At 63.1% G+C, this 102,468-nt stretch carries 90 protein-coding genes and 1 riboswitch (1 of these 91 only partly in view); of the genes, 65 read left to right on the plus strand and 25 right to left on the minus strand.

What is annotated here, in order from left to right; genetic code table 11:
• Positions 1-1,311: the 3' portion of a glutamate--tRNA ligase gene (gltX, locus tag ACGYKA_RS16355; RefSeq protein ID WP_394413764.1), read on the plus strand. The gene continues 27 nt to the left of window position 1, outside the view; the window shows 1,311 of its 1,338 coding nt (coding positions 28-1,338); its start codon lies beyond the left edge, outside the window; it ends in the stop codon at positions 1,309-1,311.
• A gap of 105 nt (positions 1,312-1,416) precedes the next feature.
• Here gltX and ACGYKA_RS16360 read toward each other — a convergent pair whose 3' ends face one another.
• Entirely contained in the window at positions 1,417-2,007 is a 591-nt protein-coding gene (locus ACGYKA_RS16360) for a gamma-glutamylcyclotransferase family protein (RefSeq protein WP_271688960.1), read from the minus strand.
• A gap of 101 nt (positions 2,008-2,108) precedes the next feature.
• Positions 2,109-2,195, plus strand: a riboswitch (glycine riboswitch).
• Between the two features lie 149 nt (positions 2,196-2,344).
• On the opposite strand from ACGYKA_RS16360, the gene gcvT reads away from it, so the two are divergent.
• The 3 genes from gcvT to gcvP all read left to right on the plus strand — a co-directional run bounded on the left by gcvT (position 2,345) and on the right by gcvP (position 6,813).
• Positions 2,345-3,478 carry a glycine cleavage system aminomethyltransferase GcvT gene (gene gcvT / locus ACGYKA_RS16365; protein WP_394413761.1) on the plus strand — a complete coding sequence of 378 codons (1,134 nt, stop codon included), beginning with the start codon at positions 2,345-2,347 and terminating at the stop codon, positions 3,476-3,478.
• Positions 3,479-3,499: 21 nt separating this feature from the next.
• Positions 3,500-3,859: a glycine cleavage system protein GcvH gene (gene gcvH / locus ACGYKA_RS16370; protein ID WP_394413758.1), complete on the plus strand. Its 360-nt coding sequence runs from the start codon at positions 3,500-3,502 to the stop codon at positions 3,857-3,859.
• Positions 3,860-3,966: 107 nt separating this feature from the next.
• A complete protein-coding gene (gene gcvP, locus ACGYKA_RS16375) occupies positions 3,967-6,813 on the plus strand; it encodes an aminomethyl-transferring glycine dehydrogenase (RefSeq protein ID WP_394413755.1) in 2,847 nt (948 codons plus the stop codon).
• Between the two features lie 34 nt (positions 6,814-6,847).
• On the opposite strand, the gene ACGYKA_RS16380 is transcribed toward gcvP, so the two are convergent.
• Complete coding sequence (locus ACGYKA_RS16380; RefSeq protein ID WP_394413753.1) at positions 6,848-9,379, minus strand: ABC transporter permease; 2,532 nt, start codon at positions 9,377-9,379, stop codon at positions 6,848-6,850.
• A complete protein-coding gene (locus tag ACGYKA_RS16385) occupies positions 9,376-10,044 on the minus strand; it encodes an ABC transporter ATP-binding protein (protein ID WP_271688966.1) in 669 nt (222 codons plus the stop codon). Before ACGYKA_RS16385 ends, ACGYKA_RS16380 begins: the two co-directional genes overlap by 4 nt.
• A gap of 49 nt (positions 10,045-10,093) precedes the next feature.
• On the opposite strand from ACGYKA_RS16385, the gene ACGYKA_RS16390 reads away from it, so the two are divergent.
• On the plus strand, positions 10,094-10,750 hold the full coding sequence (locus tag ACGYKA_RS16390) for an arylesterase (RefSeq protein WP_394413750.1): 657 nt from the start codon (positions 10,094-10,096) through the stop codon (positions 10,748-10,750).
• Positions 10,751-10,800: 50 nt separating this feature from the next.
• Here ACGYKA_RS16390 and ACGYKA_RS16395 read toward each other — a convergent pair whose 3' ends face one another.
• A complete protein-coding gene (locus ACGYKA_RS16395; protein WP_209217039.1) occupies positions 10,801-11,007 on the minus strand; it encodes a cold-shock protein in 207 nt (68 codons plus the stop codon).
• 331 nt (positions 11,008-11,338) lie between these two features.
• Between ACGYKA_RS16395 and ACGYKA_RS16400 the strand changes: the two genes are divergently transcribed.
• Both ACGYKA_RS16400 and preA read left to right on the plus strand, forming a co-directional pair.
• Complete coding sequence (locus tag ACGYKA_RS16400; RefSeq protein WP_394413748.1) at positions 11,339-12,670, plus strand: NAD(P)-dependent oxidoreductase; 1,332 nt, start codon at positions 11,339-11,341, stop codon at positions 12,668-12,670.
• A gap of 25 nt (positions 12,671-12,695) precedes the next feature.
• Positions 12,696-14,009 carry an NAD-dependent dihydropyrimidine dehydrogenase subunit PreA gene (preA, locus tag ACGYKA_RS16405; RefSeq protein WP_394413745.1) on the plus strand — a complete coding sequence of 438 codons (1,314 nt, stop codon included), beginning with the start codon at positions 12,696-12,698 and terminating at the stop codon, positions 14,007-14,009.
• A gap of 336 nt (positions 14,010-14,345) precedes the next feature.
• Here the strand turns inward: preA and ACGYKA_RS16410 are convergent, their stop codons facing one another.
• Positions 14,346-14,984, minus strand: coding sequence for a TetR family transcriptional regulator C-terminal domain-containing protein (locus tag ACGYKA_RS16410; protein ID WP_394413742.1), 639 nt, complete (start codon positions 14,982-14,984; stop codon positions 14,346-14,348).
• Between the two features lie 156 nt (positions 14,985-15,140).
• Here ACGYKA_RS16410 and ACGYKA_RS16415 point away from each other — a divergent pair, with 156 nt between their 5' ends.
• From ACGYKA_RS16415 to ACGYKA_RS16440, 6 genes are all read left to right on the plus strand, one after another.
• A complete protein-coding gene (locus ACGYKA_RS16415) occupies positions 15,141-16,391 on the plus strand; it encodes a Zn-dependent hydrolase (RefSeq protein WP_394413740.1) in 1,251 nt (416 codons plus the stop codon).
• Positions 16,392-16,463: 72 nt separating this feature from the next.
• On the plus strand, positions 16,464-17,924 hold the full coding sequence (gene hydA, locus ACGYKA_RS16420) for a dihydropyrimidinase (protein ID WP_394413738.1): 1,461 nt from the start codon (positions 16,464-16,466) through the stop codon (positions 17,922-17,924).
• A gap of 74 nt (positions 17,925-17,998) precedes the next feature.
• Positions 17,999-18,784, plus strand: coding sequence for an ABC transporter ATP-binding protein (locus tag ACGYKA_RS16425; protein WP_067265237.1), 786 nt, complete (start codon positions 17,999-18,001; stop codon positions 18,782-18,784).
• A complete protein-coding gene (locus tag ACGYKA_RS16430) occupies positions 18,784-19,644 on the plus strand; it encodes an ABC transporter permease (protein ID WP_209217047.1) in 861 nt (286 codons plus the stop codon). Before ACGYKA_RS16425 ends, ACGYKA_RS16430 begins: the two co-directional genes overlap by 1 nt.
• Entirely contained in the window at positions 19,644-20,483 is an 840-nt protein-coding gene (locus ACGYKA_RS16435) for an ABC transporter permease (RefSeq protein WP_394413873.1), read from the plus strand. The genes ACGYKA_RS16430 and ACGYKA_RS16435 overlap by 1 nt, the downstream gene beginning before the upstream one ends.
• 27 nt (positions 20,484-20,510) lie before the next feature.
• Positions 20,511-21,491, plus strand: coding sequence for an ABC transporter substrate-binding protein (locus tag ACGYKA_RS16440; protein WP_394413735.1), 981 nt, complete (start codon positions 20,511-20,513; stop codon positions 21,489-21,491).
• 243 nt (positions 21,492-21,734) lie between these two features.
• On the opposite strand, the gene ACGYKA_RS16445 is transcribed toward ACGYKA_RS16440, so the two are convergent.
• Positions 21,735-22,286: a L,D-transpeptidase gene (locus ACGYKA_RS16445; RefSeq protein WP_394413733.1), complete on the minus strand. Its 552-nt coding sequence runs from the start codon at positions 22,284-22,286 to the stop codon at positions 21,735-21,737.
• A 142-nt stretch (positions 22,287-22,428) separates the two neighbouring features.
• Positions 22,429-22,635: a cold-shock protein gene (locus ACGYKA_RS16450; protein WP_067265226.1), complete on the minus strand. Its 207-nt coding sequence runs from the start codon at positions 22,633-22,635 to the stop codon at positions 22,429-22,431.
• 374 nt (positions 22,636-23,009) lie between these two features.
• Between ACGYKA_RS16450 and ACGYKA_RS16455 the strand changes: the two genes are divergently transcribed.
• A complete protein-coding gene (locus ACGYKA_RS16455; protein ID WP_271688979.1) occupies positions 23,010-23,987 on the plus strand; it encodes a response regulator in 978 nt (325 codons plus the stop codon).
• A 287-nt stretch (positions 23,988-24,274) separates the two neighbouring features.
• Here ACGYKA_RS16455 and ettA read toward each other — a convergent pair whose 3' ends face one another.
• Positions 24,275-25,930 (minus strand): energy-dependent translational throttle protein EttA, encoded by a 1,656-nt coding sequence (gene ettA, locus ACGYKA_RS16460; RefSeq protein ID WP_394413730.1) that lies wholly within the window; start codon positions 25,928-25,930, stop codon positions 24,275-24,277.
• 353 nt (positions 25,931-26,283) lie between these two features.
• Between ettA and ACGYKA_RS16465 the strand changes: the two genes are divergently transcribed.
• From ACGYKA_RS16465 to ACGYKA_RS16475, 3 genes are all read left to right on the plus strand, one after another.
• Positions 26,284-26,721, plus strand: coding sequence for a universal stress protein (locus ACGYKA_RS16465; protein ID WP_168612985.1), 438 nt, complete (start codon positions 26,284-26,286; stop codon positions 26,719-26,721).
• Positions 26,722-26,732: 11 nt separating this feature from the next.
• The gene (locus ACGYKA_RS16470; RefSeq protein ID WP_394413727.1) at positions 26,733-28,280 is read left to right on the plus strand and encodes an alanine/glycine:cation symporter family protein; all 1,548 of its coding nucleotides are present in this window, start codon (positions 26,733-26,735) and stop codon (positions 28,278-28,280) included.
• Between the two features lie 82 nt (positions 28,281-28,362).
• Positions 28,363-28,956 carry a nicotinate-nucleotide adenylyltransferase gene (locus ACGYKA_RS16475; RefSeq protein ID WP_394413724.1) on the plus strand — a complete coding sequence of 198 codons (594 nt, stop codon included), beginning with the start codon at positions 28,363-28,365 and terminating at the stop codon, positions 28,954-28,956.
• Here the strand turns inward: ACGYKA_RS16475 and ACGYKA_RS16480 are convergent.
• Complete coding sequence (locus ACGYKA_RS16480; protein WP_394418327.1) at positions 28,948-29,781, minus strand: DMT family transporter; 834 nt, start codon at positions 29,779-29,781, stop codon at positions 28,948-28,950. The two genes, ACGYKA_RS16475 and ACGYKA_RS16480, sit on opposite strands and share 9 nt — an antisense overlap.
• A 100-nt stretch (positions 29,782-29,881) precedes the next feature.
• Here ACGYKA_RS16480 and dacB point away from each other — a divergent pair, with 100 nt between their 5' ends.
• A complete protein-coding gene (gene dacB, locus ACGYKA_RS16485; RefSeq protein WP_394413718.1) occupies positions 29,882-31,513 on the plus strand; it encodes a D-alanyl-D-alanine carboxypeptidase/D-alanyl-D-alanine-endopeptidase in 1,632 nt (543 codons plus the stop codon).
• A 7-nt stretch (positions 31,514-31,520) separates the two neighbouring features.
• On the opposite strand, the gene ACGYKA_RS16490 is transcribed toward dacB, so the two are convergent.
• On the minus strand, positions 31,521-31,943 hold the full coding sequence (locus tag ACGYKA_RS16490; RefSeq protein ID WP_067268129.1) for a tellurite resistance TerB family protein: 423 nt from the start codon (positions 31,941-31,943) through the stop codon (positions 31,521-31,523).
• Positions 31,944-32,065: 122 nt separating this feature from the next.
• Between ACGYKA_RS16490 and ACGYKA_RS16495 the strand changes: the two genes are divergently transcribed.
• The 3 genes from ACGYKA_RS16495 to ACGYKA_RS16505 all read left to right on the plus strand — a co-directional run bounded on the left by ACGYKA_RS16495 (position 32,066) and on the right by ACGYKA_RS16505 (position 36,557).
• Positions 32,066-33,646 carry a lysine--tRNA ligase gene (locus ACGYKA_RS16495; RefSeq protein WP_394413715.1) on the plus strand — a complete coding sequence of 527 codons (1,581 nt, stop codon included), beginning with the start codon at positions 32,066-32,068 and terminating at the stop codon, positions 33,644-33,646.
• 60 nt (positions 33,647-33,706) lie between these two features.
• On the plus strand, positions 33,707-34,120 hold the full coding sequence (locus tag ACGYKA_RS16500) for a DUF4864 domain-containing protein (protein ID WP_394413712.1): 414 nt from the start codon (positions 33,707-33,709) through the stop codon (positions 34,118-34,120).
• A gap of 148 nt (positions 34,121-34,268) precedes the next feature.
• On the plus strand, positions 34,269-36,557 hold the full coding sequence (locus ACGYKA_RS16505) for a glycosyl hydrolase family 28-related protein (RefSeq protein WP_394413709.1): 2,289 nt from the start codon (positions 34,269-34,271) through the stop codon (positions 36,555-36,557).
• A gap of 59 nt (positions 36,558-36,616) precedes the next feature.
• On the opposite strand, the gene ACGYKA_RS16510 is transcribed toward ACGYKA_RS16505, so the two are convergent.
• Together ACGYKA_RS16510 and ACGYKA_RS16515 are read right to left on the minus strand one after the other, a co-directional pair.
• Positions 36,617-37,288 carry a hypothetical protein gene (locus ACGYKA_RS16510; protein ID WP_394413707.1) on the minus strand — a complete coding sequence of 224 codons (672 nt, stop codon included), beginning with the start codon at positions 37,286-37,288 and terminating at the stop codon, positions 36,617-36,619.
• Between the two features lie 129 nt (positions 37,289-37,417).
• The gene (locus ACGYKA_RS16515; RefSeq protein ID WP_067268122.1) at positions 37,418-37,603 is read right to left on the minus strand and encodes a PLDc N-terminal domain-containing protein; all 186 of its coding nucleotides are present in this window, start codon (positions 37,601-37,603) and stop codon (positions 37,418-37,420) included.
• Between the two features lie 181 nt (positions 37,604-37,784).
• On the opposite strand from ACGYKA_RS16515, the gene ACGYKA_RS16520 reads away from it, so the two are divergent.
• Positions 37,785-38,141 (plus strand): PRC-barrel domain-containing protein, encoded by a 357-nt coding sequence (locus ACGYKA_RS16520; protein ID WP_067268120.1) that lies wholly within the window; start codon positions 37,785-37,787, stop codon positions 38,139-38,141.
• A 233-nt stretch (positions 38,142-38,374) separates the two neighbouring features.
• The gene (locus ACGYKA_RS16525) at positions 38,375-38,644 is read left to right on the plus strand and encodes a GlsB/YeaQ/YmgE family stress response membrane protein (RefSeq protein ID WP_394413704.1); all 270 of its coding nucleotides are present in this window, start codon (positions 38,375-38,377) and stop codon (positions 38,642-38,644) included.
• Positions 38,645-38,704: 60 nt separating this feature from the next.
• Here ACGYKA_RS16525 and uvrB read toward each other — a convergent pair whose 3' ends face one another.
• Together uvrB and ACGYKA_RS16535 are read right to left on the minus strand one after the other, a co-directional pair.
• Positions 38,705-40,909 (minus strand): excinuclease ABC subunit UvrB, encoded by a 2,205-nt coding sequence (gene uvrB, locus ACGYKA_RS16530; protein ID WP_394413701.1) that lies wholly within the window; start codon positions 40,907-40,909, stop codon positions 38,705-38,707.
• A gap of 87 nt (positions 40,910-40,996) precedes the next feature.
• Positions 40,997-41,281, minus strand: a complete 285-nt coding sequence (locus ACGYKA_RS16535) for an antifreeze protein (protein WP_209217058.1) — start codon at positions 41,279-41,281, stop codon at positions 40,997-40,999.
• 141 nt (positions 41,282-41,422) lie between these two features.
• Here ACGYKA_RS16535 and ACGYKA_RS16540 point away from each other — a divergent pair, with 141 nt between their 5' ends.
• Both ACGYKA_RS16540 and ACGYKA_RS16545 read left to right on the plus strand, forming a co-directional pair.
• Positions 41,423-41,734, plus strand: coding sequence for an ETC complex I subunit (locus tag ACGYKA_RS16540; protein ID WP_067268114.1), 312 nt, complete (start codon positions 41,423-41,425; stop codon positions 41,732-41,734).
• A gap of 225 nt (positions 41,735-41,959) precedes the next feature.
• Entirely contained in the window at positions 41,960-43,414 is a 1,455-nt protein-coding gene (locus ACGYKA_RS16545) for a sodium:alanine symporter family protein (RefSeq protein WP_067266940.1), read from the plus strand.
• 58 nt (positions 43,415-43,472) lie between these two features.
• On the opposite strand, the gene ACGYKA_RS16550 is transcribed toward ACGYKA_RS16545, so the two are convergent.
• Positions 43,473-44,855 (minus strand): amidohydrolase family protein, encoded by a 1,383-nt coding sequence (locus tag ACGYKA_RS16550; RefSeq protein ID WP_394439237.1) that lies wholly within the window; start codon positions 44,853-44,855, stop codon positions 43,473-43,475.
• Positions 44,855-45,550, minus strand: a complete 696-nt coding sequence (locus tag ACGYKA_RS16555; protein ID WP_394413695.1) for a GntR family transcriptional regulator — start codon at positions 45,548-45,550, stop codon at positions 44,855-44,857. The genes ACGYKA_RS16550 and ACGYKA_RS16555 overlap by 1 nt, the downstream gene beginning before the upstream one ends.
• A gap of 200 nt (positions 45,551-45,750) precedes the next feature.
• Between ACGYKA_RS16555 and ACGYKA_RS16560 the strand changes: the two genes are divergently transcribed.
• From ACGYKA_RS16560 to ACGYKA_RS16600, 9 genes are all read left to right on the plus strand, one after another.
• Entirely contained in the window at positions 45,751-47,316 is a 1,566-nt protein-coding gene (locus ACGYKA_RS16560) for an ABC transporter substrate-binding protein (protein ID WP_394418323.1), read from the plus strand.
• 66 nt (positions 47,317-47,382) lie between these two features.
• The gene (locus ACGYKA_RS16565) at positions 47,383-48,369 is read left to right on the plus strand and encodes an ABC transporter permease (RefSeq protein WP_394413689.1); all 987 of its coding nucleotides are present in this window, start codon (positions 47,383-47,385) and stop codon (positions 48,367-48,369) included.
• 12 nt (positions 48,370-48,381) lie between these two features.
• On the plus strand, positions 48,382-49,305 hold the full coding sequence (locus ACGYKA_RS16570; RefSeq protein ID WP_168613040.1) for an ABC transporter permease: 924 nt from the start codon (positions 48,382-48,384) through the stop codon (positions 49,303-49,305).
• A 9-nt stretch (positions 49,306-49,314) separates the two neighbouring features.
• The gene (locus ACGYKA_RS16575; RefSeq protein WP_394413686.1) at positions 49,315-50,280 is read left to right on the plus strand and encodes an ABC transporter ATP-binding protein; all 966 of its coding nucleotides are present in this window, start codon (positions 49,315-49,317) and stop codon (positions 50,278-50,280) included.
• Positions 50,277-51,314 carry an ABC transporter ATP-binding protein gene (locus tag ACGYKA_RS16580; protein ID WP_394439240.1) on the plus strand — a complete coding sequence of 346 codons (1,038 nt, stop codon included), beginning with the start codon at positions 50,277-50,279 and terminating at the stop codon, positions 51,312-51,314. Before ACGYKA_RS16575 ends, ACGYKA_RS16580 begins: the two co-directional genes overlap by 4 nt.
• Before the next feature lie 5 nt (positions 51,315-51,319).
• The gene (locus ACGYKA_RS16585; protein ID WP_168613626.1) at positions 51,320-51,952 is read left to right on the plus strand and encodes a flavin reductase family protein; all 633 of its coding nucleotides are present in this window, start codon (positions 51,320-51,322) and stop codon (positions 51,950-51,952) included.
• Complete coding sequence (locus tag ACGYKA_RS16590) at positions 51,952-52,692, plus strand: aspartate/glutamate racemase family protein (protein ID WP_168613627.1); 741 nt, start codon at positions 51,952-51,954, stop codon at positions 52,690-52,692. The genes ACGYKA_RS16585 and ACGYKA_RS16590 overlap by 1 nt, the downstream gene beginning before the upstream one ends.
• Before the next feature lie 12 nt (positions 52,693-52,704).
• The gene (locus ACGYKA_RS16595; protein WP_394413680.1) at positions 52,705-53,910 is read left to right on the plus strand and encodes an amidohydrolase family protein; all 1,206 of its coding nucleotides are present in this window, start codon (positions 52,705-52,707) and stop codon (positions 53,908-53,910) included.
• Positions 53,895-55,373, plus strand: a complete 1,479-nt coding sequence (locus ACGYKA_RS16600; RefSeq protein WP_394413676.1) for a chlorohydrolase family protein — start codon at positions 53,895-53,897, stop codon at positions 55,371-55,373. Before ACGYKA_RS16595 ends, ACGYKA_RS16600 begins: the two co-directional genes overlap by 16 nt.
• A gap of 97 nt (positions 55,374-55,470) precedes the next feature.
• Here the strand turns inward: ACGYKA_RS16600 and ACGYKA_RS16605 are convergent, their stop codons facing one another.
• Positions 55,471-56,889 (minus strand): amidase family protein, encoded by a 1,419-nt coding sequence (locus ACGYKA_RS16605; protein ID WP_271689001.1) that lies wholly within the window; start codon positions 56,887-56,889, stop codon positions 55,471-55,473.
• A gap of 146 nt (positions 56,890-57,035) precedes the next feature.
• The gene (locus ACGYKA_RS16610; RefSeq protein WP_271689002.1) at positions 57,036-57,842 is read right to left on the minus strand and encodes an IclR family transcriptional regulator; all 807 of its coding nucleotides are present in this window, start codon (positions 57,840-57,842) and stop codon (positions 57,036-57,038) included.
• 147 nt (positions 57,843-57,989) lie between these two features.
• On the opposite strand from ACGYKA_RS16610, the gene ACGYKA_RS16615 reads away from it, so the two are divergent.
• The 7 genes from ACGYKA_RS16615 to ACGYKA_RS16645 all read left to right on the plus strand — a co-directional run bounded on the left by ACGYKA_RS16615 (position 57,990) and on the right by ACGYKA_RS16645 (position 67,200).
• A complete protein-coding gene (locus ACGYKA_RS16615; RefSeq protein ID WP_394413673.1) occupies positions 57,990-59,546 on the plus strand; it encodes a M81 family metallopeptidase in 1,557 nt (518 codons plus the stop codon).
• Between the two features lie 33 nt (positions 59,547-59,579).
• Entirely contained in the window at positions 59,580-61,190 is a 1,611-nt protein-coding gene (locus ACGYKA_RS16620; protein ID WP_394402441.1) for an ABC transporter substrate-binding protein, read from the plus strand.
• 112 nt (positions 61,191-61,302) lie between these two features.
• A complete protein-coding gene (locus ACGYKA_RS16625) occupies positions 61,303-62,244 on the plus strand; it encodes an ABC transporter permease (RefSeq protein WP_067266948.1) in 942 nt (313 codons plus the stop codon).
• A 1-nt stretch (position 62,245) separates the two neighbouring features.
• The gene (locus ACGYKA_RS16630; RefSeq protein WP_067266950.1) at positions 62,246-63,133 is read left to right on the plus strand and encodes an ABC transporter permease; all 888 of its coding nucleotides are present in this window, start codon (positions 62,246-62,248) and stop codon (positions 63,131-63,133) included.
• A 3-nt stretch (positions 63,134-63,136) separates the two neighbouring features.
• Positions 63,137-64,822, plus strand: coding sequence for an ABC transporter ATP-binding protein (locus ACGYKA_RS16635; RefSeq protein ID WP_394418319.1), 1,686 nt, complete (start codon positions 63,137-63,139; stop codon positions 64,820-64,822).
• Complete coding sequence (locus tag ACGYKA_RS16640) at positions 64,819-65,991, plus strand: M20 aminoacylase family protein (RefSeq protein ID WP_394413667.1); 1,173 nt, start codon at positions 64,819-64,821, stop codon at positions 65,989-65,991. The genes ACGYKA_RS16635 and ACGYKA_RS16640 overlap by 4 nt, the downstream gene beginning before the upstream one ends.
• A gap of 69 nt (positions 65,992-66,060) precedes the next feature.
• Entirely contained in the window at positions 66,061-67,200 is a 1,140-nt protein-coding gene (locus ACGYKA_RS16645) for a M20/M25/M40 family metallo-hydrolase (protein ID WP_394413665.1), read from the plus strand.
• 24 nt (positions 67,201-67,224) lie between these two features.
• Here ACGYKA_RS16645 and ACGYKA_RS16650 read toward each other — a convergent pair whose 3' ends face one another.
• Positions 67,225-68,118, minus strand: coding sequence for an AraC family transcriptional regulator N-terminal domain-containing protein (locus ACGYKA_RS16650; RefSeq protein ID WP_394413662.1), 894 nt, complete (start codon positions 68,116-68,118; stop codon positions 67,225-67,227).
• A gap of 154 nt (positions 68,119-68,272) precedes the next feature.
• Between ACGYKA_RS16650 and ACGYKA_RS16655 the strand changes: the two genes are divergently transcribed.
• The 7 genes from ACGYKA_RS16655 to ACGYKA_RS16685 all read left to right on the plus strand — a co-directional run bounded on the left by ACGYKA_RS16655 (position 68,273) and on the right by ACGYKA_RS16685 (position 75,139).
• Positions 68,273-69,220, plus strand: a complete 948-nt coding sequence (locus ACGYKA_RS16655) for an SDR family oxidoreductase (RefSeq protein WP_394413659.1) — start codon at positions 68,273-68,275, stop codon at positions 69,218-69,220.
• Between the two features lie 234 nt (positions 69,221-69,454).
• Positions 69,455-70,585, plus strand: a complete 1,131-nt coding sequence (locus ACGYKA_RS16660; RefSeq protein WP_394413657.1) for a TRAP transporter substrate-binding protein — start codon at positions 69,455-69,457, stop codon at positions 70,583-70,585.
• Positions 70,586-70,659: 74 nt separating this feature from the next.
• The gene (locus ACGYKA_RS16665; RefSeq protein WP_093928097.1) at positions 70,660-71,244 is read left to right on the plus strand and encodes a TRAP transporter small permease subunit; all 585 of its coding nucleotides are present in this window, start codon (positions 70,660-70,662) and stop codon (positions 71,242-71,244) included.
• Positions 71,241-72,659 carry a TRAP transporter large permease subunit gene (locus ACGYKA_RS16670; RefSeq protein ID WP_394413654.1) on the plus strand — a complete coding sequence of 473 codons (1,419 nt, stop codon included), beginning with the start codon at positions 71,241-71,243 and terminating at the stop codon, positions 72,657-72,659. Before ACGYKA_RS16665 ends, ACGYKA_RS16670 begins: the two co-directional genes overlap by 4 nt.
• On the plus strand, positions 72,649-74,004 hold the full coding sequence (locus tag ACGYKA_RS16675; protein WP_394413651.1) for an amidase: 1,356 nt from the start codon (positions 72,649-72,651) through the stop codon (positions 74,002-74,004). The genes ACGYKA_RS16670 and ACGYKA_RS16675 overlap by 11 nt, the downstream gene beginning before the upstream one ends.
• 10 nt (positions 74,005-74,014) lie before the next feature.
• Entirely contained in the window at positions 74,015-74,176 is a 162-nt protein-coding gene (locus ACGYKA_RS16680) for a hypothetical protein (RefSeq protein WP_394413648.1), read from the plus strand.
• A gap of 3 nt (positions 74,177-74,179) precedes the next feature.
• On the plus strand, positions 74,180-75,139 hold the full coding sequence (locus ACGYKA_RS16685) for a 2-hydroxyacid dehydrogenase (protein ID WP_394413646.1): 960 nt from the start codon (positions 74,180-74,182) through the stop codon (positions 75,137-75,139).
• A gap of 13 nt (positions 75,140-75,152) precedes the next feature.
• On the opposite strand, the gene ACGYKA_RS16690 is transcribed toward ACGYKA_RS16685, so the two are convergent.
• Positions 75,153-76,088: a DMT family transporter gene (locus ACGYKA_RS16690; RefSeq protein ID WP_394413643.1), complete on the minus strand. Its 936-nt coding sequence runs from the start codon at positions 76,086-76,088 to the stop codon at positions 75,153-75,155.
• A gap of 18 nt (positions 76,089-76,106) precedes the next feature.
• On the minus strand, positions 76,107-76,640 hold the full coding sequence (locus ACGYKA_RS16695) for a TetR/AcrR family transcriptional regulator (RefSeq protein ID WP_394413640.1): 534 nt from the start codon (positions 76,638-76,640) through the stop codon (positions 76,107-76,109).
• Between the two features lie 88 nt (positions 76,641-76,728).
• On the opposite strand from ACGYKA_RS16695, the gene ACGYKA_RS16700 reads away from it, so the two are divergent.
• From ACGYKA_RS16700 to ACGYKA_RS16755, 12 genes are all read left to right on the plus strand, one after another.
• Positions 76,729-77,799 carry an alcohol dehydrogenase family protein gene (locus tag ACGYKA_RS16700; protein ID WP_394413637.1) on the plus strand — a complete coding sequence of 357 codons (1,071 nt, stop codon included), beginning with the start codon at positions 76,729-76,731 and terminating at the stop codon, positions 77,797-77,799.
• 198 nt (positions 77,800-77,997) lie between these two features.
• Entirely contained in the window at positions 77,998-79,125 is a 1,128-nt protein-coding gene (locus tag ACGYKA_RS16705) for an ROK family transcriptional regulator (protein ID WP_394413870.1), read from the plus strand.
• A gap of 3 nt (positions 79,126-79,128) precedes the next feature.
• On the plus strand, positions 79,129-80,055 hold the full coding sequence (locus ACGYKA_RS16710) for a carbohydrate kinase (protein ID WP_394413635.1): 927 nt from the start codon (positions 79,129-79,131) through the stop codon (positions 80,053-80,055).
• A gap of 149 nt (positions 80,056-80,204) precedes the next feature.
• The gene (zwf, locus tag ACGYKA_RS16715; protein WP_394413632.1) at positions 80,205-81,668 is read left to right on the plus strand and encodes a glucose-6-phosphate dehydrogenase; all 1,464 of its coding nucleotides are present in this window, start codon (positions 80,205-80,207) and stop codon (positions 81,666-81,668) included.
• Positions 81,665-83,473, plus strand: coding sequence for a phosphogluconate dehydratase (gene edd / locus ACGYKA_RS16720; RefSeq protein ID WP_394413630.1), 1,809 nt, complete (start codon positions 81,665-81,667; stop codon positions 83,471-83,473). Before zwf ends, edd begins: the two co-directional genes overlap by 4 nt.
• A 3-nt stretch (positions 83,474-83,476) precedes the next feature.
• Positions 83,477-84,130: a bifunctional 4-hydroxy-2-oxoglutarate aldolase/2-dehydro-3-deoxy-phosphogluconate aldolase gene (gene eda / locus ACGYKA_RS16725; protein WP_394413627.1), complete on the plus strand. Its 654-nt coding sequence runs from the start codon at positions 83,477-83,479 to the stop codon at positions 84,128-84,130.
• 161 nt (positions 84,131-84,291) lie between these two features.
• A complete protein-coding gene (locus ACGYKA_RS16730) occupies positions 84,292-85,323 on the plus strand; it encodes a LacI family DNA-binding transcriptional regulator (RefSeq protein ID WP_394413624.1) in 1,032 nt (343 codons plus the stop codon).
• A 115-nt stretch (positions 85,324-85,438) separates the two neighbouring features.
• Positions 85,439-86,743: a sugar ABC transporter substrate-binding protein gene (locus ACGYKA_RS16735; RefSeq protein ID WP_136720473.1), complete on the plus strand. Its 1,305-nt coding sequence runs from the start codon at positions 85,439-85,441 to the stop codon at positions 86,741-86,743.
• 118 nt (positions 86,744-86,861) lie between these two features.
• The gene (locus ACGYKA_RS16740; protein ID WP_394413622.1) at positions 86,862-87,728 is read left to right on the plus strand and encodes a carbohydrate ABC transporter permease; all 867 of its coding nucleotides are present in this window, start codon (positions 86,862-86,864) and stop codon (positions 87,726-87,728) included.
• A gap of 12 nt (positions 87,729-87,740) precedes the next feature.
• Positions 87,741-88,571 carry a carbohydrate ABC transporter permease gene (locus ACGYKA_RS16745; RefSeq protein ID WP_271692258.1) on the plus strand — a complete coding sequence of 277 codons (831 nt, stop codon included), beginning with the start codon at positions 87,741-87,743 and terminating at the stop codon, positions 88,569-88,571.
• A gap of 15 nt (positions 88,572-88,586) precedes the next feature.
• Positions 88,587-89,591 (plus strand): ABC transporter ATP-binding protein, encoded by a 1,005-nt coding sequence (locus ACGYKA_RS16750; protein WP_394413619.1) that lies wholly within the window; start codon positions 88,587-88,589, stop codon positions 89,589-89,591.
• A gap of 72 nt (positions 89,592-89,663) precedes the next feature.
• Positions 89,664-91,169, plus strand: coding sequence for a mannitol dehydrogenase family protein (locus tag ACGYKA_RS16755; protein ID WP_394413616.1), 1,506 nt, complete (start codon positions 89,664-89,666; stop codon positions 91,167-91,169).
• A gap of 3 nt (positions 91,170-91,172) precedes the next feature.
• Here the strand turns inward: ACGYKA_RS16755 and arsJ are convergent, their stop codons facing one another.
• From arsJ to ACGYKA_RS16770, 3 genes are read right to left on the minus strand one after another with little or no spacing between them, the layout of a single operon-like run.
• Positions 91,173-92,435, minus strand: coding sequence for an organoarsenical effux MFS transporter ArsJ (gene arsJ, locus ACGYKA_RS16760; RefSeq protein WP_394413613.1), 1,263 nt, complete (start codon positions 92,433-92,435; stop codon positions 91,173-91,175).
• A complete protein-coding gene (locus ACGYKA_RS16765; RefSeq protein WP_394413611.1) occupies positions 92,432-93,430 on the minus strand; it encodes an ArsJ-associated glyceraldehyde-3-phosphate dehydrogenase in 999 nt (332 codons plus the stop codon). The genes arsJ and ACGYKA_RS16765 overlap by 4 nt, the downstream gene beginning before the upstream one ends.
• A complete protein-coding gene (locus ACGYKA_RS16770) occupies positions 93,427-94,269 on the minus strand; it encodes a helix-turn-helix domain-containing protein (protein ID WP_394413608.1) in 843 nt (280 codons plus the stop codon). The genes ACGYKA_RS16765 and ACGYKA_RS16770 overlap by 4 nt, the downstream gene beginning before the upstream one ends.
• 621 nt (positions 94,270-94,890) lie before the next feature.
• On the opposite strand from ACGYKA_RS16770, the gene ACGYKA_RS16775 reads away from it, so the two are divergent.
• Positions 94,891-95,610: a LuxR family transcriptional regulator gene (locus ACGYKA_RS16775; RefSeq protein ID WP_394418311.1), complete on the plus strand. Its 720-nt coding sequence runs from the start codon at positions 94,891-94,893 to the stop codon at positions 95,608-95,610.
• A 67-nt stretch (positions 95,611-95,677) separates the two neighbouring features.
• Positions 95,678-96,385: an SDR family oxidoreductase gene (locus tag ACGYKA_RS16780; protein WP_394413602.1), complete on the plus strand. Its 708-nt coding sequence runs from the start codon at positions 95,678-95,680 to the stop codon at positions 96,383-96,385.
• Between the two features lie 15 nt (positions 96,386-96,400).
• On the opposite strand, the gene ACGYKA_RS16785 is transcribed toward ACGYKA_RS16780, so the two are convergent.
• The gene (locus tag ACGYKA_RS16785; RefSeq protein ID WP_394413599.1) at positions 96,401-98,206 is read right to left on the minus strand and encodes a histidine kinase N-terminal 7TM domain-containing protein; all 1,806 of its coding nucleotides are present in this window, start codon (positions 98,204-98,206) and stop codon (positions 96,401-96,403) included.
• Between the two features lie 415 nt (positions 98,207-98,621).
• Between ACGYKA_RS16785 and ACGYKA_RS16790 the strand changes: the two genes are divergently transcribed.
• From ACGYKA_RS16790 to ACGYKA_RS16800, 3 genes are all read left to right on the plus strand, one after another.
• Positions 98,622-100,121, plus strand: a complete 1,500-nt coding sequence (locus tag ACGYKA_RS16790) for an MHYT domain-containing protein (protein WP_394439251.1) — start codon at positions 98,622-98,624, stop codon at positions 100,119-100,121.
• Between the two features lie 329 nt (positions 100,122-100,450).
• Entirely contained in the window at positions 100,451-101,899 is a 1,449-nt protein-coding gene (locus ACGYKA_RS16795) for a histidine kinase dimerization/phosphoacceptor domain -containing protein (protein WP_394413593.1), read from the plus strand.
• 6 nt (positions 101,900-101,905) lie between these two features.
• Positions 101,906-102,265, plus strand: a complete 360-nt coding sequence (locus ACGYKA_RS16800) for a response regulator (RefSeq protein WP_394413590.1) — start codon at positions 101,906-101,908, stop codon at positions 102,263-102,265.
• Positions 102,266-102,468 lie beyond the last annotated feature (203 nt).

The following is a 102,468-nucleotide window of genomic DNA, read 5'->3' on the forward strand; positions in this document are numbered from 1 at the left end:
GCCCCTTCCCCCACTGGCTATATCCATGTGGGCAACCTGCGCACCGCGCTGATGAACTACCTCATCGCGCGCAAGGCGGGCGGCACTTTTATCCTGCGCATCGATGACACCGATCCCGAGCGCAGCAAGGAAGAATATGTCGACGGCATCAAGCAAGACCTCGAATGGCTGGGTCTGCAGTGGGACCGGGTCGAGCGCCAGTCCGAGCGGCTGGACCGCTATCACGCCGCCGCCGAAGACCTGCGCGCAAAGGGCCGTTTCTACGAGGCGTTCGAGACGCCGACGGAGCTGGACCTCAAGCGCAAGAAACAGCTCAACATGGGCAAACCGCCGGTCTATGACCGCGCGGCGCTGAACCTCTCCGACGAAGAGAAGGCCGCTTTGCGTGCCGAACGTGGCGACGGTGTCTGGCGCTTCAAGCTGGATCACGCGCGGATCGAATGGGACGACGGCATCCTTGGCGATATCTCCATCGACGCGGCCTCGGTCAGTGACCCGGTGCTCATCCGTGGCGACGGGCAGATCCTTTATACATTGGCGAGCGTTGTGGACGACACTGAGATGGGCGTGACCCATGTGGTGCGCGGCTCGGACCATGTGACCAACACCGCCACGCAAATCCAGATCATGGAGGCGCTTGGGCAGGGTAATGTCCCCTCCTTCGCGCATCACTCGCTGCTGACCGGCCCGCAGGGCGAGGCGTTGAGCAAGCGTTTGGGCACATTGGCGCTGCGCGATCTGCGTGAGCAGGGGGTCCAGCCCTTCGCGCTTCTGAGCCTGATGGCGCGGCTCGGGTCCTCCGATCCGGTGGAACTGCGCACGGATATGGCAGAGCTGATCGACGGCTTCGACATCAACCGCTTCGGCTCGGCCCCGACGAAATTCGACGTGGCCGACCTCTTCCCGCTGACTGGGCGCTACTTGCAGCAATTGCCGCTGGAGGCCGTGAAAGACGACATCACCGCCCTTGGCGTGCCTGAGGATAAGGCCGCGCAATTCTGGGCCGTGACGCGCGAGAATATCTCGACCTTGAAGGACCTCGGCCCCTGGTGGGCCATGTTCCGCGACGGGGCGGAGCCCGTGATTGCCGAGGAAGACCGCGAATTCGTGGCGCAGGCCATGCTGCTGCTGCCCGAAATGCCTTTCGATGAGACCACTTGGTCCAGCTGGACCGCAGCGGTCAAGGAAGCCACGGGCCGCAAGGGGCGCGGGCTGTTCCGGCCTTTGCGTCTGGCGCTGACGGGGCAGGAGCATGGGCCGGAGATGGCGCAGGTGATGCCGCTGTTGCAGGTGGTGAAGGCGCACGGCTGATTGGCGGGCGGGAGCGCTTGGGGCGACTTCCCGGGGGCGCTGCCCCCGGACCCCCGAGGGTATTTGAGAAAGGATGAAGGAGGTTTGGGGGGCGTGTTTTCGCCCTTAGAAGTTCCTTGCGGCGAAGGTAGTTTCGGCGCGTTCTTTGATCTGCACTGACAGGCGATCCATGTGCTGGTCGACCACGGCGGTTTCGGCTTCCGTCAGTGTTTGGTGGCGCGGGTAGAGGGGGGCTGCGCGGTCGTCGAGGATGGGCGTGTCCCAGCCGTCGGTCGTGTCGAAAAAGCGTGCCGCGCCCTCGGTGCCGAATTCGCGCAGGAAGCCTTGGACCACCACATCGAGATAGCTGAGCAGGATGACGTGATCGCCGTGGGTCACTGCGATGTCGGCGGGGATCGCGTAATGGGCGATGTCGGGGGCGGGGGTCAGGTCATGCACCACCGCGCCGCCTGAGGCGTGGCGTTCGTAGCTGTATTCGCGCTTGTCCAGCGCGGCCCAATCCGCGCCCGGCACGGCGGCGATCAGCCCGTCGATGCGGGTAGCGGGGTGCTGCACCACGGAAAGATAGACGATATCGCGGCCTTCGGTGCGAACCCATTGGCGGCGCCAACCGTCGAGCTGCGCCGTGCGGGCATCGGGGTAGCTATGGGTGTTGCGGTTCACGAGGCTGCCGTAGCCAAAGAAATAGGGGGTCATGCGGGGTGCTTTCCATCTGCCGTGTTGCCGGTAAGAAAACATGTGTCGCATCCGCTCACAAGCATGCTTGACGCAGAGGTATGCCCCAGCATACGAAAGGCCCAATCGTCACGGGAGAATCGGTTAACACCGATGCCGAAGGAGCAACCGCCCCGGAAACTCTCAGGCCCCAGGACCGTGATGTGACCAAGACTCTGGAGAGGGGCGCGGATGCGCACGCCGAAGGGATAACGATCTCAGGCGGAAGGACAGAGGGGGCATCAGGCGCAGCATTTGCGGCGCCAAGGTGCCGGCATGGTCAAAAGGTCATCCGGAAGCGACAGGAAAGGCGAACCGGATGAGCGATCTCAAGCAGACGGCATTGCATGATTTGCATGTGGAACTGGGGGCCAAGATGGTGCCCTTTGCGGGCTATTCCATGCCCGTGCAATACCCTCTTGGCGTGATGAAGGAACATCTGCACACCCGTGCCGCCGCCGGGTTGTTCGATGTGGGCCACATGGGGCAGGTCGTCGTTCGCGCCAAGTCTGGCAGCTATGAGGATGCGGCCTTGGCGATGGAGCAGCTCGTGCCCGTCGACGTGCTGGGCCTTGGGGAGATGCGCCAGCGCTATGCCATGTTTACCGATCCCAATGGCGGTATTCTGGATGACCTGATGTTGGCCAATCTGGGCGATCATCTGTTCGTCGTGGTGAATGCTGGGTGCAAGGATGATGACATCGCCTTGATGCGGGAGGCCCTGTCGGACAGTTGCGAGATTGAGGTGCTGGAGGACCGCGCGCTGCTGGCGCTCCAGGGGCCGCAGGCCGAGGCTGCGCTGGCGCGGTTGCAGCCCTCGGTGGCGGATCTGAAATTCATGGATGTGGCGCGGGACGTCGATCTTGATGGGATCACCGTCACCCTGTCGCGCTCGGGCTACACCGGGGAAGATGGCTACGAGATTTCCGTCGCCAATGGTGACGCGGTGGCGCTGGCGCGAAAGCTTGTGGCGATGGAGGAGGTCGAGCCCATCGGCCTTGGGGCTCGCGACAGCCTGCGCTTGGAAGGCGGGCTTTGCCTTTATGGTCACGACATCGACACCACCACCACGCCGGTCGAAGCGGCGCTGAACTGGGCGATCCAGAAGGTGCGGCGCGAGGATGGCGACCGCGCGGGCGGTTTCCCGGGCGCGGGCGTTGTCCTGCAGCAACTGGCCGAGGGCGCGCCGCGCAAACGCGTGGGCCTGCGGCCCGAGGGGCGTGCCCCGATGCGCGAGGGGGTCGCCATTTATGATGCCGCCGAGGGCGGCAACGAGATCGGCCGCGTGACCTCCGGCGGCTTTGGTCCGACGGTTGGCGGCCCCGTCGCCATGGGCTATGTCACCGCCGAGCATGCGAAAGTCGACACCGCGCTCTGGGGCGAGGTGCGCGGCAAGCGCCTGCCACTGACCGTCACGAAAATGCCGTTCGTCGCGGCGAACTTCAAACGCTGATCAACCACAGGGAACCTTGAGATGAAATTTACCGAAGAACATGAATGGCTGCGCGTCGAGGGTGACGAAGTGGTCGTGGGCATCACCACTCACGCCGCCGAGCAGCTGGGCGACGTGGTCTTTGTCGAACTGCCCGACGAAGGTACCACCGTCAGCAAGGACGACGAGGTGGTGGTGATCGAATCCGTGAAGGCCGCGTCGGACATCCTCGCGCCCATCGACGGCGAGATCACCGAGGTGAACAGCGCGCTCACCGACAACCCCAGCATGGTCAACGACGACCCGCAGGGCGAGGCGTGGTTCTTCAAGATGAAGGTCTCTGACGCCAGCCAGATGGACGACTTCATGGATGAAGCCGCCTATCAGAAATTCATCGGCTAAACCGCCGCGCGCGCCGGGGGACCGGCGATGCTGATCACCTGCGTCGCCCCATGGGCGGCGCACCACAAACAGGGGGCGCCCTGCCGCGCCGTGACGAGGAACCCGACATGAGCTTCAAGCCCACCGATTATCTGCCCTATGATTTCGCCAATCGGCGTCACATTGGCCCGTCCCCTTCCGAGATGTCTCAGATGCTCGACACCGTGGGCGCCGAGAGCCTTGATGCGCTGATCGACGACACGTTGCCGAAAGCGATCCGGGCGAAAGAGCCGCTAGATTTCGGCAAGGCGATGAGCGAGCGCGAAGTGCTTGAGCACATGCGCCGCGTGGCGGGCAAGAACAAGGTTCTGACCAGCCTGATCGGCCAAGGCTACCACGGCACCGTCACGCCCCCGGCGATCCAGCGCAACATCCTCGAGAACCCGGCGTGGTACACCGCCTATACGCCCTACCAGCCCGAGATTTCGCAGGGCCGTCTGGAGGCGCTGCTGAACTTCCAGACCATGGTGAGCGACCTCACCGGGCTGGAGATCGCCAATGCCTCGCTGCTCGACGAGGCCACGGCCTGTGCCGAGGCGATGACCATGGCGCAGCGCAGTTCGAAATCGAAGGCCAAGGGTTTCTTCATCGACGTGAACTGCCACCCGCAAAACATCGCCGTGATGAAGACCCGCGCTGAGCCTCTGGGCATCGAGGTCATCGTCGGCGAACCCGAGGAGATGGAGGCCGAGAAGGTCTTCGGCGCGATCTTCCAGTACCCTGGCACCTACGGCCATGTGCGCGACTTCACCGATCACATGGCGGCGCTGCACGAGGTCAAGGCCTTGGGCATCGTAACCGCCGATCCGCTTTCGCTGACCCTGCTGAAAGAACCGGGCGCCATGGGCGCGGACATCGCCGTCGGCAGCACCCAGCGGTTCGGCGTGCCCGAGGGCTATGGTGGTCCGCATGCCGCCTATATGGCCTGCCGCGATTCGATGAAGCGTTCGATGCCAGGACGCATCGTCGGGGTTTCCATCGACGCCCATGGCAACCGCGCCTACCGCCTGTCGTTGCAGACCCGCGAGCAGCATATTCGGCGTGAAAAGGCCACGTCGAACGTCTGCACCGCGCAGGCGCTGCTGGCCGTCATGGCTTCGATGTATGCCGTGTTCCACGGGCCCGAAGGCCTCAAGGCCATCGCGCAGCGCATCCACCGCAAGACCGTGCGTCTGGCCAAGGGGCTGGAGGCCGCGGGCTTCGAGGTGCAGCCGGATGCCTATTTCGACACGATCACCGTCGAGGTCGGCCCGCTGCAGGCCGCGGTGATGAAATCCGCCGTGGACGAGGGCATCAACCTGCGCCGCGTGGGCGAGACCCGCGTCGGCATTACGCTCGACGAGCGCACCCGCCCTGACACGATCGAGGCGGTCTGGCGCGCCTTCGGCATCCGTCAGGCGGATGATGATTTCACGCCCGAGTACCGTCTGCCCGAGGGGCTGCTGCGCACGAGCGATTACCTCACGCACCCGATCTTCCACATGAACCGGGCCGAAACCGAGATGATGCGCTACATGCGTCGTCTCGCGGACCGCGACCTCGCGCTCGACCGGGCGATGATCCCCTTGGGCTCCTGCACGATGAAGCTGAACTCCGCGGCCGAGATGATGCCGGTGACGTGGCGCGAGTTCTCGCTCATCCACCCCTTCGTGCCCGCCGATCAGGCGCTCGGCTATCAGGAAATGATCGACGATCTCTCGGACAAACTCTGCGAGATCACCGGCTATGATGCGATTTCCATGCAGCCGAACTCCGGCGCGCAGGGCGAATACGCGGGCCTTCTGACCATCGCCGCCTATCACCGCGCCAAGGGCGAGGGGCACCGCAACATCTGCCTCATCCCGATGAGCGCGCACGGCACCAACCCGGCCTCCGCGCAGATGGTCGGCTGGAAGGTCGTGGTGATCAAGACCGCTTCCAACGGCGACATCGACCTCGACGATTTCCGCGCCAAGGCCGAGCAGCACAGCGAGAACCTCGCCGGCTGCATGATCACCTATCCCTCGACTCACGGCGTCTTTGAGGAAACCGTGCATGAGGTGACCAAAATCACCCATGACCACGGCGGGCAGGTCTATATCGACGGGGCCAACATGAACGCCATGGTGGGCCTGTCCCGCCCCGGCGATCTGGGCGGCGACGTGAGCCACCTGAACCTGCACAAGACCTTCTGCATCCCGCATGGCGGCGGCGGCCCCGGCATGGGCCCGATTGGCGTGAAATCGCACCTGATCGCGCATCTGCCGGGCCACCCGAACGAGGAAGGCGCCGCCGTTTCGGCCGCACCCTACGGCTCGCCCTCGCTGCTGCCGATTTCCTGGTCCTACTGCCTGATGATGGGCGGGGACGGTTTGACGCAGGCGACCCGGGCCGCGATCCTCAACGCCAACTACATCGCCAAGCGGCTCGAAGGCGCTTACGACGTGCTCTACAAAGGCCCCTCTGGCCGGGTGGCGCATGAATGCATCATCGACGTGCGCCCCTATGAGGAGACGGCGGGGATCACCAACGAGGATGTCGCCAAGCGTCTGGTCGACTGCGGCTTCCACGCGCCCACGATGTCTTGGCCGGTGGCGGGCACGCTGATGGTGGAGCCCACCGAGTCCGAGACCAAGGCCGAGCTGGACCGTTTCTGCGATGCGATGCTGGCGATCCGCGAAGAGATCCGCGAGATTGAGGAAGGCCGCATGGACCGCGCCAACAACCCGCTCAAGAACGCGCCGCACACGGTGGAGGATTTGGTGGTGGAATGGGGCGACCGGCCCTACAGCCGCGAGCAGGGCTGTTTCCCGCCGGGCGCCTTCCGGGTCGACAAATATTGGCCGCCGGTCAACCGTGTCGACAACGTGCACGGCGACCGGAACCTGATCTGCACCTGCCCGCCGCTGGAGGATTACGCCGAAGCGGCGGAGTAAGGTTCAGACCCAGACAACACCTAAGGGCGCGGGATCACTCCTGCGCCCTTAGCATATCCGCGGGCCGGGCGTTCAGCGCCTTCAGCGCGAAGCCCAGACCGGCCAGCACCGTGGCCAAGACGCCGCCTGCGATGATCAGCAGCGCATTGGGCCAGACCACGGCGAAATCGGTCTCCATGACGAAATGGCTCACGGCCCAGCCGCCGGTGATCCCGGCCAGCAGCGCCACCGCCCCGGCAAAGAGGCCCAGCAACGCGGCCCGCAGCACAAAGCTGGTGGCGATGGCGCGGCGCGAGGCGCCCATGGTTTTCAGCAGCGCCGCCTCATAGCTGCGGGCCCCGGTGCCTGCTGCCGCGGCCCCGATCAGCACCATGAACCCCGTCGTCAGTGTGGCCAGAGCGCCAAAGGAAATGGCCGAGGCCAGCCCGGCCAGCACGGCCGCGACGCGGTCGATCGCATCGCGCACGCGGATGGCTGTGATGTTCGGGTATTCGCTGGCCAGATCGCGCAGGATGGCCGCTTCGGCCTCGGGTTCGGCATAGACGGTCGAGATGAAACTATGCGGCGCGCCTGCAAGGGCGGCGGGGTTCATCGTCAGCACGAAACCGATCCCGGCGGTCGAGAAATCGACCTCGCGAAAGCTGGTGATCGTGCCGGTGATGTCGCGGCCAAGGATGTTGACGCTGAGCGTGTCGCCCAGCTCCAGCCCGATCTCTTCGGCCTCTTCGGCGGCAAAGCTGATCTGCGGATCGCCACTGTAATCCTGCGCCCACCATTCCCCCGCAGTGATCCGCGTGTCTTCGCCCGGCTGCGCGGCATAGGTCACCCCGCGGTCGCCGCGCACGACCCAGTGATCGCCCGCGACCTCACGCGCGGGGCGTCCGTTGATCTGGGTGATCACGCCGCGCAGCATCGGGGCGCTTTCAATGCGCGACACGGCCGGATCGCCCTCAAGCCGCGCGGTATAGCCGGGCATCTGGTCTTTCTGGATGTCGACGAAAAAGTAGGAGGGTGCCACGTCGGGCAGGTTGCCCGAGATTGCCCGGCGCAGGTTGCCGTCGATCTGACCCACGGCGGCCAGCACCGAGAGGCCAAGGCCAAGCGCCAGCACCACCGCCGTCGCCCCTTCGCCGGGGCCGCCGATGGCCGCCAGCGCCCACCGTAGGCGCGGATGGCCCCGCGCCCGGCGGGCCGCCGTACGGGCCAGCAGACGCAAGAGCGCCGCCGCCAGCGCAAGCACGGCCAGCGTCACGGCCAATCCGCCCAACGTCCAAAGCGTGAGCGACCACGAGCCGTTGAACCAACCCGCCAGCGCAAGCAGAGTGGCCAGCAGCAGCGCCATCGCGAAGAGGTAGGGCGCGGCGGGCCAAGGTGATTGCCGTTGCCAATCGTCGCGGAACAGGGTCGCGGCGCGGACATCGGCGCTGCGCGCGAGCGGCCAGAGGGTGAAGAGAGCAGCGGTCAGCAGCCCGTAGAGCGCGGCCTCAATCAGTGGGGCGGGGTAGATGGTGAAACGCGCGGGCAGGGGCAGGCTTGCCTCGATCAGCGGCGCGAGCAGCAAGGGCAGCCCCGCCCCGATCAGCAGGCCAAGGGCGACCCCGACCATGGCCAGAATGCCGACTTGGATGAAATAGGTCTGAAAGATCGTCGCTCTCGACGCCCCCATGGCGCGGAAGGTGGCGATGACGGCGGTCTTGCGTTGCAGATAGGCCCGCACCGCTGCCGCCACGCCGACCCCGCCGACGGCAAGGCCCGAGAGCCCGACGAGCACCAGAAAGGCGCTTAGCCGTTCGACGAAACGCGCCACGCCCGGCGCGCCGTTGCGCGCGTCGGTCCAGCGCATCCCGGCATCGGCAAAACGCGCTTTGGCCTCGTCTTCGAGCGAGGCGAGGGCGGTGCCCTGGGGCAATTCGAGACGGTATTTGCTATTGAAAAGCGTGCCGGGGGCAAGCAGGCCTGAGCCTTCGAGCGCCGCGCGTTTGACCAGTGTGCGGGGCCCAAGGGAAAAGCCGCTGGCGGCGGAATCCGGTTCGCGTTTGATCAGCGCGGTCAGGGTGAACTCCGCCTCGCCAAGTGCGAAAGTGTCACCGGGGGAGAGGGCCAGCCGATCCGCCAGTGCCCGTTCCATCACCGCGCCGGGCAGGGCGGTGGCCTCGGGCGAAAGGGCATCTTCCAACGGCAGGGCAGGGTCCAAGACCATCTCGCCGATCAGCGGATAGAGGTCATCGACCGCCTTGACCTGCGTGAGCGCGCGTTCTGAGGTCTCGCCCGCGCCGGTGACGGCCATGGAACGGAACTCGACAATCTCGGAGACGCGCGTGGCGCGTTCGGCCATCCAGTCGCGCTCTTCGGGGGTGGCGAAACGGTAGGTGAAATCCAGCTCGGCATCGCCGCCAAGAAGGGCCGCGCCCTCGGCCTCCAACCCGGCTTCGATCGCCGCGCGGACAGTCCCGACAGCGGCCAGCGCGGCCACGCCAAGCGCAAGACAGGCCAGCAGCAGGCGAAAGCCGCGCAGGCCGCCGCGCATTTCCCGACGGGCGAAACGGGCGGCAAGGCGCAGGCTCATGCGAGGCGCCCGTCGCGGAGTTCCACCACCCGGTCGCAGCGCTGCGCCAGATCATCGGCGTGGGTGACCAACACCAGCGTCGCGCCATGGCGGTCGCGCAGTTCAAACAACAGGTCCATGATCGCGGCCCCATTGCGGCTGTCGAGACTGCCCGTCGGCTCATCCGCCAAGAGGATCGCGGGGCGGGGTGCTGCGGCGCGCGCGAGTGCCACGCGCTGTTGCTCGCCGCCCGACATCTGCGCGGGGTACTGGTTGATCCGGTGGCCCAGCCCCACGGCCTCAAGCTCGGCCCGGGCGCGGTCAAAGGCGTCATCGGCGCCGGAAAGCTCCAGCGGGGTGGCGACATTCTCAAGCGCGGTCATGGTGGGGATGAGGTGGAAAGACTGAAAAACAATCCCCATGCGCCCCTGCCGGAACTGTGCCAACCCGTCTTCGCGCAGCGCGCTCAGGTCATGGCCGAGGGCGGTGACCTTGCCGCCGGTGGCGCGCTCCAGCCCGCCCATGACCATCAGGAGCGAGGATTTCCCCGACCCGGAGGCGCCGGTCAGCGCGATGCTCTCGCCCTGCTGGACCTGCAGCGAAATGCCGCGCAGAATATCGACGGGGCCGGCATTGCCCTTGAGGCTCAGCGTGACATCTTGAAGGTCATAGACAGGGTCGCTCATCGGGCCGCCTTTGTTCTGGGTATCAGTTGGATATGGAGGTCCGCGAAGGATGCGCAAGGTATTGATCTGTTTTGCCTTTGTTTTAAGCAGCGCGGCGCAGGCCGAGGAGGTGGTGATCGCCGCCCTTGGCGACAGCCTGACCCAAGGCTACGGGCTGCCCGCCGAGGAGGGGTTCGTGCCGCAATTGCAAGACTGGCTGGATGCCGAGGGGGTCGAGGCCAAGATCCTCAACGCGGGCGTGTCGGGCGATACCACCGCTGGCGGGCTGGCGCGGGTCGACTGGACCCTGACGCCCGAGGTTGACGCGATGATCGTGACGCTGGGGGGCAACGACCTGCTGCGCGGGCTGGACCCGGCGCAGGCGCGCGGCAACATCGACGGCATCCTTGCCGCTGCGGAAAAGGCGGAGGTTGAGGTGCTCTTGGTCGGCATGAGCGCGCCGGGCAACTATGGGGCAGGCTATAAGGCGGATTTCGAAGGGCTCTACCCCGATCTGGCCGAGGCTTACGGCACGCTGTTCTACCCGGACTTCTTTACCGGCCTGCTGGCCGAGGAAAAGAAAGCCGCCAGCGCGCGGAGCGAGACGGTGCAGCGCTATTTCCAAGGCGACGGCATCCACCCCAATGCCGAAGGCGTGGCCCTGATTGTGGAAGACATCGGCCCGGCGGTAGCCGAGCTGGCAGCGCGGGCTGCTGACAGCCGCTAACAAAAAACGGACGCCGCAGCGTCCGTTTCGATCATCATGATGTGGCCCGTTCAGGCCAGTGCGATGTTGCTCGCGCTTTCGCGGCCATCGCGGCCCGCTTCGACGTCAAAAGTGACCTTTTGGTTGTCGGCAAGCCCGGTCAGCCCGGCGCGTTCCACGGCGGAAATATGGACAAAGATGTCTTTGCCGCCCGCATCCGGTGCGATGAAGCCGTAGCCTTTTGTCGTGTTGAACCATTTTACGGTGCCAGTAGCCATGCCCCGTGTCTCCCTTTCTTTGATCTGCCCGCAACATGCGGCAGCGCGGCTCGGTCGAATTCGTGATCGCTGGAGCCTTAGGGCAGCCGGGTCGAAAAGTCTTCGCGTCGCAGTTGTGATATTGGAATCTCTATTTTTAAAATCAAGGATTTTTACGGGGCGAGGGGCCGCAAGCAAGGAAGCGCCCATGAAATATAACCTGCCTGTTACAAAACTGGCAGGCATCTCGGGATTTTTCGGAAGGCGCGTTTTTCAAAAATTTACCAGTTGATAAAAAAATGATTCCATGAGAGCGTTTTCAAAACACCAAGAAAACGACAGGGATTTTGATATGGCACGAGATGTGTTTGAGCCGGGGATCGTTCCGGGGCGGTTAGAACCGCAGAGCTATGCCGAGGGGTTTTCGGATCTTCATCCGCCCTTGGATGAACATGAGGCGCTGGTCGCGGCGGACCGCTGTTACTTTTGCCACGACGCGCCCTGCATGACGGCCTGCCCGACCGACATCGACATTCCGCTGTTCATTCGGCAGATCGCCACTGGCACGCCCGATGCGGCGGCAAAGACGATCCTGAGCCAGAACATCCTCGGCGGCATGTGCGCCCGGGTCTGCCCGACAGAGACGCTCTGCGAAGAGGTCTGCGTGCGCGAGGTGGCCGAGGGCAAGCCGGTGTTGATCGGCCAGTTGCAGCGCTATGCGACGGATCATTTGATGGCGCAGGGCGTGCATCCCTTCGAGCGGGCCGCAGCCACGGGCAAGCGCATCGCGGTGGTAGGCGCGGGGCCGGCGGGTCTGTCCTGCGCGCACCGTCTGGCGATGCTGGGCCATGATGTCGATATCATCGACGCGCGGCCCAAGCCCGGCGGGCTGAACGAATATGGCATTGCGGCCTATAAGACCCCGAACGGCTTCGCGCAGGCCGAGGTGGATTGGCTGATGCAGATCGGCGGGATCACCTTCCGGCATGAGGTTGCCGTGGGCCGGGATGTCACTCTCGATGAGCTAAAGGCCGATTACGATGCGGTTTTCCTCGGGATGGGGCTGGTCGGCGTTAATGCCCTCGGGGCCGAGGGCGAGGATAAGGCCGGGGTTGCCAATGCGGTCGATTTCATCGCCGAACTGCGGCAGGCCAGCGATATCTCCGGCGTGCCGATTGGCCGCGATGTGGTGGTGATCGGCGGCGGGATGACGGCGGTGGACGCGGCGGTGCAGGCGAAACTGCTTGGCGCGCTCAATGTGACGCTGGTCTATCGCCGCGGGCGCGACCGGATGAACGCAAGTGTCTTCGAGCAAGACCTCGCTGCCTCCAAGGGGGTGCGGATCGTGACCCATGCGGTGCCGATTGCCGTCCATGGCAACGGGTCGGTGCGCGAGATCGAGTTTGAATATGTCGATGAGGCGATGAAGGGCACCGGCCAAACCCTGCGCCTGCAGGCGGATCAGGTGTTCAAGGCCATTGGCCAGACGCTTTTGGGCGATGGGCTGCCCGACCTCGACGGGCGCAAGATCAAGGTCGACGGCACCGGGCGCACCAGTCTGGATGGCGTTTGGGCCGGGGGCGATTGCGCCAGCGGTGGTGATGACCTCACCGTGACCGCCGTGGCCGAGGGCCGCGACGCGGCGATGGACATTCACACCACATTGATGGGGGCGGCGGGCTGAGGCCGCGCCGAGAGGGAGACATAACATGGCTGATCTGAGAAGCGAATTCATCGGGATCAAATCCCCCAACCCGTTCTGGCTGGCCTCCGCCCCGCCGACGGACAAGGAATACAATGTGCGCCGCGCCTATGAGGCGGGCTGGGGCGGGGTGGTATGGAAGACCCTCGGCTCCGAAGGGCCGCCGGTGGTCAACGTCAACGGCCCACGCTACGGCGCGATCTGGGGCGCGGATCGGCGGTTGTTGGGGCTCAACAACATCGAGTTGATCACCGACCGCCCGCTAGAGGTGAACCTGCGCGAGATGAAGTCGGTGAAGCGCGACTACCCCGACCGCGCGCTCATCGCCTCGATCATGGTGCCTTGTGAGGAGGAGGCGTGGAAAGCCATTCTGCCGCATGTGGAGGAGACCGGCGCCGACGGGATCGAGCTGAACTTCGGCTGCCCGCATGGCATGGCCGAGCGGGGCATGGGCTCTGCCGTGGGGCAGGTGCCGGAATACATCGAGATGGTCACCCGCTGGTGCAAGATGTACACCCGCATGCCGGTGATCGTGAAGCTGACGCCGAACATTACCAACGTGGTTTACCCTGCCGAGGCCGCCAAGCGCGGCGGCGCGGATGCGGTGAGCCTGATCAACACGATCAACTCGATCACCTCGGTCGATCTCGACCTCTTCGCGCCTGAGCCCACGATCGACGGCAAGGGCACCCACGGCGGCTATTGCGGCCCGGCGGTCAAACCCATCGCGCTCAACATGGTGGCCGAGATCGCCCGCAACCCCGAGACCCACGGTCTGCCGATCAGCGGCATCGGCGGCGTCACCACATGGCGCGACGCGGCGGAGTTCCTCGCCCTTGGCGCGGGCAATGTGCAGGTCTGTACGGCGGCGATGACCTATGGCTTCAAGGTTGTGCAAGAGATGATCTCGGGCCTGTCGGAATATATGGACGAGAAGGGGCTGACCTCGGTCGACCAACTGGTGGGGCGCGCGGTGCCGAATGTCACTGACTGGAACCAGTTGAACCTGAACTACGTCGCCAAGGCGAAGATCGACCAAGACCTGTGCATCTCCTGTGGGCGTTGCTTTGCGGCTTGCGAGGACACCAGCCACCAAGCCATCGGCATGTCCGAAGACCGCACCTTTACGGTGATCGAAGAGGAATGCGTGGCTTGTAACCTCTGCGTCAATGTCTGCCCGGTTGAGGACTGCATCTCGATGGAGGAACTGCCGACGGGTGCCACCGACCTGCGCACCGGCAAGACGGTGACGCCGGACTATGCCAATTGGACCACGCACCCCAATAACCCCTCCGTCCACGCGGTCGAACCGGCGGAGTAAGACAAGTGCCACCGCGCCCCGCGTTCAGGACTTTCTGCGCGACGGGGTGGCGGTATCGGCAGCGGGGGGCGGTATCTCTGCCATCTCCCGCCGCGCCACGATCAGCGCCATTGCCGCATCCCGGGCCATCTCTTCGCGGGTGACGGGCGGTGCGTCCGCTGGTTCATCGGACGCTGCCGGATTTGCGCACTTCGCATCCCGCGCAGCCCCTGCGCCCTTTATATCGCCTACATTCATCACTGCCCCTTTACCTTGGAAGGAGCCCGCACCCGCCAGTCAGACTGGCGGGCATGTGTTAACGGGGGATTAAACGCAGGGCGTCACTGGCCGTTATGGTTAACCGTTTGGCGCTGGCGCGGGCTGGTCCAAAAGCGCGCCGAACATCGCCCGAAGATGGGCCTGCGCGCGGGGGCGGGGGTCGGTCTCGGGACCGAGCAGGATTTGCGCCTGCGCCTCGAAATCCGCGTAGTGCTGGGTCGTCGACCAGATCGAGAAGATCAGGTGCTGCGGGTCCAGCGCGGGCAGTTTGCCCGCCGCCACCCAGCCCGCGATCACGGCGCATTTCTCATCGAACAGAGGTTTGAGATGGCTGTGCAATTCCGGCTCGATCCGCGGGGCACCTTGCAGGATTTCATTGGCGAAAAGACGGCTCTCGCGCGGCAATTCGCGCGACATGGTCAGCTTGCGTTCGACATAGTCCAAAATCTCGCGCCGGGGGTCGCCTTCGGGGTCCAGTTCCACCAGCGGGTCGAGCCATGTTTCCATCAGCTGCGACAGCAAAGTGACGTGAATGTCTTCTTTGCCATTGAAGTAATAGAGAATATTCGGTTTGCTCAGCCCAGCCTCGGCGGCGATCTGATCCAGCGTGGCACCCCGGTAGCCGTGTTTGGAAAAGACTTCGAGCGCGGCATCCAGAATCACCCGGCGGTTGCGTCGTTGAATGCGGCTGGGTTTCTTGGCGGTGCTTTCGGGCAAGGCAATGATCCTTGGTGCTGCTAAAAAAGGCGTTTGCCGGATCGGCGGCGGGTTGTTTCAAACCAGTTCTTGACAGAGCCTAACCTAATCGCAATCGTGGATTTACCAAATGGTAAAAAAACAACACGGCCCAAGCCGATGACAGAGGAGTGACCTATGCCCGCGCCCGGAGAGAACCTCAAGATTGATCCCGACCGTCTGTGGGATTCCTTGATGGAAATGGCCAAAATCGGCCCCGGCGTGGCGGGGGGCAACAACCGCCAGACGCTGACGGACGAAGACGCCGAGGGCCGCGCCCTGTTCCAAAAGTGGTGCGAAGCGGCGGGCTGTACCATGGGGCTCGACCAGATGGGCAATATGTTCGCCCAGCGGGACGGCACCGACCCCGATGCGCTGCCGGTCTATGTGGGCAGCCACCTCGACACCCAGCCGACGGGCGGCAAATACGATGGCATCCTTGGCGTGCTCGGCGGGTTGGAGATCATCCGCACGATGAACGATCTGGGCATCAAGACCAAACACCCGATCGTCGTGACCAACTTCACCAACGAAGAAGGCACCCGTTACGCCCCCGCGATGCTGTCGTCGGGGGTTTTTGCTGGCATCCACACACAAGACTGGGCTTACGCGCGCACCGATGCTGAGGGCAAAAGCTTTGGTGACGAGTTGCAGCGCATCGGCTGGCGCGGCGAGGAGGAAGTCGGCGCGCGCAAGATGCATGCCTTCTTCGAGTTGCACATTGAACAGGGCCCGATCCTCGAGGCCGAGGGCAAGGATATCGGCGTTGTGACCCACGGGCAGGGGCTGAGCTGGACGCAGGTGACGATCACCGGCAAGGACAGCCACACAGGCTCCACCCCCATGCCGATGCGCCGCGACGCGGGGCTGGGCATGGCGCGGGTATTGGAGAAGGTGAACGAGATCGCGCTCAGCCACGCGCCCCATGCGGTCGGCGCGGCGGGCCATATCGAGGTCTATCCCAATTCGCGCAACGTGATCCCCGGCAAGACGGTCTTTACCGTCGATTTCCGGTCGCCCGAACTGTCGGTCATCGAGGATATGGAGGCCCGTCTGCGCGAAGAGGGTCAAAAGATCGCCGACGATATGGATGTGCAGATCGAATTTGAAAAGGTCGGCGGCTTTGATCCCGTGGCCTTTGACGAGGGTTGCGTGACGGCTGTGCGCAACGCCGCCGAACGGCTGGGCTACAGCCATATGAACCTGATCTCTGGCGCGGGCCATGATGCCTGCTGGATCAACCGCGTGGCCCCCACGGCGATGGTGATGTGCCCCTGTGTCGATGGTCTGAGCCATAACGAGGCAGAGGAGATCACCAAGGATTGGGCCAAGGCGGGGGCGGATGTGCTGCTCCATGCGGTGCTGGAGACAGCGGAAATAGAGGGCTGAACACTCGGGCGGAGGTCGGGGGTGCTGCCCCGGCCCCCCGATGTGAATAGCCAGAAAGATGGGGAGAGAAAGATGAGCAAGGTAATCAAGGGTGGCATGGTCTGCACGGCGGACCGGACGTGGAAGGCCGACGTGCTGATCGAGGGAGAGAAGATCAAGCAGATCGGCGAGGACCTTACGGGTGACGAATACATCGACGCGGAAGGCGCCTATGTGATCCCCGGCGGGATCGATCCGCATACGCATCTGGAGATGCCCTTCATGGGCACCACGGCGGCGGAGACCTTTGAGTCCGGCACATGGGCCGCGGCGGTGGGTGGCACCACGATGGTGGTCGACTTCTGCCTGCCCGGCGCGGATGGCAGTATCAAGAACGCGATCAACGAATGGCACCGCAAGTCGGCGCCGCAGATCTGCTCGGACATCGGCTATCACATGGCCGTCACCGGCTGGGACGAGACCGTCTTTAACGAGATGAAAGACGCGGTCGACATGGGGGTGAACAGCTTCAAGCACTTCATGGCCTACAAGGGCGCCTTGATGATCGAGGACGACGAGATGTTCGCCTCCTTCAAGCGCTGCGCAGAACTGGGCGCGCTGCCGATGGTCCATGCCGAGAATGGCGATCTGGTGGCCGAGTTGCAGCAGAAGTATTTCGATCAGGGTATCACGGGGCCGGAGGGCCACGCCTATTCCCGCCCGCCGGAGCTGGAAGGGGAGGCCGCGAACCGCGCCATCACCATCGCCGACACGGCGGGCGTGCCGCTTTATATCGTGCATGTGTCTTGCGAGCAGACCCATGAGGCGATCCGGCGCGCGCGGCAGAAGGGGATGCGGGTTTACGGCGAGCCGCTGATCCAGTTCCTAACGCTGGACGAGTCTGAGTATTTCAACACCGATTGGGACCATGCCGCGCGCCGCGTCATGTCGCCGCCCTTCCGTTCGAAAGACCATCAGGACAGCCTCTGGGCCGGCCTGCAATCGGGCAGCCTACAGGTGGTGGCGACCGACCACGCCGCCTTCTCGACCGAGCAGAAACGCGCGGGGCGCGATGATTTCCGGATCATTCCCAACGGCTCGAACGGGCTGGAGGAGCGTCTGGCCGTGCTCTGGACCGAAGGGGTGGAGACGGGCCGCCTGACCCCGAACGAGTTCGTCGCCGCGACATCGACCAATATCGCCAAGATCCTCAATATCTACCCGCAGAAGGGTGCCATCGTCGAAGGGGCGGATGCCGATATCGTGGTCTGGGACCCGAAGATCACCAAGACGATCAGCCCCGCGAACCACCATTCGGTGCTGGATTACAACGTCTTCGAGGGCTTCGAGGTCAAGGCGCAGAGCCGCTATACCCTGAGCCGCGGCGAGGTGATCTGGGCTTGGGGTCAGAACAGCCAGCCGCAGCCCGGCCGGGGCCGTTTCGTGCCGCGCCCGGCCTTCCCGAGCGCCAACGTCGCCCTCAGCAAATGGAAGGAACTCAACAGCCCCAAGATGATCAAGCGCGATCCGCTGAACATCCCGGCGGGGATTTGAGCCATGTAGAACCGCCACGACAACCGGGTAAAGTGCCGCGCTAAAAGCGGCCGACCAACAGGGAAGTAAAATACGTGAATGACAGCCAGAGCGTGATCAGCGCCAGCAATCTTGACCTGACCTTTCAAACCAATGACGGGCCGGTCCACGCGTTGAAAGACGTGAACCTCGAGATCCATAAAGGGGATTTCGTCAGCTTCATCGGCCCCTCGGGCTGCGGGAAGACGACCTTTCTGAGGGTCATGGCCGACCTCGAGCAGCCCACGGGCGGCAGCGTGACCATCAACGGCGTCTCGCCCGAGGAAGCGCGCAAATCGCGGGCCTATGGCTACGTCTTTCAGGCGGCGGGGCTCTACCCATGGCGTACTATCGGCGGCAACATCCGTCTGCCGCTGGAGATCATGGGCGTGCCCCGGGCCGAGCAGGACCAGCGGGTGAAACGGGTGCTGGACCTTGTGGAGCTTTCGGGGTTCGAGAAGAAGTTTCCCTGGCAATTGTCGGGCGGGATGCAGCAGCGTGCCTCCATCGCGCGGGCGCTGTCTTTCGACGCCGACATCCTGCTGATGGACGAGCCTTTCGGCGCGCTGGACGAGATCGTGCGCGACCACCTCAACGAGCAGCTTTTGAAGCTCTGGGCGCGGACCGAAAAGACCATCGCCTTCGTCACCCATTCGATCCCCGAAGCGGTGTATCTTTCCACCAAGATCGTGGTGATGAGCCCGCGCCCCGGACGGATCGCCGACGTGATCGAAAGCCCGTTGCCGCGCGAACGCCCGCTGGAGATCCGCGAGACGCCCGAGTTTCTGGAAATCGCACACCGCGTGCGCGAGGGGCTGCGCGCCGGGCATGGGGACGATTGATGCGTAACATTATCCCCGTTCTCACGGTCGTGGGTCTGTTGATCGTCGTCTGGTATGGCGCGGCTGTCGCGCTCAACGCGCAATGGGCGCGGGATGTGGCGGCACGGGCCGACAAGACGCTGACATTCTCGGAATTGGTGGCCGACACCTGGTCGCAGGAAAAACCGAAACTCCCCGCGCCGCATCAGGTCGGCGCGGAACTGTGGAAGACCACGGTGGAGAAGAAGGTCACCTCGAAACGCTCGCTGATCTATCACACATGGGTCACCTTCAGCGCGACCTTTCTGGGCTTCGTCATGGGCACAGCACTTGGCACGCTGTTGGCGGTGGGGATCGTGTTTAACCGCACAATGGACATGTCGGTGATGCCTTGGGTGATCGCCAGTCAGACCATCCCGATCCTCGCCATCGCGCCGATGATCATTGTAGTGCTGAATGCGGTGGGGCTCTCGGGTCTGCTGCCCAAGGCGATCATCAGCATGTATCTGTCGTTCTTCCCTGTCGTCGTGGGCATGGTGAAGGGGCTGCGCAGCCCCGACCAAATGCAGCTTGACCAGATGCGCACTTGGAACGCGAGCGGCTGGCAGACTTTCTGGAAACTGCGGCTGCCGTCCTCGATGCCTTATTTCTTCACCTCGCTGAAGGTGGGCGTCGCGGCCTCGCTGGTGGGGGCCATCGTGGGCGAGATGCCGACGGGGGCTGTCGCTGGCCTCGGCGCGCGGCTCTTGGCCGGTAGCTACTACGGCCAGACCGTGCAGATCTGGAGCGCGCTTCTCATGGCCGCGGCGCTTGCGGCGGCCATGGTGGGGCTTATCGGGCTGGTGCAGCGGCTGACCTTGAAACGGATGGGGATGGCATGATGGGCTGGGTTCTTTTTGCCATTTTCGCATGGATCGCGGGCCTGTCGCTCAACGTCTGGCTGGCGCGGCAGCGGCCATCGCGGGGCGCGTCGCTGGCGGCACCGCTGGTCTTTGGCATCACGCTGATCGCCGTTTGGGAAGGCGTGGTGCGCGGGTTCGAGATTAACCAAGTGCTGCTTCCTGCGCCTTCGGTGATCGCGGCGCGCATGGCCACGTCGCTCGATATCCTGTGGATTGACTTTGTGCAGACCGTCATCAAGGGGGCGCTGAGCGGCTATATCATCGGCTGCGGCGCGGCTTTCCTCACGGCGCTGGCGATTGACCGCTTTCCCTTTCTGCAACGCGGGCTTTTGCCGGTGGGCAACTTCGTGGCCGCGCTGCCGATCATCGGCATGGCGCCGATCATGGTGATGTGGTTCGGCTTCGGCTGGCAATCGAAAGCGGCGATTGTCGTGGTCATGGTGTTCTTCCCAATGCTGGTGAACACGGTGCAGGGGCTGCAGGCCAGCGACGCCATGCAGCGCGACCTGATGCGCACCTATGCGGCGGGTTACTGGCGCACGCTTCTGAAGCTGCGGCTGCCCGCGGCGATGCCCTTTGTCTTCAACGGGTTTAAGATCGGCACGACCCTTGCCCTCATTGGCGCCATCGTTGCTGAATTCTTCGGCTCTCCGGTGCTGGGCATGGGCTTTCGCATCTCCACCTCGGTGGGTCAGCTTGCGCTTGATCTGGTCTGGGCCGAGATTGTTGTCGCGGCAATAGCCGGATCGGCGTTCTATGGTATCATGGCCCTTATCGAAGGACGGGTGACCTTCTGGCACCCCAGCCAAAGGAACTAGAGACGACCAACCAACAGGGAGATAAAAATGAAAACCATCACGAAGATCGCCGCCGGGGCCGCCTTGGGCCTCTGGGGGGGCGTGGCGCATGCCGCCGACGACCTGACGCTACAGCTCAAATGGGTCACGCAGGCCCAGTTCGCGGGCTATTACGTGGCCAAGGACAAGGGGTTCTACGAAGAAGAGGGGCTGGATGTCACGATCAAGCCCGGCGGCCCGGACATCGCGCCGGTGCAGGTGCTCTTGGGCGGCGGGGCCGACGTGATGGTGGACTGGCTGCCCTCGGCGCTGGCCGCGCGGGAGAAGGGCGCGCCCATCGTCAACATCGCGCAGCCCTTCGCGAAATCCGGCCTGATGCTGACCTGCCTCAAGGAACATGGCATCGAAAGCCCCGAGGACTTCCCCGGCAACACGCTTGGGACATGGTTCTTCGGCAATGAGATTCCGCTGATGAGTTGGATGGGCAAGCTGGGCTATCCGACCGATGGCTCCGAAGGCGGCGTGACGATCCAGAAGATCAACTTCAACGTCGACCCCTTGCTGCAAAAGCAGGTCGAATGCGCCACCACCATGACCTACAACGAATATTGGCAGGTGATCGACGCAGGGCTGGCGCCCGAGGATCTGGTGGTCTTCAAATATGAGGACGAAGGCATCTCCACGCTGGAAGACGGCCTTTATACCACCGAGGAGAACCTCGAAGACCCCGAGATGGTCGACAAGCTGGCGCGTTTCGTCCGGGCCTCCATGAAAGGCTGGAAATACGCCGAGGAGAATGTCGAGGAAGCCGCCGAGATCGTGCTGGAAAACGACCAGACCGGCGCCCAGACCGAGAAGCACCAGACCCGCATGATGGGCGAGATCGCCAAGCTGACCGAGGGCAGCGACGGGCGGCTGGACGAGGCGGCCTTTGATCGCAGTGCGGCGATCACCATGGAAGGTGGCATGATCACCAAGGCGCCCGAGGGCGCTTGGACCCATGATGTGATGGATAAGGCGCTTCAGTAAGCTTTGGCGTCTATGATGAGGGGAGGGGCCGGCGCTGCGCTGGCCCTTTTTCTTGGTGGAAAGGGCCAGCGCCTGCACGCGGGTCGGCGATACGACGGGGCCTCGTGCCGCTTTATGGCTCAGCCGTGACGCGCCTTTGCAAGGTCGCACCCAGCCTCACCAAATCGCCTACCCGTCCGGGCGGGCAGGCGATGGCCCGGCGCCTGCGGCTTGATTCCGGGCCGGGTGTTGTCGAAAGGGGCCTTAGAGCACCGTGACTTTCGTCCCAATCGGCACCCGCTGGTACAGGTCGATCACATGCTCGTTCAGCATCCGGATACAACCGTTCGACACGGACCGCCCGATGGAGTTAGGCTGCGTGGTGCCGTGGATGCGGAAATAAGTGTCCCGCCCGTTCTGGAACAGGTAGAGCGCCCGCGCGCCCAAGGGGTTGCCGGGGCCGCCGGGCTGGGCGTCGGTGTTGCCGATGAAACCTTTGTAGGCCTGCGGATCGCGTTCGATCATCTCATTGGTTGGCCGCCACGTGGGCCATTCCTTTTTCACGTCGATGGTCGCGGTGCCGGTGAACTCCAGCCCCGCTTTGCCGACGCCCACGCCATAACGCATCGCTTGGCCCGGCGACGTCACGAAATAGAGGTAATGGCTCCGCGGCAGGATCAGCAGTTGGCCGGGCGCATATTGCGCCTTGACCGGGACCATCTGCGGGGCGGGGTCATAGGCGGCGGTGCGCGCCTGCGCCATCAAGGGAAGGGCGGCTGCGGCCACGGTGCTGGTCAAAAAGGTACGGCGGCGCATGGCAGGCTCCATCAAAGTAATGCGGTTTCCCTGCATTTTGCCACGGGGGGCTATTTTAGCAAGGCCGGACATAAAAAAACCGACCTGCCGGTGTCAGCAGGTCGGTTCGAATTCTTGCATCAGGGGCCGAAGCCCCCGGGCCTTAGGCCAGCGCGAGGTTGGTCGCGGATTCACGGCCGTCACGGCCAGCTTCGATGTCGAAGGTCACTTTCTGGTTGTCGGCCAGGCCGGTCAGGCCAGCGCGCTCAACAGCGGAAATGTGCACGAAAACGTCTTTGCTGCCGCCATCGGGTGCGATGAAGCCGAAGCCTTTAGTTGTGTTGAACCATTTTACGGTGCCAGTGGCCATATCCGTAGTCTCCATATTGATGCCATCCGCGTTGGTGCGATGGCCCGGCGTGGTTGGTCTGGATCGATAGACTGAGCGCCGTATGAGGGAGACAGTGGGTCGAAAAAGATAACGTCTGCACCGTCTATATTGCACTCGGGGGGGATTCGTTCAAGGGGCATCGCATTTTGGCGGGTTTCGGCGGGTTCAGCAGCGCGAATTTCGGCAAATTCCCGCCACGAAGTTTCGTGATCCCCATATTTTACGGGAAACGCGCCAAATTTCACCGTCCCGAGTTTGCCGCAAACCGGTCTCATTACTGCCCGGCGCAGGTGGTTTTTTGCCAGAAAGCCCCAAGTGCGCCTGCCAGCGCCCCCCATGTGGAGTAACGAGACATGATGCGTATCCTTGCCGTAGACGATGACCCGGTCATCCTTGATCTGCTCACAGGTTGCCTGACCGAGAATGACAATTACGAGCTGACCTGCTGCGAAAGCTCGGAAGAAGCGCTGGAGATCATGCAGGAGTCGAACCGGCCCTTCGATTCGTTCCTGCTTGATATCATGATGCCGGGCATCAACGGGATCAGCCTGTGTGAGATGATCCGCGATGTGCCCTTTTACCGCGCCGTGCCGATCATCATGATCACCGCCAGCAAAGAGCCTGCGATGATGCAGCGGGCCTTTGACGCGGGTGCCACCGATTTCCTTTGCAAACCGTTGGATGGCGTCGAACTCAGCGCGCGAATCAATGCCGCCAGCATGCTGAACGCCTCATTGCTGCGCGAGCGCGAGGCGCAGCATACGCTGGCCGAGTTGACGCAGATGATGCAGATCCGCTTTGACGAGGATTTCGACCTTGATGTGTCGGCCTGTAGCAATGTCTCCGCGCTTGAGAATTACCTGCTGCGCCTTCCGAGCGGCTGTTTCTCGATGAGCCTGTTTTCGATTTCGGTCGAGGGGGCGCGCGGCATCTATCGCGCGGTCAAGGCGCCGGCCTTCCGCCGCCAGATGGAGCAGGTGGCCCGCGCTTCGGTACATTCGCTGGAGGGCATGCGTTTTCATCTGGCCTATGCGGGCAGCGGGCGTTTCATCGGCGTGGTGATGAGTCGCGCGCGGTTGAACACGGCCTCTATGGCCGAACGGATGCGCGAGCATCTGGAGAAGAACTGGGACGGCAAGGGCATGAATGGCGGGCTGCCCCCGTCCTTGCAGGTGCATTCGGTGACCGAACAGCGCCTCTGGTCGGGTCTGTCGGCCAGCAATAAGCTGCGCGAATATCTGCAAAGCTGGGATCCGCTGCATGGTTTGGTGCGGCATGATGAGGATAACCTCTTTGCCCAGCTGGAGACGGCGATCGACGACGAACGCTGAGGGCAGGAGCCTTTGAAGGGATAGACCCGTCCGCATTGCGGGCGGGCTTTTGCGTTGAAGGTAAGCGGTAAGGGCATCGCCCTCCCTGGGGGGCGATCCGCTAACGCGCTGTTTGGCGGGGCGCTGCAAGATGTGGAGGTCTGGCAAGCTGTTGCAGCGTTGCAAAATCGCTCTCCGGGGGGAGGGAGGGCGATGCCCGGTGTGCCACCGGGCGGCCCAGTGGCAATGGAGCGCATGAAAAAGGGCGCCGGAATTCCGACGCCCTCCAAATTGCTAAGTCGCAATGCTTACCGCGCGAACTTCTTGTGCTTCAGGCGCTTGGGCTCCAGCGCATCGGCACCCAGACGGCGCTTCTTGTCTTCTTCGTAGTCCTCGAAGTTGCCCTCGAACCACTCGACATGCGCTTCGCCCTCGAAGGCGAGGATGTGGGTACAAATCCGGTCGAGGAAGAAACGGTCGTGCGAGATGACCACGGCGCAGCCGGCGAAATCCACCAGCGCATCTTCGAGCGCGCGGAGGGTTTCGACGTCCAGATCGTTGGTCGGCTCGTCGAGCAGCAGCACGTTGCCGCCCTCTTTCAGCAGCCGCGCCATGTGCACGCGGTTGCGCTCACCGCCCGAAAGCAAGCCCACTTTCTTCTGTTGGTCGCCGCCCTTGAAGTTGAAGGACGAGCAATAGGCGCGGGAGTTCACCTCGGCATCGCCGAGCTTGATCAACTCCGCCCCGCCCGAGATCGCCTGCCAGACGGTGTCATCGGGGTTCAGGTCGTCGCGGCTCTGGTCGACATAGGACAGCTCAACCGTGTCGCCGTATTCGATGCTGCCCTCGTCGGGTTTCTCATGCCCGGTCAGCATTTTGAAGAGCGTCGATTTACCCGCGCCGTTGGGGCCGATCACACCAACGATGCCACCCGGCGGCAGCGAGAAGTCGAGCCCGTCGATCAACTGCTTATCGCCCATGTGCTTCTTCAGACCTTCGACCTCGATCACCTTGTTGCCGAGGCGCGGACCGTTGGGGATGACGATCTGGGCGCGGCTGAGCTTCTCGCGCTCGGAGGTCTCCGCCATCTCGTTATAGGCCGCGATCCGGGCTTTGGATTTCGCCTGACGGGCCTTGGCGCCCTGACGCATCCATTCAAGTTCGCGCTCCAGCGTCTTTTGCTTGGACTTGTCCTCGCGGGCTTCCTGCGCCAACCGCTTGGCCTTCTGCTCCAGCCAGTCGGAGTAGTTGCCCTCGTAAGGAATGCCCCGGCCACGGTCCAGTTCAAGAATCCAGCCGGTGATGTCGTCGAGGAAATAGCGGTCGTGGGTGACGCAGAGGATGGTGCCCTTGTAGTCGATCAGGTGCTGCTGCAGCCAAGCGATGGTCTCGGCGTCGAGGTGGTTGGTCGGTTCATCGAGCAGCAGCATGTCGGGTGCTTCGAGAAGCAGCTTGCAAAGCGCCACGCGGCGCGCCTCACCTCCCGAGAGGTTTTCCGGCATCGCGTCGTCTGGCGGGCAGCGCAGCGCTTCCATCGAGACGTCGATCTGGCTGTCGAGGTCCCAGAGGTTCTGCGCGTCGATGTCGTCTTGCAGCTTGGCCATCTCCTCGGCGGTCTCATCCGAGTAGTTCATCGCCAATTCGTTGTAACGGTCGAGGATGGCCTTCTTCTCGGCCACGCCCTCCATCACGTTTTCGCGCACGGTTTTTTCGGGGTCGAGCTTCGGCTCCTGCGGCAGGTAGCCGACTTTGGCGCCCTCGGCGGCCCAAGCCTCGCCCGAGAAATCCTTGTCGAGCCCGGCCATGATCTTGAGCAGGGTGGACTTACCCGCGCCGTTGACGCCGACGACACCGATCTTCACGCCGGGGAGGAAGTTCAGGTGGATGTTTTCGAATGTCTTCTTGCCCCCGGGATAGGTCTTGGAGACGCCGGACATGTGATAGACGTATTGATAGGCGGCCATTGGAGAATCCTTGCAACGCGTTTTGGGGTTTGCAGTGCAATATCGCCCGGGCGGGGCAATATCAAACACTCTGTACCGCGCAGGCACCTTGCCCGGCGGCGCTTTGCGTGGCGCGCCTGTGGCGCGCGCAGGCGGCATGGCTGGGCAGGCTATTGGATGGTTTTGCAAGGGTTTGGCAGGCGATCCGCGCAGTCGATCAGTGAAATTCGGTCGACTTTTCTGCCGTTTTCGCGCTAGAATTTATTCAATCTGCGGTTGGACGGTAAAAACCGTTTAGCGCAGAGTAGGGAGGTTGAAGGCGGTTCTCGCCGTTCGCGGTGCGCCGGTTTCAGCGCAACAACAGGGAAATACTCATGACAAAATCCACCATCGTTGTGGGTCTGGACGGGTCGGAGGCCGGCGCGCGAGCCTTGGCGTTTGCCCAGTCACAGGCCAAACAGATCGGGGATTGTTCGATCACCGTTTGCTTTGTGATCGAATGGTCGCCTTTCACCTTTCAGACCAAGGAAGAGAACGAGCAGCGCCACAAGCGACGCGAGCAGGAGTTGCAGCGCGCCCATGACGTGGTGCTCGACCCTGCCGTGGCCGAGGCCAAGGCCGCCGGTGTCGAGGTCGAGGGAATCGTGCGGCATGGCGATGTGGCCGATATCCTCGAAGCGGTGGCCAAAAAGCGCGGCGCGGTTCAGATCGTCGTCGGGCGGGTTGGTGAGCGGGGCCTCAAGCGGCTCTTTGGTGGGGTGACGGGCCGGTTGGTCGCGGGCTCCAGCGTGCCGGTCACGATCATTCCCTGAAAGGAAACGCCATGAACAAGTTACTGACCTTTGCGATGGCGGCCTTTGCGTCATTGCTGCCGGGCCTTGCCGCCGCGCAAGAGGCTGCGGGCATCGACCAACGTATCAACCAGATCTTTGCCGATTACACCGGCTGGTATGTGTCATTCATCTTTGCCCCGCTGCCGGGGACGAATTTCTCCTGGATCGCGCTTTGGCTCGTCGTAGGGGCCGTGGTCTTCACCGTCTATTTCGGGGCCATCCAGCTCAAAGGGTTCTGGCATTCGATCCAACTTGTGAAGGGGGATTACTCCGATCCCGACGACGCGGGCGAGGTGAGCCATTTCCAAGCGCTGGCGACGGCGCTGTCGGGCACCGTGGGTCTGGGCAACATCGCGGGCGTCGCGGTGGCGGTCAGCATCGGCGGGCCGGGGGCGACCTTCTGGATGGTGATCGCGGGCCTGTTCGGCATGGCGACCAAGTTCACCGAATGTACGCTCGGGGTGAAATACCGCAATGAATTCCCCGACGGCCATGTCTCGGGCGGGCCGATGTATTACATCGTCAAAGGCTTCTCCGAGCGGGGCCTGCCGCTGGGTGGCTTTATGGCGGTGCTGTTTTCGATCTTCACCATCCTCGGCGCGCTTGGCGGCGGCAATATGTTCCAAGCCAACCAAGCCCATGCCCAGCTTGCGGGGGTCTTGGGTGACTATCCAGGCTGGATCACCGGGGTTGTCCTTGCGGGCGTGACCTTTGCGGTGATCGCGGGCGGTCTGAAATCCATCGCGCGGGTGACTGAAAAGATCGTGCCTTTCATGGGCATCTTCTATGTGCTGGTCTCGATCCTGATCCTGATCATTAACTGGGATATGATCGGCTGGGCCTTTGGCCAGATCTTCATGGGCGCCTTTACCGGCCTTGGCGTGGTCGGCGGGTTTACCGGCGCGCTGATCCAAGGTTTCCGCCGCGCGGCCTTCTCCAACGAAGCGGGCATCGGTTCGGCGGCCATCGCCCACTCGGCGGTGCGCACCAAGGAGCCGGTGACCGAAGGCTATGTCGCGCTTTTGGAGCCCTTCATCGACACGGTGGTGATCTGCACCATGACCGCGCTGGTCATCGTGATCAGCGGCGTGCTCAACCAAGACCCTGAAACCGGTCTCTACATCTGGAACGCCGAGGCGGGCCGGATCGCGACCGAGGGCGACGTGAGCGGCGTGGCGCTGACCTCGGCGGCCTATGCGCGGGCCTTCTCGTGGTTCCCGATCCTGCTGATGGTGGCGGTTGTGCTCTTTGCCTTCTCGACCATGATCAGCTGGTCCTACTATGGCCTCAAGGCATGGACCTATCTCTTTGGAGAGGGGGCGGCGAAGGAGCTGACCTTCAAGGTGATCTTCTGCCTCTTCATCGTGATCGGCGCGGCGGCGAGCCTTGGGCCGGTGATCGACTTCAGCGATGCGATGCTCTTCTCCATGGCGATCGTGAACATCATCGCGCTCTACTTCCTGATGCCGATCGTGAAGCGCGAGTTGAACAGCTATGTCGCGCGGCTGCGTTCGGGCGAGATCGTGAAGCACAAGTAAGGGCTTCGCATTGACAAAGGGCTGCAATGCCCCTCCTTTGGCCCCTGATTTCGGATCGGGGGCCATTTTCTTGCGTAATACCATGCCATTCGCCACCAAAGGGCAGGTCGTGGGCCTGTTGGGCGGGTCGTTTGACCCGGCGCATGAGGGGCATGCGCATATCACCCGTGAGGCGTTGAAACGGTTCGGGCTGGATCGGGTCTGGTGGCTTCTGAGCCCCGGCAATCCGTTGAAAAAGCATGGCCCGGCCCCCATGGCGCAGCGCATGGCGCGGGCGCGGGCGGTGATGGATCACCCGCGGGTCGAGATCACGGGGATCGAAGCACAGTTAGGCACCCGTTACACAGCTGAGACGCTGGCCGCGCTGCGGCGGCACTATCCCGGGGTGCGGTTCGTCTGGCTGATGGGGGCCGACAACCTTGCGCAGTTCCACCTCTGGCAAGACTGGCGGCAGATCATGGAGACGGTGCCGGTGGGCGTGCTGGCGCGGCCTGGGCAGCGTATCTCGGCCCGGATGAGCCGGGCGGCGGCGCTTTATGCGCCCTACCGGATCGCGGGGCGGAACAGCCAGTTGCTGGGCCGCGCCACGGCGCCGGCGTGGTGTTTCGTCAATGTGCCGATGGTCGATGTCTCTTCCACCGCATTGCGCGCGGCGGGGGGCTGGCGCTCAGCGTAGCCGGGCCGAGGTGATGCCCGCGGTGATGATCACCGCAAGCCCCGCCCAAGTCAGCGCATCGGGCAGGGTGCTGAACAGGAACAACCCCAGCAGCACCGCCGCGATCAGTTGGAAATAGACCAGCGGCGCCAGCCGCGTGGCAGGCGCCCGGCGGTAGGCATAGAGCAGCAGCAGATTGCCCAGCATCGAAAACAGCGCGCTCGCGGTGGCCAGCCCCGCGACGGGCAGGGTGGCTGCGGGCAGGTTCATCAGCCCCAGAGGCAGTAGCATCACCGCGCTCATCGCCAGTTGGGTAAAGGTCAGCGCAAGGGGCGGGGCGAGGTCAGACAGCCAGCGCGACATGGTGAGAAAGACGCCGTAGAACAGCCCCGCCGCCACGGCAAAGAGCAGCCCCGGCCCGCCTGTGCCACCGCCCAGCCCCGGGCGCACCACCAGCAGCACGCCGCAAAAACCCAGCAGGATTAACGCGCTGCGCAGCAGGCTGATGCGCTCGCGCAGAAAGATCGCGGCCAGCAGGTAGCTGATCATCGGCCCGATAAAGAAGGCGGCAAAGACATTGGCAATCGCCTCGGTCCTGAGCGCGGTTTGAATGCAGGTGATCCCCAAGGCCAAGGTGCCCGCCCGCAGCCAGAGCCGCCAATCGCGCATCAGCCCCCATGTGCCACGGGGCAGGAACGGCAGCACCATCAGCGCCCCGATGGCAAAGCGCGACCATGCCACGAAGACCGGTGCCACCCCCATGCCAGAGGTCAGGATTTTACCCGCGCTGTCCCCTGCGGGGATCAGTGACATGGCGATGAACATGATCGGAATAGCGCGTTGCATGACGTTGGGTTAGCAGGTCGGCGGTTTTGTGCAACCGCGAAAGCTCCACCCTTGTCAGACCGGTTGTGGCCGAACGCCGCTTGGGGTTTATATCAAGCCCATGAACCAGAGTTTTTCACGACGTTTCACACGCCGCATTTTCCTTGGGACGGCTGCCGCTGCACTAACGGCTGCCGCTGCACTAACGGCGGCCTCTGCTTGGGCCGAGCCGCCGACCACTTCGTTGCGCCCCGTGGGGCGCGATGCCGACCTGTATAAACAGGCCATTCCGAATGTGTCCGAGATTATCGCCGACAGCGGGATCACCGGGACGGTGGCCTTTGCCGTGGTCGATGTCGACACCGGCATCTGGCTGGAGGCGTCCAACGCCACCGATGGCATCCCGCCCGCCAGCAGCATCAAGGCGATCACCGCGCTTTATGCGCTGGATCAACTGGGGCCGGATCATGTGTTCGAGACGCGCCTTTTGGCAACCGGCGGTGTCGTCGATGGTGAGGTGCAGGGCGATCTGATCCTCGTCGGTGGGGGGGATCCGACCCTCGACAGTGACAATCTGGGGCAGATGGCCGAAGACCTGAAAGAGGCGGGCATCATCGGCGTGAAGGGCGCTTTCAAGGTCTATGAGGGCGCGCTGCCCGCGACCTTTGCGATTGACCCTGAACAGCCTGACCATGTCGGCTACAACCCCGGCGTCTCTGGCATCGCGCTGAATTACAACCGGGTGCATTTCGAGTGGAAGCGCAGCGGCGACGGTTATGACGTGACGATGGAGGGCCGCGCGGCGCGCTATGCGCCCGCCGTGCGCGTGGCCACGATGGAGGTCGTGGACCGTAGCGGGCCGGTCTATACTTACGAAAACCGGCCTGAGCGCGATGTTTGGACGGTTGCGAAAGGGGCCTTGGGTTCGGGCGGGGCGCGTTGGCTGCCGATCCGGCGGCCCGGTGTCTATGCAGGCGACATCTTTGCCACCATCGCCCGGAGCCATGGCATCAAACTGGGCGATGCAGAGCTGATCGAGACGCTGCCGGAAGGCGAGACCCTCGTTACCCACCGCAGTACCAAGCTGCGGCCCATCCTCAAGGACATGCTGAAATACTCCACCAACCTCACCGCCGAGATGGTCGGCATGGCTGCCAGCGCCAAACGGTTGGGCACGGTGCCGAGCCCGCGGGCCTCTGCCGCCGAGATGAACAAATGGGCGATTGAGGAACTGGGCATGGAAAACCCGGCGATGATTGACCATTCGGGCCTTGGCGACGACAGCAAGATGACCGTGCATGACATGGCCGGGGGGCTGGCGCGCATTCACGGCACGGGGCTGCGGCCGATCTTGAAACCGGTCTATCTGCGCGATGATCGGGGCCGCCCCGAGCGCGACAATCCGATTGAGATCGACGCGAAGACCGGCACGCTGAACTTCGTCTCGGCGCTGGCCGGGTTCCTGACCACGCCCGAGGACCGGGTGCTGGCCTTTGCGATCCTGACCGCGAATATCGAGGAACGGGCCAAGATCAGCCGGGCCGAGCGAGAGCGTCCGCCGGGGGCGCGGGCTTGGAACGCGCGGGCCAAACGTGTGCAACGTGGGCTGCTGGAGCGGTGGGGCCTGTTGTATAACGTCGCCGTGAAGCCCGAGCCGGAGGGCGAAGCCGCGCCTAAGACGCCAGCGGCGCCCGACCCTGATGCCGAAGCCGAGGTCGGGGCCGAGCCGGAAGTCGCGCTGGAAGAGTCCTAACCCGCGCTCAGGTCAGGTGCCGCGCCCGCGCGCCGCGTTCGATCGCGGCGGCGTGGAGCCGGTCGATGTTAAGCTCATAACGGATCTCTTCGAGCAGGCGCAGCTCGGCCTCGTCCAGCGTGCCATCGGCGGCGGCCACGTCGCAGGCCAGCGCATAGGCCGTTTCATGCAAACGCTCCGGCAGGGCCTCGCGGATCAGGCCAAAGAGGGCATCCAATCCGTCCTCCTGTTCGAACAGGTCAAAGACCGTTTTGCCAATCGTCGAGACGCGATCATTGTCATAGCCCGAGAAGACGGGCAGCAGGTTCAGCGCGGATTCGATTTTGACCAGTTCGGCGGTGCGGATGTCCTCGTCCGAGGCCGAGACCGCGATCATCAGCGCGACAAGGCTGTCTTGGGCGCTGAGCGAGAGGGAAGATGTGTCGGGCATCGCGGTATCCTTTGCACAGGTATGTTGCGGTGCAGAATATTGACCCTCAGGAAGTGAAGCAATAGGAACGGGCGACCCCGTGCGCATTGGGCGCAGGGACGCCAAAAGATGGATGATCTGACATGTCCGAGACCCGAGACGCGGCACTCAGCAGCAAAGCATGGCCCTTTGAAGAAGCGCGCCGGGTGCTCAAACGCTATGCCAAGAAGCCGCCAGAGAAGGGTTACGTCCTGTTCGAGACGGGCTATGGCCCCTCGGGCCTGCCGCATATCGGCACCTTCGGCGAAGTGCTGCGCACCACGATGATCAAGCGCGCCTTTGAAGAGATCAGCGACATCCCGACCAAGCTGGTGTGTTTCTCGGATGACCTTGACGGTATGCGCAAGGTGCCGGGCAACGTGCCGCAGCAAGAGATGCTGGCCGAGCATATGCACAAGCCGCTGACCTCCGTGCCAGACCCTTTCGGCACGCATGAGAGCTTTGGCCATCACAACAACGCCATGCTGCGCCGCTTCCTCGACACCTTCGGTTTTGAGTACGAGTTCTATTCCGCGCGCGAATTCTACCGCTCGGGCCAGTTCGACGAGGTGCTGCTGCGCGCTTGCGAGAAGTACGACGAAATCATGGCGGTGATGCTGAAGTCCCTGCGCGAAGAGCGCGCGCAAACCTATTCGATCTTCCTGCCGATCCACCCCGAGACGGGGCGCGTGATGTATGTGCCGATGAAGGAGGTCAACGCCAAGGACGGCACGATCACCTTTGACGACGAGGACGGCAACGAAATGACGCTGCCGGTCACCGGTGGCAACGTGAAGCTGCAGTGGAAGCCTGACTTCGGCGCCCGCTGGGCCGCGCTCGACGTGGATTTCGAGATGTACGGCAAGGAGCACGCCACCAACACGGCGATCTACGACCGCATCTGCGAGATCTTGGGTGGCAAGAAGCCCGAGCATTTCAGCTATGAGTTGTTCCTCGACGAGAACGGGCAGAAAATCTCCAAATCCTCGGGCAATGGCATTTCGATCGACCAGTGGCTGACCTATGCCAGCACCGAGAGCCTGTCGTATTTCATGTTCCTCAAGCCGAAGACGGCCAAGCGCATGTATTTCGACGTGATCCCCAAGGCGGTCGACGAGTATCACCAGCAGCTGCGTGCCTATGAGACGCAGGACGTGAAGGCGCGGCTGAATAACCCCGTCTGGCACATCCATGGCGGTGATGTGCCGAAGTCGGACATGGTGGTGCCCTTCTCGATGCTCTTGAACCTCGCCTCCGTGTCGAGCGCCGAGGACAAGTCGCAGCTTTGGGGTTTCATCCAGCGCTACGCGCCCGAGGCCACGCCCGAGACCAACCCGGGCATGGATGCCGCGGCGGGCCACGCGGTGCGCTATTTCAACGACTTCGTGAAGCCCACGAAGGTGTTCCGCGCGCCCACCGAGCTTGAGCGCGAGGCGCTGGAAGACCTGCGCGACCGGCTCAAGGTTTGGGACGGTGGGCTGGATGCCGAGGCGCTGCAAAGCATGGTCTTTGCCGTCGGCAAGGAGCGTTTCGACCCGCTGCGCGACTGGTTCAAGGCGCTGTACCAAGTGCTTCTGGGCGCCGATCAGGGGCCGCGGTTTGGCGGCTTCATCGCGCTTTATGGCGTGGAAGAGACCGTCGCGCTGATCGACGATGCGCTGGCGGGCAAGCTGACCAGCGCGTGAAACTTTTGCCTCTGCCCTTGCGTGACTTAGATCATTCAGCAAGGGCAAGGGGGAAAGGCAATGCGCAAAGGGATGTTCACGTTTTTCGGAGGGCTGGTGTTATCGGCCCTCCTGAGCTTTGGCGCGATGGCGCAGCAGGCTGAGATCGAAGAGACGATCAACCGCCAGTTCGACGCTTTTCGCGCGAATGATTTCGCCGCCGCATTAGAATTCGCCACGCCGAATTTGCAGCGCTATTTCCAGACCCCTGAGAACTTTCGCAGCATGGTGAGCAATGGCTACCCGATGGTGCAGAACCCGGCGGAGGTGCGGTTCCTCGACCGGCGCGCGGATGGGGCGCGTTTTTATCAGGTGGTGCAGGCGGTCGATCCTCAGGGGTTCACGCATTTGCTGGGCTATCTGATGGAACGGACAGAGGCAGGCTGGCGCATCGGCGGGGTGCAAATCCTCGACGCGCCGGGGGCCAATGTCTGACCATTGTTGCGCCGCCTCCGCGCGGCGGGCAAAGTGTGGGTTAATACATCGTTGATACTTCCCTGACCTCGCGGTTCGGCCCTCGCCGAGCCTGAGCAGTTGAGCGGCGCGCCCCGGTGGGAGGTGCGGACCGGGGAAAGGAAAAGCGATGAACAAGGCGATTACCGATGGCGTGGTGTTGATGCCCACCCCCTTTGCGGAGGGGCTGGATGTCTGGTCGAGCGGCGATGGCACGCCGGGGTCGGACACCTATGAGAACGCGGCCAATGCCGCCTTTGTCCCCGCAGATCAGGATTTTGGCGGGGCGTTGGAACTGCTAAAGACGCAAGCCACGCAACGGCTGCGCTACATGGGGCAGACCCCGCTGCTGCCGGGCTGCTATCTGCGGGTCACGGCGCGGGTAAAGGCGGTGAGTGGCAACCTGCCGACGGTGCGGATCGCGGGCTATCCGGCGCAGACGGGCGGGGGCCGGGTGAGCGGCGTGACGGAGGCCGGGCCGGCGGTCACGCTGACGGCCTATGGCGAGGTGGTCGAGGTCAGCGCGATCATCGGCAGCGGCGACCGCGGCGGGGTCGATATGGTCTGGGGCACCGGGGCCGTCTATGGGCATTTCGGGTTGGACCTCACTGGGCCCACGGGCGGTGTGGTCCGGATCGACGATATCGTGATCGAGGATGTCACCTCGGTCTTTCTGCGGGACATGCTGGCGCAGGTCGATGTGCGCGACTTTGGTGCGGTGGGCAACGGGGTGAGCGACGATACCGCCGCTTTCGAGGCGGCAAATGCCGCGGCGGCGGGGCGCACGGTGCTGGTGCCCGCGGGGAACTACCTGCTGAACGGAGATGTGACCTTTGACACGCCGGTCAAATTCGAGGGCCATGTGACCATGCCGGTGGGGGCGGTGCTGCTGCTGCGCCGCAATTTCGATCTGCCCAGCTATATCGAAGCCTTCGAGAATGAAGAGACTGCTTTTCTGAAAGCCTTTCAGGCGCTTTTGAACAACGCGGATCACGACTCGCTCGATATGGGGGGGCGCAAGGTGAATGTGACCGGGCCGCTCGACATGCAGGCGGCGGTGCCGGACAAGACCAGCTATGCCACCCGTCGGGTGATCCGCAACGGCCAGCTTGAGGCCGCGTCGAGCAGCGCTTGGGACACGGTGGTGGTGACGTCGCAGGCGCGCTACGCGGCCTCGGACGCGCGCAAGCTGACCAATGTGACCAATATCGCCAATGTGCCGGTGGGCGCACTGGTTGAAGGGGCCGGGGTGGGGCGCGAGATTTATGTGCGGTCCAAGAATGTCGCCACGCGGGAAATCACGCTCAACGCGCCGCTTTACGATGCTGAGGGGACGCAGAACTTCACCTTCCGCAAGTTCCAATACATGGTGGATTTCAGCGGCTTCGCCTCGCTGTCGAAATTCGTGCTCGATGATATCGAGTTCCAGTGCAACAACCGGTGCAGCGCGATCAACCTCGCGCCCTCGGGGCTGATCTTTCACCTGCGCGACTGTTTCGTCAGCCGCCCGAAAGACCGTGGCGTCACCTCGATCGGGGGCGGCTGTCAGGGCATGTTGATCGACCGCTGCCAGTTCCTGTCGGCGGAGGATGCGCTGACCGTGCCGAACCGGTCCTCCATCGCGCTTAACACCAACGCCAACGACGTGAAGCTGCGCGATTGCCGTGCGACCAAGTTCCGCCATTTCGCGCTGCTGGCGGGGGGCAACAGCATCGTGACGGGCAATCACTTTTTTCAGGGGGATGCGGTCGACAACGGTGTGCGCTCGGCGGGGCTGATCCTTGCTTCGGCCCATACCAGCGCGGTGGTGACCGGCAATTACGTCGACAATTGCTTTATCGAATGGACGAATGAGCAGGACCCGACCCCGGCCTTCGCCACGGGCTATTCGTTCAGCGCACTCAGCATCAGCGACAATATCTTTCTGTCCGGGGAGGTGGCCCCGTGGTTCAGCTATATCGTGGTAAAACCGCATGGCGCAGGGCATTTCCTGAGCGGGGTGACCATCACCGGCAACCGGTTCCGCAGCCTTAACGGCAGCATCGACCGGGCCGAGCGGGTGGATACGACCTTTGCCGATCTTGACCTGTCGCGGTGCAAGAACGTGGTGATGAAGGGCAATTCCTTCCATGCGGTGACCACGCAGGTTGAGAATATGGCCGAGATCGAGTTCACCCAGTCGACCCCGTCAGAGACTTGGGTGATCGATACCGCCGGGCATCTACCGTTCGAGGGGCAAGCGCTCAACAGCGATGCGGTGGTGGCCCATGGGGCGATCCGCAACTCCCACAACGTGGCGCAGTTCGACATGCCTTATGTGAAACACGCCGAAGGGCCGGACCGGGATCAGTTGCATGTGGTTTGGCCGACGCCGGTGAAGGGCAAGGTCTCTGTCATGGTGCGGATGGACAACCGCTGACCATGGCGCTGCGCTGAGGTGATGAACGGCCCTGCCGGAGATCGGCGGGGCCATTTGTTTTAGAACTCCCGCCAGAGGCTAAGAGTGAGGGCCGAATTCTCTGGCGCGTCGAAGGGGATTTCGCTGCCCAGTTGCAGGCGGTATTTGGTGAAGCTGGGCGACAAAACGATGGAGGGGGCGAATTTGGCATAGGTCTCACCCCCGGTGTAGGTGAGAAAGACCTGCGCCATTCCGGTGGTCACGGGGGTGAAGTCGAGCCCCACGGTGCTGTCGATCTTAATGACCTCTTGGGAAAAGCCGAACTCCCACCTTGCGGAGGCATCGATGGTCAGCCAGCCATTCCGTTCGCCCAAGGTGAAGCCGCGGCCCCAAGACAGCCCGGCCCTGAGGTGGGGCGAGATGAACTCCCGCGACCAGCTTGCCCCGGCGCCGATATCGTAAGCCCAGCGACCCGTCTCGCTCGGCTCTTCCAAGGGGAAACGCAGGAAAACGGTGGCATGGCCGCTTTGCAGGCCAAAACGGCTTTGCGCGGTGTTGAGGTCGAAGCCGAGGGTCAGAGATTCGCGCAGCCCGTATTCGATATAGGTGCTTTGGGAGAGGTCGTAGAAGTAGGTCGCCGAGAAAGAACTTGAGATGAAGGTCGTGCCTTCCTCGCGCAGCCACGGCCCGGCGTGGGCGGCGGTGGGGCTGAACTGGCAGGCCAGTAGGGTAAGGCAAAGGGCAGATCGCATGGCAGGCTCCTGCTGCGATCTTGGTTAATGGCGGTTAACAAATCGTTTCTCGCGGGATGGGAACGTGAAAACCCGGCGCCGAAGGCACCGGGTTTTGCAGTTGCAATGTCAGGGTCGCCCGGCGTGGGCTCAGACATGGGCCTTGTTGCCGCGGGGGCCTGCGATGAGCCAGACGATGAAGCCCAGCACCGGCAGGATGATGATGCCCAAGACCCATGCGATCTTGGCCGCGCCCGAGGCGCTGGAGGTGACGACCTGATAGATGGCGTAGATGTCGGCGATGAGGATGATGAGCCCTAAAAGTCCATATTCCATTGTTTGATCCCTCTCGAATGCGTGCGTGTCTATTGAGTGATCAACCCAAGGGCGCGCGCAATTGTTCCCGGACCGCGCCGCGCTGGGCCTAAGCCGATCCCCGCCGGACTGCCCGTATTGCGGGAACCGGCGCCGCCTGCCTTGGGTTTTGTCGGTACAGCAATCATGAGAGGAACAAGCCATGACTGACACGACAGCACCCGCATCGCTGGTTTCTTCGGACAACGTGAACGGCACCGCCGTTTTCGGCGCGGATGGGACCGAAATCGGCCATATCGACCACCTGATGATCGACAAGAAATCCGGCAAGGTCGCCTATGCCGTGATGGGCTTCGGCGGTTTTCTGGGGCTCGGGGAAGAGCATTATCCGGTGCCGTGGAACGCGCTGAACTATGACCCGTCCCGCGATGGTTTCATGACCAACATCGACGAGGCAACGGTCAAAGGCGCGCCGGAACGGACTGAGCAGTGGCACAGCGACCGCGCGTGGCAAGAGCGGACGTTCGATCACTACGGCGTGCCCTATTACTGGATTTGATAGGCGCTCTAGATGGTTAAGGGAGGCGATGACGCCTCCCTTTCGCTGTGGCGATAGTCTGCGCAGCCCATTGTTTTCGCGCAGCGGATCGGGTCTGATGAGAGTGCGGCTGGTTTGGCCGTGATTGGAAAGGAATCCCCGATGCGCCGAATGATCGCTCTCGGCCTGCTGCTGACCCTTGGGGCATGCGGCGTGCCATTCGTACCCTTCATTTGATTTAGGAGAACCCTTCGATGGAAGCCTTTTTTGATACGCTTGGCGCGGTGGCGCTGATCGCGCTCGTGGTGGTCGGGCTTGCCGCCGGGGCCATTGCCGGGGCCGTGGCGGGCCGGAACCGTATTCTTTACCTTGTTTTAGGGGTCGTCGGCGCCGTGGCGCTGCCCTTCACCCTTGCCGCGCTGGGCGTGACGGTGGTGGCCGCGGGGGGCTTGCTGTTGCTGCTGGTCGTCGCTGCAATCGGAGCGGCGCTGGTGTTGGCCTTGGTGGCGGCGCTGCGACGGTAGCTGCGGCGTTTTAGTGTTGGATTGTGCAAGGGCCGCCCCGAGTGGGGTGGCCCTTTTTCTTTAGCGTTTACGGCGTTTTACATTGCCGCCGCGCATCCCGCCTCGGCCTGAGGTGCTGCGGCCTGAGGCTTGCTGCGCGGCATCGACGGCGCGGTCGACTGCTTGCTGCCGGGCCATCGGATCATCGGCGACGGCAAGGTCCACGGCCTCCAGCCGTTTGACCTCGTCACGCAGGCGTGCGGCCTCTTCGAACTCGAGGTTCTCGGCCGCCTTGCGCATGTCGGTGCGCAGCCCGTCGAGCACCGCCTGAAGGTTGCCGCCGGCCATCGGATTGTCGATCTGGGCGGTGACGCGGTTCATGTCCACATCGCCCTTGTAGAGCCCGGCAAGAATGTCTTCGACGTTCTTTTTCACTGTGGCGGGGGTGATGCCGTGCTCTTCGTTATAGGCGATTTGCTTGGCGCGGCGGCGATCAGTCTCGCCCATGGCGCGCTCCATCGAGCCGGTGATGCGGTCGGCGTACATGATGACGCGACCTTCGGCGTTCCGCGCGGCCCGGCCGATGGTCTGGATGAGTGAGGTTTCCGAGCGCAAGAAGCCTTCCTTGTCGGCGTCCAGAATGGCGACCAGTCCGCATTCGGGAATGTCGAGCCCTTCGCGCAGCAGGTTGATCCCGATCAACACGTCGAAGGCACCCAAACGAAGGTCCCGCAGGATCTCGATCCGCTCGATCGTGTCGATGTCGGAGTGCATGTAGCGCACGCGGATGCCCTGTTCGTGCATGTATTCGGTGAGGTCCTCGGCCATGCGCTTGGTCAGCACTGTGCAAAGCGTGCGGTAACCGTCGGCGGCCACTTTCCGCACCTCATCCAAGAGGTCGTCGACCTGCATCTCAACGGGCCGGATCTCGACCTTGGGGTCCAAAAGGCCGGTAGGCCGGATGACCTGTTCGGTGAAAACACCGCCCGATTGTTCGATCTCCCAGGCCGCCGGGGTGGCGGAGACAAAGACCGACTGCGGGCGCATGGCGTCCCATTCCTCGAACTTGAGGGGGCGGTTGTCCATACAGGACGGCAGGCGGAAGCCGTGTTCCGCAAGCGTGAACTTGCGCCGGTAGTCGCCTTTGTACATGCCGCCGATCTGCGGGACCGAGACGTGACTTTCGTCCGCGAAGACGATGGCATTGTCGGGGATGAATTCGAACAATGTGGGGGGCGGCTCGCCCGGGGCACGGCCGGTGAGATAGCGCGAATAGTTCTCGATCCCGTTGCAGACGCCGGTGGCCTCCAGCATCTCGATGTCGAAGTTGGTGCGCTGCTCCAGCCGCTGCGCCTCCAGAAGCTTGCCGTCGGCGACCAGTTGGTCAAGCCGGGTGCGCAGCTCTTTCTTGATGCCCTGAATGGCCTGCTGCATTGTCGGTTTCGGCGTCACGTAGTGGCTGTTGGCATAGACGCGGATTTGCTCGAACGTATCGGTCTTCTCGCCAGTCAGCGGGTCGAACTCGGTGATGCTTTCCAACTCCTCGCCGAAAAAGGACAGCCGCCAGGCGCGGTCATCAAGGTGGGCGGGGAAGATCTCAAGGCTGTCGCCGCGCACGCGGAAAGAGCCGCGCTGGAAGGCCGCATCGTTGCGTTTGTACTGCTGGGCGACCAGATCGGCGATCACCTTGCGCTGGTCGTACATGCCGCCCGCTTTCAGGTCTTGCGTCATCGCGCCATAGGTCTCGACGCTACCGATGCCGTAGATGCAGGAGACCGAGGCCACGATAATCACGTCGTCACGCTCCAAAAGCGCGCGGGTGGCGGAGTGGCGCATCCGGTCGATCTGCTCGTTGATCTGGCTCTCCTTCTCGATGAAGGTGTCGGAGCGCGCGACATAGGCTTCGGGCTGGTAATAGTCGTAGTAGGAGACGAAATATTCCACGGCGTTGTCCGGGAAGAAGCCCTTGAATTCGCCGTAAAGCTGCGCCGCCAGCGTCTTGTTGGGGGCGAGGATGATGGCGGGGCGCTGCGTCTCTTCGATGACCTTGGCCATGGTGAAGGTCTTGCCCGTCCCGGTGGCGCCCAGAAGCACCTGATCGCGTTCGCCCGAGTTGACGCCCTCGGTCAGTTCCTTGATCGCCGTGGGCTGATCGCCCGCCGGGTCGAATTCGGTGACCAGTTTGAACTTATGGCCGCCCTCCAGCTTGGGGCGGTTGCGCACGTCTGGGGCGGGGTTTGCCAGCATCGGCATCCCCTCGGTCTTGTCGGAATGGGCATAGGGCATCGCGGGTATCCTTCGTCAAGCTTCCCATAGGTGCCCTCTTTCACGCGGGGTTCAAGGGGCAGGGGGCCGCGAAGGGCGCTTTTGCCGCTACTTCATCAGCCGTTTGCGATTCTGTCGCACCTTGCGGGCCAGAGGGGCGAGCGAGGCGTCCATGATCTGATCGGGGCGTTTGCCCAGCATCATGGCCTGCGTCCCGGCGGTGAAGGCTTTGACCATGGCCGGGCCTTTCTCGGCCACCATGCGGTTGTTCTCACCGGGGCGGGCGGGCAGCGCGCCTGCCATGCCCAAGAGGCGCAGCGACATCACGATCTGGGTTTCCACCGCGAGGGCGGCGATCTGGCTTTGCAGGGCGAAGAGGGCGAAGGGGGTCATATGGAACACTCCAATGGGGTGATCTTGATGTAGTCTCTGCACCGCAGCATGGTAGGGTTTATTTGCGCGGGCCTGCATTCCCTTGCCCCTTGGCACGGAATATTAGATAAAGCCCAAGGTTATTGAAGCGAGAGTCCCGAAATGCGCGCACGTATCTACCAACCCGCCCGTACAGCGATGTCCTCCGGCACGGCCAAGACCCGTGTCTGGCTGCTTGAGTTTTCGCCCGCGGAAGCGCGCAGGGTCGATCCGCTGATGGGCTGGACATCTTCCGATGATACGCAAAGCCAAGTGCGCTTGCAGTTCGACACCCGCGAAGCCGCCGAAGAATACGCCCGGGATCATGGCATCGACGCGCAGGTGCAACTGCCCAACAAGCGCAAGCCCAACGTCCGCCCCGGCGGCTATGGCGAGAATTTCGCGACCGGTCGCCGTGGGGCGTGGACGCACTGAGGGTGTGAAGGCGGTCGCTTGCTTGCGCGGGCCATGCGCCCGCCCTTCGGCCCGCGCCACTATTCATCTGACCGCGTAGCAGGTAGCACCACATTTTCGCGCGGTGGCGTGCAGCCCCGCGACGATCGATACTGACGCCCGCCGGGCGTTTTCATTTCGGTTTAAAGCTTTCCCTTGTCTGCCGACGCGTTAGTTGTTGAACATGCAAACGAGGGGGACAAGAATATGACCGCAATCGTCGATTTCCTGAACACCGTCTTATGGGGCTACGTCCTCGTATATGGCCTGCTGGCTGTCGGGCTTTACTTCACTTGGCGCACTGGTTTCCTGCAATTCCGGCATTTCGCCGAATTCTTTCGCGTGGTCAGATCCTCGCGTGACACTTCCGCCGCGGGCATTTCACCATTTCAGGCGCTGACGATCTCTCTCGCCAGCCGGGTCGGTACGGGCAACCTCGCCGGGGTGGCCGTGGCGATCTATCTCGGCGGGCCGGGGGCTGTGTTCTGGATGTGGGTTGTGGCGCTCGTCGGCATGGCGACGGCCTATGCGGAATCGACCTTGGCGCAGCTTTACAAGGTTCGGAACGCGGATGGGCAATACCGTGGCGGGCCGGCCTTCTACATGTCCCGGGGCATCGGGTCGAACGCCATGGGCTATGTCTTTTCGGTCTGCCTCATCATCAGCTTCGGCCTGATCTTCTCGGCGGTGCAGGCAAACTCGATCTCCGTCGCGATGGAGGAAGCCTTTGCCATTCCCAAACTCGTCACCGGCCTTGTCGTCGGCGGTTTTGCGGGCATCGTCATCTTCGGCGGGATCAAATCCATTGCGCGGGTCGCGGAAAAGATCGTTCCTGCCATGGCCGGGCTCTATATCGTCGTGGCGTTGCTCGTCGTGGTTCTGAACATCGCCGATGTGCCCGCCATGCTGGCCTTGATTGTCAAATCGGCCTTTGGTTTCGAAGCGGCGGCAGGCGGCTTTACGGGGGGCTTCATGGTGGCCCTGCTCAACGGTGTGAAGCGCGGTCTGTTCTCGAATGAGGCGGGCATGGGCTCGGCCCCGAACATCGCCGCCGTCGCGGTGCCCGATCCGCACCATCCGTCCAGTCAAGGGCTGGTGCAGGGGCTTGGCGTCTTTATAGATACGCTGGTGATCTGCACGGCCACGGCGCTGATGATCCTGCTCTCGGGCGTGGTCGACTATTCCGAAGGTGCGGCGACCGGCATGGCGCTGACCCAGATCGCTTTGGAGCAGCATATCGGCGCATTCGGCCCGATCTTCATCGGGATCGCCATCTTGTTCTTCGCCTTTACCTCGATCATCGGGAATTATTCCTATGCCGAGAACGCGATGGAGTTCCTTGGGATGGGCAAGCGGATCCCGCTTCTCGTGCTGAAGGCGCTGGTGATCGCGATGGTGGTCTGGGGCTCGTTGCAGGCGGTCACGACCGTGTTCAACTTCGCCGATGCCTCCATGGCACTAATGGCGACGGTCAACCTGATCGCTATCCTGATCCTGTCCAAGACCGTTGCCAAACTCACGCGGGACTATTTCGCGCAGCGCAAGGCGGGGAAAGAGCCGATGTTCAGGATCGCCGAATATGCCGAGCTTGGCGATGGCGTCGATCACACGATCTGGAACAGCAATGTTGCCCGTGAAACGGAAGGCGCCAAGCCCGACTGAACGCGACAGAAGGCGAGGGGGTGGCCCCTCGCCTTTACTGTTCCGCGCGTGAATTTCGTTATTCTACGAGAAGATGCGACAGGTCGCAGCGGGCAAGGGCCGCATTGAGTTCTCCCGCAGCGGCATCGAGTATGCCGCCTTCGTCCAGCGCCGTTTCGCGGTCTCTCATGCGGACTTCCCCGTTTACGATGACCGTATGCACATCCGCCGCATTGGAATATTGCGCGACCGTGGTCAGGGGCATCATCGGCGGGTAGAGATGCGGTTTGCGGCGGTCGAGCATGACGATATCCGCCTTCTTGCCCGGTTCGAGTGAGCCAAGGTCCGCCTCCATCCCAATCGCCTTGGCGGCGTCGATGGTGCACATTTCCAGCACATCACGCGGCATCATCACCTCCGGGTCGCGGAAGTGGCGGCGGTGGTAGTGCAGGCATTGGGCCATGTGGCGGAACATGTCATAGCCCCGGTCCGGCGCTGCGGCGTCCGAGCCGAGGGCGACGTTCACCCCCATTTCGCGCAGTTCGGGCGCGGGGCAGCGGCCCAGAACCGACATGATGGCCGAGGGGTTGTGAACGATCGACGCGCCGCTGCGTTTGGCCGCGTCCATATCCTCGGGGGTGAGGTCGACCGAATGGGACAGATAGGCCCATGGGCCGAGAATGCCGAGGTTTTCGGCCAGCGCGATGGAGCCGGACCGGTGCCCATCCTGAGTGAACAGCAGCCCATGTTTTTCACGCAGGTCCATCGCGGCGCGGCACATCACGCGGATGTCATCGGGGGCCTGCGCAAAGTCCTCGGGCGAATAGACCGGCATGATGAGGCAGACCCCCGCGCCATCGTTCAGGAAATCCCCGTTGGTCTGGGCGAGTTCAGCGCAGACCTCTAACTGATCCTCGAAGGACAGGCTGACCTCCCGGTCAAGGTCCAGACTGCGGTAGGTCTTGGGGAAGGGGCGGTGGTTCAGGCCCGCGGCGAGCATCGTTCGGATGCCAATCTCGCGCGTGGCCTCGGAATGGAGATTGCCCGCTTCGACCGTATCGGTGCGGTAATGATCCGCCCCGCCGCCAAGCAGCATCGTGCAGGTGGTGATCCCCGCCTTCAGCCGCTCAAGCCCCGAAAGCCGGGCTTCAGCCTGCCAGAACGCGGGGGTGGAGCCGCGGGTGTAGATCGTCTCGCAGGCCTGAAACCACGCATCGCCATCGCCGCCGCCTAGGTTGCGCGTCAGCCCGTGGCCCGCATGGGCATGGCTGTCGATCAGCCCCGGCAGGGTGATCATATCGCGCCCGTCGATCACCTCGGCGGTCTCGGGGAGGGGCACTTCGCCCGCGGGGCCGACGGTGGTGATACGGTCGTTTTCGAACAGCACGGTGGCATCGTCGATAACACGTCGCTCCGCGTCCATCGTGATCGCGGTGGTGTGGGTGATCGCATGGCTGGTCATTACAGGTCCTCGCTCAACGCGGCCCCGAGGACATCGTCCTGCGCCGCAGCGCCTTCTTGCGAGGCTTCGAGTTTCAAAGTGCGCTCCGCTTCCAGAAGGTGGGCTTCCATCTCCGTCATCGCGGTTTCGAAATCCCCTGCGGCGAGGGCTGCGACGATGGCGGCATGTTCGTCCGGGCCGCATTGCGTATCGCATTTCGGTTTGAACACAGCCGTGACCAAGGTGCTTTTTGAAACGAGGTCGCGCAGGATATCGGCCAAGAGGGGAGAGGTGGCGAGTTCGGCCAGCAGCATATGAAAGGCGCCCGAGAGCCGGATGATACGCGCCGTGTCCCCTGCCGCCAGCGCTTCGCGTTCTTCGGCGATATGGGCTTCCAAGGCGGCCAGTTTTTCTTGCGCGCCGTGTTTCTTCAGCGCTTCGATCACGCCGCGTTCCACGACGCGGCGGGTGAAAAAGACATCGCGGGCTTCGTCGACCGATGGTGTGGTGACAAAGGCGCCGCGGTTCGGGATGTGGCTGACCAGCCCGTCATGGGTCAGTTGGTCCAATGCCCGCCGAATGCGCGGACGGCTGGCGCCAAAGATTTCGCACAGCCGTTCCTCTTTCAATCGCGTGCCGGGCGGCAGGCGACGTTCGGCGATGGATTTCCAGATCCGTTCATAGATCTGCTTCTCCGTGAGCTTTGCTCCTGTCACCTATCGGCCCCCCTCAAATCTTTATTTACTAAATTTGCCTCAATAGTCGTCGAAACGCCCGATAAAGTGCAAGCAATTTATGTCAGCACAGATTGTTAACAATAATTGTAGACAGAAAAATGGAATCGTGCCAGCCTAGCTTTAGTCGCTGTGATGCAGGTCCGCTGTGCTCGCAGGGCGGCACGAACAGGGAGATAACAATGACACCGCGCAAATTTCTATTCACCTCGGCTCTGGCACTCAGCTGCGCCAGCATGGCGCAGGGTGAGACCTTCCGCCTAGGCACCAATGGCGACCTCTACGGTCTCGACCCGCATTCGATGACCGACAGTTTCACCGTCTCATTCTTGAACCACGTCTATGAGGCGCTGGTCCGCTATGACGCGGACCTCAAGATCGAACCGGCGCTCGCCACCAGTTGGGAGCAGATCGATGAGACCACCGTGCGCTACAAACTGCGCGAGGGGATCAAGTTCCACGACGGGCAGGATTTCTCAGCCGAAGACGTGGTGGCCTCGGTCAAACGGGCCGCGCACGAAGATTCTCCCATTCGCGGCAATATCGCCGGTCTGGTCGATGCCAAGATGGTCGATGAGATGACCGTCGATCTCATGCTCGACGGCCCGAACCCGCTTTTGAACAACTTCCTGACCAATGTGCTGATCTTCGACAGCGGCTGGCTCGAAAAACATGATGCGCTTGACCCGATCGACGCGCAGAAGGGCGAGGAAGGCTACACCACCTCCAACGCCAATGGCACCGGCCCCTTCCGCTTTGAATCCCGTACCCCGGACGCGCAGACCGTGCTGACCGTGAACGAGGATTGGTGGGACGAGCCGCAGCACAACCTGACCCGGATCGAGCTGAACCCGATCAACTCCGATGCGACCCGCGTGGCGGCGATGCTCTCGGGCGAGCTGGACATGATCGTGCCCTCGCCCTTGCAGGACGCCAAGCGGATCGAGGCGACCGAAGGTATGCATGTGCTCGAAGCGCCGGGCCTGCGCGCGATCATGATGGGCATCAATATGTCCGACACGTCGAACAACCCCAACCAAGACGACAACCCGCTGCAAAAGGTCGAGGTCCGTCAGGCGCTGGTTCATGCGATCAGCTATGACCTGCTGCGCGACAAGATCATGCGCGGCAAATCCCGCAATCTCGGCGGTTTGCTGGCCCCGCAGGTGCCGGGCTTTGACGAAGGGGTCGATGAAATCCCCGCCTATGATCCCGAAAAGGCCAAGCAGATGCTGGCCGATGCCGGCTACCCAGAAGGCTTCAGCCTGAACATGAACTGCCCCAATGACCGCTATGTCAACGACGCCGCGATCTGTCAGGCGCTGGCGGCGATGTTTGCCCGCGTCGGCGTCAAGGCAGACCTCACGGCAGAGACCAAGGCGATCCACTTCGAGCGCGCCCGCGCCAATGAGACCGACATGTTCATGCTGGGCTGGGCCACGCTGCCGATGCTCGACGGCTTCTCGGTGCTCTCGGCGATGCTGCACACGCCCGAAGGGCAGATGGGCACATGGAACCCCGGCGGCTATTCCAACCCCGAGGTCGACCGTCTGACCAAGGCCGTGGCGACCGAGCTGGATGCCGAAAAGCGCATGGAAATGATGGTCGAAGCCTTCCGCATCGCCGATCAAGAGGTGGCATGGTTGCCGCTGCACGCCCAGCCCTTGTCGTGGGCCGCGCGTGATGCGGTGAAGATCACCCAGACCGCGGATGACAAACCGCGCCTCTGGCTCGCCCGGATCGAGTAACCTGCCCCCGGGCGGGCGCCCCTCCCCACGCCCGCCCACCGATAACCTTGCCAGCCGGAGGCCAGCATGTTCGCCTTTCTTATCCGCCGCATCATACAGGCCGCGCTGGTGATGCTCGTCGTCGCCTCGATCGCCTTTCTGATGTTCCGCTTTCTGGGTGACCCGATTTCCAACCTTCTGCCAGAAGACGCCACCGTGCAGGACCGCGCCGAGATGCGCGAGAAACTGGGGCTCAACGACCCCGTTCTGGTGCAATACGGGCGTTTCATCGCAGATGCGGCGCAGGGCGACTTTGGTCAGTCCTATCGCAACAACCGCCCCGTCTCGGACCTTCTGGCCGAACGCTTTCCCGCCACCGCCGAGCTGGTGCTGGTCGCCGCCGGTCTGGCGCTGGCACTTGGGGTGCCCTTGGGCATCTACACCGCCCTCAACCCGCGCGGCTGGCTGAGCCAAGGGTTGCAGGTGATCTCGCTCCTAGGGATCTCGGTGCCCACCTTCGTCACCGGCATTCTGCTGATCCTCGTCTTCTCGGTCTCGCTGGGATGGTTGCCAAGCTTCGGGCGCGGCAAGGTGGTCGATCTTGGCTGGTGGACCACGGGGTTCCTGACGGTATCGGGCCTCAAGGCGCTGATCCTGCCCGCGATCATGCTGGCGCTGTTCCAGATGACGCTGATCATGCGGCTGGTGCGGGCCGAGATGCTGGAGGTGCTGCGCGCGGATTACATCAAGTTCGCCAAGGCCCGCGGCATCCCGAACCGCATGCTGCATTTCAAATACGCGCTGAAGAACACGCTCATTCCGGTAATGACGATCTTTGGTCTGCAACTGGGCGGGCTCATCGCCTTTGCCATCATCACCGAAACGGTCTTTCAATGGCCGGGGATGGGCTTCTTGTTCATCCAAGCGGTGAACTTTACCGATGTCCCCGTCATGGCCGCCTATCTGGTGCTGGTGTCTTTCATCTTCGTCGTCATCAACACGCTGGTCGACCTTTTGTACAACGTCGCCGACCCGCGCCTGCAGGCCGAAAGAACGCCCGCGCGCGGCGTCTGAGGAGGTTTCCCTATGTCAAACTTCATGCCCATGCTCTACGCTTTCTGGGACAGCGATATCACCTACAGCTTCCGCAAGTCGCGCGTGGCGGTGATCTCGGCGCTGGTGCTGCTGGCGATGTTCCTCACGGCGATCTTCGCCCCGAGCCTTGCGCCGCAGGACCCGTTCAACATCGCCGAACTGGACCTTTTCGACAGTGAGTTGCCCCCGGCCTGGGCCGAGGGTGGCAGCGCCGCCTACCTGCTTGGCACGGACACGCAGGCCCGCGATGTGCTCTCGTCGATCATGTACGGGATGCGGATTTCCCTGCTGGTCGGTTTCGCCAGCGTGATCCTTGCCGCCGTGATGGGCGTGGCGCTTGGCCTTTTGGGCGGCTTTCTTGGCGGGATCGTCGATGCGGTGCTGATGCGGATCGCCGATGTGCTGCTGAGCTTCCCGCCGATCCTCGTGGCGCTTTTGATCAACGGCATTCTGCGCGGTGCGCTGCCCAGTTCGGCGCAGGCCGAGTCGGCGCTCATTGTGCTGATCCTGTCGATCGGGCTGACCAATTGGGTGCAATATGCCCGCACCGTGCGCGGCTCGACCATGGTGGAACGCCGCAAGGAATATATTGAGGCGGCGCGCACGCTTGGCACCGGCAAGCTGGCGATCATGATCAAACATATCCTGCCCAATGTGCTGGGCCCCGTGCTGGTCATCGCGACGATCAACCTCGGCATGGCGGTGCTGACCGAGGCGACGCTGAGCTTTCTGGGTGTCGGCATGCCGCCCACCCAGCCCTCGCTCGGCACGTTGATCCAGATCGGCAACGAATTCCTGTTCTCGGGCATCTGGTGGGTCGTCGTCTTTCCCGCCGCGGCATTGGCGATCCTTGTGCTGGCGGTCAACCTGCTGGGCGACTGGCTGCGCGATGCGCTCAACCCCAAACTGCGCTGAGGTAATCCCATGTCACTTCTCGAACTGGACAACATCGTTGTCGAATTCCCCACCCGGCGCGGCCCGCTGGAGGCCGTCAAGGGGCTGAGCCTCGACCTCGACGAAGGCGAGATCCTTGGGCTGGTGGGTGAATCCGGCGCTGGCAAGTCGATCACGGGGGCGGCGATCACCGGGCTGATCGAACCGCCCGGCCTGATCCGCACGGGCGAGGTGCGGCTGCGCGGCGCGCGGATCGACAACCTGCCCGCCGACAAGATGCGCCGCATTCGCGGTAAGGAGATCGGCGCGATCTTTCAAGACCCGCTGACCAGCCTCAACCCGGTCTATACCGTGGGCGAGCAACTCATCGACACGATGCGCGTGCATCTCGGGCTCGACCAGAAGACCGCCCGCCAGCGGGCCATCGACTGGCTGGCCGAAGTCGGCATCCCGGCCCCTGAGGCGCGGCTTGACCAATACCCGCACCAGTTCTCAGGCGGGATGCGGCAGCGGGTGGTGATCGCGCTGGCGCTCTGTGCCGAGCCCAAGCTCATCATCGCGGATGAGCCGACCACGGCGCTCGACGTCAGCGTGCAGGCGCAGATCCTTTCCCTGCTTAAGCGGCTCTGCCGCGAGAACGGCACGGCGGTGGTGCTGGTGACCCACGACATGGGCGTGATCGCCGAGACGGCGGACCGCGTTGCGGTGATGTACGCCGGGCGGCTGGTTGAGATCGGCGATGTGAAACAGGTCATCGAAGAACCGTTGCACCCCTATACCCGCGGCCTCATGGCTTCGATCCCGCAGATCGGCATCCGCGACCGGCGCCTCACGCAGATCGAGGGCGCCATGCCCGGCCTGCGCAACCCCGCGCCCGGCTGCGCCTTTGCACCGCGCTGCCCCCGGGCGATGGACCATTGCCACAGCATCCGCCCCTCGCCGCAGGACGCCGGCACCGGCCAAGTCGCCTGTCACCTTTACGGAGAGACGTCATGACCCCCCAGATCACCCCCGACGACATCCTCAGCGTGCAGAACATCTCCAAACGCTTCGACGTGTCCGAACCCTTCCTCAACCGGCTGCTGGAACGCCGCCCGCGCCGTATCCTCACGGCGGTGAACGACATCAGCTTCGACGTGCCGCGCGGCAAGACCTTTGCCGTGGTGGGCGAGTCGGGCTGCGGCAAATCCACCGTGGCGCGGCTGTTGATGGGATTGCACAGCCCGAGCGGCGGCACGATCCGCTTCGAGGGGGACGACATCACCCATATGCCCCCCGGCAAACCTGCCGCCCTGCGCCGCCGGATGCAGATGATCTTTCAAGACCCCTATGCCTCGCTCAACCCGCGCTGGCGGGTGCGCGACATCATCGGCGAGCCGCTCAAGAACTTCGGCATCTGCAAGACCCGGGCCGAGGTCACCCGCGAGGTCGAGAAACTGCTGAGCCAGGTCGGTCTGAACCCCGCCGATGCCAAGAGATTCCCGCATGAGTTCTCCGGCGGCCAACGCCAGCGTCTGTCCATCGCGCGGGCGCTTACGACACGCCCCGAACTGCTGATCTGCGACGAGCCGACCTCGGCGTTGGACGTGAGTGTGCAGAGTCAAATCCTCAATCTGATGAAGGACCTGCAAGACGAGTTCAACATGAGCTACATCTTCATCAGCCACGATCTGGCGGTGGTCTGGTACATGGCCGATCTGTTGGCGGTGATGTATCTGGGCAAGATCGTCGAGGTCGGCCCGAAGGAGGAGATCTTCGGCAACCCGCAGCACCCCTATACGCGCCTGCTGATGGAAACGGTGCCGAAGCTGACCGTTGGCGGCGCCGAACGCGCGCCCGTGGCAGGAGAGGTGCCGAACCCGATCTCGCCGCCGCCCGGCTGCGCCTTTCACCCGCGCTGCCCGATGGCGAATGACACCTGCCGAAACGTGGCCCCCGCGCTCAACCTGCGCGAGGGCGGTCAGAAGTCGGCTTGTCACGCGGCGGACGAGGGGCGGCTGAAGCCGTGGCTTCGGTTGGCGGCGGAGTAGGGGGGATGGAGTTCGATTTCACCACCCTGCCAGAACGCGACCGCTACCGGCTGCTGTCGAGCTTCGTGGCACCGCGCCCCATCGCGCTGGTCACCACGTTGAGCGCCGATGGCGTGCCCAATGCCGCGCCGATGAGCTTTTTCAACGTCTTCTCGCAGGAGCCGCCGATCGTGATCCTCGGCATCCAATGCCGTCCCGATGGCAGCATCAAAGACACGGTCACCAACATCGATCGGCGTCAGAGCTTCTGCGTCAATATGGTCGACATGGCCTTGGCCGAGGCGATGATCACCTGCGGCATCAGCTATGCGCCGGACGTGGACGAGATCGCGACCGCCGGGCTGACCATGACCCCCGCCAGCCAGATCGACGGTGGCTGGATCGCGGAAAGCCCCTGCGCCATGGAATGCGTGGTCGAAGAGACCATCCGCTATGCCCGGCGCGAGATCATTCTGGGCCGTGTCGTGCAGATGCATGTGCGCGACAACTGCCTTGACGAGGCGGGCCGCTATGTCCGGCCGGAAAATTACCAGCCCATCGCGCGGCTGCATGCCGACAATTACATCACCTCCGACCGGCAGTTCGAGCTCAAGGTTCCCGAGACGCCGCCGGTTGGCGTGACACAGAAAGCCAATTGATGAAAATTCACCTGATCAATCCAAACTCGACCGCGGGCATGACCGAGGCCATCGCCCGCACCGCCCGCGCCCAGGCCGGGCCGGGGGTCGAGGTCGTTGCCGCCACCGCACGGGCGACACCGCCCAGCATCGAAGGCTATGCCGATGAGGCGCGCGCCGTGCCCGCCATGCTCGACGCGATTCTTGAGGCCGAAGCGGCGGGGGCTGCGGCCCATGTGATCGCCTGTTTCGACGATCCCGGTCTCGATGCCGCCCGGGCCGTGGCCAAGGGGCCGGTGATTGGTCTGTGCGAAGCCGCGCTCATTGCAGCCGGGCGGATCGCCAAACGCTTCTCGGTCGTGACCACCTTGCCCCGGGCCGTGCCGATCATCGAAGACCTTGGCGACCGCTACGGCTGTGGCCGCGCGCTTTGCGCCGTACATGCTGCCGACATCCCGGTGCTCGACCTCGAATATGCGCCGGTGCAGACCCTGCCGCTGATCGCCCGCAAGATCCGCCAGACGGTTGAGGAAGACCGGGCCGAGGCCGTGGTGCTGGGCTGCGCGGGCATGAGCGCGCATCTAGAGCAATTGGGCCGCGACGCGGGCGTGCCGGTGATCGACGGTGTGGGCTTTGCCATCCGCATGGCCGCTGGCCTTGCCGCGACCGGGCTGGTGACCGCCAAGACCGGCGCCTATGCCCTGCCGCGCGTCAAGCAAGCCGCCGCCCCGCAAGCGCGCGTCGCCCCTCTGACACGATAGACAGGACAAGACATGACCAAGCCTTTGCTGCTTAAGAACCTCCGCCTCATGGGGGCGGATGCCGCCGATGTGCTGATCGAAGGCGGGCGCTTCGCGCAGATCGCGCCTAAGATCACGCCGACCGGGGAGGTCTCCGTAGAGGATTGCGGCGGCGCGCTGGCGCTGCCGGGCCTCGTCGATGCGCATGCACATCTCGACAAGACGCTCTGGGGCATGCCCTGGCACCCGCATCAGCAGGGCAAAAGCTTGCAACAGATGATCGACACGGAGCGCAAGCTGCGTCACGAGTTGGACATGGACGCAGAGCGGCAATCGGCACGGCAGGTGGCGCTGGCGCTGTCCAAGGGCACCACGGCGATCCGCAGCCATGTCGATATCGACACCGAACATGGGTTGAGCCTGCACCGGGGCGTGGCCGCCACCCGGGCGCGCTATGCGGATGTCATGCAGATCGAGACGGTCGCCTTTCCGCAATCGGGCTTGATGATCCGCCCCGGCACGCTGGAACTGATGGACGAAGCCCTGCGCGAGGGCGCCGATATCGTCGGCGGACTCGACCCCTGCGGCATCGACCGTGACCCCAAGGGGCAGCTCGACGCGGTGTTTGGACTGGCGGAGAAACACGGCAAGCCGATCGACATCCACCTGCATGAGCCGGGTGAGATGGGGGCGTTTAGCCTTGAGATGATCCTCGACCGGACCGAGGCGCTGGCGATGCAGGGCAGGGTGACGGTCAGCCACGCCTTCTGCCTCGGCATGGGGGATCAGGCGCGGGTGGCGGGGCTGCTCGACCGAATCGCGGCGCTGGAGGTCTCGCTGGCCACCACCGCGCCCGCTGCGCGCCCGGTGCCCTCGGTCGCCGCCTGCCGCGAGCGCGGCATCGCGATCTGCGCGGGCAACGACGGCATCCGCGACACTTGGACCCCTTACGGCAACGCCTGCATGTTGGAGCGCGCGATGCTCGTCGGCCTGCGCAACAATTTTCGTGCGGATGTGGAGGTCGGCTGGGCGCTCGACACCTGCACCACCGAAGGCGCGAAGGTGATGGGGCTTGAGCACTACGGCCTCGCCCAAGGCTGCCGCGCGGATCTGATGTTGGTCGATGTCGAAGCGGTCTCGGAGGCCATCACCCAACGCCCGCCGCGCCGCTTGGTCCTATCGGGCGGCCAAATCGTGGCCCGCAATGGCGAGACGGAGGCGGCATGGCAGAGCGCTTGAAACGCAGCGCCCTGACCGCCGCTTGGGTCGTGGGGCATGAGGACGGGCAACATTGCCTTTACCGCAATGGCACCGTGGTCGTGGAAGGCGAAAAGGTGCTGCACGTCGGCCATGACTTCGCGGGCGACGTGGCCGAGACAATCGACTTCGGCGAGGCGCTGATCGGGCCGGGGTTCATCGACCTCGACGCGCTGGCCGATCTCGACACCACTGTGCTTGGCTATGACAATCATCCGCCGGAGTTGAAGGGCCGCGTCTGGCCCGAGAGCTACATGGCCGCTGGCCCGCGTGAGATGTACACGCCCGAGGAACTGGCCTTTCAGAAACGCTATGCCTTCACTCGGCTGATCCGCAACGGCATCACCACGGCGCTGCCCATTGCCTCGCTCTTTTACCGCGCTTGGGGCGAGACGACAGAGGAATTCGATGCCGCGGCAGAGGCGGCGGCGGACCTCGGGTTGCGGGTCTACCTCGGCCCCGCCTATCGCAGCGGCAATCTGGTGGTGAATGAAGATCGGCAAATCGGTTTCCACTATGATGAACCGCGCGGCTTTGCGGGGCTGGCCGGGGCCGAAGCCTTTGTCGCGCGGCACGAGAATACCCACGGCGGGCTGATCCGCACCATGTTGGCCCCCGACCGGATCGAGACCTGCACGCCCGCGCTTCTGCGCCGCAGCGGGGCGGCTGCCCGCGATCTGGGCGTGCCGATCCGCCTGCATTGCTGCCAGTCGCGGCTGGAATATGATCTGGTGCTGCAACAGCATGGCAAAAGCCCGTTGGAACTGCTGCGCGATACCGGTTTTTTTGCTCCGTCCACAATCCTGCCGCATGGGCTGTTCCTGTCGGGCCTCAACGGCATCACCCATGCCGCACCTGATCTCGAAATCCTGACGGCCTCCGGTGCCGCCCTTGCTCATTGCCCGCTGGTGATGGCCCGTAGCGGCAAGATCATGCAGTCCTTCGCACGATTCCGCGACCTTGGCGTCCCCATCGGTATGGGCACCGACACGCATCCCGCCGACATGATCCAGAACATGGCTCTGGGCGTGATGACCGCCCGTATCGCGGAGGGTGATCCGACCGCCGTCCGCGCCGCCGACTTCTACGATGCCGCCACCCTCGGCGGCGCTGCGGCGCTGAACCGCGCGGATCTGGGTCGGCTGGCTCCGGGAGCCGCCGCCGACCTGAACGTCATCCGGCTGGACAGCCCCGACATCGGGCAGCGCATCGACGCCATTCAGACGATCCTGCTTAACGGCTCAGGCCGCGACGTATCGGACGTGATGATCGCGGGGCGGTTCGTCATGCGCGATGGTGCCATCCCCGGCGTCGACGATATGGCCTATCACGCCAAAGCGCAGGGGCAGTTCGACCGGATGGTCGCGCAATATCCTGACAGGACGTTGTTCCATCCCCCGGTGGAGGAAATTTTCACGGGCAGCTACGGGGTCAAAGGCCCATAGCCGCTGTGGACGAAGCCTGCGACCGCCTGAGTTACCGCTAGCCGTTGGCCCGCCTCACAGTAGATGCGGGCCATCGGCGTCACGCTTTGAGGCTACTTCACGCCCCCCACAACCGCGTGCAAACCGGGGCAATCTCACCTTCGATCGCGGCCATCGCGTCAACGATCAGGTCCTCGCGCCAGCGGCGGCCTGCGATTTGCACGCCGATGGGCTGCGGGCCTTGGGGCAGTTCCGCGATATGCGTGGGGATGTTGCCCGCGGGCAGGCCGGTGAAGTTCATGACGAAGGACCAAAGCCCCTTCCCCAAGACTTCGCGCACGCCCTCCGGGCCTTCGGTGTCGCGCCCGGCGGTGAAGAAGGGGGCGAACATGAAGGGGGTCAGCACGAGGGGGTAGTCCTCAAGAAACAGCGACCATTCGCGCGCGTAATGGGTGCGTTTGGCCAGCATGGCAAGCTGTTCGGTGCCTTTGAAGGGCGGGTATTCGGCGTAGTAATCCTCAAAAATCGCCTTCAGATCGTCGGAGCCGTGGGTTCGGATGTCCTCGCCCATCAGCGCTTCGACTTCGCCCATCAGGGCGCGATAGCCGTTTTTGCCGGCTTCATAGGCAAGGGGCGGTTCCACCTCTTCGACGGCGTAGCCTGCGTTGGACAGGGCAGAGGCGGCTTTGTCGAGTGCGGTGGCCACATCCGGATGCAGGCCAAAGCCGAAATCATCGCGGGTGAAGGCCACGCGGATCGGGCCTTCGATCGGCGCGCCGCGCCAGGGCAGAGGCACATGGAAGGGGTCGCGCGCATCTGCGGCGATCAGGCTTGGCATCGATAGATGCAGGTCAGCCGCCTTGCGCACGATCAGCCCCTGCACCGACATGGATTGCGCCAAGAGACCGCGCTCGGCCTTTTGGCTGGGGTTGTAGGCGGGCACCCGGCCTAGGCCCGGCTTGACCGTCACCGCGCCATTGGCCGAGGCGGGGAAACGCAAGGAGCCGCCGATGTCGTTGCCATGAGCCAGCGCGCCGATCCCGGCCATGACAGCCGCGCCCGCGCCGCCGGAGGAGCCGCCTGCCGACAGATGCCGCCCCCAAGGGTTGTAGGTGCGCCCATAAAGCGGGTTGTCGGTATCGGCGCGAAAGGAAAACTCCGGCGTGTTGGTGCGCCCGATGACGATGGCACCCGCCTGTTTGAGGTTGCGCACCACCGGCGCATCCTCGGGCGCGATGATGTCTTTGAAGGCGGGGACGCCGTTGCTTGTGGCATGGCCCTTTTGGTCGACGTTGATCTTGATCGTGACCGGAACACCATGCAGCGGCCCTTTGGGCGCGTCGCTTTTGTCGAGGGCGGCAGCCTTGGCGCGGGCCTCATCGGCGAGGGTCTCGACCACCGCGTTCAAAGCCGGATTGACCTCCTCCATGCGGGCAATCGCCGCCTCGGTCGCTTCAACCGCCGAGAGTTTTCCTGCGCGGGTCGCGCTTGCGATTTCCTGCGCGTCCCATTGCCAAAGCGGTTTACTGTCGGTCATTCCGGTTCCTTTCGTTCAGTCGTTTTCAAAGCGGCATCCGCACCCTGATGGCGCGAACTTCGGAGAAAGAATTTAGCAACGCAAGTAAATTCGCGGCGAAATGCGTTGTCGGCGGTGCGGCTGGCTACATTCGAGGCTTTCAGCGATCACCCGGCCATGATGGCGCTGGCGGCCTCTATGGCGAGGGGGGCAGCCTTGGCGACAAATTCCTCCGGCGTGTATTCCGAAAGGGAGCCTGCGAGATGTATCGCGCTGAGCGGCGCGCCGTTCCGGTCGGTGATGGCGACGCCCACCGCGACCTCGCCCAAGGCATATTCATCACAGACCACGGCAAAGCGGTTTTCGCGGGCGATGCTAAGCTCGGCTATGATCGCTTCGGGGTCGGTCTTGGTGCTGGCGGTGAAGGGGTGCAAGGGCGCGCGGGTGAGGATTTCGCGCGCCGCGTCATCGGGAAGCTGCGCCAGCGCGGCACGCCCGCCAGCGGTGCAGAAGGTCGGCACGCTATGGCCCACGAGGGTGGCGAAAAAGGTCTCGCGTTTGCTTTGCATGCGCAGGGCATAGATCAGGCGCGTTTCGTCATAGAGGCTGAGATCGACCCGCTCGCGCAGGGATTTGCGCAGTTCCAGCAGGACTGGCGTGGCTTTCTGCACCACGGGGTCGAGCCGCAGCAGATCAAGCGTGTGATCCAACAGTCGGATGCCGGGCAGGTATCCGCGATCATCCCCGCTACGCCGTATATACCCGCTCTTCGTGAGCGTATGCACAAGCCGTTGGGCTGCGGATCGGTCGATGCCTGCGGTCTTGGCGATGTCGGAAAGGGTCATCGGCCCGGTCGCGTTGTGAAAGGCGCCCAGCACCTGCATTGCGCGATCTGCCGCCCGGACGAACAAACGGTCGTCCTCTGCCTGATTCTGCGCCGCCTGCGGGGCATCTTCACGGAAAAATCTACTCATAAATGTCCTGTAGTTGACGAATCGTTAAAGCGCCGCTTACGCTTGCTGTGCACTATAGCTGTATTGCAATGCGATACACAATGGGCGTGGCCCGCGGATGACGGGGCCGAGAAGGTGAAGGAGACGGGTTTGGAAAGTGGTTCTGGAATGCGCGTGGCTGTTGCGGGCTTTCTGCACGAGACGAACACATTCGCCCCCAATCCGGCGGATATGCAGGCTTTCCAACTGGGCGGTGGCTATGTCCCCATGGTGCGCGGCGCGGCGATGTTGCCCGCCTTCGAAGAGGTCAACCTTGGCATGGCGGGTGCGCTGCGAGTGGGCCAAGCGCAGGGTTGGGACATCGTGCCGATCCTCTGGGCGGGGGCGATCCCCTCGGCCCATGTCAGCCGCGACGCCTATGAGACGATTGCGGGTGAGATCATCGAAGGCATTCGGCAAGCCGGGCCGCTCGACGGGGTCTTTCTGGACCTGCACGGCGCCATGGTGGCGGAGCATCTCGATGACGGGGAAGGGGAGCTTGTCCGCCGTCTGCGTGCGGTCGTGGGGCCGGATGTGCCCATCGCCACGGCGCTGGATCTGCACGGCAATATCTCTGAAGATTTCGTTGCGAATGTCGATGTGCTCGTCGGATTTCGCACCTATCCGCATGTGGACATGGCCGATACCGGCGCTGCCGCGGCCCGCCAGCTCCACTGGATCATGACCACCGGCCAGCGCCCGGCCAAAGCCTTTCGCCACATGTCATATCTTGTGCCGATCCCGTTTCAATCGACCGAAATGTCGCCGGGGCGTGAACTTTATGAGGGGGTCGCCGCCTGTGAAGCCGCGGGGGCGCTCTCGGCCAGCCTGTTCATGGGCTTCCCGGCGGCGGATATTCCCGATTGCGGCCCGGTGGCTGTTGCCTATGGCGAGACGCAGACCGCAGCAGACGCCGCCGCCGACAGGCTTGCCGCAGCCTATGAGGCGGCAGCGCCCGCCTTCTTGGAAAATGAGGCCTATGATCCCGACAGGGCCGTGGCCGAGGCCCTGTCGCGTGCCGCCGGGCCGGGGCGTGGGCCTGTGGTCATCGCCGACACCCAAGACAACCCCGGCGCGGGCGGCGTATCGGCCACCACGGGCATGTTGCGCGCGCTCGTCAAGGCCGAAGCCCAGAACGCGGCCATCGGGTTGATCGTCGACCCCGCCGCCGCCGAAGCGGCGCATCAGGCCGGGGTCGGTGCCGAGGTTAACCTGCGCCTTGGCGGACATGCCGAAATCACGGATGACGCGCCGTTTGAAACGATGGCGACGGTCCAGCATCTTTGCGACGGAACCCTGCGCGCGACCGGCCCCTATTATGGCGGCACGGCGCTGAACCTCGGCCCCTCGGCCTGCCTGCGCATCGGCGGGGTCCATGTCGTCGTGACCAGCCGCATCGCCCAGATGGCCGACCGCGAGATGTTCCGCTTTGTCGGCATCCAACCCGAAGAGATGGACCTTTTGGTGGTCAAAAGCTCCACCCATTTCCGCGCAGACTTTGCCCCCATCGCGCGCGACATCCTTGTCGCCTGTGCACCGGGGCCGATGCCCCTCAATCCGGCCGATTTGCCCTTCACGCGCCTGCGTGCGGGGCTTCGGCATTCTCCGAATGGCCCTCGTTTCGGGGCCAAGGGTGCCCAAAGCGCACCACCTGACCAGGGCGGCAAGACCGCCTTGGCCCAATAAAAACCAAAAGATCACTCAACAAGGGAAAACCACATGATACCTCTACGATCGGCACTGAAACAGTCGCGCGGACTTGCCGCCGCCTTTGCCGCGACCACGGCGCTTTTGGCACCCGGCTCTCTGGCGGCGCAGGATGGCGAAACGACCATCACGGCGGTCATGCACTCGGGCCTGCGGGTTCTCGATCCGGTCATCACCACCGCGCATATCACCCGCAACCACGGTTATATGGTCTATGACGTCCTGACCGCCGTGGACGAAAATTTTGAGCCGCAGCCCCAGATGGCCAGCTGGGAGGTCTCGGATGACGGGCTCGTCTATACTTTCACCCTGCGCGATGGGCTGATGTTCCATGACGGCGCGCCGGTGACTGGCGAAGATGTCGTGGCCTCGCTCAAACGCTGGGGCAAGCGTGACGGCGGCGGGCAGTTGATCTTTGACGTGACCGAGAGCCTTGAAGCCAGCGACGAGAAGACTGTCGTCTGGACCCTGACCGAGCCTTTTGGCCCGCTCTTGTCGGTGATCTCCAAACAATCCGCCGTGCCGCCTTTCATCATGCCCAAGCGCGTGGCCGAAACCTCGGCGGATGAGACGATCACGGAATATATCGGCTCCGGCCCCTTCGTCTTTAACCAAGATGAATACGAGCCTGGCGTGAACGTCACCTATGAGAAGTTCGACGACTACGTCCCGCGTGACGAGGAAGCCTCGTGGATGGCTGGCGGTAAGGTGGTCAATGTCGACCGTGTGGTTTGGACCACGATGCCCGACGCGCTGACCGCGATCAACGCGCTTTCGGCGGGGGAGATTGACTATCTCGAACAGGTGCAGATCGACCTGCTGCCGATCCTCGACGCCAGCCCCGAGGTCACGGTCGAGACCCGCGATGACCTTGGCTATGTCACCATCGGTCGGCCCAACCACCTGCACCCGCCCTTTGACAACAAGCTGGTGCGTCAGGCGGCGATGGCGGCGCTGGACCAAGAATCCATGCTGCAAACGATGCAGGGCGACCCGGCCTATTACAACGTCTGCGGCGCGATCTTTGGCTGTTCGACCCCTCTGGGCGACGAAGCGGATGCTGAGATCGTGACCGGCGGCGCGGATCCGGAAAAGGCGAAGGCCTTGCTCGAAGAGGCGGGATATGACGGCACGCCCATCGTGCTGATGGCGCCAACGGATGTGATCAGCCTGATCAACCAGCCGGTGGTGGCGGCCCAAGCCCTGCGCGAGGCGGGTTTCGAAGTCGACATGCAGTCGATGGACTGGCAGTCGGTCGTGCAGCGCCGCGCCCAGCAAAGCCCGGTCTCTGAGGGTGGCTGGAACATGTTCTTCACCAACTGGATGGTGCCCGAGATTTCGGACCCGCTGACCAATGTGATGGTCAGTGGCCGTGGCGACGAGGCGTGGTTCGGATGGCCCGATGACCCCAAGGTCGAAGAGCTGCGCGCGAAGTTCATGAAGGCCGAAGGGCCCGAGGCGCAAAAGGAAGTGGCCGTCGAGATCCAGAAACACGTCATGGATAACGTCAACTACATCATGATGGGTGAATATCTGATCCCGCAGGCGCGTCGGAACACGATCCAGAACATGCTGCCATCGCCCGTGCCGGTGTTTTGGAACATGACCAAAGAGGCGGAGTAATCCAGCCTTTCGGAGGGCGCGGCCGCCGCGCTCTCCACCGTCATCTCTGCCCGCAGGCAGCGCCCCCGCTTCCGGGCCTGCCTTCTTTCCGCCGAAAGGGACCTTCCGGAAAATGCTCGTCTATATCCTGAAGCGCGTCTTGGCCACGATCCCGGTCATGCTGATCGTCGCCATCTTCGTCTTCCTCCTGCTGCGTCTCACCCCCGGTGATCCGGCAGCCATTCTCGCCGGCGATGCCGCCACCCCCGCACAGCTTGAACGGATCCGTGACCGTCTGGGTCTGAACGATCCGCTGCTGACACAGTTCTTCACATGGATCGGGCAATTGCTGCGCGGCGATCTGGGCGTGTCGCTTTTGTCGAACACCTCCGTGGCGGGCATGTTGGGCGACCGGCTGGGGCCGACCATCAACATCGCGCTGATGACCATCACCATCTCTGTCCTGCTGGCGGTGCCGATGGGCGTGATCGCCGCATGGCGTCACCGCACCTGGGTCGACTTTCTGGTGATGTCCTTCTCGGTGCTGGGTTTTTCGGTGCCGGTCTTCGTGATCGGCTATATCCTGATCCAAATCTTCGCGATCGAACTGCGTTGGGTGCCGGTGCAGGGCTACAAGGCGCCGTCGGAGGGCATCGGGCCGTTCTTCTCGCGCGCCATTCTGCCCTCGCTCACGCTGGCCACGATCTATGTGGCGCTCATCGCGCGGATGACGCGGGCCTCCATGCTTGAAGTGCTGGGCGAAGATTACATCCGCACCGCCCGGGCCAAGGGCGTGCGCGAGAATGTCGTGCTGTTTCGCCATGCGCTGCGCAATGCCGCCGTGCCGATCCTGACCATCATCGGCACCGGTTTTGCGCTGCTGATCTCGGGCGTGGTGGTGACGGAAAGCGTCTTTAACATCCCCGGCATCGGGCGGCTTACGGTCGATGCGATCCTCGCGCGCGACTACCCCGTCATTCAGGCGATGATCCTGCTGACGGCGGGCATCTACGTCTTCGTGAACCTCTTGGTTGACGTCTCCTATTCATTCTTCGACCCAAGGATCCGGTACTGACATGATCGAGCAACCCCAATCCCGTCACAGCGCCTTTCAGGTGCTGACCGGACTGCTTTCCCTGCCTGCGGGCGCAAGGGTCGGTATCGGCCCGCTGCTGGCGGCCCTTATCCTCCTGGCCATCGTGCTGGCGTCGATCTTGGCCCCGCTTTACGTGCCCTATGACCCGCTGGCGATGAACTCTGCCGCGCGGCTCAAGCCGCCTTCCGAAGAGTATCTTCTGGGCACCGATCCCTATGGCCGCGACACGTTTTCGCGGGTGATGACCGGCGGGCGCGTGTCGCTGCTGATCGGCGTCGGGGCGGCCTTGGTCAGCGTCGCCATCGGCTTGGCCATCGGCCTTGTCGCCGGTTTCTTTCGGGTGGCGGATGGCATCATCATGCGGATTATGGACAGCCTGATGGCGATCCCCGCGATCCTGCTGGCCATTGCGCTCGTGGCGCTGAACGGGCCATCGCTCGGCTCGGTCATCATCGCCATCACGGTGCCGGAGGTGCCCCGCGTGGTGCGGCTGGTGCGCTCGGTCGTGCTCTCGGCCCGGGAGGAACCCTATGTCGAGGCCGCCATCGCGCTTGGCTCGTCGATGCCCAAGATCCTGATCCAGCACCTGATGCCCAACACCATGGCGCCGCTGATCGTCCAAGGCACCTATATCTGCGCCTCGGCGATCCTGATCGAGGCGATCCTGAGCTTCCTCGGCGCGGGCGTCAGCACGGAGATCCCCACATGGGGCAATATCATGGCCGAGGGGCGGACTTATTTCCAGATCAAGCCGGGGCTGATCTTCTGGCCAGGGCTGCTGCTGTCGCTTTGCATCCTGTCGATCAACCTTTTGGGCGACACCGCGCGCGATCTGCTCGACCCGCGCATGAAGAAACGGGAGGGCTGAGAGATGCAGTTCAAGACCAAAGACTTCTCCGACGCGCGTGAGGTGCTCAAAGTGCGCGACCTGCGCATCGGGCTGGCGGGGCGGCCACAGGCCAAGCCGGTGATCGACGGGATCGACCTCACCATCCGCGCGGGCGAGACGCATTGCTTGGTGGGTGAATCTGGCTCAGGCAAGTCCGTGACCTCGCTGGCGGCTATGGGGCTGCTGCCAAAATCGGCGCTGGAGGTGCAAAGCGGCAGCATCACGCTGGACGATTTCGAGATCACCAGCGCCAGCCATGCGCAGATGCGCCAGCTGCGCGCGCGGCGGATCGCGATGATCTTCCAAGAGCCGATGACCGCGCTGAACCCGGTGCTGCGGGTGGGTGAGCAGATCATGGAAGTGCTGAATATGCACAGTGATCTGAGCCAGTCCGAGGCTAAGAAACGCACGCTCGACATGATGGATCAGGTGCATCTGCCAGATGTGAACCGCATCTTCTCGGCCTTCCCGCATCAGCTTTCCGGCGGGCAGCGCCAGCGCATCATGATCGCCATGGCGCTGATCCTCGACCCTGATCTGCTGATCGCGGATGAGCCGACAACGGCGCTGGATGTGACCACACAGTTGCAGATCCTCAAGCTGATTGCCGAGATGCAAGAGCGGCACGGTACCGCCGTTCTCTTCATCACCCATGACATGGGCGTGGTGGCCGAGATCGCGGATACCGTGACGGTCATGCAGCAGGGCAAGATCGTCGAACGCGCGCCGATCGAAAAGCTGCTGACCGATCCGCAGAAGGACTATACCCGCACGCTTTTGACGGCGGTGCCAAACCTCACCCCGCGCCCCGCAAGGGCGGCGGCAGCGCAGAGCGAGGTGGTGCGTGTCGCCGGGCTCGATATGACCTATGGCGGCGGCGGCTTCCTGCGCCGCAGCGAAGGGGTCAAGGCCGCGCAGGATGTCAGCTTTACCATCAAACCGGGGCGGACGCTGGGCATTGTGGGCGAATCCGGCTCAGGCAAATCCACTGTGGCACGGGCCATCATGCGGCTGATCGACCCGACAGCGGGGAGCGTGAATGTCGCGGGGACCGAGATTGCCAAACTCTCACGCCGTCAATTGCGCGACCACCGCAAGCATCTGCAAATCGTGTTCCAAGACCCCTACCGCTCGCTCAACCCGCGTTGGACCGTGGCGCGCAGCCTTTGCGAAGGGCCGATCAACTTCGGCACCCCGCGCGAAGAGGCGATGCGCCATGCCGCTGAGCTGATGGAACTGGTGGACCTGCCGCGCGATGCGCTTGACCGCTATCCGCATCAATTCTCGGGCGGGCAACGCCAGCGCATCGCCATCGCGCGGGCGGTGGCGATGAAGCCTGATCTGCTTGTCGCGGATGAGGCTGTCTCGGCCCTTGATGTGAGCGTGCAGGCGCAGGTGCTCGACCTTTTGGATGACATCCAAGAGAAGTTCGGTGTGGCCATGCTTTTCATCACCCATGACCTGCGCGTCGCCGCGCAGATTTGTGACGAGGTCTTGGTCATGCAGCGCGGGCAGGTCGTTGAATACGGCCCCGCGGGCGATGTGCTGGCCAACCCGCATCACGACTACACACGCAACCTGATCGAAGCGGCACCGGGCCGCCATTGGGATTTTGCCAACTACCGCGCGCTCGGCAGCGCTACCATGACGACAGGAGCCACCGCATGACCGTCCTTCCCAAAATCGAAGCCGTTGCCGCCGATCTCACCGCCATCCGCCAAGACATCCACGCCCACCCCGAACTGGGGTTCGAAGAGGTCCGCACCTCTGGGATCGTGGCCGAAAAGCTCCGCGCCTACGGGGTGGATGAGGTGCATGAAGGGCTGGGCGGCACCGGGGTTGTCGGCATCATCAAGGGCGCGGGCGGTGGCAACCGCCGTGTCGGGCTACGCGCGGATATGGACGCGCTGCCGATTGTCGAAGATTCCGGCGTGCCCTATGCCTCGACCAACCCCGGGCGGATGCATGCCTGCGGCCATGACGGCCACACCACCATGCTCTTGGGGGCCGCGCGTTATCTGGCGGAAACGCGCGATTTCGACGGCACCGTGGTGCTGATCTTTCAACCCGCCGAGGAAGGTTTGGGCGGCGCGCGCCGGATGCTGGAAGAGGGGCTCTTTGAGAAATTCCCCTGCGACGAGATTTACGGCATGCATAACGATCCAAACTCAGAGCCGGGCGTGGTCAATGTCACCCCCGGTGCGGCCATGGCCGGGGCGGCCTTCTTTGACATCACCGTCAAGGGCACTGGCAGCCACGCCGCCATGCCGCATCAGTCGCGCGATCCCATCGTCATCGGCACGGCGCTGGTGCAGCAGTTGCAATCCGTCGTCAGCCGCAACACCCCGCCGACCAAGCCGATCGTGCTTTCGGTGACCAAATTCAACGCAGGCTCGGCCTATAACGTGGTGCCAGATACCGCCAGTATCGCGGGCACGATCCGTTATTTCCATGAGGATGTGATCGAAATGGCCGAGGCCCGGATGCGCGAACTCTGCGCCGGTATGGCCAGCGCCTATGGGATCGAGATCGAAGTCGACATCCGCAATGTCTTTGACGTGTTGATGAACGACCCTGAACTGACCACCGCCTATGTCGAAGCAGCCGCCAGCGTGGTAGGCGGCGAGAACGCCCATGTCTCGACCGAACAGGCCAGCGGGTCGGAGGATTTTGCCGATATGCTGAAAGTCGTGCCGGGCGCCTATTGCCGGGTGGGCCATGCGGGCAGCGTGCCTTTGCACAACCCCGGCTTCGTGCTGGACGACGCCATTCTGCCTGTCGGTGCCTCGATCTATGCGCGGATTGTCGAGACGCGCCTGCCAAAGGTCGGCGGCTAGGCCCTTGCGCCAATCTTTTAATTTAAGCCAACCGCCCGCTGTCGCGCGGCGGAGGAAAGGATATTGAACATGACCAACCCGCTCGATCTGCCTTTTGATGCCGAAGAAATGCTCACCGGGCTGCGCCCATGGATCGAAACTGAAAGCCCCACATTCGACGGGGCGGCGGTGAACCGGATGATGGATGTGGCGCAGCACGATCTGGCGGTCTTGGGTGCGCGGACAGAGCGTATCCCCAGCCCCATGGGGCTGGGCGACAGCCTGCGCGCTGAGATGCCTCATCCCCGCGCGGGCGAGGGGGGCATCCTGCTTTTGGGTCATATGGACACGGTTCACCCGCTCGGCACCTTGGCGAGCCTGCCTTACAAACGCGAAGGCGATATCTGCTACGGCCCCGGTCTGATGGACATGAAGGGCGGCAACTACGTCTACCTCGATGCGCTGCGCAAGCTACAGGCCGCCGGGGTCGAGACGCCGCTGCCCGTGACGGTGCTTTTCACCCCGGATGAGGAAATCGGCACCCCCGCCACTCGTCGCCTGATCGAAGAAGAGGCGAAGCGCCATAAATACATCCTCGTCCCCGAACCCGCCCGCCCCGACGGCGGCGCGGTGATCGGGCGCTACGCCATCGCGCGGTTCAACCTCCAGACCCGGGGCCGCCCCAGCCACGCGGGCTGGGCGCTCTCCGAAGGCCGCTCGGCCATCGCGGAGATGGCAAAGGCCGTGGGCACGATCGAAGGCATGACCAGCGAGGATTGCACCTTCTCGCTCGGGGTCTTTCACGCGGGCCAATGGGTCAACTGCGTCTCCTCAGTTTGCGATGCCGAAGTGCTCACCATGGCGAAAACGCAAGAGCAGCTCGACGCAGGCGTGGAAAAGATGATGGCGCTGAACTCGGACGAAGGCGACGTGATCATGGAAATCCGCCGCGGCGTCACCCGCCCGGTTTGGGAACCCGACCAGCCCGGCACGATGGCGATGCTGAAGCTCGCGCAGGAGATTGGGGGCGAACTGGGGATCGAGATCACCGGAAGCTCTGCCGGGGGCGGATCGGACGGCAATTTCACCGGTTTCCTCGGCCTGCCAACGTTGGATTCGATCGGCGTGCGCGGCAAGGGTCTGCATACGTTGCAGGAGCATATCTATGTCGACAGCCTCACCGAACGTGCGAAGCTGGCGGCGGGGTTGTTTTGTCGCTTGACGGCTTGAGGGGGGAGGGGGCGGAGACCCCCTCTAAACCACCCCCGCTGCCATCTGCTGCGCGTCGCTCCATTCGCGGGGGGATTGGCCGTACATGCGTTTGAACTCTCGGCTGAATTGCGAGGCGCTGACATAGCCCACCGCCAATGCCGCTTCGCTGACCGTGGCGCCGCCTGCGATTTTCACGGCGGCATTGTTCAGGCGCATGGATTTGACGAATTGTATCGGCGACATCGTCGTTACCTGTTTGAACTTGCGGTGAAATACCGCTCGGCTCATGCCCGCGCGTTGGGCCATCCCGTCGATGGAGATGGGCGCGTCGAGATGGGCCGCGACATGCGAGATGGCCCGCGCCACGGCATTGCCCGCCCCGAAGGCCCGCCGCGCGAAGAGCCCTGCCTCTCCTTTCAGGATGGCGTAGTAAAGTTCGCGCAGGCGCGCTTCGGCCAGCACGGCGCGGTCGGTTTCGCTTTCGCTTAATTGCAGCAGGCGCAGCAGGGCGTCGGAGAAGGCCCCGTCCCATGCCGCGAGTTTAATCCCCTCGGCGCGTAGGTCGGCGGGGGCAGGGGGCAGCAGGCTCCCCGCGCTTTCCATTTCAAGCGAAAGCTCCGCCATCAGCCGCGCATCCAGAGCGATGTAGACGCCGAAAAGCGGGGTCTGGGGCGAGGCACTTGGCGTGCCCGCTTTGACCGGCATCGACATGGGGCAGCACATATAGCGGCTGTCGTCATAGACATAGCGCTGACCGTCGAGCACCGCCTCTTTCGCGCCGCTGACGATGGCGATGACAGAGGGTACATAGACCGCAGGCGCGCAGGGGATCGCGCTGGTCGCCCGGAAATACTGCACGCCCTTGATGCCGGTCTCGGTCAGCCCGTCGGCATGGCTGTGCCGTTCGATGATATGGCGGATTTGGTCTTTGCTCATGCGTGGAGATTAGGACCGCATGAGCGTTTCATGCAATGGCTGTGAGAGGATCAGGCAAGTAATCGCGACAATCCGGTCTATTTCCGTGGAGTGCTGAGATTTATCTGCAGGGTCAACGGGGCGCGATGCCTCAGTAAAGCTAAGGAACGAGACCATGACAGATAAGACTTTCGGCGCGCACGGCTGGACCCCTGAGCAGATTGGCGGGGTAGAGGGGAAGACCTTTGTGATCACCGGGGCCAATGCGGGGGCCGGGTTTCAGGCGGCGCGGACCTTGCTGCGCAAAGGTGCCGCGGTGGTGATGCTGAACCGCAGCGCGGAACGGTCGGCAGAGGCGGTGTCCAAGCTGAAAGACGAATTTGGCGCAGCGGCGCAGGTGCGTTTCGTGCAAATGGACCTCGCCGATTTGCAGTCGGTGCGCCGCGCGGCGGCAGAGGTTCTGCGCGATATTCCCCGCGTTGATGCGCTGATCTGCAACGCCGCCATCGCGCAGGTGCCAAACCGCCAGTTGACCAAAGCCGGCCACGAAAGCCAGCTCGGCACCAATCACTACGGCCACTTCCTGCTTTGCGGCTTGCTCTTCGACCGGATCGACGAAAGCAATGGGCGGATCGTGGTGGTGGCCAGCCTTGGCTACAAGATGGGCCTGCGCACCATCCAGTTCGACGACATGAACTGGGACAAGAACTACCGCGCCAACCCGGCCTATAGCCAAAGCAAGCTGGCGCAGATGATGTTTGCCTATGAGTTGCAGGACCGCGTCGCGCGGGCGGGGAGGAACGTGGCGGTCTATGTCTGCCATCCCGGCGCCTCGGCCACCTCTTTGATAAGCACCAGTGGTGGGCTGATGACCCGGTTCACTTGGTGGCTGATGTCGAAACTGCCGATCGTTCAAACGGCGGAGCGCGGCGCATATCCCGAGGTCATGTGCGCCACCGAGGATGGGCTGGAGCAGCGCGCGCTTTACGGCCCCACAGGCCGGATGGAGATGGTCGGCCCCGTTGGGCGCGGCAGGTTGGAACCCTATGCCTATGACAAGGAGACGATGGTCAGCCTCTGGGAGCGGTCCGAGGCGGAAACCGGCTTTCGCTGGGCGGTTTGAGGGGCGGGCGGGGCCTGTCTCCGCCCTGCTCAGAACGCGCGATATCCGCAGGCCATCCGCGCCGAAGGAGAGTGTCGATTTTTGCAGCTTTTGCACAATAAAGTTGCACTTGAAGAGTCCCTTGCGGACAATTCTTGCCAAATGAGATCATTTGGTTAGTCTCTGATCTCGGGTCGCCCGACCAATAGCGTATTTCAAGTAAGCAAAGGGGCGGCTACTCTGGGAGGAGGAAACATGACTGAGACTAAAAAGTTCAATCGACGTTCGTTCCTGACGAAGTCCGCACTTGCTGGGGGGGCGGCGACGGGGAGCATGCTGGCCGCACCGGCGGTGCTGGCTCAAGCGCCGATCGTCATCAAGATGCAGACGTCGTGGAACGACGCGAACATCTGGCAAGACTTTGCCCGCGACTACGCGACACGGGTCGAGGAGATGTCGGGCGGGCGTCTGAAGGTCGACGTGCTGCCCGCGGGAGCGGTCGTCGCGGCGTTTCAGGTGCTCGATGCGGTGAACGACGGTCTGATCGACGCGGCGCATTCGGTGCCCGTCTATTGGTACGGCAAGAACAAGGCCGCATCGCTCTTTGGCACCGGCCCGGTTTTCGGCGGCTCTGCCACCACGATGCTGTCGTGGTTCTATCAAGGCGGCGGTCAGGAACTTTATAACGAGCTGACGCAGGATATCATGGGCCTCGACGTTGTGGGCTACATGGGCTTCCCGATGTTCGCCCAGCCCTTTGGCTGGTTCAAGAATGAGGTCAATACCGTCGACGACCTGCAAGGCTTCAAATACCGCACCGTGGGCCTGGCGGCCGATCTGATGGCCAAGCTGGGCATGTCGGTGGCACAGCTGCCGGGCGGTGAGATCGTGCCCGCGATGGAACGTGGCGTGATCGACGCCTTTGAGTTCAACAACCCTTCGTCGGACAAGGATTTCGGCGCGCAGGACGTGGCCAAGAACTACTACCTGTCGTCCTATCACCAAGCCTCCGAGAGCTTTGAGTTCCTGTTCTCCAAGATGTTCCTCGAAGACCTCGACCCCGACCTTCAGGCGATCTTGAAATACGCGGTTGAGGCGGCCTCGACCGCGAACACGGCCAAGGCGATGGACCGCTATTCGGCGGACCTTCAGTTCCTGCAAAACGAGGCTGGCGTGACCGTGCGGCGCACCTCAAAGGAAATCTTGGATGCGCAGCTTAAAGCATGGGATGAGCTGATCCCCGAGCTGGAATCCGATCCCTTCATGAAAAAGACCCTCGACAGCCAGCGCGAATGGGTCGACCGCGTGGCCTATTACGAGTTGATGAACTCGCCGGATTACGGGCTTGCTTACGAGCATTACTTCCCCGGCAAGATCAAAATGTGATCACGCATACCCGCAAGTAATGAGGCCCCCGGCGCCACCATGCGCCGGGGGCTCTACGAGACATTGGGGACATCATGATATCTTTCATTCGGTTCGCCGATAACCTTTCCGCATGGTTCGGCAAGGCTTTCGCTTGGCTCATCTTGCTGATGTCCATCGGCACGGGCTACGAAGTTTTTGTGCGCTATGTGCTGAACAATCCCACGGCTTGGGCGCTGGATGTGTCCTTCATCATGTATGGCACGCTCTTTATGATGGGCGGGGCCTATACGCTGTCGCGGGGCGGCCATGTGCGGGGGGATTTCCTCTATCGGCTGTTCCAGCCGCGCACCCAAGGCATGATCGACCTCGTGCTCTATATCATCTTCTTTTTCCCCGGCGTCACCGCGCTGATCCTCGCAGGCTGGAAGTATGCCGCCCGCTCGTGGTCATACGGCGAGGTGTCGGTCAACAGCCCGGCGGGGGTTCCGATCTATCAATTCAAGGCGATCATCGTGGCGGCGGGGATACTGCTGTTCATCCAAGGCATCGCGCAGGTCTGCCGCTGTCTCATCGCCATACGTTCCAACTACTGGCTCGAAGCCGAGGAAGACGTCTTTGAGACCGAAGACCTCATGATGCGCGAAGCCAACAAGGCCGAAAAGGGCCATCTCACATGACTGATCCGCAAATCGCCCTGATGATGCTTGGGCTGTTCATCGTCTTTGTTTTCTTGGGCTTTCCGATTGCTTTCACGCTGATGGCCATGGGCATCGGCTTTGGCTACTACGCCTATTTCGACGCGCGCCGCATGTGGCGCAGTTTCGACCGGCTGGACGAGGGGGCCGGCCGATGGGAGCAATGGTCGACCTGGCTCGACGGGTTCTTCAACAACCGAATATTCGACCTTTTCGTGAACCAAACCTTCACGGTGATGTCGAACGAAGTGCTCACGGCGGTGCCGCTGTTCCTCTTCATGGGCTATATCGTGGAGCGGTCGAATATCGTGGACCGGCTCTTCACCACGCTCAACATCGCCTCCAAGAACATCCCCGGCTCCATGGGCGTGGCCGCGCTGATCACCTGCGCGCTCTTCGCCACCGCCACCGGCATCGTCGGCGCCGTGGTGACGCTGATGGGCCTGCTAGCGCTGCCCGCGATGCTGAAGGCGCGCTACAACCCGTCCTTTGCCGCCGGCATCATCTGCGCGGGGGGCACGCTGGGCATCCTGATCCCGCCCTCGATCATGCTGATCGTCTATGCGGCGGCGACCAATGTTTCCATCGTGCGGCTTTATGCGGCCGCACTCCTGCCGGGGCTGACGCTGGTGGGGCTCTACCTGATCTACATTATCGGACGCTCGCTGTTGCAGCCTTCATCGGCCCCGCGCCCCACGGCGGATGAGGTGCCAGACATGCCGATGGGCAAGCTGTTGCTGATGATCGCCACCTCCTTCCTGCCGCTGGCCTTCCTCATCTTCGCGGTGCTGGGGTCGATCCTTTTCGGCCTCGCCACCCCGACGGAGGCGGCCTCGATCGGGGCGCTTGGCGGCATCTTCCTTGCCTTCATTTACCGTGCGATGACATGGCAGCGGATGCGCGAGAGCGTCTACCTCACGGTGCGCACCACGGCGATGGTCTGCTGGCTTTTCGTCGGCTCCTACACTTTCTCGGCGGTGTTCTCTTACCTTGGCGGGGAGCATGTGATCTCGGAGTTCGTGCAGTCACTGAACCTGTCGCCGATCATGTTCCTGATCCTTGCGCAGCTTATCATCTTCCTGCTCGGCTGGCCGCTGGAATGGTCCGAGATCATCATCATCTTCGTGCCGATCTTCCTGCCGCTGCTGGCGGTTTTCGAGATCGACCCGCTGTTCTTCGGCATCCTTGTGGCGCTGAACCTGCAGACCTCGTTCCTGACGCCACCGATGGCGATGTCGGCCTATTACCTCAAGGGCATCGCCCCACCCGAGCTGCGGTTGACGCAGATCTTCGCGGGCGTCATGCCTTTCCTGTTCTGCGTGATCCTGTCGATGATCTTGATGTATGTCTTCCCGCAGATCGTCTTCTACCTGCCGGAGGTGTTCTATGGGCGCTGAGGCACGGATGACCGCCCCGGCAGCGCTTGGCGTGGTCGAACTGCGGGACCGTCTGGCGACCGGCGCATTGGATGCGCTGGCGCTGGTGGAAAGCTACATCGCGCGGATCGAAGCGCGCGAGGAGGTGGTGGGCGCTTGGGCATGGTTCGATCCCGAATTCGCCCGCGCGCAGGCCCGAACGCTTGATAGTTATCGCCGGGCGGGCAGGCCGCTGGGGCGGCTGCACGGGCTGCCGGTGGGGCTGAAAGATGTGATCGACACGCGCAGCATCCCTACCGAAAACGGCGCGGCGCAGGACAAGGGGCGCGTGCCGCTGCGCGACGCTTTCATTGTCGAGCGGCTGCGGGCCGAAGGCGCGATCATAATGGGCAAGACGGTCACGACCGAACTGGCCTTCATGCAGCCGAACAAGACCACCAATCCGCATAACCCTGACCATAGCCCCGGCGGCTCGTCCCAAGGGTCGGCGGCGGCGGTGGCCGATGGGATGGTGCCCTTGGCCATCGGCACGCAGACCGGCGGGTCGGTGATCCGGCCTGCGTCCTATTGCGGGGTCACCGGGTTCAAACCAACCTTCGGCGCGATCCCGCGCCGGGGGGTGCTGACGCAATCGCCCTCGCTCGACACCATTGGCGTCTTTGCCAGCGATCCCGCCGGGGCCGCGCTGCTGGCCGAGGTGCTGTTTGGCCATGATCCCGAAGACAGCGCGACCGAGCTTGCCCCAACCCCCGCGCTCTTGGCCGAGGCGACCAGCGCGCCGCCGATCCCGCCGGTTTTCGGCTTTGTCCGCCCGCCGGGGTGGGAGGAGGCCGATCCGCAGCTGCACGCCGCTTTCGAGGAATTGGTCGCGGCCCTTGGCGATCAGGCTTTCGAGATGCCCCTGCCGCCGGTCTTTAACGAGGCTGCCGAGGCGCGCAAACGCATCAATTTTGCCGAGATGGCCTATCACTTCTACCCCTATCTGCGCGACGGGGCCGAGCTGCTCTCACCCGTGGCACGGGAGGCGATGGAGGCGGGCAATAAGGTGCTGGCCCGCGATTACCAATCGGCCCGCGACCTGCCCAAGGTGCTGACCGCCGCACTCGAAGAGTTGCTGACCCGTTGCGACGTGCTGCTCTGCCCCGCAGCCACCGGCCCCGCGCCGCGCGGGTTAAAGACCACCGGCGATCCGATTTTCAACGGTCTTTGGACGCTTTGCGGCAGCCCCTGTGTGACCCTGCCGCTGATGACCTCGGAAGAGGGGTTGCCGATGGGGGTGCAACTGGTCGGCGGTCACGGCCAGGATGGGCGTCTGATGCGCAGCGCCCAGTGGCTTTTCGACTGGGCCGATGGTGCAACTGAATGAGGATGAGACCATGAACCGCCTACTTGCCCTGCTCGCCTTTGCCGCGATTGCGGTGTTTTTGCTGATCCTCGCCGTTGAGGTGCCCAGCATCGACCTGATCATCATCGTCGCGGTGACGCTGGCCTTCGTGGCCTATGACTTTTTCACCTCCAGCCGGAAAGATCGGCACTGAGCCATGGGCAAACCCGTCATCTGGATCACCCGGCAGCTCTCTGAGGCCACACTCGACCGCGCGAGGCGGGATTACGAGGTGATCTGGGACCCCGCCGACAAGCCCGGCAGCGCCGAGGACATCATCGCGATGAGCGCGCGGGTCGATGGTATGATCCCCTGCCATTCCGAACATTTCAGCGCCGATGTGGTGGCCCGGCTCGACCCCCGGCTCAAGATCATCGCGAACCATTCCGTGGGCGTCGATCACTGCGATCTGCCCAGCCTCAAGGCGCGGGGGATCGTGGTGACGAACACGCCCGGCGTTTTGTCGGATGCCACGGCGGAACTGGCGCTGATGTTGATGCTGGGCGCGGCCCGTCATGCGGTTGCCGGGGACCGGCTGGTACGCAGCGGGCAGTGGCAGTCGTGGTCGCCTGCGATGCTGGTGGGAAAACAGCTTTCCGGCGCGCGGCTTGGCATCATCGGGATGGGCGGCGTGGGCCGCGCCTTTGCCCGCAAGGCGCGGGGGCTGGATATGCAGATCCATTACCACAACCGCCGCCGTCTGGACCCGGAGGCGGAGGCGGGGGCCACCTATCACGCCGAATTGGACGATCTGCTGGCGGTCTCCGACTTCCTCTCGTTGCACTGCCCGGCAACGCCTGAGACGGTGGGCCTCATTAACGCCGCGCGCTTGGCGCGGTTGCCCAAGGGCTGCGTGATCGTCAACACCGCGCGGGGCAATCTGGTGGATGAGGCGGCGCTGCTCGATGCGCTCACCTCGGGCCATGTTGGCGCGGCGGGGCTGGATTGCTTCGTGACCGAGCCGGGCGGCAACCCGGCCTTTGCGGCCCACGACAACGTGATGATGATGCCCCATGTCGGCAGCGCCACCGTGGCCACCCGTGATGCGATGGGCTTCAAGGCGCTGGACAATCTCGACCATTTCTTCCGGGGCGAGACGCCGCCGGATCAGCTTTAGCGGCAGCGGTCCTCTAGGTGGCGCGTGGCGGCGGGGCAGGTGTGTGCCGCCGCAGCCGTCGCGGGGCGGGCAGGGTGATGATGGCCAAACAGCCGATCACCAGCGCCACGCCGACCCAGCCCTGCGGGGGCAGGCGCTCGCCCACGATGACCACGGCCAGCACCGCCGCGACGACCGGCTCGAACAAGGTGATCACGGTGGCCGTGCTCGCCTCCACCCGGGCGAGGCCGTAGCCGAAGGCGATATAGCCCAGAAACATCGGTACGGCGGCCATGTAGAGCCCCACCGCGGCGTTGGTCCAAGAGGCCAGAAACGCCCCGCCCGAGACCGCCAGCACCGGCATCAGCAACAGCCCGCCCAGCCCAAAGGTCGCCCCCATGGCCACGGCAGAGCCGGTGCCTTGCAACATCATCCGGCGCGCGCTCCACGAATAAAGCGCGTAGGTGAAGCCGCCGATCAGCCCGAGCAAAACGCCCAGAGGGACGGAAGGTGCGCTTACCGCGCTGCCGTGGGCATCGCCCTCGGCCAAACAGATCAGCCCCATGCCGATCAGCCCCACCGCCGCGCCGAAGGACCAGCGCAGGGTCAGGCGTCGGCCATCCAACAGGTATTCGATCAGCGCCGAGAGCAGCGGGGCGGAGCCGATGGTGATGACCGTGCCCACCGTTACCCCCGCCAGCCGCATCGCGCCGTAAAAGGCCAGCGGATAGACCGCCACCGCCAGCGCGCCGATGACCAGCAGGCGGCGCTGTTGCCAGAGCCGACTGCGTTGGTTCAGGATGCCCCGCCCGGCCCAGAGGGCCTGTGCGATCCCGCCCAGCCCCATGGCCGCAGCACCAATGGCGGCAGCGCTGACCCCGGGGGCGAAGGTCGCGGCGGTGCCGGTGGTGCCCCAGACCACGGCGGCGAAAAGGATAGCGATCACGCCCCAGCGGTGGCCCTGCATCATGAAAACGTCCCTAGCATGTCATTGGTGCTGGTGCGCGTCGCGCAGCAGCGTTTTGGCCAAATGCTGCGCGGCGGTCACCGCCTGCGCCCCGCGCAGCGGCCAAGTCTGTGTGAGCCCTTCGAGGATCAACAGCAACTCGGTCTCCGCACCCGGCAGATCGGCGGCTGCGGCGGCCTTGGCCGCGACCTCGGCCTTATGGCGCGAGAGCAAGGCGTGCAGTTTTTCGCTGCCGGGGTCGGCGGCGACGGCGGCGTGGAACAGGCAGCCGTGAGAGGTTTCCGTCTCCATCCACTGCCCGACGCGGGCCAAAATCGTCTCCAGCGCCTCGGTCGGGGCGTCGGGCAGATCGCCGAAGACCAGCGCCAGATAGCGTTGCTGCCGGTTCTCTAGCGCGGCCAGTACCATTTCGGCGCGGGAGGGGGTGTATTTGTAGAGCGTGCGCAGGCTCACCCCGGCCGCATCGCGCAGGTCTTCGACGCTGGGGTCGGCAAAGCCGCGGGTGGCAAAGGCGCGTTCCAGCCCGGCGGCGATCTTGCTTTTGGTATCTGTCATGCTTGACGATGTAGAGGGGGCGCTCTACCTACGCAAGTAGAGTAATCATTCTACACTTTGCCATTCTGCCGCTGAAGGAGCCCGAGCGATGACCCTACCGAAGACCATGAAAGCGATGCTGCTGACCGGCCATGGCGGCTTGGACAAGCTGGAGTGGCGCGAGGATGTCGCGCTGCCAAAGCCCGCCGCCGGGGAGGTTCTGGTTCGCGTCGGCGCGGCGGCGGTGAACAACACGGATGTGAACACGCGCACGGGCTGGTATTCCAAAGCGGTGCGCGGCGACACCGGCTCGGCGGCGAGCGAGGGCTACGGCGGCGCGGCGGACGCCGATGGCGGCTGGTCTGGCGCTTTGAGCTTTCCGCGCATCCAAGGGGCCGATTGCTGCGGAGAGGTCGTGGCCGTGGGCGCGGGTGTCGATCAAGGCCGCATCGGCGAGTGGGTTTTGATCCGGCCCATGTACAGCCCTGCGGGCGCGGGGCCGGATGATCTCGTCACCTTCGGATCGGAGCGGGACGGCGGCTTTGCGGAATATGCCACCGCCGAGGCCAGCAATGCGCTGCGGGTCGATAGCGCCCTCACGGACGTTGAGCTCGCCTCCTTTCCCTGCGCCTTTTCGACGGCCGAGGGGATGATCCAGCGGGCCGCCTTGGGGGCCGAACGTGTGTTGATCACCGGCGCCTCGGGCGGGGTCGGCTCGGCGGCGGTGCAACTGGCGAAACGGCGCGGCGCCCATGTGACGGCGGTGACCAGCCCCGGCAAGATGGAGGCGCTGAGGGCGCTTGGCGCGGATGAGACCTTCGACCGGGATGCGGCCCTGCCGGAGGACAGCTATGACGTGGTGCTCGACCTCGTGGGCGGGGCGGGTTGGCCCAAATTGCTTGACGCGCTGGTGACGCGCGGTCGCTATGTGACCTCGGGCGCGATTGCCGGGCCGATCGTGGAGTTGGACCTGCGCACGCTTTACCTCAAGGACCTGACACTGTTGGGCAGCACCCGGCAAGAGCCGAGCGTTTTTGCCGATCTGGTGGGCTATATCGAACGCGGAGAAATCCGGCCTGTCGTGGCGGAAACCTATGCGCTGCGCGATCTGAAGCAGGCGCAGGAGGCGTTCATCGAAAAGTCCCATATGGGGAAAATTGGGATCACTGTCGCAGATTAACCGCAAAAGCGGGCCGCTCGCCTTTGGGCGGTCGGCCCTTCATCGCGCAATAAGTCAATCAGATTGATTTAAGCATTGACTCACCTCCTCCCATCTGGGATTTCTCCGGTGAAACGCCGCATGAACCGGGGGGAGGCCAGTTTGCAGCAGCTACAGATCGTCGCCGACCGCGCCGCGCGCGGCTCGAACCAAAGCGGGATGCGGGCTTATAACGAACGGCTGGTCCTGTCGCTCATCCGGCGCAGCGGGCCGACGTCCAAGGCCGAGATTGCCCGACTTACGGGCCTCTCGGCGCAGACCGTCTCCGTCATTATGCGCGCCCTTGAAGCCGAGGGTTTGCTGAAGAAAGGCGCGCGGGTGCGGGGCCGGGTCGGGCAGCCATCGGTGCCGATCAGCCTGAACGCCGAGGGCGCGTTTTTTCTGGGGCTGAAGGTCGGGCGGCGCAGCGTCGAATTGATCCTGACCGATTTCGAAGGGCAGGTGACCCGCCACAGCAGTGAGACCTACGCCCATCCCACGCCCGATGCGGTCATGGCCTTTTCCGCGCGCGCTTTGCGGGACGCGCTTGCCTCCCTCTCCGCCGAGCAGCAGGCGCGGGTGGCCGGGTTGGGCGTGGCCCTGCCGTTTGGCATTTGGGAATGGGAAGTCGCGGGCGGCGATCTGAGCGCGTGGCAGACCTTTGATATCGAAGCGGCTTTGGCGGAACTGGTCGATCTGCCGATCTATATCTGCAATGACACCTCTGCCGCTTGTGGGGCGGAACTGGTCTTTGGCGCGCAGGACAAGCCGCGCGATTTCCTCTATTTCTACATCGGCTATTTCGTCGGCGGCGGGCTGGTGCTGGACAGCAAGCTCTACACCGGCAAAAGCGGCAATGCCGGGGCGCTCGGCTCCATGCCATTGGCCGGGGGTGCGGCGCGGCAATTGGTCGATGTGGCTTCCCTAGCGACTTTGGAGGGCGCCTTGCAAAAGGCCGGAGAGACGCGCCGCGCCTCTTGGAGCCATCCGGCGGCTTGGGGCTTTGGCGATGACATTTTGCACCCATGGCTCGACAGCACGACCGAGGCATTGGCGCAGGCGATCCGGGCCGCCACATGTTTGATTGATTTCGACACGGTCATGATCGACGGGTCGGTGCCCGCAAAGGTTCGCGCCGAATTGGTCGCCCGCACCCGCCGCCACCTCGCCGCCCGGCCCCTGCCGGGGGTCACCCTACCAGAATTGCGCGAAGGCACCGTCGGCAGCGACGCCCGCGCGCTCGGTGCGGCGAGCTTGCCGCTTTCTGACCGTTTCCTCGTCGACCGCGACGCATTTTTGAAAGGCTGACAGATGATCCTTTGCTGCGGAGAAGCCCTGATCGATATGATCCCGACCCCGACCAAGGCAGGCCCTGACGGCTTTGTGCCCCATGCGGGCGGGGCGGTGTTCAACACGGCCATCGCCTTGGGGCGGCTCGGCGCGCAGGTGGGGATGCTCTCGGGCCTGTCGTCGGACATGTTCGGGCGGCAGTTGGTCGACGGGTTGAAGGCAAGCCATGTGGATGTCTCGCATGTTGTCCTGTCCGGCCGGCCGACGACGCTGGCTTTCGTGCGGCTGGTGGGCGGCCATGCGACCTATGATTTCTATGACGAAAACTCCGCCGGGCGGATGATCACGCCCGAGGATATGCCCGCACTGTCGAGCGAGGTTTCAGCGCTTTATTTCGGCGGGATCAGTCTGGCCTGCGAGCCGGGGGCGGATGCCTATGCCGAGCTGTTGGCGCGCAACGCCGAGGGGCGCGCGGTAATGATCGACCCCAACATCCGCCCCGGTTTCATCAAGGATATCGAACGTTATCGCCAAAGGCTCGACCGGATGCTGGCGCTGTCGGATATCGTGAAGGTCTCGGATGAGGACCTGAATTGGATCAACCCCGCGCCGCTGTCGCTGCGCGACAAGGTGGGCGAGTTGCTAAAGAAGGGTCCATCGGTTGTCATTCTGACCCGCGGGGGCGAGGGGGCGACGGGCTATCTGGCGAATGGCGAAGAGGTGCAAGTGCCCGCCGTGAAAGCCGAAATCGTCGATACGGTCGGCGCGGGCGACACATTCAACGCAGGCGTTCTGGCCAAGATGTCGGAGCTTGGGCAGTTGCATAAATCTGCGCTTGCCACCCTTGCGCCAGAGGTCCTGTCCGAAGCGCTGGCCTATGGCGCGCGGGTTGCCGCCGTGACCGTTTCGCGGGCCGGGGCAAACCCACCTTGGGTAGAGGAAATATGAAATGTTGAAGAACCGCCTATCTTTTTCGCTCAAATATGTTAGCGCTACCAGTGGCCGCCCGGAGGAGGGCGCGAAGGGGATGACGATGGCCTTGGGCAATCAAAAACAGGGTGCCGTAGCGCACCTGCGCAGGCAGGAGGGCTGACCCCATGGTATCGCGCGTAATCCCCGTTGATCCTTTCGACCTCGTCATTTTCGGCGCGACCGGCGATCTTGCCCGGCGCAAGATTCTGCCCGGTCTGTTCCACCGCTTCACCGTCGGCCAGATGCCCGAGGCCGCGCGGATCGTCGGTGCGGCCCGTTCCGAACTTGATACCGACGCCTTCCGCAAGATGATCCGCGACAGCCTACTGGAGTTCGCCCCCAAGCTGGCCCAAGAGAGCGCCGCCTTGGAGCGGTTCCTTGGCATGGTGCATTACGTGCGCGTGGATGCGTCGGGCGATGCGGGCTGGGCGGATCTCAAAGACCTGATGCGCGATGATGACGTGCGGGCCTTCTACCTATCGGTCTCGCCGTCGCTCTTCGGCACGATTGGTGGCAAGCTGCATGACCACGGCATCGCCACCGCCGAAAGCCGCATCGTCGTCGAAAAGCCCTTTGGCCATGATTTGGAAACTGCGCAGGCGCTGAACGCCGATCTGCGTGCCAATTTCGACGAAAGCCAGATTTACCGGATCGACCATTACCTTGGCAAAGAGACGGTGCAGAACCTCATGGCGCTGCGTTTCGCTAATGCGCTGTGGGAGCCGCTGTGGAATTCCACCCATATCGACCATGTGCAGATCACCGTGTCCGAGAGCCTCGGTGTCGAAGGGCGGGGCGAATACTACGATAAATCGGGCGCCATGCGCGACATGGTGCAGAACCACCTGATGCAGCTTTTGTGTCTGACGGCGATGGAGCCGCCCTCGCGCTTTGACCCTAACGCCGTGCGCGATGAGAAGGTGAAGGTGATCGAGGCACTGGAGCCGGTGGCGCAGAAGGATATCGCCCGGGGCCAGTACCGCGCCGCCAATGGCGCGGGCAGCTACCGCGACCATGCGGGCGACCCCGACAGCCGCACCGAAAGCTTTGTCGCGATGAAGGTGAAGATCGCCAATTGGCGGTGGGCGGGCACGCCGTTCTACCTGCGCACGGGCAAAAAGCTGCGCGGGCGCAGTTCCGAGATCGCGGTGATCTTCCGCGACCCGCCGCATATGATCTTCCCCGCAACGGAAGGCCACAAGGGCAACGCGCTGATCATCCGGTTGCAACCGGATGAGGGCATCACCCTGCGCAACACCATCAAAGACCCCGGCCCCGGCGGCATGCGTCTGGCCGAAGTGGCGCTGGATATGACCTTTGCCGATGCCTTGGGCGAACAGGGCACCCCGCAAGACGCCTATGAGCGGCTGATCATGGATGTGATCCGCGGCGATCAGACGCTCTTCATGCGCGGGGATGAGGTCGAAGCCGCTTGGGCCTGGGCCGATCCGATCATTCACGGCTGGGAAGAGACCCGGCAACCCCCGTACCCCTATGACCCCGGCAGCTCAGGCCCCGAAGAGGCGCTGATGCTGATGCACCGCGACGGCCGCCGCTGGCGCGAGATCACACGAAAGGACGAGACATGACCCTGCATTCCACGATTGACCGCGTCACCGACCGTATCATCGCCCGCAGCGAGGCGACCCGGCGGCCCTACCTCGACCGGATGGAAACCGCCCGCGCCAAGGGTCCGGCCCGCGCGCATCTGTCCTGTAGCGGGCAGGCCCATGCCTATGCCGCCTCTGGCGCGGATAAGGACCGGCTGGCGACCACCAGCGCGGGCAACCTCGGGATCGTGACGACCTACAACGACATGCTCTCGGCGCATCAGCCGTTTGAACGCTACCCCGATCTGATCCGCGAGGCCGTTCGTGCGGCGGGGGGCACCGCGCAGGTCGCGGGCGGGGTGCCCGCGATGTGCGACGGGGTGACCCAAGGCGAAGCGGGGATGGAACTGTCGCTTTTCTCGCGCGATGTAATCGCCTTGGCGGCCTCGGTGGCGCTCAGCCACAACACATTTGACGCGGCGGTTTTCCTCGGGGTTTGCGACAAGATCGTGCCCGGGCTGGTGATCGCGGCGCAGGCTTTCGGCCATCTGCCAGCCGTCTTCCTGCCCGCCGGGCCGATGGAAAGCGGGCTGTCGAATGATGAGAAGGCCAAGGTGCGTCAGCAGTTCGCCGCGGGCGAAGTCGGGCGCGACGCGCTGATGGCCGCCGAGATGGCCGCCTATCACGGGCCGGGCACCTGCACCTTTTACGGCACCGCGAACACCAACCAGATGCTGATGGAGTTCATGGGGCTGCACCTGCCGGGGGCGAGCTTTGTGCCGCCGAACGGGTCTTTGCGCGATGCGCTGACCCAGGAAGGCGCGAAACGCGCGCTGGCGCTGAGCGCTTTGGGCAATGATTACACCCCCGTCGCCTCGGTTCTGGATGAAAAGGCTTTCGTGAACGGGATCGTCGGGCTCAACGCCACGGGTGGGTCGACCAACCTGCTGATCCACCTCATCGCCATGGCGCGGGCCGGGGGGATCATTCTGGATTGGGAGGATTTCTCGGATATTTCCGACGTCACGCCACTGCTGGCGCGGGTCTATCCCAACGGTCTGGCGGATGTGAACCATTTCCACGCCGCCGGGGGCTTGGGCTATATGATCGGCGAATTGCTCAACTCCGGCCATCTGCACCCCGACACCCATACCGTCGCGGGGCAGGGGCTGGAGCATTACACCGCCGAGCCGAAGCTGAAGGCCGAGGGTCTGGTCTGGGAGAAGGGCGCGGGCGAGAGCCTGAACGAGAAAATCCTGCGCCCTGCCAGCGATCCTTTCCAGCCCACCGGCGGGCTGCGCCGCATGGCCGGATCACTCGGCACCGCCTGTATGAAGGTCTCTGCCGTGGCACCCGAACACCACATCATCGAAGCCCCGGCGCGGGTCTTTGCAGATCAGAACGAGGTGAAGGCCGCTTTCAAGGCAGGCGAGCTGACCGACGACGTGATCGTCGTGGTCCGCTTCCAAGGGCCAAAGGCCAATGGCATGCCTGAGTTGCACAGCCTGACGCCGCTTCTGTCGATCCTTCAGGGGCGCGGGCAGAAGGTGGCGCTGGTCACCGATGGGCGCATGTCGGGCGCGTCGGGCAAGGTGCCTGCGGCGATCCACGTCAGCCCCGAGGCGGTCGACGGCGGCCCCATCGCGCGGGTGCAGGATGGCGATTTGCTGCGGGTTGATGCCGTGGCAGGGACGCTCGACGTGCTGGCCGAAGGATTCGACGACCGTCCCAACGTCACCGTTGATCTTTCTGCTTATCATGCCGGGACGGGGCGCGAGTTGTTCGCTATGTTCCGCGACACAGTCGGTTCTGCTACCACCGGCGCAACGATTTTTGGAGGCTGATCCATGACCCTTACTGCAAAAGACGCCAGCCGTCGCACCCGCCAAATCTGCGCGCTTGCCCCGATCGTGCCCGTGCTGGTGATCGAAGATGTCGCCGACGCCCGGCCCTTGGCCGAAGCACTGATCGCCGGGGGGCTTCCTGCTTTGGAGGTGACCCTGCGCACGCCTGCCGCACTCGACGCGATTGCCGCCATGGCGGAGGTCGCGGGCGGACATGTGGGGGCGGGCACGCTGGTCACCCCCGAAGATGTGCGCGCGGCGAAACGGGCAGGGGCGACCTTTGGCGTCTCCCCCGGTGCCACCGACGCGTTGATCGCGGCCTGCGAGGAGGAAGAGCTGCCCCTCTTGCCCGGCGCCGCCACGGCGAGCGAGGCGATGCAGTTGTTCGCGCGCGGCTATGACATGCTGAAGTTCTTTCCCGCCGAAGCCTCGGGCGGGGCGCCCGCGCTCAAGGCCATCGGCGCGCCCCTGCCGCAGATCACCTTCTGCCCGACGGGCGGTGTCAGCCCCGACAATGCGGAAAGCTACCTGAGCCTGCCAAATGTGCTTTGCGCGGGCGGCAGCTGGGTCGCGCCGAAGAAGCTGATCGATGCCGGGGACTGGGCCGGGATCGAAGCGCTGGCCCGCGCCGCGGCCCAATTGGGCAAGGCCGGTTAACCCCGGAAGAGGGCCGAGCGCAGGCTTTCCGTTGCCCCCCCCCCCCCCCCCCCAGAGGGCCGCGGAAAGCCTGACGCCACCAACCCCTTGCTGGCTGGGCGAACTTATCTCTATATTGACTTTAGTTTACGCGCGCAGCGTTTCGTCAAGGGAGGGTTAAGATGGGCCAGCAAAAGATCCGCAATATGGAGGAGTTTGCCGCCGTGAGCGGCATTTCGCGGCCCACCCTGTCGAAATACTTTAACGATGCCGACAGCGTGCGGCGCTCGACCCGGGAGCGGATCGAAGCCGCGCTGAGCCAGTATGACTACCGCCCGAACGTCTATGCGGTGAACCAGAACCGCCGCAAAACCCGCAACATCGGCGTGGTCGTGCCCAACCTTGCCGACCCGTTCTTTTCCGAGATTGGCCGCGAGGTGGAACTGGCCTGTCTGGCCGAGGGCTATAGCCCGATTTTGCTCAGCTCTCACGGCAATCCGGCGCAGGAGCGCGCCAATCTCGACTCGCTTCGGGCGCTGAAACCGGCGGGCGTGCTGCTGGCGCCCTTCGGCAAAGCCTCGGACCGTGACGAGATCGCGCGCTTTTGCAAGGATGTGCCCGTGGTGGCCTTTGACGCCAATCTCGAAGGGGTTTGCGAGGCTTTCGTCGGCACCGACAACTTCCAAAGCGTTGATTTGATCGTCGAATACCTCTGCCGCAGTGGTGAGCCGCCCTGTTTTTTCGAGATGAAGACCCCCAGCAACCCCAACGCCAACAAGCGCCGCCAAGCCTATCTGGAAGCGATGGAGCGGCACGGTTTTGCGCCGCATATCCATCAGGTGCCGGGGGAGGGCTGGAACTTTGAAGAGATCGGCGCGACCGAGGGTGGCAAGCTGATCTCGGCGGGGGCGTTCGAGACGGATACGGTGCTTTGCTCGAACGACCGTCTGGCCATCGGGATGCTCTCGGCGGCCTATGGGATGGGGCTGCGGGTAGGGCATGGCAAGGATTGCGCCATGCGGATCGCGGGGCAGGATGACCACCCGTTCTCGCGCTATACCTGCCCGCCGCTGACCACCATCGCGCAGGATTACGGGGCCATCGCGAATCGTGCCGCCAGTACCCTGTTTCGCATCATCGAAAGCGAAACCCGGCTGGCCGAGCGCGAAGAAACGCTATTTGACGGCAAGCTGGTGATGCGCGCCTCCGCCTAAGTCATTGAGTTCGCAAGTTGCTCAGAAAATAGTTATCGCGCGTAAAATTTAATTTGACTGCGCGTTGCGTAGGTCGTTAGTCTCGGTTCATCATCTATAGAGGGAGGAACTATCGATGTTCTGCGATAAATCACTTTACGCCGCGACGGCCTTGGGCCTGATCATGGCGGGCGGCGCGGTTGCCGAGACGATCACCATCGCCACCGTGAACAACGGCGACATGATCCGCATGCAAGGCTACACCGACAAATTCACCGAAGAGACCGGCCACGAAGTGGAGTGGGTCACCTTGGAAGAGAACGTGCTGCGCCAGCGGGTCACCACCGACATCTCGACCAAGGGTGGCTCTTTCGACATCATGACCATCGGGATGTATGAGACGCCGATCTGGGGCGCGAACGGCTGGCTGGTGCCGCTGGACGACCTCAGCGAAGAATACGACGCAGACGATATCCTGCCCGCCATGGCCGGCGGCTTGAGCCACGACGGCACGCTTTATGCGGCACCGTTCTACGGCGAAAGCTCCATGATCATGTACCGCACTGATCTGATGGAAAAAGCCGGCATGGAAATGCCGAAAGACCCGACATGGGAATTCATCCGCGAAGCCGCCGCCGCGATGACCGATCGTGAGAACGACATCAACGGCATCTGCCTGCGCGGCAAGGCCGGTTGGGGCGAGGGCGGTGCGCTGATCACGGCGATGTCCAACTCCTTTGGCGCGCGCTGGTTCGATGAAGACTGGAATGCCCAGTTCGACACCGAGGCATGGGCCAACACGATCAACTTCTACAAAGACCTGATGGATGAAAGCGGCCCGGCGGGCTATGCCTCCAACGGCTTCAACGAGAACCTCTCGCTGTTCCAACAGGGCAAATGCGGCATGTGGATCGACGCCACCGTGGCGGCCTCCTTCGTGACCAACCCCGAGGATTCCACCGTGGCCGACAAGGTTGGCTTTGCGCTGGCACCGGACACCGGCCTTGGCAAACGCTCTAACTGGCTCTGGGCATGGGCGCTGGCAATCCCGGCGGGCACCCAGAAAGAAGATGCCGCGAAAGAGTTCATCGAATGGGCCACCTCGAAAGACTATATCGAAATGGTCGCCGAGAACGAAGGCTGGGCGAACGTTCCTCCCGGTGCGCGCAAGTCGCTTTACGAGAACCCCGAGTACCAGAAAGTGCCCTTCGCGCAGATGACGCTCGACTCGATCCTCTCGGCCGATCCTGAGAACTCCACCGTCGATCCGACTCCTTATGTCGGTGTGCAATTCGCCGCGATCCCCGAGTTTGCAGGCATCGCGACCGACGTGAGCCAAGAGTTCTCTGCCGCCTATGCCGGTCAGCAGACCGTCGAAGAGGCGCTTGAGAAGGCCCAGGACCTGACCAACGACGCAATGGAAGCTGCTGGCTACCGTTAAGCCGCCGCTTCTCCGGCACAAAGGGCGGCGAACACCGCCGCCCTTTTCCGCCCCACCACCCGATATGATACCCTTCACCTAAACGCGGCATTCGCCGCCGGCAGAGGAGATGTGCCCGATGGCTACCCAACATTCCCGATCAGCGGCACGCATGATGATGGCCCCGGCGGTGGTCTTGCTCCTTGGATGGATGCTCATCCCGCTGACCATGACGCTCTACTTCTCTTTCAAGAAATACCTGCCGATGCGCGGCGGTGATCTGGGTTGGGTCGGCTTCGACAACTATCTGCGCTTCGTCACCTCCAGCTCTTTCTGGCCCTCGGTGATGACCACGCTGATCATCGTCGGTGGTGTGCTGGCGATCACGGTCTGCCTCGGCATCCTGCTTGCCCTTCTGTTGAACCAGCCGATGTGGGGTCAGGGCTTTGTCCGCATCCTTGTCATCGCGCCCTTCTTCGTCATGCCCACCGTGTCGGCGCTGGTGTGGAAGAACATGTTCATGGACCCGAACTATGGCCTGTTCGCGCATCTGTGGGAGTTCTTCGGCGCCACCCCGGTGCAATGGATGAGCCAAGCCTCGCTATCGTCGATCATCATCATCGTATCCTGGCAATGGCTGCCCTTCGCGACGCTGATCCTGCTCACCGCGATCCAGTCGCTCGACCGCGAGCAGCTTGACGCCGCCGAGATGGACGGCGCGCCGGTGACCAAACGTTTCGCCTATATCACCCTGCCGCATCTGGGCCGCGCGATCACCGTGGTGATCCTGATCCAAACGATCTTTCTGCTGTCGATCTTTGCGGAGATTTTCGTGACCACGGGCGGGGCCTTCGGCACCAAAACACTGACCTATCTCATCTTCCAGCGCGTGCTGGAGAGCCAGAACATCGGCCTCGGATCGGCGGGCGGTGTCTATGCAATCATTCTCGCCAATATCGTTGCCATCTTCCTGATGCGCATCGTCGGCAAGAACCTGGACGCCTGAGGAGGAGACATCATGGCACGCGCAGTCACCAGACAACGCAAGATCGTCAACACGGCCCTCGCTTGGGGCATCGGTTTCCTGATCTTCTTTCCCATCCTTTGGACCATCCTCACCAGCTTCAAGACCGAAGCACAGGCCATCGCCGATCCGCCGATCTTCCTCGGCTTCGATTGGACACTGGCGAATTACGAGGCGGTTCTGGAACGGTCGAACTACGGGCGCTTCCTGTGGAACTCCATCGTCATCGCGGGCGGCTCGACCATCCTTGGCATCCTGATCGCGGTGCCTGCCGCATGGTCGATGGCCTTCGTTCCCGGCAAGCGGACCAAGGACATTCTGCTTTGGATGCTCTCGACCAAGATGCTGCCCGCGGTGGGCGTGCTCTACCCGATCTATTTGCTCTGCATCCAGTTCGGCGTGCTCGACAGCAAGATCGCACTGGTAATCATCCTGATGCTCATCAACCTGCCGATCATCGTCTGGATGCTCTACACCTACTTCCGTGAAATCCCCGGTGAGATCTTGGAAGCGGCACGGATGGATGGGGCAAGCCTGCGCGAAGAGGTGCTTTACGTCCTCACGCCGATGGCGGTGCCGGGCATTGCCTCCACCCTGCTGTTGAACTTCATCCTCGCATGGAACGAAGCCTTCTGGACGCTCAACCTCACTGCGGCCAAGGCCGCGCCGCTCACCGCCTTCATCGCGAGCTATTCCAGCCCCGAGGGCCTCTTCTACGCCAAGCTCAGCGCGGCCTCCACCATGGCCATCGCGCCAATCCTCATCCTCGGCTGGTTCAGCCAGAAACAACTCGTCAGCGGCCTGACTTTCGGCGCGGTCAAGTAAGCAAGGGACAGTCACATGGGACAAATCAAACTCAATCAGGTTTCCAAAAGCTTCGGCGATGTGGAAGTCATTCCGCCCCTTGATCTGACCATCGAAGATGGCGAGTTCACGGTCTTCGTCGGCCCTTCGGGCTGCGGTAAATCAACCCTGTTGCGGCTGATCGCGGGCCTGGAGGACATCACCTCGGGCCATATCGAGATCGACGGCACCGATGCGACCCATGTGCCGCCCGCGAAACGGGGTCTGGCGATGGTGTTCCAATCCTACGCGCTTTATCCGCATATGTCGGTGCGCAAGAACATCGCCTTTCCGATGAAGATGGCGGGCGTTCCGGCGGATGAACAGCAGCGCCGGATCGAAGCTGCGGCCAAGGCGCTGAACCTCACCGACTACCTTGACCGCCGTCCGGGCCAACTCTCGGGCGGTCAGCGCCAGCGTGTGGCCATTGGCCGTGCCATCGTGCGCGAACCTTCGGCTTTCCTGTTCGACGAGCCGCTGTCGAACCTCGACGCCGCGCTGCGGGTCGGCATGCGGCTTGAGATCAGCGAGCTGCACAAGCGGCTGGCCACGACGATGATCTACGTCACCCACGATCAGGTCGAAGCGATGACCATGGCCGACAAGATCGTCGTGCTGCGGGCGGGCCATATCGAACAGGTCGGCTCCCCGCTTGAGCTTTACTACAAGCCGCGCAACGAATTTGTCGCGGGCTTCATCGGCTCGCCCAAGATGAACCTGATCAAGGGCGCCGAAGCCGAAGCGCGCGGCGCGCCGACCATCGGCATCCGGCCCGAGCATTTCGACGTCTCCACCACCGAAGGCGCATGGGAGGGCACCATCGGCGTGGCCGAGCATCTGGGCTCCGACACCTTCTTGCACGTCCATGGCGTGGCGGGCTGCGACCCGATGACCGTGCGCGTGGATGGCGAATTGTCGGTCCGACATGGGGACCGGATTTTCCTAACCCCGCAGGCGGACAAGCTGCACCGGTTCGACGCGCAGGGCCTTCGGGTCGAGTAATGCAAGCGGCAGAAATGACAGGCCGACCCCCGCACCCTTTCCCCGGTGCGCGGCCCTTTAAGGATGTGGATCATGGATAAACTGGTAGACCTCTCGAACGCGACGCTGGCTGATCTCGACATCGCCCACCCCAGCTATGACCGCAGCGCCCTGACCCCCGGTATCGTGCATATCGGCGTGGGCAATTTCCACCGCGCGCATCAGGCATGGTATCTGCATCGTTTGATGCAGAACGGCCAAGCGCATGACTGGGCAATCCTCGGCGCGGGCGTGCGCCCCTATGATGCGGCCATGCGCGAGAAGCTCTTGGCGCAGGACTGTCTGACAACGCTGATCGAACTCGACCCCGCGCAGACCTCTGCCGAGGTTGTGGGCTCGATGGTCGACTACCTGCCGATCGAAGAGGGCAACGGCGCCCTGATCCGCGCAATGGCCGATCCTGCCATTCGCATCGTCGGGCTGACCGTTACCGAGAGCGGCTATTACATCGACCCGGTGAGCAAGGGGTTCGACGCGACCCATGCCGATATCGTCCATGACGCGGCGAACCCTGGCACCCCGCGCACCGCCTTTGGGGCCATCGTCACGGCCCTGCGGCTGCGCCGCGATGCGGGGCAGGGGCCGTTCACCGGGCTGAGTTGCGACAATCTGCAAGGCAATGGCGATATCCTGCGCCAAGCGGTCGTGTCGCTGGCGCGCATGTCCGACCCGGCGCTGGCCGCTTGGATCGAGGCAAACGCCAGTTTTCCCAACTCCATGGTCGATTGCATCGCCCCGGCCACCGGCCCCGCCGAGATCGCGCAGGCGCGGGAGTTCGGCGTGAACGACGCCGCCCCGGTCACCCATGAAGCCTTCCGCCAATGGGTGATCGAAGACGACTTCTGCGCGGGCCGCCCGGATTGGGATCAGGTGGGGGCGACCTTCTCGGACGAGGTGCACGCCTATGAGAAGATGAAGATCCGCATCCTCAACGCGGGCCATCAGGTCTTGGCCAATGTCGGTGAGGTGTTGGGGATTGAGACGATTTCCGGCACTATGGCGCATCCGGCGATCCGCGCGATGTTCCATCGCGTGCAGGCCGAAGAGATCACCCAGACGGTCGCCCCGGTGCCGGGCATGACGCCGCTGGCCTATCTCGACCTGATCGAACAGCGCTTCTCGAACCCGCGCATCGTCGACACCACCCGCCGCGTCGCCTTTGACGGCTCGGCGCGGCACACCGGCTTTGTCCTGCCGATCCTGCGGGATCAGCTGGCGGCGGGGCGCTCGGTTACTGGTTTGGCCTTGGTCGAAGCGCTTTGGGCGCGGATGTGTGCGGGCACGCGGGAAGATGGCACGGAGATTGCGGCGAATGATCCGATCTGGGCTGAGCTGAAAGCCGTGGCGCAGGCCGCGCGGGAACGGCCCGAAGCCTGGCTTGCGCAAGAGCGCCTCTACGGTGATCTGGCGCAGGCTGAGGCGTTCCGCGATGCTTTTGTCGCTTGGCTCTCGCTCATCTGGGACGCAGGCGCAGTCGCGGCGATGAGCGCCTATACGCAGGCTGATGAGAACAACGGTCGCGCCAGCAAGGTGGGCTAAGGGTTAACTCTGGTCGGGTTTCAAGAACCCGACCAGCAGCGCCGACAGGGCCACCATGATCGCCGCCGCGCCCAGCATCAGGGGCAGGCCGCCGATCTGATAGCTCAGCCCCGACATCAGCGTGCCCAAGAGCCGCCCGGCGGCATTGGCCATGTAGTAAAACCCCACATCCATCGTCACCCGCTCAGCCTTGGTGAAAGAGAGGATGAGGTAGGAATGCAGCGATGAGTTTACCGCAAAGACCGCGCCAAAGGCCAAGAGGCCGATCACAAGCGTCACGGTAAGCCAGCCCTGCGGCCCGTCGCTGAACAGAGCCGCCAGCGTCAGCGCCGCGGGCACGGCGGCAAGCGACCATGCCCAGCCCTTCGCGGCTGAGATCAGGTCGCCTGCCGGGCGGGATTTTGCGCGGAGCAGGCGTGGGGCGTAGATTTGCACCAACCCGTAGAGGATCACCCAGACCGCCATAAAGGTGCCGATCATGAAAAAGGCCGCGCGGTTGCTTTCCTCCGTGCCATCCGAGAGGACCGCGTAGAAATAGATCGGGATGCCCACCACGAACCACACATCCCGCGCGCCGAAGAGAAACACCCGCGCCGCGCTGAGCCAGTTCACATTGGCGGATTTTGAGAAGACCTCCGAGAACTTCGCCCCCTTGCGGCCCTTGGGCAGGCCGGGCGGCATGGCGGTCAGCACGGCAATCAGGATCAGCGCAAGGATCGCGGCCATCCCGAGCACCGCCCAGACAAAGCCAAGCGTCGCCAGCAAAGCCGCGCCGAGCAGAAAGCCCAAGCCCTTGACCATGTTCTTGGAGCCGGTCAGCAGCGCCACCCAGCGAAACAGCCCGCCATCCTCAGCCGGGGCGAGCAGTTTGACAGCGGATTTCGATGACATCTTGGCCAAATCCTTGGCCACGCCGCTGGCCCCCTGCACCAGCATGACGAAAACGACCGAGGCGCCAACCGCCCATGTGGGGTCAAGCTGCGCCAGCGCCAGCAGCGCCACGATCTGCAACCCCAGCCCGGCATAGAGCGTGGAGGCCAGACCGAAGCGCGCCGCGATCCAGCCCGCGCAGAGGTTGGTAATGACGCCCGCGATCTCATACAACACAAAGAGATAGGCCAGTTGCACCGGCGAAAAGCCAAGCCGGTGGAAATGCAGCAACACCAACATGCGCAACGCGCCATCGGTCAGCATGAAGGCCCAATAGGCCGCCGTGACCGCGATATAGGCCGAAAGCCCCTCAGGGCGGGTCGCGCTCTGGCTCACAGGCTTGCCCCGACCATCAGCGCCACATCGACCAGACGGTGGGCATAGCCCATCTCATTGTCGTACCACGCGTAGATTTTCACCTGCGTCCCGTTCACCACCATGGTGGAGGGCGCATCGACGATGCTGGACCGCGTATCATTGGTGTAATCGGTCGAGACCAGCGGGCGCTCCTCATAGCCAAGGATGTCTTTCAACCCTCCTTCGGCCGCGGCCTTGAGCAGGGCGTTCACCTCTTCCACGCTCGTCTCCCGCTCCACCTCAAAGACACAGTCGGTCAGCGAGGCGTTCAGCAGCGGCACCCGCACCGCATGGCCGTTCAACCGGCCTTTAAGCTCGGGGTAGATCAGGGTGATCGCCGTGGCGCTGCCCGTGGTCGTTGGGATCAGGGAGTTCAGGGCCGAACGGGCGCGGCGCAGGTCTTTGGCGGGGCGGTCGACGATGGTTTGTGTGTTGGTCACATCGTGGATCGTGGTGATGGAGCCATGTTTGATCCGCAGCGCCTCATGGATGACCTTCACCACCGGGGCGAGGCAGTTGGTCGTGCAGCTTGCCGCCGTGACGATCCGGTGCCGTGCGGGATCATAGACATCGTCATTGACGCCATAGACGATATTGGCCGCATCCCCGTCTTTTACGGGGGCCGAGATCACCACCTTCTTCACCCCCGCTTCGAAATAGGGGGCGAGCTTCGCCTCGGTCTTGAAGACGCCGGTACAGTCGATCACCACATCCACCCCGTCGAGCGGCAGCGCGGCGAGGTCGCGTGTGCCGATGAAGGGCAGGCGGGTGCCGTTGATCGTCACGCTGTCGGCGTCATGGGCGAAATCGGCTTGCCAGCGCCCGTGCACCGTGTCGAATTCCAGCAGATGCGCGTGCATGTCCGGGTCGCCCACCGCATCGTTGATCCATGCAATCTCGGCCCCTTGGTCCAGCAGCGGTTTCAGGGCGAGCTTGCCGATACGGCCAAGGCCGTTGATCGCGTAGGTGGTCATGCGGGAGTTCCTTCTTTGTCGGTTTGGCCAGCGTCATCCAGCGCCTTTTGCAGCGAGATGCGGTCGAGCGAGCTAAGCGGCAGGCTGGTAAAACCCAGCATCCGGTTGCGCAGGGTGCCATAGGCCTGCTGGAAGGCGAGGCTCTTTTCCGCGTCGGAGCCTTCGACCTTGACCGGATCGGGCAGCCCCCAATGCGCCGTGATCGGCTGGCCCGGCCATGTGGGGCATTCTTCATTGGCGGCCTGATTGCAGACGGTAAAGACGAAGTCGAAAGCAGGCGCATCCGCGGCCTGAAACTCAGAGATATTTTTTGACCTGAGGTGGGTCACGTCATGGCCCTTTTGTTTGAGCACTTCGACGGCAAAAGGGTTCAGCTCAGACTGCGGGCGGGTGCCTGCCGAATAGACGTTGAACCGGTCCCCTGCGAGGTCGCGCAGGATGCTCTCGGCAAAGATCGACCGGGCGGAGTTGCCGGTGCAGATGAACAGGACGTTGAACTTGTCGTCGGTCATGGGGGCGTTTCCATCTGAAGAGGTGAGGGGGAGGCAAATTTCGGGCCGGCCACGGCAGCAGTCGTTCAGCAGGTAGCCGATGGTGTCCCGCGCGGCCTCGATATCGATCGCATAGCGCAGGGATGTGCCCTGCCGTTCTTGGCTCACCAACCCCGCCTGCATCAGCGCGCCGATATAGGTCGAGAGGGTGTTGGGCTTGAGGCCGAGCGCCTGCGCCAGTTCGGTCGCGGGCACCCTGTCAGGGTAGCGGCGCATGAGCAGCCGAAACAGCGCGAGGCGCTGCGGATGGCCGAGGGTGGCAAGGCGGTTGGGGATCACTTGTTCCATAATTCATGAATTACAGAATTAATAAGCTTTGCGCCAGTGAAGTTTTTGTAACAGCGTCAAATCGCCTGCGCCCGTATCGCCCCTATCCACCGCGATTCATCGAAACCTATAAATATTACCAGCTTTACAGATGCGCCCCGGCGCGCGCAGTCAAGATGCGCCGGAAATTTAATCAAACTATAACAAATGCTTGAAGAACGACGGCGCGAATCTTGCTATCCGAGTTTGCGGCTGTGCTGAATGGCCGTCAGACATAAGATGCGCGCTCAGGCTGACGCGACCTTTTGACAGGGCCTGCCATTTGGCTCTGTTTCGGTCCCCGCTTTCGGAAGCCGCGCCCCTGTCCGCTGTGTTGGACGATCGTGTTTTTGTAAGGGGCGCATTGGTTTTCGGGCGGGGGCCGCTTTATGCTCTGCACCGCTTCGCGGGCAGGCGGACGTGCCGACCTTTCATCGGGCGGCCCTTTCGCTTGACCCTTGGTCATCGGGACAAAATTGCAACGTTTTGGCCCGTTTCCCCTATTCCGAGAAATCATTCGACGGCGGGCATGTTCCCTCTCTGGTTGAGGTGCCCTAACTGAATGCTCAGTTTTTAATCACATGAGCTTTTGAACGCCGCCCAATGGTGACACCGCTTTCCGACCGCTACCTCCTATTGAAAGAGCAACGCCCAGACATCAAACCCGCAGAGATGTTGCAGGTTTTGGCGCAGGATATGGGGCTGAATAACCTGTCTTATCTGGGGTTTCACAAGACCGGCACCAGCGGCAGCGATCCGGTCATTCACTCGACCTATGATCCCGCTTGGCTGACGCGCTACCAAGAGGAAAACTACCATCTGATCGACCCGGTGGTCGACAAATCCCTCGAAGGCACCCTGCCGGTGGACTGGAGCGAGGTGCCCAAGGTTGATCGGACCACGCGCAATTTCTTTGGCGAGGCGATGGAGTTCGGCGTGCGCCAGAACGGTGTGTCGATCCCCATTCGGGACCACGCGCATGGCAAGGCGGTGCTGACGCTGAACTCTGACCTGCGCATTCACGAATGGCGCAAGTACAAGCGCGGGATCATCGCCGATGCGATCTATCTGGGCTGTCTGATCCAAAGCGATATGGTAGCGGATATCGCCCCCGCCGCGCCGGGGCCGCGGCTGAGCAACCGCGAAAAGGAAGTGCTGAAATGGGCCGCGGTGGGCAAAACGGCATGGGAGACGGCGCAGATCATGACGGTGGCGGCCAGCACGGTGAACCATCATCTGTATAACGCCTGTGCCAAGCTGGACGTGACCAACAAGACCCATGCGGTGGCCAAGGCGATCCGGGCGCAGATCATCACGATTTGACCGGGCGGGGCAGGGCTTGGCGGCGGCTTCGCCGCGCGGTAAGCCGCCTGCAACATAGGAGAGCGATATGGAACTGCGCGACAAACGTATTTTGGTCACCGGCGGCAGCGACGGGATCGGGCGCCACATCTGTCTGAAACTGGCAGAGACGGGTGCGCGGCTGGCCATTCTGGGCCGGGATGAGACACGTCTTCAGGCCGTGGCAGAAGCCTGCGAAGCCGCCGGCGCGGCAGAGGCGGTGGGGCTGACCTGCGATCTGCAAGACCCTTCGGCGATCGGTCAGACCGCCGCGCAGGTGGTGGACCGTTTTGGCGGCTTGGACATCCTGATCAACAACGCAGGGATCTGGCACAAGGCAGGTCCGCTCGACACGATCGCGCCCGAAATGTTGCAGGCGACGGTGCAGACCAATTTGACCGGCCTCATGCAGATGACGCAGGCCACGCTGCCCGCGCTGCGCGACAATGACGAGGCGATCATCCTCAACGTCGTCTCAAAGTCCGGTGTCGTGGCTCAGGCGGGCCAGTCGGTCTATACGGCCACGAAATACGGCGTCCGCGGCTTTACCGAGGTGCTGAAGGCAGATGAGGAAAACACCGGCGTGCGGGTGGGCGGGCTGTATCAGTCGGGCACCAACACCGGCATGTTCGCCAAGGCCGGAGAGGACGTGCCGAACCATATTTTCACCGAGCCGGATGATCTGGCCGATGTGGTGGTCTTTGTCCTGTCCCGCCCGCCGAAGCTATGGATTCACGATATCCGTATCGAACTTTAAGCGCGGGCGCGGCGCTTAGTCGGTGCTTTGCAACGCGCTTGGGGCCGCTTGCTGGGCGGTCTTTGTCTCGGCCCCGATGCCGAATTCGACATGGAAGGTCGATCCGACGCCGACTTCGCTTTCGTAAAACAGATCCCCCGCCATCTGCCGTGCCAGTTGGCGGGAGATATGCAGGCCGAGGCCGGAGCCTTGGGTCGATTTCTGCCCATCGTCGTCAAGCTGCCCGAAACGGCCAAAGACCTTTTCCTCCATCCCCTCAGGAATGCCGCGCCCATGATCGCGGATCGAGACCCGCACGCGGCCGTTGTTGGTGGTCAGCGTGCCCTCCACAGTATCCCCCACATTCGAGAATTTCACCGCGTTCGAAATGAGGTTGTCGACCACCTGCCGGATGGCAAAGGCATCGCCCAAGACCACGGCGGGCTGGCCGACACTGCCGATATCCAGCCGCACGCCGCGCTCATGGGCATACATGCGGTTTTCCTCGATACTCTCGCGCAGCAGGGCGGGCAGGTCGACCGGCAGCCATTCGAGCGAGAGCGCCTGCACCTCAAGCTTTTGCACCAGCAGGATATTATCGACCAACCGCGACAGGCGCACCCCGTTGCGATGGGCAATGTCGAGCGAGGAGCGCAGCGGGCCTTTGATCTCACCCAGCTTACCGCTGAGAGCCAGAGCCAGGCCGCCTTTCAATGAGGTCAGCGGCGTGCGCAGCTCATGGCTGACGACCGAGATGAATTCATCCTTGGCGCGGTTCGCCTCATCCGCCTCTCTCAGCGCCCGCTCTAGGGCCGTGGTGGTGGCGATCCGCTCGGTGACATCGACGAAAGTAACGCTCCATCCGATGGCGGGGCCAGCGGGGGCGAGGGGGTTTTCGATGGGTTGAACGCGCGGCTCATACAGCCGTTCGTTACAGGTGATATGGGCCGACCCGTTCTGCGCCATTTGCGCTTCGATCCCCGCGATCAGATCGTCGCCCAATGTCGGATCGGACAGAAGCCCGCTGCGCTTGGCCGCGGCGTTCGAGCGGATGACGCGGCGCCGCGCGTCCAAAAGGATCAGCGGTTCGCTCATCGTGTCAAACAGGGTCGATTGCCCGACCGAGGGCATGTCCATCGTCTTGTTCGTGACCAGCAACCACGAAAAGGCGAAGATGCCCAAGGTGAACATGAAGGCGGTCGGATCAAGGCCGAGGACGGTAAGACCAAGCAGCGCATAGGCCGCGTTCGCGCCCAATGGGATCAGCGTGATCACCACCAGCATCGTCAGCAGCGGCCAAGCGGCCCGTTTCGCGCGAAAGAACGCCCGGCCCAGCCAGATGAGCGTCGCCATCACAAAGCAATAGAGCCCGGCAAGAACGAGGAAATACCCCGGCCCATGTTCAAAGGTGATCTGATCGTCGCCCGGCTGAAGTGCGGTTTCGGTGGTATAGATCAGGTGGTGCCAATCGTTCGTCGCCGCAAGGCCGAAGGCCGCAAGCGGCACGGCAATCAGGGCCAGAAGGCTCACCCACCCGCGCGACCGGCTGGAGGGGCCGACATATTCGAAGATAAAGAAAGACCACGCCACCGGCACCAGCCCATGCCCCAGCCACGCAAGCTGCGCCTGTTGCATCTGGCAGGCGTAGGCGGGCGTTGCAGCTTCGGCCCCGACCATCATCAGGGTCCAGATCATCCCCAAAAAGGTGAGCGCATAGTAAATTTTGCCATGGAACTCTTGGAACTTGAGCGTCCAAAAGGCGACAGCTGCGGCGATCGTGCTGACGGCGAGCACGGTCCAATAGACCGGGTCGAGCATCAACCCTTGGAAACACGTTAGCATGGCGGAAATACCTATGAACCAAAATGAATGTGCGCAGACCAGCATTAAAATACGGCGCAAGTTTGGCGCTGTAGTGACGTATTATGGCCGGTAAATGCAACCCTTGGGTGTGAATCGCTCTTTTTAGTACCGCCATCCCCGCGGTTTGCTCGCTGTGATTCCCCGCCCGGGCCGGGGCGAAAGGGCGCTTAGAACGGGGATCGCGGCGCCCTCAACGGCAGGGGAGGGCGGCGGTTTATCGGCTGGCGTGCCGCCTGCGCCCTTTGGGCCGGGCTGGAGTTTCATCAGATGAAATTACCGCCAAAAAGAACCCCCTCGAACACTGTTTCGACGCAATCCTTGCGCAACACTGGCCTCATTATCTTGAGGTTTAAAAATGCTGACTGTGGCTCATTCTATGCACTCGGACCACGATATGACGCTGGTCTTGCTTGCCGCGCTTTTGTGCGCATTCGGCAGCTGGGTGATCGCAAACCTTTACCGGCACGCGCTTAAACAAACGCCGCGACAGGCGTTGTTGTGGTATTTTCTGACCGCCGTGACCTCGGGCATCGCCATCTGGTGCACGCATTTCATCGCCATGCTGGCCTATCAGCCCGACGCGCCGGTCAGCTTTGATTTCGGGCTGACTTTCGCCTCGCTGTTGATCGCGATTATCGGGTCTACGGTGGGCATTCTGATCGCCGGGATGTTCCGCAGGCGGGTCACCACCGTGATCGGCGGCGTGATCTTGGGGCTGTCGATCTCGGCCATGCATTACACCGGGATGGTCGCCTATCGGATCGAGGGGGTCATCTTTTGGGACAAGACCTATCTCGTCGCCTCGGTTCTGCTGGCCATGGTGTTGTCGACCGTGGCTTTGTTCTTTGGCGCGCAAAACGGGAAATACGCCACGGGCAAGATGACGGGCAGCTTTGCGCTGGCGATCATCGGGCTGCATTTCACCGGCATGGCCGCCTTTCATGTGACGCCGACCTGTCTGACCGGCCATAGCAACCCCGATGAGTTCAGATTGCTGGCGATGGTCATCGCGGGGACGGCTGCGATGATCGTCATGGGCGGGCTTTTCACCTATTTCATCGAAAACCGCACTCGGATGGAGAACATCGTGGAGCTGCGCCAAGCGCGGGATGAGGCCCGCGACGCGAGCCGCGCCAAGTCGGAGTTCATGAGCGTTCTGAGCCATGAGTTGCGCACGCCGCTGACGATCATTAACGGCTACGCCAGCTTCCTGACCAACCTCAAAGGCCATACCATGGCCAAGCTGAAGCCGAACGAGCCGATCTCAAAGGTGCATTTCGATGAGTTGGGCGACCAGACAGAGCGCTACGGCGGGCGTATCAAATCGGCGGGCGACCATCTGTTGACCATCATTAACGAGCTTCTCGACTATACGAGCATTGAATTGAATTCCGTGAAGCTCAACAGAACCTCTTTTGCGGCGGGCGATTTGCTGGCCGAATTGGCAGAGCAATTTCAGGGGCTGGCCAAGGAAAAACAGGCGATGCTGGAAATCGAATATGATGAATTCGACGTTTTCGCCGACCGCGGGCGCTGCAAGCAGATCCTGATCAATCTCTTGGGCAACGCGCTGAAGTTCTCTTCGGCCTCCAGCATTCGCATGCGCGCCAAGCGGGTCGGCGATACATGCCGACTTGAGGTCGAAGACAACGGTTGCGGGATGCCGGCAGAGGATTTGCAGCGGATTTTCCAAGCCTTCATTCAAGCGGAAACAGCCAGCAAAAGCGCTGATGGCGGCACTGGTCTTGGCCTTGCGATCAGCAAAAAACTCGCCGCCGCGCATGAGGGGGACATCCGGGTAGAGAGCACCGTTGGCATCGGGACGAAGTTCACCGTCGTTCTGCCCCTCTGCGCCTCGGAAATCGCGGCAGAGGAAGCGCTTGTGGCCGCGTGATCGGCCCCTTCCCAATTCGGGGCGGGGCCTCTCCCTCTGAATACGCCCGTCGAGTAAGCGAATTCACGAAGTCTTAATTCAATTGGCACGCATCAGGGTGCTGCGGCTTGAATAGAGGCGCAAAAGCGCCAATCGTAAAAAGACGCGCCATTTATGCGCGTCATTCATTACCTGAGTTCTTAGCTTGCCGAATAATTGAGCGGTCCATCATTTGCTGCGGCGCGCCGCCATATCGCTGCTTAACTTATATCAAGGAGGCTGAGCTTTTCTGTTCAAAGTTAAGGGGATATGGTGGCCAGAGAGATTGAAGGAAGTTTATAGGGAAGAATATGGGTGGTGAAAGATCGGCGAACGGTAGCGTGTCGAGATCTGCAATTTTTGCGGCATCCCCCCACGGGTATCTCGTTCTAGATACCGATTTGAAGATTATCGACGTGAATGACCGGTATCTATTCATCACCGGGTCAAAAGCGGAGGACCTCGTCGGGAAACATCTGTTCGACGCTTTCCCGGATGACCCTTCCGACGCGACGGCCGATGGCACCAATAATCTGGGCAAGTCGCTTGAGATCGTCGCCGCCACGGGCAAACAGCACCGCATGGCCGTGCAGAAGTACAATATTCCCATTCGCGACAGCGCCAACGGGGCCTTTGAAGAGAAATATTGGCAACCGTTGAACACGCCCGTGTTCGAAGATGGCAAGCTGATCGCGCTGATCCACCATGTCGAGGATGTCACCTCGGAATTTATCGGTCGCCGTGATCAGGCGATACGGCTCAATCTGGCCAAGCAGGTATCGGGGATCGGCTATGGTGAGTTGGACCTTCAGACCGGAACCGCGAATATCTCGCAGGAATTGGCCAATCTGTTCGGCTATGCCGATACCGAGGGGACAATCCCCATAGCCAAGCTGTTCCGGCGTATCCATCCCGATGATCTGGCGCATGTGAACCAAAGCTTGGGCGAAACGATGGCCAATGATGCCACGGTGAACGCCGATTATCGGATCGTCTTGCCCAATGGGGAAACCCGGTGGCTGAACACGCGTGGTGAAGTTCTTTTCGAACATGACAAGCCCGCGCGGTTCATCGGTGCCACGCTTGATCTGACCCATTCCAAGAAGCGCGAAGAGGTCTTGCAGAAGACCCTGACCGAGCGTGATAAGCTTCTTGAGCAGAAGGAAACGCTGCTTGGCGATGTGAACCACCGGATTAAGAACAGCCTGCATCTGGTGTCGAGCATTCTGCGTCTTGAGGCTGCGTCGGTTGACGATGCGTCTGTCAAACACAGCCTGCAACAGGCCTCGCTTCGGGTACATGCGGTAAGCTCGGTCCATGAACTTATCTATAAATCGCATAACGTTACCCATGTGGATGTCGGTGAATACATCCCGCAGCTTGTCGATTTCCTTTCAGCCAGTACCGAAACCGACAGTAGGCAGATCGAGACTGTCGTCGACGCGCCGTCGGTCACCGTGCCGACCGATTTGGCCATCAACCTTGCGCTGCTGATCAATGAGCTTGTGACCAACGCGCATAAACATGCCTTCGTCGCGCGGGAACAGGGCAGGGTTGATGTTCGTTTGCATCAAGAGGGAGCCCTTTTGACGTTAACGGTGTCGGACGATGGGATCGGCGACGCGGAGAGTGTAGGTAGGGTCGGTCTCGGTTCGAAGATCGTGGCGGGCATTGTCGGCCAGCTTGGGGCGGCGATGGATAAGAGGGCAGCAGAGCATGGCTATTGCGTTGAAATTGAGGTTCCCATGCCTGCCGGGTGATGCCCGGTGAATATTCTGATTGTCGAAGACGAATTCTTGATTGCCTTGGACCTTCAGATGCAGCTCGAACAGCTTCAGCATTCCGTCCTTGGCCCGGTCAAGGATTTCGCGACCTGCCGGGAGGTGGTGGCGCAGACCCGGCCCGATCTGGCCTTCATGGACCTACGGCTCGCCAATGGCGATTCCGGTGAAGAGGTGGCGCAGTGGCTGCTGGCAGAACACAACATCCGCTGCGTCTTCATGAGCGGCAATCTGGACGATCTCACCCAGCAGCGGCTAAGCGCGCTTGAGCCTGTCGCCATGCCTGGCAAGCCGACCTTCCCGCATCTGATCGCCGCGGCGATCGAGGATTTTTCGCGCGCGTAGGTGTAGAGGGCCTAGGTGTTGTCGTTCGACATTCAAAGACCGACTTGCAATGAAATTATTTCTTTATATTTCAGTAGTTTAGTATTTATCTCGACATTCTGAAAGCTAACTCCCCGACATCCACAAACGTAAGCGTTGGCCCGGGGTCACGTTGTAGGGTGTGATCCGGGCTGCGAGAACGAACCCATCTTATGATGGGGAGT

The sequence above is a fragment of the Sulfitobacter sp. 1A15106 genome (assembly GCF_043556995.1).
Taxonomy (GTDB): Bacteria; Pseudomonadota; Alphaproteobacteria; order Rhodobacterales; family Rhodobacteraceae; genus Sulfitobacter; species Sulfitobacter faviae.

Coding starts and splice junctions, on each gene's coding strand:
- ACGYKA_RS16360 (WP_271688960.1), bottom strand. CDS start 2,007: ATGACCCCCTATTTCTTTGGCTACGGCAGCCTCGTGAACCGCAACACC.
- gcvT (WP_394413761.1), top strand. CDS start 2,345: ATGAGCGATCTCAAGCAGACGGCATTGCATGATTTGCATGTGGAACTG.
- gcvH (WP_394413758.1), top strand. CDS start 3,500: ATGAAATTTACCGAAGAACATGAATGGCTGCGCGTCGAGGGTGACGAA.
- gcvP (WP_394413755.1), top strand. CDS start 3,967: ATGAGCTTCAAGCCCACCGATTATCTGCCCTATGATTTCGCCAATCGG.
- ACGYKA_RS16380 (WP_394413753.1), bottom strand. CDS start 9,379: ATGAGCCTGCGCCTTGCCGCCCGTTTCGCCCGTCGGGAAATGCGCGGC.
- ACGYKA_RS16385 (WP_271688966.1), bottom strand. CDS start 10,044: ATGAGCGACCCTGTCTATGACCTTCAAGATGTCACGCTGAGCCTCAAG.
- ACGYKA_RS16390 (WP_394413750.1), top strand. CDS start 10,094: ATGCGCAAGGTATTGATCTGTTTTGCCTTTGTTTTAAGCAGCGCGGCG.
- ACGYKA_RS16395 (WP_209217039.1), bottom strand. CDS start 11,007: ATGGCTACTGGCACCGTAAAATGGTTCAACACGACAAAAGGCTACGGC.
- ACGYKA_RS16400 (WP_394413748.1), top strand. CDS start 11,339: ATGGCACGAGATGTGTTTGAGCCGGGGATCGTTCCGGGGCGGTTAGAA.
- preA (WP_394413745.1), top strand. CDS start 12,696: ATGGCTGATCTGAGAAGCGAATTCATCGGGATCAAATCCCCCAACCCG.
- ACGYKA_RS16415 (WP_394413740.1), top strand. CDS start 15,141: ATGCCCGCGCCCGGAGAGAACCTCAAGATTGATCCCGACCGTCTGTGG.
- hydA (WP_394413738.1), top strand. CDS start 16,464: ATGAGCAAGGTAATCAAGGGTGGCATGGTCTGCACGGCGGACCGGACG.
- ACGYKA_RS16430 (WP_209217047.1), top strand. CDS start 18,784: ATGCGTAACATTATCCCCGTTCTCACGGTCGTGGGTCTGTTGATCGTC.
- ACGYKA_RS16435 (WP_394413873.1), top strand. CDS start 19,644: ATGGGCTGGGTTCTTTTTGCCATTTTCGCATGGATCGCGGGCCTGTCG.
- ACGYKA_RS16440 (WP_394413735.1), top strand. CDS start 20,511: ATGAAAACCATCACGAAGATCGCCGCCGGGGCCGCCTTGGGCCTCTGG.
- ACGYKA_RS16445 (WP_394413733.1), bottom strand. CDS start 22,286: ATGCGCCGCCGTACCTTTTTGACCAGCACCGTGGCCGCAGCCGCCCTT.
- ACGYKA_RS16450 (WP_067265226.1), bottom strand. CDS start 22,635: ATGGCCACTGGCACCGTAAAATGGTTCAACACAACTAAAGGCTTCGGC.
- ACGYKA_RS16455 (WP_271688979.1), top strand. CDS start 23,010: ATGATGCGTATCCTTGCCGTAGACGATGACCCGGTCATCCTTGATCTG.
- ettA (WP_394413730.1), bottom strand. CDS start 25,930: ATGGCCGCCTATCAATACGTCTATCACATGTCCGGCGTCTCCAAGACC.
- ACGYKA_RS16465 (WP_168612985.1), top strand. CDS start 26,284: ATGACAAAATCCACCATCGTTGTGGGTCTGGACGGGTCGGAGGCCGGC.
- ACGYKA_RS16470 (WP_394413727.1), top strand. CDS start 26,733: ATGAACAAGTTACTGACCTTTGCGATGGCGGCCTTTGCGTCATTGCTG.
- ACGYKA_RS16475 (WP_394413724.1), top strand. CDS start 28,363: ATGCCATTCGCCACCAAAGGGCAGGTCGTGGGCCTGTTGGGCGGGTCG.
- ACGYKA_RS16480 (WP_394418327.1), bottom strand. CDS start 29,781: ATGCAACGCGCTATTCCGATCATGTTCATCGCCATGTCACTGATCCCC.
- dacB (WP_394413718.1), top strand. CDS start 29,882: ATGAACCAGAGTTTTTCACGACGTTTCACACGCCGCATTTTCCTTGGG.
- ACGYKA_RS16490 (WP_067268129.1), bottom strand. CDS start 31,943: ATGCCCGACACATCTTCCCTCTCGCTCAGCGCCCAAGACAGCCTTGTC.
- ACGYKA_RS16495 (WP_394413715.1), top strand. CDS start 32,066: ATGTCCGAGACCCGAGACGCGGCACTCAGCAGCAAAGCATGGCCCTTT.
- ACGYKA_RS16500 (WP_394413712.1), top strand. CDS start 33,707: ATGCGCAAAGGGATGTTCACGTTTTTCGGAGGGCTGGTGTTATCGGCC.
- ACGYKA_RS16505 (WP_394413709.1), top strand. CDS start 34,269: ATGAACAAGGCGATTACCGATGGCGTGGTGTTGATGCCCACCCCCTTT.
- ACGYKA_RS16510 (WP_394413707.1), bottom strand. CDS start 37,288: ATGCGATCTGCCCTTTGCCTTACCCTACTGGCCTGCCAGTTCAGCCCC.
- ACGYKA_RS16515 (WP_067268122.1), bottom strand. CDS start 37,603: ATGGAATATGGACTTTTAGGGCTCATCATCCTCATCGCCGACATCTAC.
- ACGYKA_RS16520 (WP_067268120.1), top strand. CDS start 37,785: ATGACTGACACGACAGCACCCGCATCGCTGGTTTCTTCGGACAACGTG.
- ACGYKA_RS16525 (WP_394413704.1), top strand. CDS start 38,375: ATGGAAGCCTTTTTTGATACGCTTGGCGCGGTGGCGCTGATCGCGCTC.
- uvrB (WP_394413701.1), bottom strand. CDS start 40,909: ATGCCCTATGCCCATTCCGACAAGACCGAGGGGATGCCGATGCTGGCA.
- ACGYKA_RS16535 (WP_209217058.1), bottom strand. CDS start 41,281: ATGACCCCCTTCGCCCTCTTCGCCCTGCAAAGCCAGATCGCCGCCCTC.
- ACGYKA_RS16540 (WP_067268114.1), top strand. CDS start 41,423: ATGCGCGCACGTATCTACCAACCCGCCCGTACAGCGATGTCCTCCGGC.
- ACGYKA_RS16545 (WP_067266940.1), top strand. CDS start 41,960: ATGACCGCAATCGTCGATTTCCTGAACACCGTCTTATGGGGCTACGTC.
- ACGYKA_RS16550 (WP_394439237.1), bottom strand. CDS start 44,855: ATGACCAGCCATGCGATCACCCACACCACCGCGATCACGATGGACGCG.
- ACGYKA_RS16560 (WP_394418323.1), top strand. CDS start 45,751: ATGACACCGCGCAAATTTCTATTCACCTCGGCTCTGGCACTCAGCTGC.
- ACGYKA_RS16565 (WP_394413689.1), top strand. CDS start 47,383: ATGTTCGCCTTTCTTATCCGCCGCATCATACAGGCCGCGCTGGTGATG.
- ACGYKA_RS16570 (WP_168613040.1), top strand. CDS start 48,382: ATGTCAAACTTCATGCCCATGCTCTACGCTTTCTGGGACAGCGATATC.
- ACGYKA_RS16575 (WP_394413686.1), top strand. CDS start 49,315: ATGTCACTTCTCGAACTGGACAACATCGTTGTCGAATTCCCCACCCGG.
- ACGYKA_RS16580 (WP_394439240.1), top strand. CDS start 50,277: ATGACCCCCCAGATCACCCCCGACGACATCCTCAGCGTGCAGAACATC.
- ACGYKA_RS16585 (WP_168613626.1), top strand. CDS start 51,320: ATGGAGTTCGATTTCACCACCCTGCCAGAACGCGACCGCTACCGGCTG.
- ACGYKA_RS16590 (WP_168613627.1), top strand. CDS start 51,952: ATGAAAATTCACCTGATCAATCCAAACTCGACCGCGGGCATGACCGAG.
- ACGYKA_RS16595 (WP_394413680.1), top strand. CDS start 52,705: ATGACCAAGCCTTTGCTGCTTAAGAACCTCCGCCTCATGGGGGCGGAT.
- ACGYKA_RS16600 (WP_394413676.1), top strand. CDS start 53,895: ATGGCAGAGCGCTTGAAACGCAGCGCCCTGACCGCCGCTTGGGTCGTG.
- ACGYKA_RS16605 (WP_271689001.1), bottom strand. CDS start 56,889: ATGACCGACAGTAAACCGCTTTGGCAATGGGACGCGCAGGAAATCGCA.
- ACGYKA_RS16610 (WP_271689002.1), bottom strand. CDS start 57,842: ATGAGTAGATTTTTCCGTGAAGATGCCCCGCAGGCGGCGCAGAATCAG.
- ACGYKA_RS16615 (WP_394413673.1), top strand. CDS start 57,990: ATGCGCGTGGCTGTTGCGGGCTTTCTGCACGAGACGAACACATTCGCC.
- ACGYKA_RS16620 (WP_394402441.1), top strand. CDS start 59,580: ATGATACCTCTACGATCGGCACTGAAACAGTCGCGCGGACTTGCCGCC.
- ACGYKA_RS16625 (WP_067266948.1), top strand. CDS start 61,303: ATGCTCGTCTATATCCTGAAGCGCGTCTTGGCCACGATCCCGGTCATG.
- ACGYKA_RS16630 (WP_067266950.1), top strand. CDS start 62,246: ATGATCGAGCAACCCCAATCCCGTCACAGCGCCTTTCAGGTGCTGACC.
- ACGYKA_RS16635 (WP_394418319.1), top strand. CDS start 63,137: ATGCAGTTCAAGACCAAAGACTTCTCCGACGCGCGTGAGGTGCTCAAA.
- ACGYKA_RS16640 (WP_394413667.1), top strand. CDS start 64,819: ATGACCGTCCTTCCCAAAATCGAAGCCGTTGCCGCCGATCTCACCGCC.
- ACGYKA_RS16645 (WP_394413665.1), top strand. CDS start 66,061: ATGACCAACCCGCTCGATCTGCCTTTTGATGCCGAAGAAATGCTCACC.
- ACGYKA_RS16650 (WP_394413662.1), bottom strand. CDS start 68,118: ATGAGCAAAGACCAAATCCGCCATATCATCGAACGGCACAGCCATGCC.
- ACGYKA_RS16655 (WP_394413659.1), top strand. CDS start 68,273: ATGACAGATAAGACTTTCGGCGCGCACGGCTGGACCCCTGAGCAGATT.
- ACGYKA_RS16660 (WP_394413657.1), top strand. CDS start 69,455: ATGACTGAGACTAAAAAGTTCAATCGACGTTCGTTCCTGACGAAGTCC.
- ACGYKA_RS16665 (WP_093928097.1), top strand. CDS start 70,660: ATGATATCTTTCATTCGGTTCGCCGATAACCTTTCCGCATGGTTCGGC.
- ACGYKA_RS16670 (WP_394413654.1), top strand. CDS start 71,241: ATGACTGATCCGCAAATCGCCCTGATGATGCTTGGGCTGTTCATCGTC.
- ACGYKA_RS16675 (WP_394413651.1), top strand. CDS start 72,649: ATGGGCGCTGAGGCACGGATGACCGCCCCGGCAGCGCTTGGCGTGGTC.
- ACGYKA_RS16680 (WP_394413648.1), top strand. CDS start 74,015: ATGAACCGCCTACTTGCCCTGCTCGCCTTTGCCGCGATTGCGGTGTTT.
- ACGYKA_RS16685 (WP_394413646.1), top strand. CDS start 74,180: ATGGGCAAACCCGTCATCTGGATCACCCGGCAGCTCTCTGAGGCCACA.
- ACGYKA_RS16690 (WP_394413643.1), bottom strand. CDS start 76,088: ATGATGCAGGGCCACCGCTGGGGCGTGATCGCTATCCTTTTCGCCGCC.
- ACGYKA_RS16695 (WP_394413640.1), bottom strand. CDS start 76,640: ATGACAGATACCAAAAGCAAGATCGCCGCCGGGCTGGAACGCGCCTTT.
- ACGYKA_RS16700 (WP_394413637.1), top strand. CDS start 76,729: ATGACCCTACCGAAGACCATGAAAGCGATGCTGCTGACCGGCCATGGC.
- ACGYKA_RS16705 (WP_394413870.1), top strand. CDS start 77,998: ATGCGGGCTTATAACGAACGGCTGGTCCTGTCGCTCATCCGGCGCAGC.
- ACGYKA_RS16710 (WP_394413635.1), top strand. CDS start 79,129: ATGATCCTTTGCTGCGGAGAAGCCCTGATCGATATGATCCCGACCCCG.
- zwf (WP_394413632.1), top strand. CDS start 80,205: ATGGTATCGCGCGTAATCCCCGTTGATCCTTTCGACCTCGTCATTTTC.
- edd (WP_394413630.1), top strand. CDS start 81,665: ATGACCCTGCATTCCACGATTGACCGCGTCACCGACCGTATCATCGCC.
- eda (WP_394413627.1), top strand. CDS start 83,477: ATGACCCTTACTGCAAAAGACGCCAGCCGTCGCACCCGCCAAATCTGC.
- ACGYKA_RS16730 (WP_394413624.1), top strand. CDS start 84,292: ATGGGCCAGCAAAAGATCCGCAATATGGAGGAGTTTGCCGCCGTGAGC.
- ACGYKA_RS16735 (WP_136720473.1), top strand. CDS start 85,439: ATGTTCTGCGATAAATCACTTTACGCCGCGACGGCCTTGGGCCTGATC.
- ACGYKA_RS16740 (WP_394413622.1), top strand. CDS start 86,862: ATGGCTACCCAACATTCCCGATCAGCGGCACGCATGATGATGGCCCCG.
- ACGYKA_RS16745 (WP_271692258.1), top strand. CDS start 87,741: ATGGCACGCGCAGTCACCAGACAACGCAAGATCGTCAACACGGCCCTC.
- ACGYKA_RS16750 (WP_394413619.1), top strand. CDS start 88,587: ATGGGACAAATCAAACTCAATCAGGTTTCCAAAAGCTTCGGCGATGTG.
- ACGYKA_RS16755 (WP_394413616.1), top strand. CDS start 89,664: ATGGATAAACTGGTAGACCTCTCGAACGCGACGCTGGCTGATCTCGAC.
- ACGYKA_RS16765 (WP_394413611.1), bottom strand. CDS start 93,430: ATGACCACCTACGCGATCAACGGCCTTGGCCGTATCGGCAAGCTCGCC.
- ACGYKA_RS16770 (WP_394413608.1), bottom strand. CDS start 94,269: ATGGAACAAGTGATCCCCAACCGCCTTGCCACCCTCGGCCATCCGCAG.
- ACGYKA_RS16775 (WP_394418311.1), top strand. CDS start 94,891: ATGGTGACACCGCTTTCCGACCGCTACCTCCTATTGAAAGAGCAACGC.
- ACGYKA_RS16780 (WP_394413602.1), top strand. CDS start 95,678: ATGGAACTGCGCGACAAACGTATTTTGGTCACCGGCGGCAGCGACGGG.
- ACGYKA_RS16785 (WP_394413599.1), bottom strand. CDS start 98,206: ATGCTAACGTGTTTCCAAGGGTTGATGCTCGACCCGGTCTATTGGACC.
- ACGYKA_RS16790 (WP_394439251.1), top strand. CDS start 98,622: ATGACGCTGGTCTTGCTTGCCGCGCTTTTGTGCGCATTCGGCAGCTGG.
- ACGYKA_RS16795 (WP_394413593.1), top strand. CDS start 100,451: ATGGGTGGTGAAAGATCGGCGAACGGTAGCGTGTCGAGATCTGCAATT.